This is a genomic window from Meridianimarinicoccus zhengii, from assembly GCF_003254465.1.
GTDB classification, from domain to species: Bacteria; Pseudomonadota; Alphaproteobacteria; order Rhodobacterales; family Rhodobacteraceae; genus Meridianimarinicoccus; species Meridianimarinicoccus zhengii.
Genome location: NZ_QDFI01000011.1, coordinates 1 through 81,587 on the forward strand (window position 1 = coordinate 1; position 81,587 = coordinate 81,587).

Below are 81,587 nucleotides of genomic sequence, written 5' to 3' on the forward strand. Positions count from 1 at the left end.
CTTCAACCCGTGGTCGGCAGCAAGTTCCGCCGTCAGTTCATCGATCGTGAGGTCGGGGCGGCCGCGATCCGGCGCCGCACCCAGTCTTTGACATCGGTCAGCTTGCCGCGTCCCGGATTGCCCTGCGGCTTTGGCGCAAGCGCGCCAGTCTCGCGCTTGAGCCGCACCATGTCATTGACGAACTTGATCGAAACGCAAAGTCGCCGCGCCGCCTCGGTGTGCGTGTGGCCCTGCGCGACAATCTGCACGGCACGTTCACGCAGCTCAACAGGATGCGGTTTACCCATCCCTGACCCCCATAGTTGCCTACAAGGCATGGAATCACAGGATAACCGCTATGGGAATCCAGAATCCGATCTGAGGCGACACGCTCTAACTGCACCTGACACGCTTCATCGCCTTCCTTCTCGGTCAGGAATACGTCGAACCGCAGGGTGAGAACTGCTTGGGGATGCAGGTCAGTGAGCAACACCCGTTTGAGTGAACCGACGGGTTGGCCGGGGCACGCGTGCCCGGTGCCTGCTTTCGCGGCCAACGGCCGGGGAAATTCGGCGACCGGGGCACGGAGACCCCGGTCACACGGAAGAAGGGGGCGCCAGTGTTGGGTGTGTCCCAAAATGCGCGGCGCATTCGCCCCTCGATGTGCGCCGCAGGAAAACTACGACACTGGGTCTGGATCACTCCGTCGCCGTCGGCCGCAGAGTGCCATCGGGCAGTGTTTCCGGCGTTTCGCCCGCCTCGACCCGCGCCACCAGTGCGTCACGCTCTCTCTGGGCGCGTTCGGCAAGTGCGATCGGACGATCCGACCACAGGTCCAGCGCTGCGTCATAGCGAACAAGCGCTTCGTCGTTGCGGCCGAGCGTATCGTAGAGACGGGCCAAGTGGTACTGCACCGTCGGATCGCCGGGCAGGCTCGCGGCGGCCGGTTCAAGGTTCTCCAGCGCCTCGTCAAGATTGCCGAGGCGATAGGCGATCCAACCATAGGTATCCTGGAAGGCCGGGAAATCCGACCCGCGCAGGCGCCGCGCGATCACATAGGCACGTTCGAGGCTGTCCTCGTCATCCCGGTACGTGGTGATCATGCTGGCAAGGTTGTTCGCGATGATCGTCGAGTTCGAGTCGTCCTCGTAAAGTTCCTCGTAGAGCGCGATGGCTTCATCGATGCGCCCGAGTTGCTCGGCAAGCCCGGCCTTGATCCAGCGCAGGTTCATGGATTGCGGCACGACGGCGAGAGCTTCGTCCACCACGTTGATCGCCCCGGACGTGTCGCCCGCGCGCACCGTCGTCGCGATCAACGCGCGCCACACAGCCTCGAGTTCAGGATGCTTGTCGAGGATGGTGCGATAGATCGACTGGGCCGCTTCAAGATCGCCTTCGGTGGCCGTCAGGGCCGCGTTGAGAAACTGGACACCCACGATGTTGGGATCGTCCTCCGGCGTGCGCGCGAGAAGATCGTTCATGAAGCTGCGCGCCTCGCGCACCTCGCCATTGGCGAGACGGGTCCTGATGATCGCTGTCTGTGCCGCGAGCGCCGATTGGCCCTCGCGGATCATGCTCATCATAAGCTCGATGCTTTCGTCGGTCCGGGCCGAGCGCTGAAAGATCGCGGCCTGCACCACATTGGCAAGCGCGTCGCTGTCCTCTGTGCCGAGATCCCGCAGGGCCTGCACGACCTGCTCTGCCCGGCCGAGATCGTTCAGCGCAAGATAGACGTCCGAAAGACTGCGCAGCAGCTCGAGATTGGAGGGCGACAGCCGCAGGGACTGCAACAGAACGTCCTCCGCACTCAGGTATTTCTCGTCGGCGATCAGGAAGCGCGCATAGCGCAGCGATTCCTCGGGGGCTGCGTTCGAGGCCGTGACCGCAAGCGCGAGGCTTTCCGCCATCAGCTCTCGGTTGCCATCGCGTTCATAGGCACGGGCAAGAAGCGTGATCGTTTCGGGATCGTTCGGGGTCTGGTCCAGTGCGGTGCGCAAGGCAAGAACGGCTTCGCGCACGCGATCATCTTCGATCAGCCAGTTAGCCCGAAGCTTTAGGCCGTTCGTGTTAACCGGATCCGCTTCGAGAACCTCGTCCACCAATGCACGGGCGTCATCCCCGCGGCCCGTCGCAAGATACATCCGCGCGAGCGTGGTTTTCATGTCGCGCACCGTCTCGGAGGATTCTCGTCCCTCGACCAGGGATTCGATCTGCGAGATCGCCACATCCTGCGAACCGCTGTCGAAAAGGATGCTGGCCTTGAGCAGGCCGAACGTATCGTTGTCGAGCCCTTCGTCGATCAGGCGCTCGGTCTCGGCAAGAGCCGCTTCGCTGCCGCGGACCTGCGACAAGAACTGCACGAGGGCCAGGCGCGGCGCGATTTCATCGCCAGCATTCGCCACGAGTTCGCGGACGAACGCTTCGGCACCGTCGGCATCGTCATTGGCCAGATACCACCGCACGAGCGCGGTGCGGACTTCGCGGTTTTCCGGGAAGCGTTCGACCATGTCGCGCAGGTGGTTGCCCAGCCCCGCCATGTCTTCTGTCTGGGCGAGGATCGTCAGCTTCAGCTGGTTCATCTGCCGATCCATCGGGACGGCGTCCAATGCAGCCTCGACATTCGCGAGCGCGGCATCGTAGTTGCCTTCCCGGATCAGGGCGTCGATGGCCACCTGCTGTGCCAGAATATTGCCGGGATCATCGGCGGTCAGTTCAAGCGCGGTTTCCGCGGCAGCGTCGCGCTCCGCGGCATTTTCCTGGCGCGACGCGTCCGCATAGGCGACAACCACGAGAACCGTCTCGAGCGCCGGGTCCCCGGGCCGAAGGGCGGCCGCGGCGTCGCTGTGACGCTTGGCGAGGTCCCATGCGCCCATGGAAATCGCCAGTTCCGACATCGCAAGTCGCGAGTCGAAATCGTCCGGATTCTGCTCGGCCACCAGCAGGTAGTGCCGGAACGCTTCTTCGAATTCCCCGCCTTCACGCAAGAGATCCGCGTAGAGCATCCGCGCATCGCGGTGTTCGCCGTCAAGGTCGAACACCGCACGCAGTTCCACCTTGGCCCGATCGATTTCACCGGCGTCGGCCAGTTCGATGGCACTCTGATACTTTGCTTCCGCCCTCTCCTCGACGGTATCGCACCCGGCGAGGAGAAGGGTCATGCCGACAGTGATTGCTGCGAGCGTCAGGCGGACGTTGGACATCAAAGAAACCCTTGGGATTGAGCGCATTTATAAGTTCTTAGTCTCGGAGCCACCCGAAAGAAAAGGGGCAGCGCATCACGATGCCCTTCATATCTCTCAATTCCATGCGATGCGTTAACGCGGCTAACCTGTTTGCAAACCTGCCAACGCAGCCGCAGTCACACCCCTGTGCCCCGCAACACGACACGAACAGTTCTCAGGATGATGCTCAGGTCCGCCCAGAAGCTCATGAGACTGTAGTAATCCGCGTCGAACCGCGCACGCGACGCGAAGGACGTGTTGTTGCGCTCGCCAATCTGCCACAGCCCTGTCACTCCGGGTCGAAGTGCATAATAGGCCTGACCCGGATACAAATCCCGCTGCGAGGGCATCATGGGCCGAGGTCCCACGACGCTCATGTCCCCCATGAGCACATTCCAGAACTGCGGAAGCTCATCGAGCGACGTACGGCGAATCACGCGACCGATCCATGTCACGCGCGGATCGTGGCGGAGCTTCTGGGTTCGCGCCCACTCGGCGGCAGCTTCCGGATGCGTGGCAAGATACTCGGCAAGCTTGCGATCCGCGTCCTGAACCATCGACCGCAACTTTACCATGCGGAAACTTCGCCCCTTCAATCCGACGCGCGTCTGGACGTAAAAGGGCGACCCCCCGTCCAGCGACACGATCATCGACAGGATGGCGACGAGTGGCACCACGATGATGGACGTGCAGATAACGAAGACAATGTCGAATATCCGCTTTAGCCCCGACCGGTACAGACCTGTTTGCGGCGTATAGTCCACGATTTCCGAAATGGAACCCGGACTGTTGGGAAAATGTGCAGTCAAGTAACCTACCCTTTCGTTAACCACGCTCAGCCGACCATAACACCGTAGCTTCCAGTCACCTGAACGTCAGGTGAAGAGGCCTGTCGGAAGTGCGCATTTTCACATCCCTTCATATTTGCTATCACGTAATGCCGATTCAGTTCAACGTTTACACACACTCTTACCCACTTTTGGTAAATTGCACAAGGTATTGTTTTCCTTACGCTAAAGTTGATTTCATGTTGCAGTGCAGAAAAATCGGGCACGTCGCTGACCCCCGATGCACGCGAGGCGTGCACAAGTGTAGCAGGCGCAGCCCACGATCGTCGGGACGAAGCGCGCGCAGCGTGCCGCGTGATTCCCGTCACACAGCAGGTCGGCGGCCCGCGACGCCCCATTGGGCAGTGTTTGCGACCTTTTTTCACCTGCGGCGAAACGGATTTCCCATCGGCGGCGTTTCTGTTTAAGGAAGCCGCACACGTATCGAGTTACACGTTCACAATCCACGCGCCGACAAAGGCAGGTCGCCGGCCATGCCGGGGGACCAGATCAAGGGACCATGAACACGACAGCGCCTGTAGACATCTACAATTCGTTCTTCGGGTTCACGGAGCGTCCGTTCACGCTCGTGCCTGACCCGGATTTCATTTTCTGGTCCAAGTCCCATCGGCTCGCCTACACGATGCTGGAGTACGGTGTCCTCACGCGGTCGCCGATCACCGTCGTCACCGGGGAGATCGGCGCGGGCAAGACGACGCTGCTGCAGCATCTTCTCAAGACACTCGGGTCGGACGTGGTGGTGGGGCTCATCTCGAACGCCCAGGGCGACCGGGGCGAGCTTCTGCAATGGGTCCTGCATGCGCTTGGCGTGCACTTCGATCCGCACGCGTCCTATGTCACGCTGTTCCAGACGCTCCAGGATTTCCTTCTGGAAACATATGCGGACGGCAAGCGGGTCATCCTGATCATAGACGAGGCGCAGAACCTCAACGTGAGCACTCTTGAAGAACTGCGCATGTTGACCAACATCAACTCGAACAAGGACGAACTCGTGCAACTCGTGCTTGTCGGACAGCCGGAGCTACGGCACCTTATCATGCGGCCCGAGCTCAAGCAGTTCGTGCAGCGGGTCGGGTCGAGCTTTCATCTGTCGGCCATGAACGCCGACAACGTGGCGGAATACATCAGACACCGTCTTCAGGTGGCGAATGGCACGGGAGAAGAGTTCACGCGGGACGCTGTGACGCGCATTCATGCGCTGACCGGTGGCGTGCCGCGGCTGATTAACCAGTTGTGTGACCTTGGTCTGGTATATGCATTTTCAGCCGACCAGATGGAGGTAACCGGCGAAACGATCGACAACGTGCTGGCCGATGGCGTTTTCTTCGGCGCAGCCAGCCGTAGCGGAGACCAAAACGATGAATCTTGATCTAAAGTACTACTTTACGGTCTTTTTACGTCGCAGCCCGTACTTCATTCTCGTTACGGCCCTGTTCTCGTCGGTCGGGCTTTCGCTGGCGCTGGTGCTGCCGTCGGAATACGAGGCGCGCGCAGTGCTGCTCGTGGAAGCCGAGCAGATCCCCGACAACCTTGCGGCCAGCACGGTACAGGTTCAGGCGGCAGAACAGCTGCGAATCATCGAGCAACGGTTGCTGTCCCGTCAGGTGCTCCTTGATATCTCCAATGCGCTGAATCTGTACCCGCCGGATGAAAGCGGCAGCCGCCCCAGCTCGTCGGAAATCGTCGAGGACATGCGCAGCCGCACAGTTTTTGCATTCTCGCAGGCAGGCGCCGCGCGCCGCGGGCAACCCGCGGCGACGGTGCTCGAGATCAGGTACCGCGGCGACTCGGCGCCCAAGACCGCGGAGACGGCGAACGAGTTCGTCACCCGCGTGCTGCAGCAGAATGTCGAACTGCGTACGGAGCAGGCCGGCGACACGCTGGCATTCTTCACGCAGGAGGTCGATCGGCTGGGCAGCGAGCTTGATGCTGCGAGCGTGGAACTGATCAATTTCCAGAACGAGGTCGGGATCGCAGTCCCGAGCAACATGACGTTCCTGCGCACGCGGCTCGATGATCTGACCAACCAACGTATCGAGGCGCGGCAGACGCTGGACGCCTTGGAAAATCAGCGCGAGCGCTTCGTGGAACTCTTCGAGGTCGTGGGCATCGACGGCGAAGGCGGTGCCGCGGGGTCGCCGCTTGAGCAGGAACTGATGACCCAGCGCGCTGCGCTGTCCGAAGCCCTGCTGATCTATTCCGAGCAGAACCCGCGGGTCACGCTTTTGCGTGCACGTGTCAGCCAGCTCGAGGAACGTCTCGAACAGCAGCGCGCCGCAGCACTGAATGAAGATACGGAGGCCGAACCGGAACCGGAAGAACTGGCCGCTCCGCGAACCGAGCAGCAGATCCGCTTCGAGGCCGAAATCGAGGATATCGACCGGCGCATGGAAACGCTGCGCGCGGAAATCGAGCGCATCAACACCGAGATCCCCGAAATCGAGGAAAACCTCACCGAGGCGGCCGCGAACGGTGTGACACTTAACAAGCTGCAGCGCGATTACGACAATATCCAAAGCCAATACAACGAAGCCGTGGCGCGCCTGTCGGTTGCAGCCACCGGCGAACGGATCGAACTTCTTGCGAAGGGGCAGCGGATCTCGATCATCGAACAGGCGATCGCGCCGGAACGTCCGACAAAGCCCAATCGGCCGATCATCGCGGCGGCGGGCGTGGGCGCAGGAATGTTCGCGGGGCTTGCGCTCATCGTGCTGCTGGAATTCCTGAACCGGTCGATCCGCAGGCCGGTCGAACTGACCAGCCGTCTCGGGATCACGCCCTTCGCGGTACTTCCCTACATCCGCACCCGTCGGGAAATCGCGATCCGCCGCACGGTCATCTTCGGCGCGGTCGCCGGACTTGTGGTCCTCCTGCCACTCGGCCTGTTCGCCGTGCACACGTTCGTTTTTCCGCTGGACGGCTTGATCGAGCGCCTTTTCAACAAGGTTGGCTTTTCGGTGATCGGATGACCAGCGCGAATTCCCCAGTGTCGAGGTGAAGTGATGGAACGTCTTCAGGAAGCACTCAGCCGCGCAAGGGACCGGCGTCGTGAAGCCGCACAGACCGCGGAGGGTGCGCCGTCATCCGCCACCCGTTCGGCTGACAATTCGGCATCGGGCCATGCCACGCAGAATACCGGAGGCGCGACACCCGTTTCACAGGACGTGGCGGCGGCCTGGCGTGCCTTGCCTCAATTCGTGCCGAACGAGAAACTTCTGAAGAACAACCGGGTACTGTCGTTCTTCGGCGGGGCGGTCGCGCAGCCGTTCGACATGATGCGCACGCGGCTTCTTCAGCAATGCAAGGCCAACGGGTATCGCCGGATCGCCATCACGTCGCCCACCCCGAAGTGCGGGAAGTCCACGATCACCGCCAATCTCGCCTTCGGCCTCGCGCGGCAGACGGAGTTGCGGGTGCTGGTGATCGATATCGACATGCGCCGGCCGGAACTGGCGAACCTCGTCGGCATTCGCGAGAACCTTGCCTTCGCCCGCGTGCTGGGCGGCCACGAGCCACCCGAGGCGCACATGATCGCTTATGGCAACAACCTCGCCTTCGGCACCAACCGCGTACCAAGCGCCAATTCGTCGGAACTGCTGCACAGTGCCTTTGCCCGTCAGCAGATCGAGCTTGTCGAACGCAAGTTCGCGCCGGACCTCGTGCTTTTCGACGCCCCGCCGATGCTGGCCAGCGACGACACGATCGGTTTTCTGGACTTCACCGATGCCGCGATTCTCGTCGCCGCGGCCGAACAGACCTCCATCGACGAAGTGGATGTCAGCGAAACGGAGATCGCTTCGGCCACGAACATGATCGGCGTCGTGTTCAACAAGGCGCGCTACTCTCAAGGCAGCTACGGCTACGACAAGTCCTATTACTGACGGGCCCCCCGCGCTCAGGGCGCCATCTCGAGTTCCAAGACGCCCTGCCGGGCGGCCCGGGCGGCATGGCGAAGGATCTGACCGTCTTCCATGCGCCAGCCCTCGGGCACGTATTTCAGGACATGCTGCGTGCCATCGTCATGGGTGCGGTCAATGCCGACCAGCCGGCCGTCCCCATCGCGGACAAGCACGTCGCGCCACGGCGCGGAGGGCCATACCAGCGGATCCGCATACTCGCCGGACGACGCGGGGCGCGCGTAGGACAGCTCTGTCAAAACCGGGGTTCCGTCGGGTCCGGGCACGTATGTGCGTGCCTGATGCGTGGGAAAGAGGACCGAAAAGACAGCTGGGGCGGACATGGCACCGCCCGCGTCCGCGATAACCGCGACATCGACCCGCGGGGTCAGCATCGGACGGCCCGGCGCGACGGGAAAGCGATCATGCCACGCGATGTCGATATCGGCCACGTCGCCCGCACCGTCACGCGGCCGGATCGTCACCCGGTCCGGATCGCCCTGCAACAATATCCAGTGGAACCGCGGCGTGGTCGCGCCGTCCGCCACAGGCGTGATCGCTGCGCGGAGCGTAACGCGCCGGTCATGCGCGAAAGAGCGCCACGCGCGCGCGACGGCCATCGGGGTCGTGAACAGGATCTCGCCAAGATTGCCGGCCAGGTAGTCGACGCCGGGACGCGCCGCGAAATCGCGCTCGACCGACAGTGTGACCAGAGGTGGCAGCGTCTCGGGCGCCAGTGAATTCGCATAGCGCACGGCCAGCGCGGGGCGCAATGCGCTACCCGTAAAGACCGGCGGATGGGCCAGCGGGGACAGATACTGCGCGTCGCTGTTCACCCCATCCAGCGTGCGACGCATGACGGCTTGCACTGTCGCAGGCAGGCGGCCCGACGCTTCGGCCGCCGCCCGCGTGTCCGGCGTCAGCCCGGCAACGATTTCCAACGCAGTCCGCACGAACGGCCTGTCGGACCGCGATGATCCCTGTGACAAAAGGAAATACGGCACGTTGGCCTGCAACCTGTCGCCGGTTTCGGGGTCATAGTCCCGATGTTCAGGGTAGACATACAGGTGGTTCGACACGAACAGGCGGTAACTGCGCAGCGCCGCGGCCTGATCGGCCATCGCCAGCCGCCCGAGGCTTCTGGCGATCGGCCCGCTGGTCAGCGCCGTGGACGAATTGCCCACCACCGGCAGCGAGAACCGCACCCGCCCGGCCACACCGTGATGCACCCCCTGCTGCCGCAATGCGTCGTCGTAATCCGTGTGCGCCAGTTGCGGAAAACGTGAACGGGACAGGGCGGAATGTCCGCTGTCCCGGTTGTCGTAGAGCACGCCGGCGAGCCCGGCCGCGGTTCCGCTCGCCTGCAACCGCCGCAGGATGCCGGCGGCCACGTCCGTGGCCTCGGGATCGACGATCGGTTCCGCGCGCAGGGCCGGATCGGGTGTCAGAAGCACATCGATCAGCCCGGTGCCCGGGTCGCGCCGGGTATTGGCGACGCCGACCACGGCCGCACCACCGGTCGTCGGGATCGCGGTCGCGGCATCCACGAGCGTGGACACGGGACCCGACGCCTGCGCGGCCGCGGTGCCGGCGCATGCCACCATCGCGCATCCAAGGACTGCCAGCCTGATCAACTGCATCGATTGCCTTTCCGACCCGACACCGATGTGCCGTCGCACGCGGTCCCGTTGCGCCAGATTGGCGTGGGGCGCACGGCATGACAAGCCACTCTTAAGCCATCCGTCGCAGGTTCCATTGCGTTGCCGGGGCATCCCGCGCGCCTGTCGCGGGCCGGTGACCCGAGCAGTTCATGGGCCGCGCGCCCGCAACGATGGAGCCTCAGATGGCGGATATCTACGCACACACGACCCCCGGCCTCACTTCGCCCGCGATCGATGGCAGCATGGTCGTTCCCGACGATGGCGGCGATCTCGCCCACGTCACCCGCGCGCTTTACGTTGGCAGCGGCGGGCAGATCGCGGCACAACTCGCCTCCGGCAGCACGATCACCCTGGCCGCGGTGCCCGGCGGCACCCTCCTGCCCTTGCGTATCCGGCGGGTGATGGCCACCGGCACATCGGCATCGGATCTCGTCGCGCTCTGGTAACCCGTCCAACCACGAACCGATCTGCAACGCCCCGGCCTTCGGTCGGGGCGTTCGCGTTCGCGGGGCCCGTCGCCCCTTGTTGTCGCGCGCTTGTTGTTGCGCGACCCGCACTCTATGTGAGGCGCATGAGACATCTCGTGCCCTTCCTGAAGAGCCCGCCCCGCGTTGCCGTCGTCCGCATGTCGGGCATGATCGCCGCAGGGGGCCGCGGTGCGTTGAACGACGCCGCGACGGCGCAGATGCTGGAACGGGCCTTCCGACGGGGCAAGCCCGCGGCCGTCGCTCTCGTCATCAATTCACCGGGCGGCAGCCCCGTCCAGTCGTCGCTGATCGGCGCGCGCATCAGGCGGCTGGCCACTGAAACCGGCCTGCCCGTGACGGCCTTCGTGGAGGATGTGGCGGCGTCGGGTGGCTACTGGATCGCGGCTGCGGCAGATGACATCGTCGTCGATCCCGGGTCCATCGTCGGCTCAATCGGAGTCATCTCGGCGTCGTTCGGGGCGCACAAGTTCATCGCGCGGCAGGGGATCGAACGGCGGATCTACACCGCTGGCCGGTCCAAGAGCATGCTCGACCCGTTCAGTCCCGAAAAGGACGAGGACGTGGCGCGCCTGCGCGGTCTGCTCGACGAGCTGCACACCGTCTTCAAGGACCATGTCACCGAACGGCGCGGCGCGCGGCTGCCCGAGGGCACCGACCTGTTCACCGGCGAGGTCTGGATCGGGGCAAGCGCCGTGAAGACCGGTCTTGCCGATGCGGTCGGACATCTCGTGCCGGTGATGAAGGATCGCTACGGCGACAAGGTACGGTTCATCCGCTACGGACAGCGGCGCGGGTTGCTGCAACGGTTCGGCGCCGCCGTGCTGGACGACGCATTGTCCCGGATCGAAGAACGCGCCCTGTATGCGCAGTACGGGCTCTAGGTGCTGGTCAAGATCGTCAGCCTGTTCCTTGTCGGCATGGCGGTTCTCGCCATGTTCGGGCGCCTGCGCATGCCTAGGATGCCCCGCCTGACCGCCGCGAAATGCACGCGATGCGGCCGACCGCGCATCGGGCGCGCGCCCTGCCCCTGTTCCAAAGGAAAGAGCTGACATATGGATTGGCTGTTGGTGGCCCTCGGGCTTGCGATCCTGCTGCTCGCCGGCGATGCGCTGGTGAAGGGGGCGGTGAACCTGGCCCTGCGGCTGGGCATTCCCGCGCTGATCGTCAGCCTGACGGTGGTGGCATTCGGCACCTCCGCGCCGGAGTTGCTCGTGTCGGTGCAGGCCGTCCTGCGGGATTCGCCGGGCATCGCCATCGGCAACGTGGTCGGATCGAACACCGCGAACATCCTGCTGGTTCTTGGTGTGCCGGCGCTGCTGAAGGGTCTGGGGCGCGCCGATGACGACAGCCGCCACACCTACGTGCTGATGCTGGTCGTTTCGGCGGCCTTCATCGCTCTGTGCGCCCTGGGGCCGCTGACCTGGTGGCACGGGTTGGTCCTTCTGGCGATGCTCGCCTTCATGCTGGGCGACCAGTTCCGGCGCGCGCGTGCCCACCGGGCGGCCGAACGCGCCGCGGCGGCCGTCGACCCGGAGGAACTGGAAGGTGCGGATCCGCACATGCCGATCTGGCGCGTCGTGCTGTACCTCGTGCTCGGGCTCGTCGGTCTTCCGCTGGGCGCGGACATGCTGGTGGACGGAAGCGTGGCGCTCGCCCGCGATTTCGGCGTGAGCGAGACGGTGATCGGCCTCACGCTCGTGGCCGTCGGCACCTCGGCGCCGGAATTGGCGACGACGGTCATGGCCGCTTTCCGGAACAAGGCGGACGTGGCCATCGGGAACGTCATCGGGTCGAACATCTTCAATCTGGCGGCGATCATGGGCATTACCGCCCTCATCGCGCCCGTGCCGGTCGACCGGGAATTCCTGACCTTCGATCTGTGGGTGATGCTCGGCGCGTCGGTTGCGATCGCACCTTTCGTTCTGCGCGACTGGCCGCTCAACCGTGTGGCCGGCGCCGCCTTGACCGCGGCCTATCTGGGCTATGTCGCCAGCTTGCTGATCTGAAAGGGGCAAGGCACATGACCCAACGCGCGCTGGTCACGGGCGCCGCGCAGCGGCTTGGTCGCGCCATGGCGCTGGCCCTGTCCGAGGCCGGGTACGACGTGGCGATCCATTACGCGGCTTCCGGCGATGCCGCGGAAGGGCTTGCGCAGGAAATCCGGTCGACGGGACGGCGGGCGGCGACGCTTCGGGCGGACCTGCTGGACGAGGCACAGACCGCACCTCTGGTAGCGCGCGCGGCAGACGCGCTTGGCGGCCCACTGACCGTGCTGGTCAACAACGCGTCCATCTTCGAATACGACAACATCCAGACGGCAACCCGCGAAAGCTGGGACCGCCACGTCGAAAGCAACCTGCGGGCACCGTTCGTACTGACGCAGGCCTTCGCGGCGCAATGTCCACGCGCGCAGCCGGATGCGGCGGGCGAACCGCGCGCGGCCGGTCTGGTGGTCAACATGATCGACCAGCGGGTCCACAAGCTGACGCCGGAATTCATGACCTACACCATCGCCAAGATGGGTCTGTGGGCCCTGACCCGGACGGCGGCGCAGGCGCTGGCCCCGCATATCCGTGTCAATGCCATCGGCCCGGGTCCGACGCTGCAAGGCGCACGGCAATCCGCAGAGCATTTTTCGGCCCAGCGGTCCGCGACCGTGCTGGAACGCGGCGCGAACCTGTCGGACATCACCGCCGCACTCATGTACTTCGTCAACGCACCTGCCGTGACGGGGCAGTTGCTGTGCATAGATGGCGGACAACACCTGGCTTGGCAGACCCCCGATGTCCTCGGCCGGGAGTGACGCGGGGGCCGGTCTTGTCCACGCCCCCGTCGGGGGGTCACGAAACCGTAACAAAATGTTTAGATCTTTCAGCTTCTTATCCGGTCCAAGAAAATTATTCCGTATATTCAGATGCTTGAGTAATGGCCTAAAAAACAGGCAAACCGACGAAGTGCCGTTTGGACAAGGAAAAATCCGGCTGTCCAAAAACTTGTCCGCAGAGTTATCCACAGAAAGCGTGCATATGTTTACCCTTGTCCTCCGCGCGGGATCGGGGCAGCGACAGGGGGGAATCGCGCACTGACACAATGACAGACCAGACCGGACAGACAGGCCAGCAAGAGGCCGCCACGACGACAGCGGGCAATGCGCGCGGCGACGGGTTGCGCGGTCATGACTGCATACAGGCCTATCTGAAGACGCTCGACAGCTCGCCCGGTGTCTACCGGATGCTCGACGCCGAAAGCCGGGTGCTTTATGTCGGCAAGGCCCGGAACCTCAAGGCGCGCGTATCGAACTACGCGCGCCCGTCGGGACATAGCCGCCGCATCGCGCGGATGATTTCCGAAACCGCGTCGATGATGTTCCTGACCACGCGCACGGAAACAGAAGCGCTGCTGCTGGAACAGAACCTGATCAAGCAGCTCAAGCCGCGCTACAACGTGCTATTGCGCGACGACAAGAGCTTCCCGAACATCCTGATCACCAAGGACCATGCCTTTCCGCAGATCCGCAAGCACCGCGGGCGCAAGTCCGCGAAGGGCAGCTATTATGGCCCCTTTGCAAGCGCCGGCGCGGTGAACCGGTCGCTGAACCAGTTGCAGAAGGTGTTCCTGCTGCGCACCTGCACCGATCAGACCTTCGAGACGCGCACGCGCCCTTGTCTCCTGTACCAGATCAAACGCTGCGCCGCGCCCTGCACCGGAGAGATCGACCGCGAAAGCTATGCGGCGCTTGTGGCCGATGCCGAGCGTTTCCTGTCGGGCAAGTCCACCCGGATGCAAGAGGATTTGGCCGCGCAGATGCAGGCCGCCGCCGAAGCGATGGAATTCGAACGCGCCGCGGCGCTGCGCGACCGCATCCGCGCGCTGACCCAGGTGCAGAGCGCCCAGGGCATCAACCCCCGTGGCGTGGCCGAGGCCGACGTGATCGCGCTGCACATGGACGGCGGGCAGGCCTGCGTGCAGGTGTTCTTCATCCGCGCCAACCAGAACTGGGGCAACCGCGACTTCTATCCCCGAACCGGCAGCGGCGCCGACGAGGCCGAGGTTTTGGAGGCGTTCCTCGGCCAGTTCTACGCCGACAAGCAGGCACCACGTCTGATCCTGCTGTCCCACGGCATCGAAAACGAAGACCTGATGACCGACGCGCTGAGCCAGAAGGCAGGCCGCAAGGTCGAAATCGCGGTGCCGCAACGGGGCGAAAAGGCGGAACTGGTCGAAGGTGCCGCGCGCAACGCCCGCGAAAGCCTTGCGCGCAAGATGGCCGAAAGCGCCACGCAGACGAAACTTCTGGCCGGTCTGGCCGAGGCCTTCGACCTGCCCGCCCCGCCGAGGCGGATCGAGGTCTACGACAACTCGCACATCCAGGGCACCAATGCCGTGGGCGGCATGATCGTTGCCGGACCCGAAGGGCTGATGAAGAACGCCTATCGCAAGTTCAACATCAAGGGCGCGGACCTGACCCCAGGCGACGATTTCGGGATGATGAAGGAGGTTCTGACCCGGCGGTTCGAACGCCTGATGAAGGAGGATCCGGACCGAAAGACCGAAAACTGGCCCGACCTTCTGCTGATCGACGGCGGCGCCGGGCAGGTCAGCGCCGTGGCCGGGATCATGGCCGATCTCGGCGTGGACGACATTCCGATGGTCGGCGTGGCCAAGGGAATCGACCGCGACGCGGGGAAGGAAGAATTCTACCGCCCCGGCGCGCGCCCCTTCGCCCTGCGCCACAACGATCCGGTGCTGTATTTCGTTCAGCGGCTGCGCGACGAGGCGCACCGCTTCGCCATCGGCGCCCACCGGGCCAAGCGCGCCAAGGCCATCGGGGCGACGCCACTGGACGACGTGCCGGGCGTCGGCGCGGGGCGCAAGCGCGCGCTTCTGGCGCATTTCGGCTCGGCCAAGGCCGTGTCGCGGGCGAACCTTGCCGATCTCAAGGCCGTGGACGGCATTTCCGACGCGCTGGCAGAGACGATCTACGACTTCTTCCACCGCGGCTAGCTGCGCCAGCGGCGCGACGGGTGCGCGAACTACCGGCCGCAACCTGTTGCATTGCAATGACGACAGCCCGGAAAAGCACGCGACGCCGAAAGAATTCGCTTTTGGGCCGCCGGCGGCTGTGTCTAACGTCCGCGTGAATGCTCGCGACACGGGGCGGGCTGAAAATTCGAAAGGCAATGACAATGCGATTTCTGTTCGCCACCATCCTGGCACTGTTCGCCGCAACGCTCAGCCACGCCCAGTCCTACAGTCTCGAAGTCGGCGATGTCGTCTCCATCGAGGTGCTGGAAGACTCGAGCCTGAACCGCAATTCGCTCGTTCTGCCTGACGGAAACATCACCTTTCCCTTTGCCGGCACGGTCCGGGCCGCGGGCCGGTCCGTGGCGCAGGTTCAGGAAAGCCTCACCCAGGCGCTTGCACCGAATTTCGCTGCACCGCCGACCGTGTTCGTGTCGATCGCGCAGCTCAGCAGCCCGCCGACGCCGGGTTCCGACATCACGGTCTTCGTGATCGGCGAAGTCAACGCGCCGGGCCAGAAGGAACTCGAACGCGGCATCACCTTCCTTCAGGCGCTCGCATCCACGGGCGGCTTCACGCCCTTTGCCGCCACCAAGCGCATCCAGTTGCGCCGCACCGATCCGGGCACCGGCGAAGAGGCGATCTATACCTTCAACCTGCGCGCGGCCGGCGACGGCGCCCGCATCTCGGGCAACGCCCAACTGCGCGACGGAGACGTGATCCTCGTTCCCGAACGCCGCCTGTTCGAGTGACGGAGGTCCGGTTCGTGCGGCAACGCAATGTAATCATCGCGGCGGGGCTTGCGGGCACGGTCGCCACGCTTTCGGTTCACGCGCAGGAAGCCGCGCGCACCGTCACGACCGCTCGGATCTCGACGGAACTGGAATTCAACGACAACTACGACCTGCGTGACGATTCCGCCGGCGACTCGGTGCTGTGGAATACGACCATCGGGGCCGGGCTGCGCGCGAGCACGTCCGTGGACCAGCTGGCGTTCGACGCTTCCGGCGTTCTGCGCGTGGCGGATCTTCCGGGTAGCGGAACGGACACGTCCGCAGACAACCCCATCGTGTCGCTCGCCTATGATCGCGCCGTGGATGACAGCGAGATCGGGTTCTCCGTGGTCGGTCAACGGGCAGATCTCGATTTCTTCGACCCGTTGAGCGATCTCGACGAAGACGGGAATTTCGACGATACGTCGGGCGGCGGCACGCGCAACAGCGTCCGGCTGCGCGCGAACATTGCGCTCAACCAGGATGGACCGATCAGCCTGACGGGCTTCGGAAGCCTGAGCGACATCAGCTACGAAGACACGTCCGATCCCGACCTCAACGACCGCCGCAATGCCAATCTCGGCGCAGAGGTCGGGTTCCGCCTGTCACCGATCCTGCGCCTGACGACCGGCGCCAGCGTCGGGCGGGACGATATCGACGACGACACCGAAACCGAACGCAATCGCTGGCGTGCCGATGTGGGGATGGTGGGCCAGATCAACCAGCGGGCCACGCTGACCGCCCGCATCGGGTATTCGCGGGTCGAGACGGACCGAACCACGCGCGACGAGACCGAAGAGGGCATCGTCGGCGATGTGAGCGTGGTGTTCGACGAACGGCGCGGCCAGACCAGCCTGTCCTTCGCAACGACACTGGACGAGAACGGCGAACGCTACACGCTGTCCTACGGCAAGACCGTTGCCTGGGACAACGCGGAGATCACCGCATCCCTTGGCGTTTCGACCAACGAGGATACCGACCCGCGCGCGGTCGGCAGCATCGACTACCAGCTTACCGGACGCGACACGCAGCTCACGCTCGGCCTCACGCAGAACGCCGCCACGGACGACGACGGCCGCAACGTTCTGAACACCAATGCGCTTGCACGGGTGGAACGGGTCCTGACCCGTACCAGCTCGATCGGGCTGACGGTGCAGGGCGGTCTGCAGCGTATCGATGACGACAGCGACGAAAGCACCGAACGGCTGAACGTCACGGCACAGTTCAACCACGCCCTTACGGAAGACTGGAATGCGAATTTCGGCTACCGGTACAGGTATCGCAGCAACGAGATCGACGAAGAGTCGCTGTCGAACTCCGTTTTCGTCGGGCTGGAACGCAGATTTCAGGCAAGCCGTTAATCATCCAACACGTCTGCGTGTAAGCAGCCGTAAATTCCAGTGCATCCGAAACCGAGCTTGTGTAGGATGCGCTGGATTTCTGGTTATATAGGGTGTCGTTCGGATGAGCCTTCAAGAAAATTTCAAGGGATCGCGCCTTTTCCGCGGTCCGATCTCGGTGAACCCGCTCGGATTCGCGCTGTTCGTGCTGTTCATCGTCAGCGCATTCACGGTGTTCCAGTTCGGATTGAAGTCGCTTTTCTCCGCGTGGGCGACGCCCGAGTACAGCCACGGCCCCCTGATCCCCGTGATCTCGCTGTATCTTTTCCTGCGCGAATTGCGCAAGGCGCCCCCGGTAGACCCGCAGGCCCGCGTCGTGCGCTGGCCCGGGATCGTGGTCGCGTCGCTGGGGCTGGGCCTCGGCCTCGTCGGCAATCTCGTGGAAATTCCGGACATCGTCGCCTATGCCCTTATCGTCTGGGTCATGGGGCTCGTGCTGGTCTGCTTCGGCTGGGACCGGGGCAAGACGCACTGGGCGCCCGTTCTGCACCTGATCTTCATGCTGCCGCTGCCGCAATTCCTGTACTGGCAGCTCACGATCTTCCTTCAGGGCGTGTCGTCGGTGATCGGTGTCTGGTTCATCGATGCGGCGGGTATTCCTGTCTACCTCGACGGCAACATCATCGATCTGGGGGTCTACAAGCTCCAGGTGGCCGAAGCATGTTCGGGCCTGCGCTATCTTTTCCCGATCCTGTCCTTCAGCTATCTGTTCGCGATCCTGTATCGCGGGCCGATGTGGCACAAGGCGGTGCTGCTGCTATCGGCGGCTCCGATCACGGTGTTCATGAACTCGTTCCGGATCGGCGTCATCGGCATCCTCGTGAATTTCTACGGGATCGAACAGGCCGAGGGTTTCCTGCATTTCTTCGAAGGCTGGGTCATCTTCCTCGCCTGCGTCGGCATCCTGTTCGTGATGGCCATAGCACTGCAACGACTGACACCGAATCCGCTTCCGCTCAGCGAAGCGATCGATCTCGACACCGAGGGGCTTGGCCCGATTTCGGCGCGCGTGCTGGCGATCCGCCCCTCCGCGGCGCTCGCCGCCGGGGCCCTGATCGGCGCCGCGTTCAGCGCCGTACTGGTGCTGTTTCCCGCGCCACCCACCGCACTGCCAGACCGCACCCCGTTCATGCTCTTCCCGCGCGAGGTCGGGGGGCGCTACGGGGCCTTCGAGTCGCTTGATCCCGCCGTGGCCCGGACGCTTGCGGCCGACGATTACATCGCGGCCAGTTTTCGCGGCACAGACGGGTTCGTGAACCTGTTCGTGGCCTATTACGATGATCAGGCCGATGGCAGTGGCATCCATTCGCCCGAAGTTTGTCTGCCCGTTGGCGGCTGGGAGGTGTTCAGCATCGCCCCCTACGAAGTGACGATACCCGACACCGTCTATGGGACATTCGAACTGAACCGGGCCGTGATTCAGAAGGGCGTGAACAAGCAGCTCGTCTATTACTGGTTCGAACAGCGCGGCAAGCGCATGACCAACGACTTCCTCACGAAGATCGCCGTCGTCTATGACAGCTGGACCAAGGGGCGCCGCGACGGCGCGCTGATCCGCTTCGTGACGCCGATCAGCGAGGACGAAACCGAGCAGGCGGCAGACGCACGGTTGCAGGCCTTCATGGCCGATGCGCTCCGCGTGATGCCCCGTTACGTGCCGGAGTAAATGGTTGCATTGACCGAAACCGAACGCAAAGGACCCGCGTCGCAACGCTACATGTTCCACGGACTGCCGCTCACCGTCCTAGTGATCGCGGCAGTCTGCATACTGGTCGAACTGGTGCTCTTCGCGGCGGATACGGGGATGTGGGCTGACCGCAGCTTGCGGAGCAAGGTCTACGTACTCGGCGCGTTCTGGAAGCCGCTGCTGCTGGACTCACAGCCTCTCTTCGCGGCCCAGCCCGTCACGATGTTCGGCACCTACGCGTTCCTGCATGGCGGCGTCATCCACATGGCCGTGAACATGGTGGCGCTCCTGAGTTTCGGAACGGCCATCGTGAACCGGGTCGGGCAGAAACGGTTTCTCGTGGTCTATGCGGTCTCCGCGCTTGGCGGTGCGGTCGGGTTCGGGCTGTTCTCGGAAAGCGGGGCGCCCATGGTCGGTGCGTCCGGGGCGCTGTTCGGGCTTCTGGGTGTGTGGATCTGCTGGGATTATCTCGACCGGCGGTACCATGGTGATCCGCTCTGGGTGACGCTGCGCGCACTGGTGTTCCTGGTGGCCTACAACCTGGTTTTCTGGCTTCTGCTACAGGGGCAGCTTGCCTGGGAAACCCATTTCGGCGGGTTCGTGGCCGGCTGGTTGCTGGCCGTGTTCTGGGGCCGATCGGTGCTCGACCAGAGCCGCCGCCGCCGGGGACTTGCCCGGCGCACGTCTTCCGCCCAAGGCACCTGACATTTGCGCGGCCCGGACCGCGCGAGGGCTTCAGCGTCGGCCGGTCAGCACGGAGACCACTGCGAACATCGCGGTCGCAAGCGCCACGATGGTCGGCCCGGTCGGGGTATCCGCCTGATAGGACAGCGCGATGCCGCCCAGTGCCGCGACGGCGCCGGTGCTCGCCGCCAGCATCGCCATCGCTTCAGGCGACCGGGCAAGCGGGCGGACCGTCGCCGCGGGCACGATCAGCATGGCCGAGATCAGCAGCGCCCCTACCACCTTCAGGGCCACGGCGACGACGATGGCCAGCGCCACTGTCAGCAGCAGCGTTTCGCGAGGTGCGTGAATGCCGCTCGCCTCGGCCAGGTCGGCGTTCAGCGTGGCGGTCAGCAGCGCCGACCAGCGCCACGCGAGAAGCCCCGTCACCAGCGCCGCACCCCCCCAGATCACCGCCAGGTCGCCCTTTCCGACTGCAAGGATATCGCCCAGAAGCAGCCCCATAAGGTCGACGCGCGCGCCGGGCAGCAGTGACACGACGACCAGCCCGACCGCCAGCCCGCCATGGGCGAACACCCCGAGCGCCGTGTCGATCGGATAGCCGCGCGCCGACAGCCCGGTGACCGAGAATGCCAGCGCCAGGGCCACGACCAGCACGCCGGCGAAGATCGACACCGACAGGACCAACGCCAGCGCGACGCCCAGAAGCGCCGCATGGGCCGTCGCATCGCCGAAATACGCCATTCGCCGCCAGACGATGAAACATCCGAGCGGCCCGGCCGCCAGCGCCACACCCAGCCCCGCCAGCGCCGACCGCACGAGGAAATCGTCAAGCATCGCCACCGCCCGCGATGTCGTGGGCGCATGAAGCGTCATGGTCGTGCCGGTGATCGTGGTCATGGCGATACAGCGCGAGTGTGCCCTGCGTCCCCATGCCGAAAAGTGCCCTGTATTCCGGCGCGCTCGCCACGATTTCCGGCGTGCCGTGGCAGCAGACATGGCCGTTCAGGCAGACCACCCGGTCCGAGGCGCGCATCACCACGTGCAGATCGTGGCTGACCATGACCACGCCGCAGCCCAGTTCGCGACGCAGATCCTCCACGATGCGGTAGAACGCGGCGGTGCCCGGTTGGTCGAGCCCGCGCGTCGCCTCGTCCAGCACCAGTAGATCCGGCGCCATCAGCAGCGCGCGGGCCAGCAGCACGCGCTGAAACTGCCCACCCGACAGCGCCGACATCGGCTGCGCTTCGACCTCCGGCTCCAGCCCGACCCGCGCCAGCGCCGCCGCGCGCGCCACCGCGGCGTGGCGACGGGGCAGCGACAGGAACCGGCCCACGGGCATCGGCATGGTCGCGTCGATATGCAGCGTTTGCGGCACATACCCCAGGCGCAGCCCCGGCGCGCGCAGGATCTGCCCCGCATCCGGCTTGAGCGCGCCGATCAGCACCTGCATCAACGTGGACTTGCCCGACCCGTTCGGGCCGACCACCGTGACGATTTCGCCCCGGTCCACCCGGAAATCCACAGCATCAAGGACACGCCGCCCGTCACGGGACAGTGACACGCCCTGCGCGTCGATCAGAGCCGCGCGCGCAGGCGCGGTCATTTCCTGGCTGAGAGCTTCGGGCATGGGGGGCCTCGGGCGCGGGTGCAGCCGGTGTTGTCCCGCAGCTCGCGGTCCCTGTCCAGCCCCGTTCGGCCAGTGCCGGGCGTCAGTCGTTCCCAAGCGCGAAGACCTTGCCAGGGTTCATGATGTTGTCCGGGTCCACCGCGCGCTTGATCGCCCGCATCATCGACAGCGCGCCACAGCCCAACTCGCGTTCCAGGTATTTTGCCTTGCCCTGCCCGACCCCATGTTCGCCCGTGCAAGTGCCGCCATGGGCGATGGCGAGGTTCGCCAGCCAGCCGGTGAACGCCTCGGCCCGCGCGACCTCGGCGGGATCGTCAGTGTCCACCTGCACCAGCACGTGGAAATTCCCGTCGCCGACATGGCCAAGGATCGGCGCGGCGAAGCCCAGCCCGGCCGCGCGATCCTGTGCTGCGGCCACACAGGTCGCAAGCTCGGATATCGGCACGCAGACATCGGTGGACATGCTCTTCAACCCCGGCCGCAGCCCGTGGCAGGCCCAGTACGCATCGTGCCGCGCCTGCCAGAGTCGCGCGCGGTCCTCCGCCTGCGTCGTCCAGTCGAAGCCGTTCGCGCCAAACTCGGCCGCGATGTCGCCGAATGCGGCGGCCTGCTCTGCCACGCCCGCCTCCGACCCGTGGAATTCAAGCAGCAGCAGCGGCGCTTCGGGCAGGGACAGATGCGAATAGGCATTCACCGCGCGCACGGTCAGCGCGTCCAGCAGCTCCATGCGCGCCACTGGCAGCCCGTATTGCAACGTGGCGATGGCCGCGTTGCAAGCCGCATCCACGTCGGGAAAGAAACAGGTCGCAGCCGACATGGCCTCGGGGATGCCGTGAAGCCGCAGGGTCAGCTCGGTGATCAGGCCGAGCGTCCCCTCTGCCCCGACCATCAGCCGCGTCAGATCATACCCCGCGGATGTCTTGCGCGCGCGCTGCGCCGTGCGCACGATTTCGCCCGAGGGCAGCACGGCCTCCAGCGCCAGAACGGCGTCGCGCATCGTGCCATAGCGGACCGCGTTGGTGCCCGACGCACGGGTCGACGCCATGCCGCCCAGGCTGGCATCCGCCCCCGGATCGACCGGGAAGAACAGGCCCGTGTCGCGCAGATGGGCGTTCAGCGCCTTGCGGGTCACGCCGGGCTGGACGGTGCAGTCCATGTCCGCCGCATGCACCGCCAGCACCTTGTTCATGCGGGTGAAATCCACGCAGACCCCGCCCGCGGGCGCGTTCACGTGCCCTTCCAGCGAGGTGCCCGCGCCGAAGCCGATCACCGGAACTTGGTGCGCGGCGCAGACCCGCACGATACGCTGCACCTCGGCGGTGGTTTCCGGCCAGACCACGGCATCGGGTGGCTGGGTCGCCATCCATGTCGCGGTGTGCCCGTGCTGGTCGCGGATCGCCGCCCCAGTCTGGCAGCGCGGCCCGAAGTCCTGCGCGAGCGTATCCAGCGCGGCGGCCATGCGCGCCGCATCGCGCGGCGGCAGGGTCATGTCCAGTCCCATCGCGGTTCCCTCCCCGAATGTCCCCGGATACCTCTGCCCGTGCGATGGCGCAACGTGCGAGGCCCGGTGCAGGAAAGCCACATGGCGGCCATGCGCCGTGCGGCGATGGTTGCGCGCGTCGGTTCGTGGTAAACGCGGGGCAACACCCGGATTCCCCGGGCATCTCAATCCGAAAGTCCCATCGCGATGCACCCGCTCACCCCCCATGGCCAGTCCGTGGTCGCAGATATCTCCAACCGCTACGGCGTCAGCCAGGACGCCGTCATCACCCTGCTGATCGCCGTGAACAACGGCGGCGGCACACAGGCCCAGTTCTCGCACCCCGAACTGGGCGGCATGGGCCAGTGGTCGTCAGGCGGCATGACCATGGTCGGCGACATGTTCAACAACGGGTTGAAATACACCGTGTCGAACATCTGCGGCGAGTTGTCGTCGCAGCTGGCGCAAAGCCAGATGTTCCCGCCCGCGCCGCAGCCGCAATACCGGCCCGCCTCCAGCCAGTCGCAAAGCCAGTCCTCTGGCGGTTATGGCGGCACGAGCTTTTCCATGCAGGGCGGGTATGGCGGCGGGTCGTCCTGGCCGTCGGAGCTGGGTTCACCGTCCTCCACCGGATCGCAGAACAACCTGCGCTACGCGGTCTTTCCCCATGTGCGACGGCTCGCGATCGACGTGAACGGGCAGATCACGGTCTATGACATCGGCGATCACCAGATCGGCGGGTTCTCGCAACAGCAGGGCGGCGACCAGTCGATCACCTTCACCAGCCAGTACGGCACCGTGCGCGTGGCCGACCTGCCGGTGGTGTCGCCGGGCAGTTCGTCGCCCGCGCCGCAGCCCACACCCGAACCGGTCCAACAACCGACCCCGCAGCCCGCCCCGCAGCCGGCGCAGGCCAACGCACCGAGCATGAGCAGCGACGAGGTTTTCTCGCTGATCGAGAAACTGGCCGACCTGCACGCCAAGGGCATCCTGAGCGACGCGGATTACGAGGCGAAGAAGGCCGAGCTACTCGCGCGGCTCTGACGCGGCGCGGGCTCTTGCCGGTCGGGCGCTGGCCCTGTTTCTGGCAGCCGCCGGCTTGGCGTGCCGTCACATCCCCGGCGTGAGCGCCGCGCGCAGCAGCGCCACGGGATGGGCGCGCAGGCTCAGCCGCAGGCGCAGGTAGTCTTCCACCACCTCCTCCCCCAGCCTTGCGGCGGGCAGGTTCGGGGGCGGCTCAAACCCGCCTTCGCCGTCCATGTCGTCGAATAGTGGCAAGGGGCGCGCACCGCCGATGGCGCGGGCCTGCCACAGGGCATCGCGGCGCGACAGCCCGAGGGACGCGAAGGCATCCGCCTCGGCCAGCGCGGTGATGTCGCGCGGGGGCACGCCCGCCTTGCGCCAAACATCATCGACGCCGCGATAGCCGTTGCCGCGCGCGGCGACGATCCATTCGGCACTGTCCGCGCCCACGCCCTTCACCTGCCGGAACCCCAGCCGCAGGGCAAGCCCGCCGCGCTCGTCCGGCTCCATCGCGTTGTCCCAGCCGCTGGCGTTGATGCAGACGGGGCGCACCGTGACCCCGTGTTCGCGCGCGTCCCGGACGATCTGCGCGGGGGCGTAGAACCCCATGGGCTGGGCATTCAGCAGCGCGCAGGCGAAGATGCCGGGGTGGTGGCATTTCATCCACGCGGACGCATAGACCAAGAGCGCGAAGCTCGCCGCGTGGCTTTCGGGAAAGCCGTAGCTGCCGAAGCCCTCGATCTGGCCGAAGCAGCGCGCGGCGAAATCCGCGTCATAGCCGTTGCGCGCCATGCCGCGCAGGAAGCGGTCGCGGAACACGCCTACATCGCCATGTTTCTTGAATGTGGCGAGCGAGCGGCGCAGGCGGTCGGCTTCTTCGGGGGTGAAGCCTGCACCGGTGATGGCGATCTGCATCGCCTGTTCCTGAAAGAGCGGCACGCCCAGCGTCTTGCCCAGCACCTTGCCCAGCGCGTCCGACGGCAGGGTCACGGCCTCCTCGCCGTTGCGGCGGCGCAGGTAGGGATGGACCATGTCGCCCTGGATCGGGCCGGGGCGGACGATGGCGACCTCGATCACCAGATCGTAGAAACAGCGCGGCTGCATGCGGGGCAGGAAATTCATCTGCGCGCGGGATTCGACCTGGAACACGCCCAGGCTGTCGGCGCGGCCCAGCATGTCGTAGACGATCGAGTCCTCCTGCGGCAGCGACGCCAGATCGAACCGGCCCAGCCCGTGCCGCGCCAGAAGATCGAACCCCCGGCGCAGGCAGGACAGCATCCCGAGGGCAAGGATATCGATCTTGAGAATGCCCAGCGCGTCGATATCGTCCTTGTCCCAGCAGATCACGGTGCGCCCATCCATCGCCGCGTTCTCGATCGGGACCAGTTCGTCGAGCCGTCCCTCGGTGATGACGAATCCGCCCACGTGCTGGCTGAGGTGCCGCGGGAAGCCTTCGATCTCGTTCACCAGGTCAAGCGTCAGCCGCAGGCACGGGTCGGTGGGGTCCAGCCCCAGTTCGCGCAGCCGGTCATCGCCCGGCGCACCGCTGCCCCAGCCCCAGACCTGCCCCGCCAGCGCGGCGACCGTGTCGGGGCTGAGGCCCATGGCGCGCCCGACCTCGCGCAGCGCCCGCTTGGCGCGGTAGTGGATGACCGTGGCGCAGAGCCCCGCCCGGTCGCGCCCGTAGCGGTCGTATATGTGCTGGATCACCTCCTCCCGCCGTTCGTGTTCGAAATCCACGTCGATATCGGGCGGCTCGTTGCGCGCCTCGGACACGAAGCGTTCGAACACCATGGTGCCGATTTCCGGGCTGACCGAGGTGACGCCCAGCGCGTAGCAGACCACCGAATTGGCCGCCGATCCGCGCCCCTGGCACAGGATGCCGCGGCTGCGCGCGAAATCGACGATGTCGTGGACGGTGAGGAAATAGGGCGAGAAGGACAGCTTCGCGATGAGGTCAAGCTCGTGGCGCATCTGGGCCGCGACCCCGGCCGGGACGCCGCCGGGATAGCGCCGCGCCAGTCCTGCCTGCGCCAGCCGTGCGAGCCGCGCATCGGCGCTGTCGCCGGGGTCGGCTTCGGACGGGTAGTCATAGCGCAACTGGTCGAGCGCGAAGCGGCAGCGCGCGGCGAGATCCGCGGTGCGGTCCACCGCCGCGGCGTGCGGCCCGAACAGTCGGCGCAGGTCGGCGGCGCTGCGCAGGCGGGCTTCGCCGTTGGACAGCGCCGCACGACCCAGCCGATCCACGGGCGTGCCGGTGCGGATGGCGGTCAGCACGTCGGCGAGCGGACGGCGACGCGCGACATGCATCCGCGGCCCGGCACTGGCGACGGTCGGCACGCCGAGGCTTGCGGCGAGATCCGCCTGCGCGTTGAATCGCACCGCGTCGCGCCCGTCATGGGCGGGCACCATCAACAGCCAGACCGCACCGGGGAAGCGGCGCGTCAGCCGTTGCGCCCGTGACAGCCACCCCCCCGCGCCGCGCGGCAGCGAAAGCGCCTGTGGCGGGTGAAGCACAAGCTCCAGCCCCGCGCCCAAGTCGCACAGATCGTCGAGCGCCAGGTAACAGTCGCCCTTTGGCGCGCGCAGCTTTCCCAGAGACAGAAGCCGGGAAAGCCGCCCCCACCCGGCCCGATCCCGCGGCAGCGCGGTGACGGTCAACCCGTCATCGAGGCAAAGCCGTGCGGCAGGCAGGAGCCGCGGGGCCGTGGTCAGCAATGGCGCGGGCCGGTGCGGGTGGCCTGGCGGCACCGGCGGCCCCACCGGGCCGTCGCGCGCCACGGCCATCGCACGCGCCGCCACGTCCGCCGCGATGTCGCGCGCCGCCACATGTGCCCGCGCCAACCCCGCGACCGTGTTCACGTCGGCGAAGGCGATGGCCTCGATGCCCAGTTCCGACGCGCGCGTCACGTATTCCTCGGGGTGGGAGGCCCCGGTGAGGAAGGTGAAGTTGGACAGGGCATCAAGTTCGGCAAATGGCGGCGGCACGCGATTCTCCCGGCATCCCGGCTACAGTATATTCTTGTTTTGTTCCCGCCCCAAGGCGCGGGTCATCACGTGGCGGGTGGGACCGCGTCATGCCCGAGCGCGGCGGCAAGTGCCGCGAAACTGTCCGCGACGCCTTCCCGCCGCGTGCGGCCCAGAAAGGCGTCGAGCGCAGGCCAGCAGCGGATCGCCCGGTCAGTCACGGGGTCTGCCCCGGCGACGTAAAGCCCGGACTGGATCATCAGTTCCGCCTGTTCATAGGCCCCGAGCACCGCACGGGCATCACCGATCACCGCGTTCTCGGAATCGCTCGCCGCGTCGGGCAGACTTCGCGACACGGATTTCAGCAGGTCGATGGCGGGATAGCGCCCCCGCTCCGCGATCCGCCGCGACAGCACCACATGGCCATCCAGCGTGCCCCGAAGGGTGTCGGCCACGGGCCCTTCCATGTCCGACCCGGCAACCAGCACGCTCAACACAGCCGTGATGTCGCCCGCGGCCCCGGCCCCCGGCCCGGCCCGTTCCGCCAAAGCCATGATCTGCTGCGGCATGGAGGCCGGAAAGCCGCCCGGACCCGCAACCTCCCCGGCGGCGAGGGCGATATCGCGATGCGCTTCGGCGAAACGGGTGATGGAGTCGACGATCAGCAGCACGTGCAGGCCACGGTCGCGGAAATGTTCGGCCACGGTCATGGCGCTGAGCGCACAGCGGCGTCGCAGCATCGCCGACTGGTCCGAGGTCGCCGCGACCACGACCGCCCGGCGCATCCCGTCCGGCCCCAGCACGCCCTGCACGAAATGTCCCAGTTCACGTCCCCGTTCGCCCACCAGAGCAACGACGACCACGTCCGCGGCCAGGTTACGCGCCAGCAAACCCAGCAAGGTGGACTTGCCAACGCCCGATCCGGCGAAAAGCCCGACCCGCTGCCCGCGCGCGATGGGCAGGACGGTGTTGAAGGCGGCAAGACCCGTATCGATCCGTCCGCCGAGCCCCCGCCGCGTGGCGGCAGGCGGCGGCGCGGCCACGACCGGTTGCGGATTGCGGCCCGGAAACAGCGGCGCTCCGTCGAGCGGCTGCCCGTCCGGATCGACGATCCGGCCCAGCCATGTCCGGTCGGGTGACAGGCGCGCGGGGCCGAGCACCAGAACGCGGTCGCCCATGAACAGGCCGGCGGGCGGTTCGGCCGGCAGCACCTCGACCACACCCGCGGGCCCACCGCTGATGCGCAGCACCTCGCCCTCCAGCCGCCGGGCGGTGCGGCTGACGATGCGGACCCGGTCGCCGAGGCCAACCTTGTCGGCCAGGCCCGCGACGGTCACGGTCAGGTCTGCCAGACCGACGACGCGACCCACGGGATAGACCGTGTCGATGGCGCCGATGCGGGCGGCGAGTTGTGCGATCTCCGGCGCGGCCATGGCTGAACTCCTGTCCTGACAAAACCCTTTCTAAACGAATCGCAGTTAAGCCGAGGTTGAAGCAAATCGTGGGAGAAGCCCCGATGTACAAAGATTTACAGTTCTTTAACACGGCGTCCGCGCTGGCCCGGCACGCGTCGGACCGCCAGCATGTCATCGCCCGCAACATCGCCCATGCGGATACGCCGGGCTATGCCGCGCAGGACATCCCGGACTTCGCCGACGCATGGCGACCGGCGGGCAGCAGCACCGTGGCGCTGAAGGCGACGCGCCCCGGCCATGATCCCGCCGTGGCGCGGGTGGCGCAGCTCGACCTCGCACCGCGGGAAGTCAGCGGCGATGCCTCGCCCAACGGCAACACGGTGTCGATCGAAACGGAAATGGTGAAATCCAGCCTCGTGCGCCAGCAGCACGATCTTGCGCTCGCGGCCTATCGCGGCGGGCTCGATCTGCTGCGCAGCGCGCTCGGGCGCCGGTAAGGGAGACGCAACATGAGCGATCTGCGGGACAGTCTTGCCATCTCGGCCAGCGGCATGCGCGCACAGGCCACGCGACTGCGGCACGTGGCCGAGAACATGGCGAACGCGGACACGCCCGGCTATCAGCGCAAGCTGGTGACCTTCGAGACGGTGGCGGGCCGTACCGAAGAGGCCGGGCAAGTGCGCACCGGACCGGTCCAGCTTGACCGATCAGTCCCTGCGCAGATCTACGATCCGTCGCACCCGCTGGCCGACGGCGACGGCTACTACCGCGGCTCCAACGTCAATTCGATCCTCGAAATGGCCGACAGCCGCGAGGCTCAACGCAGCTACGAGGCCAACCTGCGCATGTTCGACCATGCGCGCAAGATGACCACATCGCTGCTCGACCTTCTGAAGAGATAAGGGAGACCATCCATGATGTTCCAGGCAAACGGGGCGCTGCAATCCTATCTGCAGGCGAAGCCCGCAACCCGCCCGAACCCAACCGATACTCCGCCGCTGGGCAATGCGGGCGGCACCGCCGTCGCGGATTTCGCGGCAACGCTCGCAGCGACCGACCCGGTGGCGCAGCAGACCATGGTCGCGGGCGGCGATCCGCAGGCGTTGGTGGAGGCGCTCACCCAGACACAGCTTGCGATGGATACCGCCGTCGCCGTGCGCGACCGGGTGGTCGAGGCCTACCAGGAAATCCTGCGGATGCCGGTCTGATCATGCCCGAGGCGGTTTTCTACGACACGTTGCGCGCGGGTCTCTGGATCGCGGTCCTGATTTCGCTGCCAATCCTGACGGCGGCGCTGGTCGCGGGGCTGGTGGTCGGCCTGTTCCAGGCCCTGACCTCCATCCAGGAGATGACGTTGACCTTCGTGCCGAAACTCGCCGCCATCCTCGTGGTCTACTGGGTCAGCATGAGCTTCATGACCCGCACGCTCACGACCTTTTTCGACGGGACGATCATCCCGCTGATCGCCGGAGGCTGACATGGAAAACGCCACATACGCCACGCTGACCCGCCAGAGCGGGCTGCGCCAGGAACTTCAGGTCATCGCGCACAACATCGCGAACACGGCCACGGACGGGTTCCAGAAAGAAGGGCTGATCTTCTCCGAGCACGTGCAGCGGCTGGAGGATGCGGACACATCGCTGTCGATGGCGCGCGCCAATGCGCGGATGATCGACCGCAGCCAGGGGCAATTGACCCGGACCGGCGGCACCTTCGATATCGCCATCGAGGGTGAGGGCTATTTCATGGTCGAAACCCCCGATGGCAACCGGCTGACGCGGGCGGGATCGTTCCATCCCAACGGCGAAGGTCTGCTGGGCGCGTCCGACGGGGCGCTCGTGCTCGACCCGGGTGGCGTTCCCATCTTCATCCCGCCAGGCGTGCGCGACGTGCAGATCGGCCGCGACGGATCTGTCAGCGGCGACGGGCAGCCGCTCGGGCAGATCGGCGTGTTCGACCCCGCCGCGGACGCAAGCCTGACCCGCTCCGGCGACGTGCGCTTCGACATCGACGGCCCCGTGGAAGCGCAGGAGAACCCGACGCTCGCGCAGGGCTTCCTCGAAAGCTCGAACGTGGACCCGGTCCTGGAAATCGCCCGGCTGATCGAAGTGCAGCGCGCCTATGAACGCAGCCGCGACATCATCTCCACCGAGGACGAACGCATCCGCGCCGTTCTCCAGACACTCGGCCAGTAGACCGGCCCATCACACGGAAAGCAAAGGGGACCGCCCATGCGTGCGCTCAAGATCGCCGCCACCGGCATGACCGCCCAGCAAATGCGGGTGGAAGTGATTTCGAACAACCTCGCCAACATGAGCACGACCGCCTACAACACGCGGCGCGCCGAGTTCGCGGACCTGCATTACCAGCAGCTCCAGAGGCCGGGATCGATCAACGCCGCCGACGGGACCGTCGTGCCCACCGGCGTGCAGCTCGGCCTCGGGGTGAAGCCCACGGCGGTGGCGGTGCACCTGGCGCAAGGCGCGCTGACCCAGACAAGCGGCGATCTCGACATCGCGATCGAAGGCGCGGGATACCTGGAGGTGACCATGCCCGATGGGGGCGCGGCCTTCACCCGCGACGGCGGGCTGAAACGCTCCGCCGAGGGGCAGGTCGTCACGTCCGACGGCTATCCGATCGCGCCCGATATCGTGATCCCCGATGACGCGATCAGCCTGACGATCAACGCGGATGGTGAAATCTACGCCTATTTCAGCGACCAGGTCGAAGCCGAGCTTCTGGGCCAGTTGACGCTGGCAGGCTTTGCCAATCCCCGCGGACTGGAGGCGCTCGGCGGGAACTTGTTCCGCGAAACCGAAGCTTCGGGCCCCGCCAACGTGGCGGATCCGGGCACGGACGGGCTGGGCACGCTGCGGCAGGGCTATCTGGAGAATTCCTCGGTCGATGCCGTACGCGAGGTCACCGAACTGATCGAGGCACAGCGCGGCTATGAACTGAATGCCAAGGTCATCACCGCCGCCGACCAGATGATGGCATCCACTTCGCAGATCCGCTGACGCCATGGATGCCGCCCCCCCGTTCCGGTCCAAACGCATCATTCGGCCCTTTCTCGGGGCCGCGCTGGCGCTGGTGACGTGCGCGTCCGGTGTCGCGGCCCATGCCGACACGCTGGCCGCGGCACGCAACCTGCCCGCGCATTCGGTGCTGACTGAAGGCGATCTCGTGCGCGACGACACCCCTGTGCCCGGTGCCCTGCACGATCCCGCGCAGGCGATCGGCCGCGAAACGCGGGTCGCCATCTATGCCGGCCGGCCCGTTTTCGGCGGAGATCTCACCAGCCCCGCGCTGGTGGAACGCAACCAGATCGTGCCCCTGACGTATTTCCACGCGGGGCTTGCGATTTCGACAGATGGCCGCGCGCTGGACCGCGGCAGCGTGGGCGACCGCATCCGGGTGATGAACCTCGCATCGCGCAGCACCGTCATCGGCCGCGTCGGGTCCGATGGCAGCATCAGCGTCGCCCCGAACTGAACGAGAAAGGACATTCCATGCGCCCGATCCTGCTCCCGCTCGCACTGTTGGCCGCCGTTGCAGGCTGCGGCCGTCTCGACCATGTCGGGCGCCCGCCGACCTTCTCGCCGGACGATACCAGCCGAGAGCATCTTGCCATGTCATCGCGCGGGCTGCCGCCGACACTGGAACGGCAGCGGATCGTGGACCAGGCATCGCTCTGGACCGGTGCGCGGAATTCCCTGCTGGGCGACCGACGCGCGGGGGAGCGTGGTGATATCCTGACGGTGGTCATCGAGATCGACGAACGGGCCGAGATCTCGAACTCCAGCGCAAGGTCGCGGGCCGCGGGCGAAAACCTCGAGGTGCCGCAGCTTTTCGGCTTCCCGCAGCGCCAGAACATGCCAGACGGCGCATCGGCCGAGAACCCGGTGTCGATCACGTCGTCCAGTTCGTCCGAAGGCGACGGTTCCGTGCGGCGGCGCGAGAAGCTGACCCTGCGCGTCGCGGCCACCGTGACGGACGTGATGCCGAACGGCGTCATGCGCCTCGAGGGCTCGCAGGAGGTGCGCGTGAACTTCGAACTGCGCGAGTTGCTGGTATCAGGCTACGTGCGGCCCGAGGATATCACCCGCGGCAACCAGATCACCTACGACAAGATCGCCTCCGCGCGGATATCCTATGGCGGGCGCGGCCAGATCAGCGATGTGCAGCAGCCGCGCTGGGGCCAGCAGATTTCCGACATCATCCTGCCCTTCTGAGGATACCCGATGCTGAAATTCCTTCCGATCGTTCTGCCTGTGCTGGGGCTTGGCGCGGGCGTGGGGGCGGGCATATTTGTGCCGCCGCCGGCGCCCCTTCCCGCCGACTGCCCGGCACCCGAATCCGAAGCGGCGCTCGATGCCTCGACTCCACCCGACACGCCGGTGGAATACATGAAGCTGAACAACCAGTTCGTGGTGCCGCTGGTGGATGGCAACGACGTGACGTCCATGGTGATCGTGTCCCTGAGCCTCGAAATCGCGCAGGGCCGCCAGGAAGACATCTACAACATCGAACCCAAGCTGCGCGACGCGTTCCTGCGGGTGCTGTTCGATCACGCGAGCCTTGGCGGATTCGAAGGCAATTTCCTCAGCCATCTCGGACTCGACACCTTGCGGCTGGCGCTGCGCGAAATGGGGCAATCGACGGCGGGGCCCGTCCTGCGCGACGTGCTGATCGTCGACCTCGTCAAACAGGCGATCTGAGCAGCGCCGGGAGGGGCATCCGCCCTTCCCGGAGCGGGCGCGAACGCCCGACGAGGGGCAACGCGCCGGGCGTCGGCGCCGTAGGTCGAGTGCCGCAGGTTCCGCGTGATTAGCCAAACGGGTCGGAATCGTCACGCAGCCGCCCAATGACCCGGTCGCGCGCCACGGCGCGGGCCGCAGCCCGCGCCAGCCCGTCGCGCGCGGCGCGCAGCCGGGCCCTTTCCGCGTTGAGCGCACGGATCCGCTTGTCACGCCACACTGCCCGCCGCGCAGCACCGCCCGAGCGTTCGAAGGCCGTCGGCTCACATCCGGCGGTTTCGGCGCGCAGCGCCGCGATCTCGTCGGCCAGCGCCGCGTCCCGCCTCCGGTTCTCGGCCAGGGCGGCGACCGCGTGGCGCTGCACGAGATCGGCCAGCGCGGCAAGGCGCGGCAGGCGCGGATCGGGGGCCGGTCCACGCCGGGTCATGCGCCACCCCCGGCGCGCACATGGTCGCGCATCCGGTCGGCGAAGCGGATCGCGGCCGCGACCGCCTCGTAATGGTCAGGCCGGATCTGTGCGCCGATCTCCACCGTGCCGTGCAGCGCCCGCGCGGTCGGTGCATCCCGGTGGATGGGGACCCCCGCATCCGCCGCGGCCGCGCGGATGCGGGCTGCAACCTCGTCGACACCCTTGGCCACGCAGACCGGTGCCGATCCCGGCGTCCGTTCCCAGCGCAGGGCCACGGCATAATGCGTCGGATTGACCACCACCACGTCGGCGGTCGGAACGTCGGTCATCATCCGGTTCGTGGCGATGTCGTAGCCGCGCTGCCGGCGCTGCTGCTTCATGTGGGGATCGCCCTCGGTCTGCTTGGCCTCGTCGGTCAGGTCCTTGTGGGACATGCGGTTCTTGCGGTGATGTTCGGCGCGCTGCCAGAGCATGTCCACCACCCCGATGGCCAGCGACACGACCAGCACCACCGCCATGAATTGCAGTCCCATCCGCCCCAGCAGCACCATCGCCTGCCCGGGATCGAGCAGCGCGCTCGCGGCCATCACCTCGATCTGCCCGACGAGGAACAGCGCCAGCACGCCCGAGAAGACCAGCAGCTTCACGAAGCTCTTGGCGAATTCGAACAGACCGCCACGGCCGAATTTCTGTTTCGCGTTCGAGATCAGTCCGATCCGGTTAAGCTTCGGTGCGAGCTTCGATCCGGTTACCGTGAACCCCTGCTGCGCGAGGATGCAGGTCAGCACCAGCGCCGCCGGAATGACGAACCACGGCAGCAGTACCCAGGTCAGCCGCGCCATCAATCCGCCCGCCAGCGTCGCCCCACCATCGGCCAGCAAGAGCGGCGCCAGCCCGTCGGCGCGGTCCAGGAGCACCATCAGTACCGTGCCGAGCGATTGCAGCGACGCCCCCCCGAAGGCCAGGGCGGCGAGCAGCACGCCGCCATAGGCCGCCGCCGTCATCAGGTCGACGGAGCGTGGGACCTCCCCCTTGCGCCGCGCGTCTTCCAGCTTCTTGGCGGACGGGTCGTACGGCTTTTCACTGTCGTCGTCGGATCCTTCGCTCATGGCGCCACTCCGAACGGATCGGCAAGGCGCAGGTGCAGCAGGCCCAGCCAGGCGGGCAAGAGGATCGGCGCCGTCACGAACAGCAGCACCAGCCCCGCGGCGGTGATCGCGGGCGCACCGACGAAAGCCACCATGAGCTGCGGCATCGCGCGGTTGATGACCCCGAGTGCGAGATTGTAGATCACGGACCCGATCACGAAGGGGGCCGCGAAGGCGAAGGCACTGCCGAACATGCCCGCCACGCGCGCCGTCGCCCATTCGGCCAAGGTGGCCGCGGGCAGCCGTCCGCCCATGGGCAGCGCGTCATAGGACTGGATCAGCGCCTCGGCCACGCGCACATGTAGACCCGTCATCGCCGCGAGCGCCAGTCCGGCCACCATCAGCAACTGTGCCATCGCCGGCTGGGGGTCCACCGCGTCCCCGCCCAGAAGCTGCGAAAGGGACACCGCCTGCGCGGCGATGGTGCCCGCCACCTGCAAGAGCCAGATGAAGAGCCGCACCGAGAACCCGAGCGCGAGTCCCGCCACGGTTTCAACGCCGAGAAACCGCAGGACCCCGCCGGGATCGGCGGGTACGTCCGGCGCCAGCCCGGCCACGGACGGCGCAACGACAGCCGTGAACGCCAACGTCAGGCCAAGCCGCACCCGCACGGGCACAGCCTGCGCGCCGAACGCAGGCAGCAGCGCCATGGCTGCACCTACGCGAATGAAGACCGCGGTGGCCAGCAGGGCGGCCTCTTGCCCCAGCCCCATCAGTGCCAGCAGCGCCGGTGTCACGCGGGCACCACGCCCAGGATCGCGGGGCGCGCGTCGAGGCCCAGTTCCTCGAAGGACAGGACCGACAGGGGCAGGCCGCGCGCCGCCACGACCGTGCGCAGAAACCGCCGTCGCCGCGTCGAGGTCACGAGCGCCGGCGCCGCTTCGGCGCTGGCCTTCGCATAGCGTTCGGCGATGGCCGCGGACAGGCGGTTGAACTCGTCGGGCGGCAGGGCGACGTCCGGAAGGCCGCGGTCGCTGTCCACCTGGTGCGCCTGGAACCGCGATTCCCATTCCGGGGCGAGTTGCAGCAGCGGCACGGTGCCGTCGGCGCGGCGATGCGCGGCCACGAGCTGGAATCCCAGCCGCTGGCGCACATGTTCGCAGACGGCCTCGGGCAGTCCATGCATCGGCCGCGCCTCGGCGATCGCTTCGAGGATCAGGGGCAGGTTGCGGATCGACACCCGTTCTTCCAGCAGCAGCCGCATCACGGCGAGCAGCAGGTCCTGCGGCACCTTGTCGGGCACCATGTCATCGATCAGGCGGCGGTTCGCCTCGGCCCGGGCGGTATCGGTCAGGCGCGCCATCTCGTCGAGCAGCCGACGCAGGGTCTTCAGCGTCATCAGGTGGCCGAGATTGGCCTTCAGCACCTCTAGAAGGTGGGTCGCCAGCACCTCGGACGCGGTGACGACCGTCGCGCCCGCGATGGCGAACTCGTCCTGCCGCGCCGGGTCGATCCAGCGCGCGGGCGCGCCGTAGACCGGTTCGCGCACCGACAGACCCTCTTCCGGAAGGTCACCGTGATCCGGCAGCAGCGCCAGCACGCGGTCGGGTTGCAGCCGGTCGCGCACCCGTTCGGCGCCGTGGATGCGGATGACATAGGTCCCGTCGGGAAGGCTTGCGTTGTCGGTTAGCCGGATCTCCGGCAGGATCAGGCCGTATTCCTGCGCCACGTGATTGCGCATGCTGACGATCCGGGCCTCCAGGCCGGTGGCGGGATCGAGAACCATCGCCACGATGTCCGCGGCGAATTCCACGTGAATGTCGTCCACGTCCAGCAGATCGCCCATCCGCGCCTCGGGGATGTTGGCTTTCGCTTCGGCGGCGGCCGCGGTTTCGGCTCGGTCGGATTCGCGTTTCGCGGCCCGCAGGCCCATGGCCGCCGCCGCACCAAGCCCAAGGGCGCCCAGAAGGAACGGGACGAAGGGCAGCCCGGGGACAAGCGCGAACAGCGCCATCAGGACGGCCACGGTCCCGAGCGCGGCGGGATACCGCCCCAGTTGCGAGAAGATCGCGAAGTCGGTGGTCCCCGACGCCCCGCCCCGCGCCAGCAAGAGCGCCGACGCGATGGAGATGATCACGGCGGGGATCTGTGTGACCAGCCCGTCGCCCACGGTCAGGATGGCATAGGTCTCCGCCGCATCGCCAAGCGCCATGCCGTGGACGAAAACGCCCATCGCCAGCCCCATCACGATGTTCAGAAGCGTGATGAGCAGCCCCGCGATGGCATCGCCCTTCACGAACTTGGACGCCCCGTCGAGCGAGCCGAAGAATGTCGTTTCCGCCTGTTCCGTGGCGCGACGCTCCTTGGCCTCGTCGTGGGTGATGGACCCCGCCGCCATGTCGCTGTCGATGGCCAACTGTTTGCCCGGCATCCCGTCAAGTGCGAAGCGCGCGCCGACTTCGGCCATGCGGGCAGCGCCCTTGGTGATGACCATGAAGTTCACGATCAGCAGGACGCAGAAGACAACGACACCGAGGAACACGCTGCCGCCCATCACGAAACTGGCGAAGCCGCTGATGACGTTGCCCGCCGCGTCCGGCCCCGTGTGCCCCTGCCCGATGATGAGCTTGGTGGACGACACGTTGAGCGACAGCCGCAGCATCAGCGATGCAAGCAGGATCGTCGGGAAGGACGAGAAATCGAGCGGCCGTTCGATGAACAGCGTCACCGTGAAGATCAGGATCGCCAGCGCGAAGGACAGCGCCAGCCCCATGTCCAGCACGAAGGCGGGCATCGGCAGGATCATCATCACGATGATCGCCATCAGGGCCATCGCCATGAGGATCGTGGGCTGGAACAGAAGCTTCCGGTCGATGGTCGGCATGGCCTACCCCCCCCACAGGCTGCGAGCGGGCCGATCGGCCAACAGCCCCCCAAGCCCCGGCCCATCGGGGACGAGCGACCCCATGCTGACCGGCGCGCCCCCGCCCTGCAGCAACTGGAACCGGTTCTCCCGCACGGGCGCCTCGGCCCGCGCGACGAGCGGCGGCATGTCGGGCATCGGACCCGGCGCTGGCAGCGGCCCGGCACCGAGTGCCGCCAGATGGCGCCGGAACACCCCACGATAGCGGTTCGCATGGGCCGGCGTGCGCGAATGGTAGTGGCCCACCGCTGTGATCCAGTCGCCGCTTTCGGCGTAAAGTTCGCGCAGGAAACGCGCCGCGTAGGCCGCATTGCGGTCCGGGTCGATCATCTCCGACAGCGACGCGAAAGCATCGCCGTGCCAGCGGAAATTGACCTGGAAGCATCCCAGGTCCGTGCTGTCTCGGCCCGAGGCGATCGCTTGCTGCGCGGCGGCCAGGGCGGCATCGCGCGTATCGAAGAACGCGCCCGCGCCTTCGACGTTCAGCACCCATGGCCATGGCGCGAAGCGCCCGCCGGTCTTTCGCCCGCTTTCAGACAGCGCCACCGCCAGAAGCACGGGCAGCGGGACGCCGGACGCCGCCGATGCGCGCCGGGCGGCGGCTTCGCACAGCGCGCCCGCATCGCCGCGTGCGGCCCACGCGCCCCCCGGCCAGCCCGCGGCCACCCACAGGGCCGCAATCAGCCCGATCCATCGTCCCGTCCGCTGCATTCTGCCCGCCGCAATTCTTGCTGCCATGAACCGGGCTTAGCGCGGTCATCCTTTCCAATCGGTTGATGCCCGCAGCGATGGTGCGGAATCCCGGACCCGTTCCGCTGCGGAAAGTCTTGGACGGCTCAACGCTGACGGGTGTAGGCTTTCAACCAAGGGACACGTTCGGGGGGAACCGATGTCGAATATCGCCGGCAAGGCCTATGCGATGAATGTCGTGACACCCAGCCATCCATGGAAGACATGGACCAACCGGCTGATCTTCATGGTGGCGCGCGGGGTTCCCGACGTGCTCAGCGGCCTGCTGGGCCTGTCGCTGATCCATTTCGCGCGCTGGGTCATCATCAAGCCGCACCAATGGCCCGATCTTGGGCAGGGCAAGGAACGGGTGCGCAACGACTACATGCTGTTCTGTTCCAACTTCAACGGGACGTGGGACCAGTATATCGACGCGTTCTCCGACGGCATTCCCAACGGGCTCAACCTGTTCTGGTACTCGGCCACGAAATACCCGCAGTCGATCCCGGTGACGCCGTTCAAGGATTACATCACCCATAACCAGCTGTTCACCGACTACTATTACAACGCCACGCCCGGATCCGCGCAGCGCGACGTCAAGGCGGCGCTGCGGGTACGCCGGGCGATCGACCGGCTGGCTGCGGCCCATGCGAGCCAGACGCCGGAGGAGTTCGCGCAGACCTTTCAGGCGGAGCTGCTGAAGGTGCAAGGCGATCTTGGTGATCCGGGCTTCGGGCCCGTGGCGAGCCTCGACACCGAGCATGCCGACATGAACCGGATGCGCGCGGTGCAGAACGCCGCCGCGGTCTTCGATTTCGAGCGGAGTTGAGCCATGCCGAATTTCGACACCGGCCACCTCTTCCTGACCTTCCTCGCCCCGATCAAGGCGGGTACGACCACGGATCTGACCGGTCAGGTCATGTCACACGAACAGGCGCTGCGGATCACGCTGGGGCTGCTGCCCACGGCACTGCAATCGCCCGCGACGATCCGGATCGGCGAGAACAGCCCCTTCGCGCGCAGCCTGCAGACCCATCTGTGCCGCTTCGTGGTGATCGAGGACACGATCTATAACGGACGCGATCCGAAGGACGCGCTGGTGATGTCGCTGCGCGGGCAGGACCCGATCCACCCGCAGGCCGTGGACCGCCTGAACAGCGCCTACCTGCTTTTCGCCGCCGATATCGACGCGGTGATGGAAGAAGGCGCCCCCCTGCCCGCGACGCTGGACGAAAAGCAGCAGGGCCGCGTCCGCGATGCCTGGGCCAAGCGCCTTTGGGACCGGATGGAACCGGAATTGCGGGCGGTCTACGACAATTGCGTGGGCTTCGACAGCGTGCGGACGGGCGACGATTTCGCCCGCTACCTGAAACGTTGCCAGGTCGACACGACCATGCCGTTCCACGACTATTGGACCAGCCCGCCCAAGCTGTCGCCGCTGCCGGTCAAGCCGCTGGCCGCCATCGCCATCGTGCCGCTGGCGGCGACGGTGCTGGCGTTTCTCGCGCAGCTTCTGGGCTACATGACGCCCCATGCGGGCTGGGTCGCGTTGGTCGGGCTCGCCGTCAGTGTCGCCGTGCTGGTGGGTGTCTACCGCTATATCGTCGCGCGCGGGCAGAACCCCATGCCGCCAGCCGACCATGGTGATCTGCCCAGCGTTCTGAAATCGCTCTACCTGCAACAGCATTTCGCGGATTTCGTGGTGGACCGGCAGGGGGCGGATGCCGACACGCTCCATGCGGCGTTCGGCGATTTCCTCGCTACCCACAAACCCGGCGACACGATGCAGCCCACCCAAACGCCCGGCGTGATCTCTGCCCGCCACGGCACGTCCTGAGGCACCCCGATGACACGCCAACTCAATCTCGACGATATCCAGGGCAACATCACCCGCGCCTATGGGCGGTTCTCGTTTCCCTTCGCGCGCTATGTCTTTCTCAACCTGCCCGACCCGGTGTCGGGGCGGCGTTTCGTGGACATGCTGCGCCCGCGCGTGACAACCGCCGCGCGCTGGACGCCGGACACGAAGCCGAAGGTGACACTGAATGTCGCCTTCACCTATCCCGGCCTGCGCATGCTGGGCCTGCCGACGCGCACCTTGCAGGGCATGCCCGAAAGCTTCGTGGACGGGATGAAGGCCCGCGCCTTCATCCTCGGCGACCGCAGCCCCGACCGGCCGGAGGTCGAGGATCACGGCTGGTGCAACCACTGGGACCCGATCTGGAAAGCCAACCGTGCGGGCGATCCGGCGCGCGACGTGCATGTGTGGATTTCCATGAACGCCCAACTGGCGCGACTGGGCAGCGACAAGCCGGTGCCGGAACTGGAGGCCCAGACCGACTGGCTGCGCGCCCTGTGCGCCGAAACCGGGGTGCGCATCCTCGACGGGCACGGGCGGGACGGCGCGGGCGAATACCAGCCCGCATCGGCCGTGTTCACCGAGATCGGCGGCGCGCGTTTCCCCACCCCGCGCGAACATTTCGGCCTGACCGACGGGATCGGCGACCCGGTCTTCGATGGGCAGTACCCGCCCGAACAGGAAAAGGACGCCGTGATCGGTCGCGGCAAGTGGATGGGGCCTTCCACCGGCTGGCAGCCGCTGGCCACCGGGGAATTCCTGCTCGGCCACCCGGACGAAAGCCAGGAACTGCCGCCCACGGCCATGCCGCCGGGCGTCATGCAGAACGGCAGCTTCATGGTCTATCGCAAGCTTCATGAAAACGTCGGCAGCTTCAACGCAGTTCTGGATGCCGAGGCCGAGGGTTTCGCGCGCGTCATGGGCGTGGACGCGGCCGAGGCGCGCGAAACCGTGCTGGCCAAGATGGTCGGGCGCTGGTCCGACGGCGTGCCGACGGCCACCGCGCCGACCTTCGCCGACTGGCTGCGCGTGCGGGCGGAAACCGGCATGGACGACCCGGAACCTGCCAAGGCGCTGACCGCGCAGCGCAATTACCTGAAAAGCCGGGCCGCCAGCGATTTCCGCTATGGCGACGACATGGGCGGGTTCAAGTGCCCGAACGGCGCGCATCTGCGGCGGGTGAACACGCGCGATTACCTCGACCCGCTGAACCAGCCGGGCAAGCCCAACAAGAAGGCCACGACGCAACTGAACAAGCGCCGCCGCATCCTGCGCCGTGGCCTGCCCTATGGTCCAAACACCGGCGCGCACAAGGATGACACGACCGAACAGGGCGTGGCGATGATGATCATCGGCGCGAGCATCTTCCGGCAGTTCGAATTCGTGCAGCAGCAATGGATCCAGTACGGGCTGGATTTCAACCAGGGCAACGACACCTGCCCGCTTCTTGGGGACCACAGCCTGCACAAGCGGTTCACGATCCCGTCGGACCCGAAATCGGGCAAGCCGCCCTACGTCATGGGCGGGCTAAAGACCTTCGTGGAAACCCGCGGCGGCGATTACTTCTTTCTCCCCTCGATGACGGCGCTGCACATGATCGCGCTCGGCATCGTGGACCCGACCTGAGGCGCGGCGCATGATCGTGAACGCGGTGCAGTCGGCCGGGTTGCGCTTCGGCATGTGGGGCGCGGGGCTGGCCGGTTTGGGGCGGCTGGGCGCCGCCGGGCTGTCGGCCGCGCGCGCGCCGGGCGGGTTCAAGGCCAACGCGGCGGCGCTGCTGGGCGATCCGGCACGGCAGATGCAGGGGATGGCGGTTCTGCGGGCCTTCGCGCCGAACCTGCGGCTCAACCGCGAACTGGTCGCAGCCTATGCCAACAGCGGCACGGTGATCGTCACGCGCCACGCCGACGTCATGGACGTGCTGTGCCGGGACGACGATTTCGAGGTCGTCTATGGCCCCCGGATGCGCGAACTGACCGCGGGGGAGAACTTCTTTCTCGGGATGCAGCCGGGCTGGGACTATCGCCGCGACACGTCCGCCATGCGGCTGGCCATGCGCGACACGGACGTGCCCGCGCGGATCGCCCCGCGCGCCGCGGACCTTGCCGCGCAGGCGGTGGCGGATGCGGGCGGGCGGATCGACCTGCCCCCGGACCTCACGCTCATGGTGCCTACGGACATGGTCACGGGCTATTTCGGCCTTACCGGCGTGAACCCGGCGGACCTGCAGGGCTGGGCCACCCGGCTTTTCTGGTATCTCTTCGGCGATCTGGCCGCGGACCCGACCCTTGGCGCAGGCGCAATGGAGGATGCGGAAAGCTTGCGCGACGCGCTCGACACCGCGGTCGCCGCGCGCAAGGCGGCCGGGGGGGATGGCGACGACCTGATCTCCCGCTGTCTGGCCTTGCAGGCGGCCGGGGTGCCGGGGATGGATGACCTTGGCATTCGCAACAATCTGCTGGGGCTGGTGATCGGCGCGATCCCGACGATTTCCAAGGCCTGCTGCCTTGCCATGGACGAATTGCTGCGCCGCCCTGACGCGCTGCGGCGCGCGCAGGCGGCCGCACGCACGGGGGATGCCGCGCAACTCGCCCCGCATCTTTGGGAGGCGCTCCGGTTCAACCCGCACAACCCGGTGATCTACCGACGCGCCACCCGCGACACGGTGATCGCGCCCGGAACCCTGCGCGCGCGGCGTGTGCGCAAGGGCGACATGGTGTTCGCCGTGACACTGTCGGCGATGCACGACCCCGCGGCCATCGACGCGCCCGCGCAGTTCCGGCCCGCGCGGCCCTTCACCGATCACATCATCTGGGGGACGGGCATGCACACCTGTTTCGGCGCGCAGATCAACGCCGCCGTCATTCCCGCGATCCTGATGCCGCTGCTGGCGCGCGCCGGATTGCGGCGGGCGGAGGGCGACGCCGGGCGCTGCGACACCGGCGGGACGCCCTTTCCGCAGCATATGACCCTGATCTTCGATCCCGAATGACCGAAACGGCGCGGCTGATCACCCTGCTGCCCAGCGCGGATGTGGACCTTGCGCGCTGGCTGCTGGCGCGCTGGGGCGTGCCGTTCCGTGAAGAGCCGCACGCGCCGGTGTTCCACATTCTCGCATTGCGCTGCGCGGGCGCGGGGCGCATGGACAGCCCCTTGTTCCTGTGTGGTTCGGACCGTTTCGCGGGGGTGGACGCATTGGTCGCGGGGCTGGATCACCGCGCCCCCGAACCCGCCCGCGTGCTGCCCGACCCGGATCGCGACCCGGACCTGCACGCCGAGGTGATGGCCCTGCAGCACGACCTGCGCTGGGAGATGGGGATGGGTACGGTCCGCTGGGCCTATCACCATTTCCTGCGGGATCGTGCGCTGGTCTGGGACAGCTTCGCCACCGGTGTGCCCGCGTGGGAACGGCTGGCGCTGCGCGCCGGCGCCTACGCGCCCGTGCGCGGGCGGCTGATCGCTGCGCTGGGGCTGTCGGACGCGGTGGCGGCAGACGCACTGGAAACCGTGCGCGCGGGGTTCGACAAGGTGGAGGCGCGGCTTGCCGACGGGCGGCGGTACCTGTGCGGCGACCGGCTGACGCTGGCGGATCTTGCCTTCGCCACGTCGGGCGGCCCGATGGTGCTGGCGCGCGGCTATGGCGGACACCTGCCACCGCTCGACACCTGCCCGCCGGACATCCGCGCCGTCATCACCGATCTGCGCGACCGCCCCGCGGGGCGGTTCATCCAGCGGCTTTACGACGAGGACCGGGCCCCATCGGCACCGTCATCCGCGCGGCCCTGATCGTCGTGACGATGGGCGATGGCGTCGGCCTTGCCCGACAGATCGCGCTGAAGATGCACCGTCGCGCGGCCGATCATGTGCGCCGCCACCGGCGCCGTCAGCAGCAGAAAGGCGATGATCGCCACCACCCGCGCCGTCACAGACCCGTCCGTAAAGACCAGCGCCGTGGCGATCAGCGACAGAATGCTGCCCAGCGTGCCCGCCTTGGTCGAGGCATGCATGCGGTTGAGCGTATCGGGCAGATTGTACACCCCGAGCCCGGCGATGAACACGAAGGCCGAACCGCCCAGCACCAGAAGCCCCGCGATGATCTCGGTCATGTCTTCGCCTCGCCTTCGGGCGCAGGCGCCGCGCGGCTGCCCGGCGGCTGCGTGCCCTTGTCATAGGTTATCGTTCGGTCCCGATGCAGGCCCCGTTCGGCGAAGCGCGCCAGGGCGACGGTCGCCAGAAAACCGATCAGCGCCACGACGCTGGCGATGTCGAGAAACGACCCGACACCGGTCTTGACCGCGTAGAGCGCGCAGAAAGCCACGATCGAAACCGACATCATGTCGAGCGCGACGACCCGGTCCGAAAAGCTTGGTCCCTTCGCCAGCCGCACGAAGGCCAGGATCAGCGACAGCATGATGAGCGCGAACCCGGCGGTCAGGCACATCGACAGGAAGGAGTCAGGCGTCATCTTCGAATACCCTTCTGACCATGCGCTCCATCCCGTCCTTCAGGCCCTGCACCTCCGCCTCGGGATCGGCGGCGAACATGGCATGGATATGGAGCGTCTTGCGATCCTCGGACACATCGAGGCTGAGCGTGCCGGGCGTAAGCGAAATGAGATTGGCGACCAGCAGGATTTCCACGTCGGACTTTACGTCAAGCGGCATGTCGATGATCCCCGACTGCGTGACCCGTCCGGGCAGAAGAACCGCGGCGGCGACACTGATGCTCGACTTGATCAGGTCCCATGCAAAGAACAGCATCAGGTGCATGATCCGGAATGTGCGCACGAAATACATGCCCGGCTCGCCATAGAGCGGTTGCGCGAGCCACAGCGCCCCGAAGCCCAGCACGAACCCGGACACGAGCGCGGAGGCCGACCCCGTATCGGTCAGCACCATCCAGACGAAGGCGAGAAAGAGGTTGATGGCGAACAGGTTCATGGCGCCCCCCCGAGCACGGCATCGACATAGGCCTGCGGATCGAGAAGCTGCGCCGCGGCGGCTTGAACCAGCACGATCAGCCCGTTCGGAAAGAGCCCGATCAGGATGCTGGCCAGCCCCAATGCCGCGATGGGCAGCAGCAGATGCAGCCGGACCGGGGCCAGATCGGCGGTGCGCGGTTCAAGCCCTTCGGGATGCGCGGCCCAGAACACGCGGGCCCAGACGATCATCAACGACCAGATCGTGAGCAGGCTGACGATCAGCACCAGTGCCACCATGCCCCAGTTGCCCGCCTCCAGCGCTGCCTGCACGAGCAGGACCTTGGCCCAGAAACCGGTGAGCGGGGGGAAACCGGCCAGCGTGAAGGCCGGGACCAGGAACAGCAGCGCCACCAGCGGCGCGGTCTTGTAGACGCCGCCCATGCGCGACATCTCGGACGATCCGCACAGCCGCGTGGCCACGCCCGCGACAAGGAACAGGTTCACCTTAACGATGATGTTGTGCACGAGATAGAAGATCGCGCCCGCCAGCGCGAGCGGCGTGCCGATGGCCAGCCCGAGGATCAGGAACCCGATGGAACTGACGATCTGGTAGGACATGACCCGGCGCATGTCGGTCTGCGCCAGCGCGCCAAGAATACCCGTCACCATGGTCAGGGCCGCCGCGACATAGAGGATCGGCTGGGTATAGGCCGGATCGTTGTCGAAGATCAGCGTGAAGGTCCGGAACAGCGCATAGACGCCGACCTTGGACAGCAGGCCCGCGAAGATGGCCGACACCGCGCTGGTGGGCGTGTGGTAGGATGCAGGCAGCCAGAAGAACAGCGGGAACACCGCCGCCTTCATGGCGAAGGCGACCAGGAAGAACATCGACAGGACGGTAACGAGCCCCTGCTGGTCGCTGTTGTCCACCGCCAGCCGCAGGTCGGCCATGTTGAGCGTGCCCGTGGCCCCGTAAAGCAGCCCAAGCCCGCACAGGAAGATGATCGTCGAGACAAGGTTGAGCACGACATACTTGACCGCGCCGTCGATCTGCTGCCGCGTGCCGCCAAGGATCAGCAGCCCGAAGGACGATATCAGCAGCACCTCGAACCAGACATAGAGGTTGAAAAGATCGCCCGTCAGGAACGCGCCGGTCACGCCCGCAAGAAGCAGCTGGAAGATGGCGAAGAAACCCATTTCCTCGAGGTCGTCGTCGATCTCGCCGCAGGCATAGACGGCCACGGCCAGCCCGACCCCCGCAGTCAGCAGCACCATGATGCCGGAAAACAGGTCCGCGATCAGCGTGATGCCGAATGGTGCGGGCCAGTCCGACATCTGCCCGGTCACGACGCCTGCGGCGATAACCTGATTCATCAGCATCAGCGCGAAGACCAGTCCCAGCGCCGAACCGGCGACCGCAACCCAGCGGCCGATCCCCGACCCGCGCAACAGGTAGGCGGCGACCGCGGTCAGGACCGGGGTCATCAGCGGCATGGCAAGATACCAGCTCATGCCTTGTCCTCGTCCGGCTTCGCCTCGGACAGGCGCATCTTGTCGATGTCGATGGTCCCGAGCAGCCCATACGCCTTCAGCGTCAGCACGAGCGCGAAGGCGAACAGCCCGAAGCCGATCACGATGGCCGTCAGGATCAGCGCTTGCGGCAGCGCGTTGGCGACGTCGCCCGCAGGCTCGTACGCCCCGTCCGGCACAAGCGGCGGGGTTCCCCCAACCGTGATTCGCCCGGACGTGAAGATCGCGAGGTTGACGGCATTCGAAATCAGCGTGAGCCCGAACAGGAAGCGCAGCAGGTCACCCGCCAGCATCAGGTACACTCCGGCCGCGACAAGGCAGCCAAGGGTCATGGCAAGAAGCGTTTCCACGTCTCAGATTTCCTCTTCCAGCGCGAAGACCAGGGTCAGGATGCCGCCCATGACGACCAGATAGACCCCGATGTCGAACAGCAGCACCGTGGACAGCGCCAGCCCCTTGCTGTCCCCGGACGCTCCGATCATCAGCCATTCGCCGGTGAAGATCGGATCGCCAAGCAGCCCCGACGACAGCCCGGCCAGCGCCGCGACACCCAGCCCGGCGGCGGCGATCTGCTGGGGGCGCACGCGCAGCGCCGCGCGCGCCTCGGACGTGCCGCAGGCGATGGCATACATCACGAACCCGGTCGCGCCGATCAGCCCGCCGATGAAGCCGCCGCCCGGTTCGTTATGGCCGCGCAGAAGCATGAACATCGAAAACAGCAGCAGGATCGCCACGATCAGTCGCGTGGCGGTTGTCAGGATGAGCGAATTCATTGCGATCCTTTCGTCTTGCGCTGGCGCAGCAAGGCGTAGGCCGAGATCGCCGCGATGGCCACGACCGAGATCTCGCCGAACGTGTCGAAGGCGCGGAAATCCACCAGGATCACGTTGACGATGTTGCGGCCATGGGCCTCGGGGTAGCTGTTGGCCTCGAAGAATTCGGTCAGGCGCAGGTCGAGCGGGACCGAGGTCACCGCGATCACGACGCCCGCCACGATGGCGCCCAGCGCGATGGAGACCGCCGCGTGGGCACGCCGGTGAAAGAACGGAAGCCGCTGGGGCAGCGTGGGCAGCTTGAGCGCCGCGACGGAGAACAACACGACGATCAGCATTTCGACGAGGATCTGCGTGATCGCGACGTCGGGCGCGCCGAACATGATGAAGACCAGTGCGACGCCGGTGCCCGTGACACCCAGCCCCGTGATCGCCGCGATGCGGGAATTGGTGACGACGGCCAGCAGCGTGCCCGCGATCGTCAGGCCGAACACCACGACATGCACGCCGTCCACCCCCGACAGGCCCACCGTACCGATATCCAGCCCCCGGATCAGGATCGCCGACCCGATCAACAGCGTGATCGTCGTGAACACCGCCATCAGGTAACGGCTAGCGATGCCGGGTTGCAGCAGGTCCGTGACGACCCGCGCCCCCGTGCCGATGGCGGCCAGCAACCGATCCCAGAGCGCGTCGAAATTCATCAGCCGGGACTCGGCGGCGACGATGCGTTCTCGGATGCGGTCCTGGAAGACATAGATCGCCACCCCGGTCGCGAAGGTCAGGATGCTGAGTATCAGCGCAAGATTGAAGCCGGCCCAGAGATACAACTCCTTGGCCATGTCCGGGTCACCCAGGATCGCGCCGACGATCGGATCGGTCACATGGACCTGAAGCCCGTGCGGCGACAACCCGAAATAGAGCCCGAGCACACCCAGGACCAAGGGCCCTGCCAGCATGGGCAGCGGCGCCTCCCGGATCGGGCGATCCAGCAGTGGCATCTTCCCGTCCGACCCCCAGAAGGGCCGCAGCGCCACCACCCCCGCGACGGCGAACATGAGCGCACTGGCCGCGAAGATCGCGCCGGTGACGATGATCGGGGAGGCGGGACTTTCCAGCCCGCCCTTGTAGAGCAGTTCCTTGCCGATGAACCCGATGAACGGCACCATCCCGGCCATGGACAGCGCCGCAAGCCCGCCCGCCAGCGCGGTCAGCGGCATCCGTCGCGCAAGACCGCCCAGCCGCCGCGCATCGCGCGTGCCGGTGGCATGATCGACGCAGCCGATGGTCAGGAAGAGCGCCGCCTTGTACAGCGAATGCACCACGAGGAACGTGGCTGCGGCCGTAACGGCATAGCCACCGGGCGCCGCAAGGAACAGCACGAGCGCCCCCAGCGCCATAAGCGTGGTGTAGGCCAGCGTCTGTTTCAGGTCGTTCTGCCGTAGCGCGACGATGGACGCGAACACGGTCGTGAACGCCCCGAAGATCACCAGCGTCCAGAGCCATGTGTTCGTGCCGGCAAGGTTTGGATGCATCCGTGCCAGCAGGTACACGCCACCCTTCACCATGGTGGCAGAGTGCAGGAAGGCGCTGACCGGCGTGGGGGCGGCCATGGCATTGGGCAGCCAGAAATGGAACGGAAACTGCGCCGACTTGGTGAAGGCCCCGCACAGCACGAGGATCAGGATCGGGATATAGAGCGGGCTGTCACGAAGAACGTCGCCCATCTCACGCAGCGCCGACAATTCGAACGTGCCGGTCTCTGCCCCGATCAGCAGGAACCCGGCGAGCATCGCCAGTCCGCCCGCACCGGTCACCAGCAGCGCCTGAAGGGCGGCGCGGCGCGACACCTCGGATCCGTGGCTGAAGCCGATCAGCAGGAACGACGTGATCGTGGTGAGTTCCCAGAACACGAACAACACCAGCAGGTTGTCCGCCAGTACCAACCCCAGCATCGCCAGCATGAAGCTGACGAGATAGAGCGAGAACCGTCCGTGTTGCGGGTGCCCGGCGAGATAGCGGCCGGAAAACAGCATGACCGCGATCCCGATACCCGAAATCAGGAGCGAGAACGTCAGGCTGAGCCCGTCGATGACGAAACTGAAATCCACGCCGAGCGCAGGGATCCAGCCCCAAGCGTAGCGCAGCGTCTCGCCGGCGGCGACGGCAGGCAGGAAGGTCGTGAACACCGCGAACAATGCGGCTGCGATCAGCGGCGGCAAGAGGCTCGCGGCGGTCCAGAATGAGGCGGGGTGTTCGCTGTGGTCGGCCAAGGTGCACTCCGTTAATTCCGCGCAGACTAGAAAGCGTTGCGGGAAAAGGCCAGAGCCACGGAACCGGATTTTGCGCTGCCGCCCCGCCGCAGCCGGGAAAACCCGCGAAAAACCGTGCCGCGCCCCGCGCGCCACCGATGGTGCGCTACGTGTTCGCACATCATAGGGCGGACGCGGATTTTCCGGTGTGACCTTTTGCAAGGAGTTCGCTACAACCGCCATCGACGGACGCGCATTGTGCGGTTTGGCGGGTCCGGTGACCAAGAGGTGAAGCGTGCAGGTTGAACAAACAGCCCTGCCCGGCGTCGTCGAACTGACGCCGCGGCGGTTCGGGGACGATCGGGGTTTCTTTTCCGAAGTCTATAACGCCGCGGCGTTGGCACAGAACGGGATCGACGTGACCTTTGTTCAGGACAACCATTCGCTGTCGCGCCAGGTCGGCGTGGTGCGCGGTCTGCATTTCCAGGCGCCGCCCCATGCGCAGGACAAACTGGTGCGTGTCGGCAGGGGCCGGGTGCTGGATGTGGCCGTCGATATCCGCAAGGGGTCTCCGCATTTCGGAAAATGGCTGGCGCTAGAACTTTCGACAGAAGCCGGCAACCAGCTTTTCATTCCGAAGGGGTTCCTGCACGGGTTTGCCGTTCTCGAACCGGACAGCGAGCTTCTGTACAAATGTTCGGACTATTACGCGCCGGACTGCGACGGCGCTGTGCGGTTCGACGACCCCGACCTCGGCATCGACTGGGGCATCGACACGGCATCGGCCATCCTGTCCGCCAAGGACGCGGCGGCCCCCCTGTTCCGGGACTTCGACAGTCCCTTCGTTTACGAGGCCTGAGACATGAAGATACTCGTGACCGGCGGTGCCGGGTTCATCGGATCGGCGGTGGTACGGTTGGCGGTGGCGCGCGGGCACAGCGTGGTGAACCTCGATGCGCTGACCTATGCCGCCTGCCTCGACAACGTGGCGCCGGTGGCGGACAGCCCGCTTTATGCCTTCGAGCATGCCGATATTCGCGATGGCGCGGCGATGGCGCGGATCTTCGCGGATCACCGGCCCGACGCGGTGATGCATCTTGCCGCAGAAAGCCACGTGGACAGGTCGATCGACGGACCCGGTGCCTTCATCGAAACGAACGTGAACGGCACCTACGAGATGCTGAACGCCGCGCGGGCCTACTGGGTGGATCGCGGACGGCCCGCGGATTTCCGCTTCCACCATATCTCCACCGACGAGGTCTATGGCACGCTGGGCGCCACCGGGCAGTTCACCGAGGACACACCCTATGCCCCCAACTCGCCCTATTCGGCCAGCAAGGCGGCATCGGATCACCTGGTGCGCGCCTGGGGCGAAACCTACGGTCTTCCTTATGTGCTGACCAACTGTTCAAACAATTACGGACCCTATCATTTCCCTGAAAAACTGATCCCTGTGGTGATCCTCAAGGCTCTGGCGGGGGAACCGATCCCGGTCTACGGCGCGGGCGAGAACGTGCGCGACTGGCTCTATGTCGAGGATCACGCCGACGCGCTACTGACCGTTCTGGAACGCGGCGCGAACCATCGCACCTACAATATCGGCGGCGAGAACGAGGCGCGCAACATCGAGATCGTCGGCAAGATCTGCGCGATCCTCGATGCGAAGCGGCCGAAGAACACGGCCTATTCGGAGCAGATCACCTTCGTCGCGGATCGGCCCGGCCATGACCTGCGCTATGCCATCGACCCCACGCGCATCCGCACGGAACTGGGCTGGCGACCGTCCGTTACCCTCGACGAGGGGCTGGAAAAGACGGTGCAGTGGTATCTCGACAACGAAGCGTGGTGGCGAGCGCTTCAGGGACGCGGCGGCGTGGGCGCACGTCTGGGGACATCGGCATGAAACTTCTGGTCTTCGGCAAGACCGGGCAGCTTGGCACCGAGTTGCAGCGCCGGGCGGGCGATGTGGCACTGGACGTGCGCGACTCGACTCAGGGCGATTTCACGCAACCCGATACCTGTGCACGGATCGTGGCCGACAGCGATGCCGACGCCGTGATCGTTGCGGCAGCCTATACAGCGGTCGACAAGGCCGAACGCGACGAGGACCTCGCGCGGGTCATCAATGCCACCACGCCGGGCGCGATTGCGCGCGCTGCCGCGGCGCGGCGCTTGCCGCTGGTCCATATCTCCACCGATTACGTGTTCGACGGCACGGGCGAGCAGCCATTCTCCGTCGATACGCCGACCGGACCGCTCGGCGCCTATGGGCGCACGAAACTGGCCGGGGAGATCGCGGTGCGCGATGCGGGCGGGGTCCATGCCATCCTGCGCACCTCATGGGTCGTTTCCGCCCATGGACACAACTTCATCAAGACGATGCTGCGTCTCGGGGCAGAACGGGACCGTCTGACGATCGTGGCCGATCAGGTGGGCGGGCCGACCCCCGCCGCGGCGCTGGCGGATACCTGTCTCGTCGTGGCCGACAGGCTGCTGCGCGATCCGTCCGTCACGGGCACCTACCACGTGACCGGCGGACCGGATGTCAGTTGGGCCGATTTCGCACGCGAGATCTTTCGCCTGTCCGGGACCGTCTGCGACGTCGTGGACATTCCCACGACGGACTACCCCACGCCTGCGCGGCGCCCGTTGAATTCGCGGCTGGACAACAGCCTGACCGAAGCCGTGTTCGGCCTGCCCCGCCCAGACTGGCGCGCGGGCCTGCATGATATCCTGCAAGACCTCGGAGCTCTGCGTTCATGACCGATACGTCCAAGACTGCCCGCAAGGGGATCATTCTCGCCGGGGGATCGGGGACGCGGCTCTACCCAATTACGCAGGGCGTGTCGAAGCAGCTACTGCCGATCTACGACAAGCCTATGATCTATTTTCCGATTTCGGTTCTGATGCTGGCGGGTATCCGCGAAATTACCCTGATCACCACGCCGCAGGACCAGGAGCAGTTTCGCCGCACGCTGGGCGACGGGTCGCAATGGGGCATTTCGCTGACCTATATCGTGCAGCCGTCGCCCGACGGGCTGGCGCAGGCCTATCTTCTGACCGAGGACTTTCTGGCCGGCGCGCCCTCGGCCATGTGCCTTGGGGACAACATCTTTTTCGGGCACGGTCTGGTAGACCTGCTGGCATCGGCGGATTCCAAGACGGTCGGGGGCACCGTGTTCGGTTACCGCGTGGCCGATCCCGAGCGCTACGGCGTGGTGAAGTTCGACGCGGAAGGCCGCGCCGAGCAGATCATCGAGAAACCGCCCGTGCCGCCGTCGAACTACGCGGTGACGGGTCTCTATTTCCTGGACGGCAGCGCGCCGGAACGGGCGCGCAAGGTCACGCCGTCGGACCGGGGCGAACTGGAGATCACGACGCTGCTGGAAATGTACTTGCATGACGGGTTGCTCGGTGTGGAAAAGATGGGCCGCGGCTATGCCTGGCTCGATACCGGCACCCATGGCAGCCTGCTGGACGCGGGCAACTTCGTGCGCACCCTGACGCTTCGGCAGGGACAGCAGGTCGGATGCCTCGAAGAGATCGCGTTCCAGCAAGGCTGGATCAGCAAGAGTGACCTTAAGGCGGCTGCCGAAAGCTATCGCAAGAACGACTACGGGCGTTATCTCGCCACGCTGGCCGAGGGCTGACGCGCCGGCCATCGGTCGTCGATTGTCAGCGGGTTCGTGTCGGCACCGGGTTGTCCGGCGTTGCATCGCGCTTCACGGAAAAATCAATGCGGCAGCACCTGGACACGGCCCCAACGGGACGCGAATTACCGCGCCCTGCAACCAGGTGAAGTACGTCATGGAATGCGCACATGGCTCAGGAATAGCTGCGAACAAGCGCTGTCGCCACGAGTGTCCAGCCATCTGCGACCACGAAGAACGCGAGCTTGAATGGCAGTGCGACGATGGCGGGCGGTACCATCATCATCCCCATGGACATCAGGATCGCAGCCACCACGAGATCGATGATCAGGAAGGGCAGAAAGATCAGAAATCCGATCTCGAAGGCGCGGGCGATTTCGGACAGCAAGAAGGATGGCACGAGTATCGACAGCGCCGCCGAAGCGGACGCCGCTCTGGCCCCCGAACCCGGGCCCTCCGGCACTGTCGCGCCCGTTGGTTCAGGATTGCGCAGATCCGCCAGTGCAGAGAACGTTCCGGGATCGACACGGTTCGCCATGAAGCCGCGCAAGGGTTCCAGGGCGCGCGTGAACCCTTCCTGAAGTGAAATCTCACCAGCCGCGAGCGGCTGCCCCCCGCTTTCCCATGCCGCGGTTAGAACAGGATCCATGACATAGTATGTCAGGAAAAGAGCAAGGCTGACGATCAGCATGTTCGGTGGGGCCTGCTGAAGCCCGATGGCTTGGCGCAAGATCGACAGCACCGTCACGATGAACGGAAAGCATGTCACCATGACCGCTATTCCCGGCACGAGGCTTAGGACCGTCAGCAGAAGGAAGATCTGGACGGCGCGACCGCCGATCTGATCGGGATCCAGAAAGATGGCATCGAGCCCCGGCAGTGCGTCCTGGGCCTGCGCACCCAAGGGCACAAACAGGGCCAACGACAGGGCCGCGAACCCGATCGCGATCCGACCGTGCAGGACGTTCCGGACCACGCGCGCGCCTTCTGATGACCCCTTGCGCAGCGCTTCAGAAAGCCTGCGCATCATCCGCGACCTCGGTCAAGCGGACGGCAAGCTGGCCGCCGGAACCGTCTTCGATCTCTTCGAGCTGCCCGCGCGCGATCAGCTTGTCGCCGACATACAACTCCACGGGGTCGCTGACCGAACGGTCAAGCGGCAAAAGGCTTTCCGGTGCGAACGACAGCAACTCCTCTATGGTTGGCCGTGCACGCCCGACGGTGACTCGCACTTCGATGGGCAGCTTCACGAAGGGCTTCCGCGGGGCTTCCGTGGGCCGGGTCGAGTTATCCATGAACCTTCATTCCTTCTTCATCGTTCGCGTGTGCGGCAAAGAACTGCCGAACTGCCAACTCGATCTCGGCGAGAGCAGTTGCATGATCCACCGCCACCTCCCCCTTCTGGGAGCGGATGAAGACCTGCCCATCGGCAAGGGTCGGCTCCTCTACCACCGAGAGGGGAAATCCTGGGTCCTTTGGCAGAATCTCGTCAAAAAGCGGCAACGCGCCCGGTGCGACAAGCAGCGTCACGGGCGCGCCGGCCGCTTCTGCCGCAACCTCGCTGATCTGGGTCCAGACCACACGCGGCAGCACGTGCCGCGCGTACTCTGGAAGAATTCGCGCGAAGGTCGTTGTGACGAGTTCTTCAAGCTGACGCAGGACATGTCCGCGTGCTTCATGATAGGTGAACGACAGGTCCCCCAGGTTAGCAGCAAAATCGGCGGATATTGCCTTTCTTTCCGCGGAAAGCGCATTCGCGGAGTCGTCCCAGCCGGCCTCGTACCCCCTTTCGAAGGCGCTCAGCCGTTCTGCCTCCACAGCGCGGGCATCCGGCTGCGGGTCGGCTTGCGGGGTGGTCCCGAACATATCGAAATTCTCTGGAACGAAGGCACGCACCATCACGCCTTCTCCCCGAGTTTCTCGTCTTCAAGCCAATTGCGCAGGATCTCGAGCGTGTCGGGTTGACGGGCTTCGATCATTGTCTTCAGGCGCGTGACGGGATCGCCGGTATGACTCGCCGAACCGTCTGCCACCTCGGAAACGGCCGAGGGCAAGGCCATGATGCCTGGCATCGTCTCGGACCCCGCGGCGGTCGGCGCACCCGCCGGAACCGGTTCAGCCCGCGCAGTGCTGTTCCCAAGTGCAACCGGCGCCATGGCCTGCGAGACAGCAGCGTCGTCCATATCCGCCGGGAGGGGTCGCCGGCGGCTTGCCAGGATCGGACGGATCACGAACACCGCGAGTATGATCGTGACAAGAGCAAGAACCACCAGCTGAACGAGGCGCATCGGGTTCTCGGCGAGGATTTCCGCGAAGCCGCTCCGCGCCGCCGATGTCCCGCGTTCGACCGTCGGCTCGAATGCAAGTGCCTTGACGGTAATTGTGTCGCCCCGCGCCTCGTCAAAGCCGACAGTGGCTGCGACCAGTTCGCGCACGTCGCCGAGCTCGGCGTCGATCGCTTCCGGCTCCGTACCGATTGCGCGTCGATTCACGAGGACAGCCACGGTCAGGCGCTTCACGGCACCCGGCATCCGTTCGATATCCCGGATCACCTCGGAAATCTCGAAATTCGTGACCGTTCGTGTTTCCGCGTTCTGGCTTTGCGAGCCGGCAGCGCCGTCCGCAGCATCGCCATCCGGCAGGTTGCTTGCAACGGTCACCGCGTCGCCTCCGGCATTGCTTTCCGAGGTGGTAATTTCCTCGACATTGGTGCTGATCGCTACGCGAGATTGCGGGTCGACCCGCCGTTCGCGGATCGTCTCTGCGTCCGTCACCGGACTGATCGATACTTCCACGATCGCATTTTCAGGGCCGAACCGCGCTGTCAGCAATCGTTCGACCGCATTGCGCAGCGATTCCTCTTGGGCCCGGGAGCCAGAGCCGAGATTGCCGGGCTCGGCTTCGTCCCCGATCAGCTTCCCGGTCACGGCATCGACAACGGCGACACGGTCCGGTGTCAGCCCCGGCACGGCGGACGCCACGAGAAATCGGAACGCTTGCGCCCGTGCGGCTGTCAGCCCGCCGGCTGCCGCGGTCACCGTGATGGATGCGGTCACATCGGTATCGCGCCGGAAGCTTCCCCCTGGCGGTTGCGCGATGTGCACCCGGACCTGCCGGATGCCCGGACCTGCCAGTATCGTCCGCGCCAGTTCGCCTTCCTTGGCGCGCCAGTAGGCTGCATCGAACATCTGCGACGTCGTTCCGAACCCGGACAGGCCATCGAGAATCTCGTACCCGGCACCGGACCCCGCCAGCATGCCGTCCGCCGCCAGCTGCATGCGCAGGGCATCCCGCCGCGACGCGTCCACGAAGATCGCGTCCCCGCGAACTTCGTACCGTGCAGCGGCCGCGTCCAGCGCCTGGATCATTTCACCCGCCTGACGCCCATCGAGACCGCCATAAAGCAACGCCATGTCGGGTGTCGCCGCCATGCGCGACAGCCCAAGAAGTCCGAGAAAGACACCAAGGGTCGCGACCGCGACGATGACGCGCCTGCGCGGCGACAGCGCCCTCCAAAGACCGAGCATCTCGTTCAAGAATCGCTCCTCTCGCGTGTTCAACGTGTTTTCCCGAGAAATGACTGATGCGGATTAACAGTCGGTTAGCCGACTCGGTGCTATCGACGTGACAACGATGAAGGGAGTTGCAGGATGGCTGAATCCCGCGTTCAGGAAGAGACACCGGAGGCAACGGGCGCGAGCCAGCGCGCACCCCTCGTGCTTGCCACGATCACTGCCTTAGCCCTGGGAGCAACAGGCTACATGGCCGTGGGCAACGGCCTCGTACCAGGATTGCCGGCAGACCGTGGCACGATGGCTGCGGGTTCCGAAGGTACCGCTACGCCGCCGGGCGTGGTGTATCTCGAAATGGAGCCATTCATGGTGACGATACCGCGCACGGATCCGGTGCGCCAACTTCGTCTCGAACTCCAGTTGGAGGTCCCGATGGGCGCCGAGGCCGAGGTCCGCGCCCTGTCACCACGGCTGGAGGACACGATGAACACCTATCTCAGGTCGATCGACCTGACCGATATCGAGGACCCCGACACCCTCCTGCGCATGCGGATGCAACTGCTCAGGCGATTGCAGGTCGCCGCGGGCGACGGCCTCATCGAAGACCTCCTTGTCACGCAATTCCTGATTTCATGAGGTAATCTGCATGGAGTTTATCGCAGACCTTCTTCTGATTGCGGCTGCCCTTGGCGCAGCTTTCTACTGTTTCATTCTGTCGCGACGCCTGTCGACGCTCAATTCCGCCGAAGGTGGGATCGGTAAGGCCATCGCGACCCTGTCAGAACAGGTCGAACGGCTTGAACGAACCCTCGAAGGGTCGCGTGAACGTGCCGAGGACGTGGACAAGCGCTTGCGCTCCGCCATCGAAGAGGCCGGAAGGGCCGAGGCAGCCATTGTCGCGGCACTTGCCGCATCCCCACCGGTACGCACCGCGCCAAAGACGCAAGGCCCGCGACCGGAACCGCAACCGGCGTCGTTCAGACGAAGGCTCTTTTCCGATGCAGCAGCGGAGAGGGAAACATGACCCGCAGCCGACACCAGTCACGTACACGCAACGGCAACGTCACCGCCGTCCTGATCGGCCTGTTCATCTTGTCGGCGGGAATCCGGCTTACCGCTGGTCCTCTGCCTGCACTGGCGCGCGATGTATCCGACACGGATTTCTCTGCCCTGTCCCGATATCCGGAACGTGATTTCGCCAGCGGCGCGAACGTTCTGGAATCGCTTCTTGCCGAGGTCGAAGCCCGCAAGGCGGAACTCGCAACCCGAGAAGCGGAACTGGAGCGGCGTGAACAGGAGGCTGATACGCTTGCGCTCAGCATCCTTTCCCAACTGAACGAGCTCGAGGCTGCGGAAGAGCGCCTTGAACGGATGCTCTCGCTCGCGCGCACGGCAGCAGAAACCGACATTGCGCAGTTGGTGAGCGTGTACGAGGCGATGAAACCAAAGGACAGCGCCCGGATTTTTTCCGAGATGACACCGGATTTCGCTGCCGGGTTCCTCGCGCGGATGCAACCCGAGGTCGCAGCACGTGTCATCGCCGAGTTGGAAGCGGAGAAGGCCTATTCGATCAGTGTCGTCCTGGCCGGAAGAAACCTCTGAGCGCGGATGCCGCGCGATTGCACTTGAGACAGGAGCAGACCGATGCTTGCAGTTGCCGGAATTGCGGCGGTTTTCATCATGGTTTTCGGCGGTTACCTGCTTGCGGGCGGCAAGATGGGAATCATTCTCAAGGCCTTGCCCTTCGAGTTCGTGATGATTGGCGGTGCCGCAACAGGCGCCTTTCTGATCTCGAACGACGGATCGACAGTGAAGGCCGTCTTTCGCGACATCGGGCAGGTTTTTCGCGGACCGCAATGGAAGAACGCTGACTACCGCGATCTGCTGTGCCTCTTGTCGGAACTGATCCGGCTGGCGCGGCAGAACCCCGTGGAGCTTGAACGCCATATCGAGGAACCGGCGTCATCCACGCTCTTCGAACGCTACCCGAAGATCCAGTCAGACAAGGAAGCGGTGTCCTTGATCGCCGACACGTTCCGATCGGCTTCGATGAATTACAGCGATCCCCACCAAGTAGAGGATCTGCTCGAAGGACGGCTTCGTGAAAAGTTCCAGCACCGACTTCATACAAGCCACGCGCTTCAGACAATGGCCGATGGGTTGCCCGCGCTCGGGATCGTGGCGGCCGTTCTGGGGGTGATCAAGACAATGGCATCGATCGACCAGCCTCCCGAAGTTCTCGGCAAGCTGATCGGCGGGGCGCTTGTCGGAACGTTTCTCGGTGTCTTCCTCGCTTATGGTCTTGTCGGTCCACTAGCGGCGCGCATTCGCGCCATTCGGGAAGAGGATCAACATTTCTACCAGATCATTGGCGACGTCCTGATCGCGAACCTGCAAAAGCACCCGACCAACATTTGCATCGAAGTCGGAAGGCAGTCCGTCCCCGCCCATGTGCGTCCGTCATTCGGCGACTTGAGCGACTCGCTCAAGGAAGCACGGAGCCGCGCGGCATGAAGCAGGCGAGCCACCTACTTATTCTCATGTTGCTCTGTCTCACGCCAGGATCGTCAGCGGCGGATACGCGCGTGCGCTCAGGCGAACATGACAGTTTCACGCGACTGGTCTTCTACCTTCCGGCAAAAGTCGATGACTGGTCCGTACTGCGAACCGACGACGGCTACGTGATAGGCATCGAACCTGCGCCGGTCGCGCTGGATACATCGGAAGTGTTCAGTTTCATTCCGCGTACACGCATCCGCGACATCGAACTTCGCGACGGCCGGGTCTGGATCGGGTCGGATTGCGACTGCCACCTGTCGCTCTTCCGCGCACGCCCAGACATCATCGCCGTTGACATGCGCGACGGCCCGGACCCGGCCGGAACGCCTGAACAGGCGGTCACCGCTTCTGACCGACGCCGCGCCGCCCCGTCACTCCCCCGCCTGTTCGGCGCCGACACGCCGCAAGACAATTCGGTTCCGTCGCTGGTCGCGTTCATGCCGGCGGTTCCGCCGTCAGATCAGATCGATCCGAACGCGCTCGCCACCGCTGTGGCCCGCGCGACGTCCGGGGGACTGCTGAACCGGAGCGATCTGGATACCCGTTTGGAAGGTCAGGGCATCGAGACACGCAGTGCGCTTGATCGCGCGGAACCGGACGATGCGCGCCTCGCGCAGTCGGCGCTCTGTCAGAGCATTTCCTTGCTTGACGAATTGCTGGAGATCACGCCTTCGACTGCGTGGCAACGGATCGAGACGGAGGCCGAAGCCGACGACGGGCAGACCGCGCGCGCATTAGCCTACCTGTCACTCGGCTTCGGCGCAGAGGCTGCCGTTGCATTTTCCGAAAGCGCATTGCCTGCCGGATCGGGCTTGCTGCTGGCACGGATCGCCCAATCCGTCGACGCACCGGCGCGGTCGGCCGCCGGGGATCTTCAGCCCGTTCGGCACTGCGATGGCGTACCCGGCCTTATTGCCACGCTTGCCTCACCAGAAGAGGTGGAGTTGACAGAGGACGGCAGCCGCGCACTCGTGGCGACGCTGTCGCGCCTTCCACCGCCATTGCGCGCGCACCTCGCAGCACGGCTGGAAGCAAGACTCGCCGCAGCGGGATTCTCGGAACTCGCGCAATCGGCGCGTTTCACATACCAGCGCACGGGCGATGGCCCTGACCCTGACAACCCGCGGGCAGTCGCAGGATCGTCTCGCGCCGATGATCGGCCTGCACTGCCGGACACGCCGTTCTTCGACCCAGATGTGAGCGGAGATGTCATCGATACGATCGCTGCCGGTCGGTTCGCACAGGAAGACCGAATTCTGATCGAGGCATGGATACAGGAAGCACCAAGTACGGCAGAGGCCGATGCGGCAACGGGTGTCTACGTGTCGGCCCTCAACCGGGCTGGTCGGCCGCTAGATGCACTGTCGCATCTCGACGCGCGCATGGGGCGGCGGGGCATCATGCGCCCGGACATCGAGGCCGCTATGGTCGAGACGCTCCGCGCCGCGGCAAGTCAACTCGGTCCCGGCGCCTTGATCCTGCTGGATGCCCGACTGACGGAACGACCGTGGTATGAGCAGCTGCCCGAGGAGGTGCGGCGCGCATTCTCGTCGCGTGTCGCCGCAGTCCGCTCCGAAATCCTGGGGGCACGAAACGGTGACGAACCTCCGCAGTTGCGACCGGCCGCAGGCGAGGTTGGAACCGACACCGGCACAGGCACCGGCGCGATCAGCGAGTTTCCGGACGGCACAACGATATCGCCGAGACGGCTCGCGGCGGATGCCGCGATCGCCTCGGCTGCCGACAGCATCGCCCGCTCAGCGCGACTACGCGCCGAGGCGGCAGAACTGGCCCAGGTCCTGATGCGCGCGACACCGTGAAGCTGTTTGCCCGAAATGCGGTCCGCAACAAGTTTCCTGCCGCCAACACACCCCCGAGCGCCCACCATTTAACCTGACGCGAGCTTCGACGCCGCGTGCGAGGATACGAGGCGGCAAATGCGAGTCTCGTCTTCGGCGGTTGCCCGCGCCGCACAGCCCGGCCTATACCGGCGCTGGCCCGGTCGGCGGGTGGATCGGGCACGGGATCGGAGCGGACGCATGGCTGCGGACAGCGACAGGCAAGGCACGACGCAGGGGAATCCGTGGACCCGACGCGCCATCCTTGCACTACTTTGGATACCGTCCCTCTTGCCCTATGCGCCGCGGATCGCCGTGATCGCCTGGATCATGGCTCGGGTCTTTGCCCCGATCGCGGGATATGACCGGCGCATCCGCGAGAACCTCGCCCACGTCCTGCCCGACATGCCCGTGTCGGAGGTACGGCGGTTGACCCGCGCAGTTCCCGCGAATACGGGCCGCATGCTGGGCGAAATCGCGGCGGGAAAACCCTTCATCGATCGCGTTTCGCGCATTCCCATGACGGGACCCGGGCTGGACGCGCTGGACGCTGCGCGCAACTCCGGCCAGCCGATTATCGTGGTCAGCGGGCACTTCGGCAATTTCGATGCCGCACGCTGTGCGCTGGGCCGCCGCGGCCACGAGATCGGCGCGCTCTACCGGCCCGTCGACGATCCCGCCCTCGACCGGATATTCCACGACGCGCTCAGCCGGATCGCCGCACCCGTATTTCCGCGCGGGCGCCGGGGTCTTGCACAGATGGTAAGGTTCCTGCGCGCCGGCAACACGGTCGCGATCCTGCTGGACCAGTATGTACACGGCGGCGCTGTTCTGCGCTTTTTCGGCAAACCCGCGCCAACGTCGCTGTCGGCCGCAGAGATGGCACTGAAATACGGCGCGCTTCTGGTTCCTGTCTACGGTATCCGGCGCGGTGCGACGTTCGATATCGTCGCCGAGGCGCCGATCCCGCACAGCACGCCCGAAATCATGACGCAAGCAATCAACGACAGCCTTGAAGCGCGTGTCCGGTCGGACATGGATCAATGGCTGTGGATTCACCGGCGATGGAAACCCGATCTCGATCGGTCCGCAGAGCCGGCGTGACGCATCCGTCAGGATACACTGGAACTAGTCGAGCCGCGCGGCGGAGAGTATGGGCCCCTGCCCGGCCGCTTGCACGAGAACCGCGCCGGGTTGCGGTTCGGGCGGCGCGGGGATGGCGAATTCCGCGGGCGACTGTCCGTCCCAGGTACCCAGAACCGCCCAATCCGTGACGACATTCGCATAGTGGAGCGTGTGGCCCGCGTTCTCGCCGCGGCTGATCTCGATCTCGCGCAGGGGCGCATAGCGCACCACGATCACCTCGGCCGCGGGTTCCATCGCGGCGAGGGGCGTCAGTCGCACCCGGACACCGCCATCGTCCCGCGCCTCGATGTCGATCCGCATCACCGCGGGCCGGTCCTGTTCCGCTGCGATTGCGTCGTGTATGCGGCCTTTCTTGGTGCCCGCGATCTCAACTCGCCCGGCCACGATCATCTGCGGCGTATAGATCATGCGCTGCCCGGCGGCGTGGGCATAGGTCTTCTGACGCTTGGTAAACGCGGCCTTGGCAAACCGGTCCGTCCAGCCGATGTAATCCCAGTAATCCACGTGCAGCGCGAGCGGCAGGACACCGGGATCTTGCGCCAGTTCCGCCAGAAACGCATCGGCGGGCGGGCATGCCGCGCATCCCTGCGACGTGAACAGTTCGACCACCACGGGCGCGTTCGACTCTTCTGCCAGGCCAGGTCCGGCTGCCGCAGACACCGCCAATGTCAAGCCGAGAACCCTCCGGACCAGTCCCCGCCTGAGTTCCCGCGCGCGCCGTCTCATCCCCTGGCCCCTTCTGTCGTACCCCAACGCCGCTCATATCTAGGCGATGGACGGCAACCCTGCCAATCACCCTTTCGAGACCCGCTGCATTGCGTTTCGGTGTGCGACGGTATACAATAAGTCGCACCCGCGTGCCCTTGATCGGCTTCTGCCGCAGGGGCATACCGATCCCAGCTCAACTCCGCTTCATTCCGGGAGATCACACGCCATGACGATAATCGTTGGTCAGGACACCGCCAAGACGCGCAAGACGCTCACGGCGGGGAACCAGACAGTCGCCTATTACTCGATCCCGGCGGCCGAAGCCGCCGGGCTGGGCGACTTCTCGAAACTGCCTGCGGCGCTCAAGGTCGTGCTGGAAAACATGCTGCGGTTCGAGGACGGCAAGACCGTCACGGTGGACGACATCAAGGCCTTTGCCGACTGGGCCGAGCAGGGCGGCAGGAACCCGCGCGAGATCGCGTATCGCCCCGCGCGCGTCCTGATGCAGGATTTTACCGGGGTCCCGGCCGTGGTGGATCTTGCGGCCATGCGCGACGGGCTCAAGGCGCTGGGGGGCGACCCCGAGAAGATCAACCCGCTGAACCCGGTGGATCTCGTGATCGACCATTCGGTCATGATCGACGAATTCGGAAATCCGCGCGCGTTCCAGATGAACGTCGACCGCGAATACGAACGCAACATCGAACGCTACACGTTTCTCAAGTGGGGCCAGAAGGCGTTCGACAATTTCCGCGTGGTCCCGCCGGGCACCGGCATCTGCCACCAGGTGAACCTTGAATACCTCGCGCAGACGGTCTGGACCGACAGCGACCAGAACGGCGACACGGTGGCCTATCCGGACACGCTCGTCGGGACGGACAGCCACACCACCATGGTCAACGGCGCGGCCGTCCTGGGCTGGGGCGTCGGCGGGATCGAGGCGGAGGCCGCGATGCTTGGCCAGCCGATCTCCATGCTGATCCCCGAAGTCGTGGGCTTCAAGCTGACCGGCGCGATGACCGAAGGCACCACGGCAACGGACCTTGTGCTCAAGGTCGTGGAAATGCTGCGCGCCAAGGGCGTGGTCGGCAAGTTCGTCGAATTCTACGGAGACGGGCTCGACAACGTCCCGCTCGCCGACCGCGCGACCATCGGCAACATGGCCCCCGAATACGGCGCGACCTGCGGCTTCTTCCCCATCGACGCAGAGACCCTGCGGTATCTGGAACAGACCGGCCGCGACAAGGAGCGCGTGGCGCTGGTCGAGGCCTATGCCAAGGCCAACGGCATGTGGCGCGATCCGGGATACGCGCCTGTCTACACCGACACGCTGGAACTGGACATGTCCACGGTGGTGCCCGCCATTTCCGGGCCCAAGCGTCCGCAGGATTTCGTCGCGCTGTCCGACGCCGCCAAGACCTTTGGCGCCTATGTGAAGGGCCAGCGCAGCAAGGGTGCGGATGCCACCCCCGTCGAAGAAATCCGCTGGGAAGGCGAAGGCGGCCAGCCCGAACCCGCGGACATTCCCGGCGACGAAGGCCACCACAAGCGCGGCTATGTCAGCGCCAAGGACGGCAGCTACCAGTTGCACGACGGGTCCATCGTGATCGCGTCGATCACGTCCTGCACCAACACGTCGAACCCCTACGTGATGATCGGCGCCGGGCTGGTGGCACGCAAGGCGCGCGCGCTCGGCCTCACCCGCAAGCCCTGGGTCAAGACCTCGCTCGCACCCGGAAGCCAGGTGGTGTCGGCCTATCTCGAAGCGGCCGAGCTTCAGGACGATCTTGATGCGATCGGGTTCAATCTCGTGGGCTATGGCTGCACGACCTGCATCGGCAATTCCGGCCCGCTCGCACCCGAGATTTCCGAGGCGATCAACAAGTACGACCTGATCGGCGTGTCGGTCCTGTCGGGCAACCGCAACTTCGAGGGCCGGATCAGCCCCGACGTGCGCGCCAACTACCTCGCCTCGCCGCCGCTGGTGGTGGCCTACGCGCTGGTCGGCGACATGAATGTCGACATCGCCAAGGATCCGCTGGGACAGGACAAGGATGGCAACGACGTCTACCTGAAGGATATCTGGCCGTCGCAGAAGGAAATCGCGGAACTGGTCGAACAGACCGTCACGCGCGAGGCCTTCCAGTCGAAATACGCAGACGTGTTCAAGGGCGACGACAAGTGGCAGCAGGTCGAGACCACGGACAGCCTGACCTATGACTGGCCCGCATCGTCCACCTATGTGCAGAATCCGCCCTATTTCCGCGACATGGCCGCCGAACCGGGCACGATCAGCAATATCGAGGGCGCGAAGGTTCTGGCGATCCTCGGCGACATGATCACCACCGACCACATCAGCCCCGCGGGATCGTTCAAGGACACGACGCCTGCGGGCAAGTACCTGGTCGAGCGTCAGGTCCCGGTGCGCGAATTCAACTCCTACGGTTCGCGCCGCGGCAACCACGAGGTCATGATGCGCGGCACCTTCGCCAATATCCGCATCAAGAACGAGATGCTGGACGGTGTCGAAGGCGGCTACACCAAGGGCCCCGACGGGACCCAGATGTCGATCTTCGATGCCGCCATGGCCTATCAGGATCAGGGCATCCCGCTGGTGATCTTCGGCGGCGAGCAATACGGCGCGGGCTCCAGTCGCGACTGGGCGGCCAAGGGCACCAGCCTGCTGGGCGTGAAGGCCGTGATCGCTGAGTCGTTCGAACGCATCCACCGGTCGAACCTTGTCGGCATGGGCGTCATCCCGTTCGAATTCACCGGCGGCGACACGCGCAAATCGCTGGGCCTGAAGGGGGATGAAACCGTGGCGATCCACGGGCTGGAGGGCGACCTGAAGCCGCTGTCCGAAGTGTCCTGCACGATCACCTATGCCGACGGGACGGAAAAGACCATCCAGCTCAAGTGCCGGATCGATACCGCCATCGAGAAGGAATACATCGAACATGGCGGCGTGCTGCATTACGTACTGCGCAACCTCGCCAAGTCCGACAGCGCGGCCTGATCCGCCCGACATCGAAAGGAGAACCCGCGCTTCGGCGCGGGTTTTTTCACGTCCGAAGCGTGGTGGACCTATTCGGACGCAGCTGCGATCGCCGGTCGGATCGTGTTTTCCAGAACGCTCTCGGTGATCGGACCGGCGAAGCGAAGCACCACCGTCCCATCCCCGTCGATCACATAGGTCTCGGGCACGCCGTAAAGCCCCCAGTCCAGCGCCATGCGCCCCGGCCCGTCCGCGCCGATGGCGGTATAGGGATCGCCCAGTTCGGCCAGGAAACGCAGCGCCTTGTCCGGCTCGTCCTTGTAGTTCACGCCGTAGATCGGGATGCCCTCGTCGGCGAGCTGTTCCAGCTTCGGGTGCTCCACCCGGCAGGGCGCGCACCAGCTGGCCCAGAAATTCACCAGCTTCACGCCCGGCGCCCGCAGCGCCGCATCGTCGAACGGTGTCTTGTCGCCAAGCGGCTGCAACGCCACGGGCGGGGCCGGTTCGCCCGCCACCGCGGACGGCAGCGCATCGGGATTCTCGCGGAACATACCCGTGTAGAACAGCACCGCAAGCCCCGCGAAGATCAGGGGCGGCAGCGCCACCAGCGGGGATACCCTAGCCATCGGCGCGATCCCGGCGGGCTTCCACCGACCGCAGTTCCCTGCGGACGCGCGCGCCTTCCCGCAGGCTGGCCCAGACGATCCCGCCCAGCAGGGCCACCGACACGACATAGGCCGAGATAACCTCGACCGCGTACTTCCCAAGTTCCGGCATCATGCCATCCGCTCCCGGTTCAGCAGGGCCTGAAGACGGCGCCTGCGGATCTCTGTCCGGGTGCGTACCAGCACCAGCGTCAGGAACAACAGTACGAAGCCTGAAATGCTCGTGATGAGCGGCCAGTAATAGATGTCGGAAATCGGGTTGTCCTGCGTCACCGTCAGCGATGCGCCCTGGTGCAGGCCCTGGTTCCAGAACAGCACCGCGTAGCGCGACAGCAGCGCGAAGACCGACCCGACAAGGCACAGCACCGAGGTCAGGTCCGCTGCCGTGTCTGGGTTGTCGATCGCGGCCCAGAGCGCGATGTATCCCAGATAGAACAGCCCGAGGATCAGGAACGAGGTCAGCCGCGGGTCCCACGCCCACCACGTCCCCCACATGGGCTGGCCCCAGATGGCGCCCGTGGCCAGCGCGATCACCGTCATCACAAGCCCCACGGGCGCCGCGGCCTTGGCCGCCAGCGCGCTGACATGGTGGCGCCGCACGAGCCAGATCAGCGACGTCACCAGCATCATGAGCCACGCGTTGATGCCCATCAGCGCGGCGGGCACGTGGATATAGATGATCTTGACCGTCGATCCCTGTCGGAAATCGTCAGGGGTGAAGAAGAAGCCCCATATCAGCCCGACGGCAAGGCACAGCGCGGCCAGCCCGCCGACCCAAGGCAGGGCTGCGCCGCTGACCTGCATGAACTTTTTCGGATTGGCATATTCCCAAAGCGACATGCGTCGAGAAATAGGCACGCTGTCCTTGTGTTGCACGTCACAATCCTCCCAATTGTCAGCGCAAATTGACGCGGAGCGCCGCCGCCGCCGCGAAGGGCATCAGCGCGGCACAGCCAAGGCTGATCCCGGCAAGCAGCGCCAGCGGCGTGGCGACCGGCATCCCCTCGGCTCCGCGGCGGGCAACTTCGGCCCCGAAGATCAGCGTCGGCACGTAGAGCGGCAGCACCAGCAGCGACAAGAGCAGCCCGCCACGGCGCAATCCCACGGTCAATGCCGCCCCGAACGCGCCGATCACGCTCAGCGCCGAGGTGCCCAGCAACAGCGACGCCAGCAGCCAGCGATAGCCGGGCACGGGCAGGTTCAGAAGCACCCCCAGCACCGGCGCCATCAAGGTCAGCGGCAGACCCGTCGTCAGCCAGTGCGCGAAGGCCTTGACCGCGACCGCCCCTTCCAGCGGCAGGGGCGCCGTCGCCAGCAGGTCTAGCGATCCGTCCTCGAAATCCAGCGCGAAGATCCGGTCGAGCGACAGAAGGCAGGCCAGCAGTGCCCCCAGCCACAGGATGCCCGGCGCGATCCGCGACAGGACGGCGGTGTCCGGCCCCACGCTGAGCGGCACCAGCACGACGACGACAAGGAAGAAGGCCAACCCGAGCCCGAAGCCGCCGCCCGCGCGTGTGGCCACAGCCATGTCACGGCGCAGCAAAGCGATCACAGGAAAGCCTCGTCGCCCGTCGGCGCGTTGCCGGTGCGCACGCCGCCCGGCTGCGGGCGGAACGGCGACAGGTCCAGCACCCGCGCATCGGTCAGGCCGAGGTCGATATGGGTCGCCATGATCGCCGCGCCACCGCCCGCCAGATGCACCCGCACCGCCGTCTCGAACAGCCCCACGCTGGCCGCGTCCAGCGACACGGTGGGTTCGTCGAACATCCACAGGGGCCGGCCCGTCACCATCATCCGCGCCAGGCCCAGCCGCCGTTTCTGCCCCGCCGACAGGTTCTGCGCCGCGCGGTCCGCAAGCCCGTCCAGATCGAACGCCGCCATGGCCGCGCCGATCCCGCCGCCTCCGAACACCTGTGCCCAGAATGTCAGGTTCTCGGTCACGGTCAGCGTCGGCTTCACGCCATCGGCGTGCCCCGCATAGGCGATCACGTCCTCGCCACAGGCCACCGAACCCGCCAGTGGCGGCTGCAGCCCGGCCAGCGTGCGCAGCAGCGTCGTCTTGCCCACGCCGTTGGGGCCTCGCAGGATCAGCGCTTGCCCGGGCGCAAGCGTGAATCCGACCCCCGACAGCACGCAAACCCCGCCGCGCGCGACCGCCAGACCGGACACGTTCAGCATGGGCCGCACCGCATCTTCTGTCGAAAAACATCCTTGGGGATTCGGGGGCAGACGGCCCCCGCGCGCCGCCGCCGCGCGCGCATCACGCGACCGGCCGCACGGCCAGCCCGACGCGGCGCCCCTCGGACAACAGAACGTTGTAGGTGCGGCAGGCCGCCGGGCTCGCCATGACCTCGACCCCGATCCCGGCAGCCTCCAGCGCCGCGCGCAGATCGGCGGGGATATGTGCGATCTCGGCCCCGGTCCCGATGAACAGCACGTCGACCTCGGTCGCCATGTCCAGCAGCGGCGCGCGGTCATCATAGCCACCCCAGACCGCCGGGTCGCGCCCCGGGGCCACGATCAGCCCACCCGTGACGACCTTGCCGCCGACCCGGAAGAACCCCGGCCCGTAGCCATCCACCGGCATCCCGTCGCCGAAACGCACCTCGTTCAGTCGCATGGTCCCCCCGTTGCGGCCTTAGGCCGGATCGTCGCCGAACTGCGTGCCGGGCTCGCCCCCGGTCTTCGACCAGTCACGCTTCACGCCCAGTTGCAGGACGATGTTCTTCGCCACGTAGAGCGAGGAATAGGTCCCCACCACGATGCCCCAGGTGATCGCGAAGACGAACCCGCGGATCACGTCGCCACCCAGCGCCAGCAGGGCGATCAGCGCCAGCAGCGTCGTCCCGCTGGTCATCAGCGTCCGGCTCAGGGTTTCGTTGACGCTCAGGTTCATCACGTCCACCAGCGGCATGGTCTTGAACTTGCGCAGGTTTTCCCGCAGCCGGTCGAAGATCACCACCGTGTCGTTGATCGAATAGCCGATGATCGTCAGCAGCGCCGCGATGGTCGCAAGGTCGAACCGGATCTGCAGTACCGAGAAAATCCCGATGGCGAGGATCACGTCGTGGAACAGCGCGGCGACCGCGCCCACCGCGAACTGCCATTCGAAACGCAGCCAGATATAGACCATGATGAGCGCCATCGCGACGGCGACGGCGATGAAGGCCGTGCGCACCAGTTCTCCCGACACCTTGGGACCCACGGATTCGACCGATGCCAGCACCACTTGCGGGTCGAGCCCCTGCAACGCGGCTTCCACGGCGGCGATGGTGTCGCCGGTGACGCTTTCCTGCCCCTCCTGCGCGGCAAGCCGGATCATCGCCACGTTGCGGCTTTCGCCGAAACTGGGGTCGAAGACCTCGGTGATGCGCAGATCGCCCAACGCCAGCGGATCGAGCGCCGCACGATAGGCGCCCACATCGACCGCGTTCGGGCTTTCCGTGCGGATCGAGGTGCCGCCGGAAAAGTCGATCCCGAAATTCAGCCCCATCACCATCCACGCCACCAGCGACAGCACGACCGCCACCACGGAAATGGCCGATGTGATCCGGCGATACCGGAAGAAATCGTAGCTCGTCTGTTCGGGAACCAGCCGAAGGCGCATCGCTCAGACCTCGATCGTTTTGGGGCGGGCGCGGTCGAACCACGTCACCATGATGAGCCGCGTCACGAAGATCGCGGTGAAGACCGAGGTGATGATGCCCAGCCCCAGCGTCACCGCGAAGCCGCGCACAGGCCCGGACCCGAGCGTGAACAGGATCGCCGCGATCAGGAAGGTGGTGATGTTCGCGTCGAGGATCGCGGACAGCGCCTTCTCATACCCCTGCTCGATCGCACGGGCGGGGCCACGCGCCGTGCGCAATTCCTCGCGGATGCGTTCGAATACCAGAACGTTGGCATCCACCGCCATCCCGATGGTCAGCACGATCCCCGCGATGCCGGGCAGGGTCAGGGTCGCCCCGATCAGCGACAGAAGCCCGAAGATCAGCGCCACGTTCATGACCAGCGCCACGTTGGCGAACAGGCCGAACAACCCGTAACTGAGTCCCATGAACACCAGCACCGCGACGAAGGCCACGATGCACGCAAGCGCCCCGGCCTCGATGCTGTCCTGCCCCAGTTCCGGGCCGATGGTGCGTTCTTCCAGGAAGATCAGTTCCGCCGGCAGCGCACCCGCCCGCAGCAGCACGGCAAGCTGCGTGCTGTCTTCAACCGTGAAGCGCCCGGTGATGATGCCCGATCCGCCGGGAATGTGGCTCTGGATCGTGGGGGCGCTGATGACCTCGTCATCGAGCACGATGGCGAAGGGGCTGCCGATGTTTTCCGCAGTGTAATCGCCGAACTTGCGGGCACCCGTGGGGTTGAAGCGGAAGTTGACCGCCGGGCGGCCGTTCTGGTCAAAGGCGGGCTGGGCATCGGTCAACTCCTCGCCCGACACGACGACGCGATCCTCGATCACGTAGAACACGCCCTGCTCGTCGAGAGACGGAAGGATCACGTTGCCCGGCCCCGGACTGGCCCCCGGGTCGGTCGTGCGGCTGACGACCGGCTGGAAGGTGAGCCGCGCCGTGGTGCCGATCAGCGCCTTCAGTTCCGCGGCGGACCCGATGCCGGGCACCTGAATCAGGATGCGTGTTTCGCCCTGCCGCTGGATCGTGGGTTCGCGGGTGCCGACCTCGTCCACGCGGCGGCGGATAATCTCCAGGCTCTGCTGGATCGCGCGGTTGTCCGTCGCCTGCCGTTCGGCCTCGGACAGGGCCACGACCAGCAGATCGCCCTCGCCGCGCACCTCGATATCCGAAGCCCCTGCGCCGGTCAGCGACACGATGGGACGCGACAGATCGCGGACGACGGCTACGGCGCGGTCCATGCCATCGGCGTTGCCGATACGCACATGCAGCTCGCCCGCCGGGCCGTCGACCCGCCGGATCGGCCCCACGGCATCGCGTTCCGCCCGCAGCGCGTTGCGTACATCGGGCCATAGCCCGCGCATCCGGTCTTCGTAGACATCGGCGACCTGCACTTCGGCCAGCAGATGCGCCCCGCCGCGCAGGTCCAGCCCAAGGTTCACCAGCCCCGAGGGAAGGAAGGACGGCCAGCGGCCCAGATCGGCGGATAACTCGGGCGTTTCCGCCCCGGTGCTTTCGACCACGCGCGCGGCGTCATTATGGGTCTCGACACGGCTGTAGAACAGGTTCGGCATGGCCAGAAGCAGCCCGCAGGCCACCAGACCCCAGATCACGACCCGTTTCCAGATGGGAATTTGCAGCATCACGCCTCCGCGGCACGCAGCGGGGCCGCATGACCCCGACGAGGTCCCCGCCTGCGCGGGGACGGGACATCACTTCGCCGGTTCGGTCTTGCTCAGAACCTGCGCGATGGTGCTCTGCACGACGCGGACCTTTACGTTCTCGGCCAGTTCGACCTCGATCTCGTTGTCTTCCTTGACCTTCGTGACCTTGCCGATCAGCCCGCCCTGGGTCACGATCTGGTCGCCCCGACGCAGGGCCGCCACCATCTTCTGGTGTTCCTTCACCTTCTTCTGCTGCGGCCGGATCAGCAGGAAATACATGATCGCGAAGATCAGGATCAGCGGCACGAAGCTGGTGAAAGCCGCCATCGGGTCGCCGGCCTGCGCCATCGCGGGCGCGGCAAGCAGAACAAGCGGAAGGGCTAGAACAGGGGTCGATCGCATCGGGTATCCTCGTGTGACGGGGGCTGGCCCCTCTCAATTGGCGCGCACCCTAGGGCCGGTGCCGGGATAAGGCAAGCAGACCGCCCGTGCGCACTTCGGGTCAGATAGGGGCGATGCCGCCGGCGCGCTACCCACCCGGGGCGCGCACGCCATCATGGGCCAGAACCGGCGCGATCCCCTCGCCTGTCAGCCGTGCATGGGACTGGATGGCGAAGCGGTCGGTCATGCCCGCGATATAATCGCACACGATCCGCGCCAGCGCGGTCTCGTTCCGCGCCTCTGCCACGTCCTTGCGCCACTGTTTCGGCATCAGGTCGGGCCGGTCCATCAGCAGCGGGAACAGTTCCATCACCACCTGCGTCACCTCCGCCCGCATCTTCACCACGTCGGGCGCCCGATACATGCGGTGAAACAGGAAGTCGCGGATCACCTTCAGATCCCGCCAGACGGGATCGGAAAACCGCACCATCGCCCGACCCGCGCCGCGCACATCGGCAGGGCTTTGCGGGTTTAGTTCCGCAAGACGTGCGCGGGCCTGCGCGATCACGTCTTCCACCAGAAGACCGAAGAACCGCCGCAGCGCCTCGTGCCGCCTGCGATAGTAGTTCAGATCGACATAGCGCCGGTCCACCGCCGCGAAGCAGGCATCCAGCAGCGGCAGCTTGGCCAGTTCGTCGGTGGAAAACAGCTCCGCCCGCAGCCCGTCATGCAGGTCATGGCTGTTATAGGCGATATCGTCCGACAGGGCCGCCACCTGCGCCTCCAGCCCCGCGTGGGTGTGCAGTTCCAGGTCGTGCCGCGCGGTGTATTCGGCCAGCGCGTAATGCAACTCGCCCGACCCGTCGGCGGCCAGCAGCGGGCCGTTATGCTTGGCGAGCCCCTCTAGCGTTTCCCATGTCAGGTTCAGACCGTCGAAATCCGCGTAATGCCGTTCGAGCGAGGTGACGATCCGCACCGCCTGCGCGTTGTGATCGAAGCCGCCATGGGGCGCCATCAGCACGTTCAGCGCGTCCTCGCCCGTATGCCCGAAGGGCGGGTGGCCGAGATCGTGCGCCAGCGCGACCGCTTCGGCCAGCGCCTCGTTCAGGCCCAGAACGCCGGCAATGGTGCGCGCGACCTGCGCGACCTCGATCGAATGGGTCAGGCGGGTGCGAAAATAATCGCCCTCGTGTTCGATGAAGACCTGTGTCTTGTGCTTGAGCCGCCGAAAGGCGCTGGCATGGATGATCCGGTCGCGGTCACGCTGAAACGCGCTGCGAAACGTGCTCTCGTCCTCGGGGAACAGCCGCCCGCGACTTGTGGCCGGATCGCAGGCATAGGGCATCGGCGTCGGCGCCGGTATCGGGGGCATGGCAGCGGCCTTTGGCTTGTTGCACGCGCGTCGCCTGCATATATTCGTCCCAACGCAATGACAAACGCTCTGGAGCCGATATGGACCTGACCCTGCCCCCGAAGGTCACGCCGCGCGCCTTTGCCCGGCTGGCCGAGATCAACGACGCAACCGACACGCCCAAGGCGCTGCGCGTCGCGGTCGAAGGCGGCGGCTGTTCGGGCTTTCAGTACGACATCCGGCTCGACGATCCGGCCGATGACGACATGGTGATCGAAGGGGATGGCCAGCGCGTGGTGGTCGATGCCACGTCGCTGCCGTTCCTGGAAAACGCCGTGATCGACTTCACCGAGGAGCTGATCGGCGCCCGTTTCACGGTCGAGAACCCGAACGCGTCGTCAAGCTGCGGCTGCGGGGTCAGCTTCTCGATGTGATCGGGTCAGATTCCCGGCACGATCGGCACGCCCCCGCAGGCACCGAGGATGGTCAGAACGGCGAGGGTAAGGGCGATGCGCATCAGGCGATCCTTTCTGGTTGTTCGCCCACGCTAACGGGGGCGCCGCGGGATGGAAAGCGGCAAGCGACCGGGATCAGGCACCATGCTCGATAAGCTCGCCGAGGCGGGCTTCGACATCGCCACCCGCAATCACGCGCTCGCCATCCTGCAAGGCGACTTCCCCGAGGTGCTGCCGGAACTCGCCAACGCATTGACCGATTTCCGTATCCCCGCGCGGGACATCATTCGCAGCGGCGGCGGGCAGGCTGCAAGCACGATGCGGCTGCGCGATGCGCTCTATGCGCGAGGCTGGAACAAGCACGAATTCGTCACACGCACGATTGTCGATGGCGTGGAGCGCGAGGCGAAATCCCATGAGATCGACCATGTGCGCCGGGCCGCGGCAGGCACCATCGCGCTGGAAATCGAATGGAACAACAAGGACCCGTTCTTCGACCGGGACCTGGAGAATTTCCACCGCCGGCACGCGCAGGGGGCGATTTCCATGGGCGTGCTCATCACGCGCGGGGCGGAATTGCAGGCGGCGCTGACGGGGATCGTTGAACGGACCGTGGCCGAGGCAGGCATCACCGACCAGTCGGACCTCACGGCCTGGGGCATGAAGACCCGCACCGACCGGCAGCGCGGCAAGCTGGGGCGGTTGACCGAACAGGGCACCCCCTTCGCGGCAGCTTTCGCGAAATCCTTCGTGGCGGACAAGTTCGGCACAGCGACCACGCACTGGACCAAGCTGCGCGACCGGATCGACCGGGGCGTGGGCAATCCCTGCCCGCTCCTGCTTCTTGGCCTGCCGCCCGGCTGCGTGACCAGCTATTCGGCGGCGACTGACGAATTGAACGGATAGGTCGCCCATGTGGGCTTGTAATCGTCGTCGGCCTGGTTGCCCCAGACGGTCCAGCCCTCGCGCAGGCCGCGCCCGAACAGCTCCAGATACGGACCCCAACTGCAGGATTCGATCAGGTCATACTGTTCGTCTGGCTTGCGGGAATGTTCGCGCTTGCGAGTCTGCATCATGTTGACCTGACGCCGCCCGGGCGGCAGCGTCCGCACGCTGCGCCCGCGCGTGCCGAACAGCAGGATCTCGGTCACGTTGCGGAAATAGAACCCCACGCCGCGCCCGTCGGACCCGCCATCCTTGCGCACCTTGTGCCAGACGATGTTCGACTTGTACTCGAACCCCCAGGCCGACAGCACCCTCAGGCCATCGGGCAAGAGCGCATTCGGCACCCACAGGTAGCAATGCGCGCGGTCCATGAGGCTGTCGGCCACCGGCAGTGCGCAGATGTCGTCTGTCGTCAGGGTGGGGTAGCGGCTCAGCCGCTTGTGTTCCGGCGCCACCTTGCCCGTGCGATTGACGAACCGCCACGGCGGATCGGCCAGAACCGTTCCAAAACGGTCCTGTTTGAGAAAATCACGCAGGTCTTGGGCCGGGTTCTGCTCCATCATCCACATATCGTCCCATCACGCCGCCCCCGTCAATGGCGGCCTGCAAGAACAATGCGCGAACGAGGGTAAACAATCAATTCCCGATCACGCCTGTTCCTGCAACGACTGCACCCCGATCACATGGTCGCGCCGCGCCTTCATGGCCAGTGCCGCGGCATGGGAGGCGGCGAGCGTCGTGAAATAGGGGATGCGGTCCATCAGCGCGACGTTGCGCATCGACCGGCTGTCCTCCACGGCCTGCGCGCCTTCGGTGGTGTTCATCACCACGGCCACGCCCTTGTCCTTCATCACGTCGACGATATTCGGGCGGCCCTCGTAGACCTTGTTAACGCGGTCGCTATCCACTCCGTGCTCGGCCAGGTAGGCCCGCGTACCCTCGGTCGCCAGGATGTCGAACCCGATCTCGCGCAAGGTGCGCGCGGTCTCCACCAACTGCGGGGTCTTGTCCGCGGGCTTGATCGACAGGAAAACGATGCCTGACAGCGGCAGGTCGCTGCCCGCTCCCATCTGCGCCTTCAGGAATGCGATGTGGAAATCCGCGTCCGATCCCATCACCTCGCCGGTGGAGCGCATCTCGGGCCCGAGCAGCGTATCGACGCCCTGGAAGCGGGCGAAGGGCAGCACGGCCTCCTTCACGGCGAAACGGTCGCTGGGCATCGGGGGGATGGTGAAATCGGCCAGCCGCTCCCCGGCCATCAGCCGCGCTGCGATGGCGGCGATGGGCGCGCCGACGGCCTTGGCCACGAACGGTACTGTGCGCGAGGCGCGGGGGTTCACCTCGATCAGGTAGATCTCGCCCTGGCCCTGATCGTTCGGCTTGATCGCGAACTGCACGTTCATCAGCCCGACCACGCCAAGCCGCAGCGCGAGCGCCCGCGTCTGTTCCTCGATCCCCGCGATGATGTCGGCGGGCAGCGAATAGGGCGGCAGCGAACAGGCGCTGTCGCCGGAATGGACCCCCGCTTCCTCGATATGCTGCATGATGCCCGCGACATGCACGTCGGTCCCGTCGCACAGCGCGTCCACGTCCACCTCGACCGCGCCGGACAGGTAGCTGTCGAGCAGGACGGGCGAGGTGCCCGACACCACCACCGCCTCGGCGATGTAGCGTTCCAGATGGGCGGTATCGCGGACGATCTCCATCGCGCGGCCGCCCAGAACATAGGACGGGCGAATTACCAGCGGGTAGCCGATCGCCTCGGCCGCGGCCATGGCTTGCGCGTCGGTGGATGCGATGGCGTTGCGGGGCTGCCGGAGGCCAAGGTCGTTCACCAGCGTCTGGAACCGCTCCCGGTCCTCGGCAAGATCGATGGCATCGGGCGTGGTCCCGAGGATCGGGATACCGGCGGCTTCCAGCGCGCGCGCCAGCTTCAGGGGCGTCTGTCCGCCGAACTGCACGATCACGCCGTGCAGGGTGCCGTTCGACTGTTCCACCCGCAGGATTTCCATGACGTGTTCCAGCGTCAGCGGTTCGAAATACAGCCGGTCCGACGTGTCGTAATCGGTGCTGACGGTTTCCGGGTTGCAGTTGACCATGATGGTTTCATAGCCCGCATCGGTCAGCGCGTAGCACGCATGGCAGCAGCAATAGTCGAACTCGATCCCCTGCCCGATCCGGTTGGGACCGCCGCCGAGGATCACGACCTTCTTGCGGTCGGTGGGACGGGCCTCGCATTCCACTTCGCCCATCACGGGGGACTCGTAGGTGGAGTACATGTACGGCGTCTGCGCCTCGAACTCGGCGGCACAGGTGTCGATCCGCTTGAACACGGCCTGCACGCCAAGGTTGTGGCGCGCCCGGCGCACCTGGTCCTCGTCCCGGCCCGTGAGGGTGGCGAGCCGCGCATCGGTGAACCCCATCATCTTGAGCCGCCGCAATCCGTCCTCGGTCACCGGCAGACCGCCGCGGCGAACCTGCGCCTCGATATCCACGATCTCGCGGATACGGGCGAGGAACCACGGGTCGAAGCTGGTGGCCGCCTGGATTTCATCGTCGCTCAGACCGTGGCGCATGGCCTGCGCGATGAGGCGCAGCCGGTCGGGGGTCTGGGCGCTGATCGCCTTGATCACCGCGGCATGGCGGGTGGCATCGTCATCGGCACCGGGGATCGCAATCTCGTCAAAGCCGGTCAGGCCGGTTTCCATGGACGCCAGCGCCTTCTGCACGCTTTCGTGGAACGTCCGCCCGATAGCCATCGCCTCGCCCACGGATTTCATGGCGGTCGACAGCTCGGCCTTGGCGCCGGGAAACTTCTCGAAGGCGAAGCGCGGGATCTTGGTGACGACATAGTCGATCGTCGGCTCGAAGCTCGCGGGGGTCACGCCGGTGATGTCGTTATCCAACTCATCCAGCGTGTAGCCCACCGCCAGCTTCGCCGCGATCTTGGCGATGGGAAAGCCCGTCGCCTTGGACGCCAGCGCCGAGGACCGGGACACGCGCGGGTTCATTTCGATCACGACCATGCGGCCGTTTTCAGGGTTCACCGCCCATTGCACGTTGGACCCGCCGGTTTCCACGCCGATCTCGCGCAGCACGGCGATGGAGCCGTTGCGCATGATCTGGTATTCCTTGTCGGTCAGGGTCAGCGCGGGCGCGACCGTGATGCTGTCGCCCGTATGCACGCCCATCGGATCGACGTTCTCGATGGCGCACACGATGATGCAGTTGTCCGCGCGGTCGCGGACGACCTCCATCTCGAACTCCTTCCAGCCGAGCAGCGACTCGTCGATCAGGATCTGCCCGACCGGCGAGGCGTCGATGCCCGTTCGGCAGTAATATTCGTAATCCTCGCGGTTGTATGCGACGCCGCCACCCGTGCCGCCCAGCGTATAGGCGGGCCGGATGATCGCGGGCAGGCCCACATGGTCGATCGCGGCCATCGCCTCGTCCATGGTGTTGGCGATGGTGGCGGCGGGGTTTTCCAGCCCGATCCTGTCCATCGCCTCGCGGAACAGCTTGCGGTCCTCGGCCATTTCGATGGCTTCGCGGTTGGCGCCGATCAGTTCCACCCCGAACTTGTCCAGCACGCCCATGTCTGCAAGCTTGAGGGCGGTGTTGAGGCCCGTCTGCCCGCCCATCGTGGGCAAAAGCGCGTCGGGCTGTTCCTTTTCGATGATCTTCGCCACGATCTCGGGCGTGATCGGTTCGATATAGGTGGCGTCCGCCAGCCCCGGATCGGTCATGATCGTCGCCGGGTTGGAGTTCACGAGAATCACCCGGTAGCCTTCTTCCCGCAGCGCCTTACAGGCCTGCGCACCGGAATAGTCGAACTCGCAGGCCTGACCGATGACGATGGGCCCCGCGCCGATGATCATGATGGACGAGATGTCGGTGCGTCTGGGCATGGCGGTGCGGTCCTGACTTCTGTGCGGGCAAATCGTCGTGGCTTATAGACAAGCGCCCGCCCGACGCAAGGGCGGGGGGATCAGACCAGGCTGCGATACATCACCAGCGCGTCGACGTATCCATGCTGCGGGTGGTGGAACGCGCCGGGCAGGCGCCCCACGGTATCGAAACCGTTGCGCTCCCAAAGCCGGATGGCCCCTTCGTTGGTCGCCACGACGAAATTGAACTGCATCGCGCGGAAGCCGGCGGCCCGCGCCGTGACGAGTGCGTGGTCCAACATGGCCTGCGCCACGCCCTGCCCGCGCGCGTCCGGGTGCGTGACGAAGCCTGCGTTGCACACATGCGCGCCCCCGCCGCCCTGGTTGGGCTTGAGGTAATAGGTCCCCACGGGCCGGTCCGTCTCGGCCATGAACACCCGTTTGTCCGGCGCGCACCAGAAGGCCATCGCCTCGGCGCGCGAGATGCCGGGGTCTACCGTGTAGGTGTCCCCGGCCCGGAAGGCGGGATCCAGCATCGACCAGAGCGCCCCGTCGTCCTGCCCCGGCGCGAAAGACCTGAGCGCGGTCAATATTCCACGACAGCCCGGATCGACTTGCCCTCGTGCATCAGGTCGAACCCGTGGTTGATCTCGTCCAGCGTCAGATTGTGGGTGATCATCGGGTCGATCTCGATCTTGCCCTGCATGTACCAGTCCACGATCTTCGGAACGTCCGTACGACCGCGCGCACCACCGAAGGCCGTGCCTTTCCACACCCGCCCCGTGACCAGCTGGAAGGGTCGCGTCGAAATCTCCGCCCCGGCGGGGGCGACGCCGATGATGATGCTCTCGCCCCAGCCCTTGTGCGCGCATTCCAGCGCCGTGCGCATCACGCCCACATTGCCGGTCGCGTCAAATGTGTAATCCGCGCCGCCCTTGGTCAGGTCCACCAGATACGGCACCAGATCGCCCTCGACCTCGGCCGGGTTGACGAAATCGGTCATCCCGAAACGTTCGCCCATGGCGCGCTTTTCCGGGTTCAGGTCCACGCCGACGATCTGGTCGGCCCCGGCCAGCCGCAACCCCTGGATCACGTTCAACCCGATGCCGCCCAGCCCGAACACGATGGCTCGGCTGCCGATTTCCACCTTGGCCGTGTTGATGACGGCCCCGATGCCCGTGGTCACGCCACAGCCGATATAGCAGATCTTGTCGAATGGCGCGTCCTCGCGAACCTTGGCCAGCGCGATTTCCGGCAGGACCGTGTGGTTGGCGAAGGTCGAACAGCCCATGTAATGCAGGATCGGATCGCCATCGAGCGTGGTGAACCGCGACGTGCCATCGGGCATCACCCCCCGCCCTTGGGTCGTGCGGATCGACTGGCACAGGTTCGTCTTGGGGTTCAGGCAGTATTCGCATTCCCGGCATTCGGGCGTGTAAAGCGGGATGACATGGTCGCCCGGCTTCAGGCTGGTGACGCCCGGCCCGACCTCCAGCACCACGCCCGCGCCTTCATGGCCGAGGATCGCGGGGAACAGGCCCTCGGGATCGGCGCCGGAACGGGTGAACTCGTCGGTGTGGCACAGGCCGGTCGCCTTGATCTCCACCAGCACCTCGCCCGCCTTCGGGCCGTCGAGGTTCACCTCCATGATCTCCAGCGGCTTGCCCGCCGCCACTGCCACCGCTGCCCGTGTCCGCATGATCCTGTCCTTCCCTGTGTGGCCCCGTTCGTGCTGGGGCGACATTGTTCCAAAAGCCACAGGGATTCAACGCCTCCACGCCGCATGCGCACATGGTCTTGCGGTGCGCGCGCCCTGCGGGCAGGTTGCGGCGAAAGAGGTTTCCGATGCGCCATATCCTGCTGTGCCTGCCGATCCCCGCCATGCTGGCCGCCTGCGCGCCAGCGGCGCCCGACGCCGTGACACCGGTCACGTCCGAGGTCACATGCGAAGCCAGCTTCTTCGAGTACCTGCGCGGCGAGCCGATCGCGGTGGTAGACACGCTCCAGACAGGGCTCAACGTGCGCGTGCTGGGACCGGACGATTTCGTGCCGCGCGATTTCGACGCGAACCGGCTGACCTTCACCACCGCGCCGGACGACACCGTCAGCCGCGTGTTCTGCGGGTAGGCAGGCCGTCACAAGCCGCCACAGGCCGGGCTGACACGCGGACTCGACTCCGGCCCGTTCCGTCCCATATGCAGGAACGGAACAAGAACATTATTGCTGCCACAATAATGAACCATCGTCGAATCCTGTCGCTGTGGTTCCCACGCCTGGGGGCCGAACGGCTGCTGCGCCTTGGCCGCAGGCCGCCCGATGACGCGTTGGCCGTGATCACCCTGTCCGGACAGGGTCAGACGGTCGTCAGCGTCACCGCGGTGGCCGAGGCGCGGGGGTTGCGGGTCGGGATGGCGCTTGCGGATGCGCGTGCGATCCTGCCCGATCTCGTGACCTACCCGGTGCATCCGCAGGCCGAGACCGCGTTCCTGGCCGCGCTCCGCCGCTGGGCGGAGCGGTTCACGCCCTGGGTGGGTACCGACGGGACCGACGGGCTGCTGCTGGACGTCACCGGTTGCGCGCATCTCGTGGGCGGCGAGGATGCGCTGGCCCGCGCCGTGGCCGAAGGCTGCGCCGATCTGGGTCTGACCGCACGGCTGGGGCTGGCCGACACCGTGGGCGCGGCCTGGGCGCTGGCGCATTTCGCTGGGCAAGGCGCGGCCGCCCCCCGCAGCGGCGATGCCATCGACCAGGAGGCGCGCGCGACCCGTGCCCGCGCCGGACGGCG

The 81,587-nt window shown here is 66.1% G+C and carries 83 protein-coding genes; 43 read left to right on the plus strand and 40 right to left on the minus strand.

The genetic code is table 11. The annotated features are described in order from the left end of the window. Positions 1 to 32: 32 nt before the first annotated feature. The 3 genes from DDE13_RS05305 to DDE13_RS05315 form a co-directional block, all read right to left on the minus strand. Positions 33 to 287, minus strand: coding sequence for a helix-turn-helix domain-containing protein (locus tag DDE13_RS05305; RefSeq protein WP_162630866.1), 255 nt, complete (start codon positions 285 to 287; stop codon positions 33 to 35). A gap of 390 nt (positions 288 to 677) precedes the next feature. Continuing rightward, on the minus strand, positions 678 to 3,179 hold the full coding sequence (locus tag DDE13_RS05310; protein ID WP_162630867.1) for a tetratricopeptide repeat protein: 2,502 nt from the start codon (positions 3,177 to 3,179) through the stop codon (positions 678 to 680). 158 nt (positions 3,180 to 3,337) lie between these two features. Continuing rightward, positions 3,338 to 4,009, minus strand: coding sequence for a sugar transferase (locus tag DDE13_RS05315; protein WP_111402189.1), 672 nt, complete (start codon positions 4,007 to 4,009; stop codon positions 3,338 to 3,340). A gap of 538 nt (positions 4,010 to 4,547) precedes the next feature. Here DDE13_RS05315 and DDE13_RS05320 point away from each other — a divergent pair. The 3 genes from DDE13_RS05320 to DDE13_RS05330 are packed head-to-tail and all read left to right on the plus strand — an operon-like array spanning position 4,548 to position 7,929. Further along, positions 4,548 to 5,417 (plus strand): ExeA family protein, encoded by an 870-nt coding sequence (locus tag DDE13_RS05320; protein WP_111402191.1) that lies wholly within the window; start codon positions 4,548 to 4,550, stop codon positions 5,415 to 5,417. Next, positions 5,362 to 7,017, plus strand: a complete 1,656-nt coding sequence (locus DDE13_RS05325; RefSeq protein ID WP_111402193.1) for a GumC family protein — start codon at positions 5,362 to 5,364, stop codon at positions 7,015 to 7,017. The genes DDE13_RS05320 and DDE13_RS05325 overlap by 56 nt, the downstream gene beginning before the upstream one ends. Before the next feature lie 33 nt (positions 7,018 to 7,050). Then, positions 7,051 to 7,929 carry a CpsD/CapB family tyrosine-protein kinase gene (locus tag DDE13_RS05330; RefSeq protein ID WP_111402194.1) on the plus strand — a complete coding sequence of 293 codons (879 nt, stop codon included), beginning with the start codon at positions 7,051 to 7,053 and terminating at the stop codon, positions 7,927 to 7,929. Between the two features lie 14 nt (positions 7,930 to 7,943). Here the strand turns inward: DDE13_RS05330 and DDE13_RS05335 are convergent, their stop codons facing one another. Continuing rightward, a complete protein-coding gene (locus DDE13_RS05335; RefSeq protein ID WP_111402196.1) occupies positions 7,944 to 9,584 on the minus strand; it encodes a hypothetical protein in 1,641 nt (546 codons plus the stop codon). A 203-nt stretch (positions 9,585 to 9,787) separates the two neighbouring features. On the opposite strand from DDE13_RS05335, the gene DDE13_RS05340 reads away from it, so the two are divergent. The 9 genes from DDE13_RS05340 to DDE13_RS05380 all read left to right on the plus strand — a co-directional run bounded on the left by DDE13_RS05340 (position 9,788) and on the right by DDE13_RS05380 (position 19,680). Next, the gene (locus tag DDE13_RS05340) at positions 9,788 to 10,051 is read left to right on the plus strand and encodes a spike base protein, RCAP_Rcc01079 family (protein ID WP_111402198.1); all 264 of its coding nucleotides are present in this window, start codon (positions 9,788 to 9,790) and stop codon (positions 10,049 to 10,051) included. Between the two features lie 125 nt (positions 10,052 to 10,176). Beyond that, on the plus strand, positions 10,177 to 10,974 hold the full coding sequence (locus tag DDE13_RS05345; RefSeq protein WP_111402200.1) for a S49 family peptidase: 798 nt from the start codon (positions 10,177 to 10,179) through the stop codon (positions 10,972 to 10,974). 171 nt (positions 10,975 to 11,145) lie between these two features. Beyond that, a complete protein-coding gene (locus DDE13_RS05350) occupies positions 11,146 to 12,099 on the plus strand; it encodes a calcium/sodium antiporter (RefSeq protein ID WP_111402202.1) in 954 nt (317 codons plus the stop codon). A gap of 14 nt (positions 12,100 to 12,113) precedes the next feature. Further along, positions 12,114 to 12,896, plus strand: a complete 783-nt coding sequence (locus DDE13_RS05355) for an SDR family oxidoreductase (RefSeq protein ID WP_111402204.1) — start codon at positions 12,114 to 12,116, stop codon at positions 12,894 to 12,896. Positions 12,897 to 13,183: 287 nt separating this feature from the next. Continuing rightward, positions 13,184 to 15,097, plus strand: a complete 1,914-nt coding sequence (gene uvrC / locus DDE13_RS05360; protein WP_111402206.1) for an excinuclease ABC subunit UvrC — start codon at positions 13,184 to 13,186, stop codon at positions 15,095 to 15,097. Positions 15,098 to 15,279: 182 nt separating this feature from the next. Further along, positions 15,280 to 15,867 (plus strand): polysaccharide biosynthesis/export family protein, encoded by a 588-nt coding sequence (locus DDE13_RS05365; protein ID WP_111402208.1) that lies wholly within the window; start codon positions 15,280 to 15,282, stop codon positions 15,865 to 15,867. 14 nt (positions 15,868 to 15,881) lie between these two features. After that, complete coding sequence (locus DDE13_RS05370; protein ID WP_162630868.1) at positions 15,882 to 17,249, plus strand: hypothetical protein; 1,368 nt, start codon at positions 15,882 to 15,884, stop codon at positions 17,247 to 17,249. A 103-nt stretch (positions 17,250 to 17,352) separates the two neighbouring features. Continuing rightward, positions 17,353 to 18,954 carry a VPLPA-CTERM-specific exosortase XrtD gene (gene xrtD, locus DDE13_RS05375; RefSeq protein ID WP_111402212.1) on the plus strand — a complete coding sequence of 534 codons (1,602 nt, stop codon included), beginning with the start codon at positions 17,353 to 17,355 and terminating at the stop codon, positions 18,952 to 18,954. Beyond that, complete coding sequence (locus DDE13_RS05380) at positions 18,955 to 19,680, plus strand: rhomboid family intramembrane serine protease (protein ID WP_235868594.1); 726 nt, start codon at positions 18,955 to 18,957, stop codon at positions 19,678 to 19,680. A 30-nt stretch (positions 19,681 to 19,710) separates the two neighbouring features. Here DDE13_RS05380 and DDE13_RS05385 read toward each other — a convergent pair whose 3' ends face one another. Both DDE13_RS05385 and DDE13_RS05390 read right to left on the minus strand, forming a co-directional pair. Beyond that, entirely contained in the window at positions 19,711 to 20,496 is a 786-nt protein-coding gene (locus tag DDE13_RS05385) for a metal ABC transporter permease (RefSeq protein WP_111402328.1), read from the minus strand. Then, complete coding sequence (locus DDE13_RS05390) at positions 20,489 to 21,289, minus strand: ATP-binding cassette domain-containing protein (RefSeq protein WP_235868595.1); 801 nt, start codon at positions 21,287 to 21,289, stop codon at positions 20,489 to 20,491. Before DDE13_RS05390 ends, DDE13_RS05385 begins: the two co-directional genes overlap by 8 nt. On the opposite strand from DDE13_RS05390, the gene DDE13_RS23715 reads away from it, so the two are divergent. Continuing rightward, entirely contained in the window at positions 21,269 to 21,412 is a 144-nt protein-coding gene (locus DDE13_RS23715; protein WP_369333206.1) for a hypothetical protein, read from the plus strand. The two genes, DDE13_RS05390 and DDE13_RS23715, sit on opposite strands and share 21 nt — an antisense overlap. On the opposite strand, the gene DDE13_RS05395 is transcribed toward DDE13_RS23715, so the two are convergent. Continuing rightward, positions 21,372 to 22,790 (minus strand): FAD-binding oxidoreductase, encoded by a 1,419-nt coding sequence (locus DDE13_RS05395; RefSeq protein ID WP_111402214.1) that lies wholly within the window; start codon positions 22,788 to 22,790, stop codon positions 21,372 to 21,374. The two genes, DDE13_RS23715 and DDE13_RS05395, sit on opposite strands and share 41 nt — an antisense overlap. A 186-nt stretch (positions 22,791 to 22,976) precedes the next feature. Here DDE13_RS05395 and DDE13_RS05400 point away from each other — a divergent pair, with 186 nt between their 5' ends. After that, positions 22,977 to 23,813 (plus strand): SHOCT domain-containing protein, encoded by an 837-nt coding sequence (locus tag DDE13_RS05400; RefSeq protein ID WP_111402216.1) that lies wholly within the window; start codon positions 22,977 to 22,979, stop codon positions 23,811 to 23,813. Between the two features lie 66 nt (positions 23,814 to 23,879). On the opposite strand, the gene DDE13_RS05405 is transcribed toward DDE13_RS05400, so the two are convergent. Both DDE13_RS05405 and DDE13_RS05410 read right to left on the minus strand, forming a co-directional pair. Further along, on the minus strand, positions 23,880 to 26,780 hold the full coding sequence (locus tag DDE13_RS05405; RefSeq protein ID WP_111402218.1) for an error-prone DNA polymerase: 2,901 nt from the start codon (positions 26,778 to 26,780) through the stop codon (positions 23,880 to 23,882). Between the two features lie 65 nt (positions 26,781 to 26,845). Further along, positions 26,846 to 28,192, minus strand: a complete 1,347-nt coding sequence (locus tag DDE13_RS05410; RefSeq protein WP_111402220.1) for a FliI/YscN family ATPase — start codon at positions 28,190 to 28,192, stop codon at positions 26,846 to 26,848. A gap of 83 nt (positions 28,193 to 28,275) precedes the next feature. Here DDE13_RS05410 and DDE13_RS05415 point away from each other — a divergent pair, with 83 nt between their 5' ends. From DDE13_RS05415 to DDE13_RS05455, 9 genes are read left to right on the plus strand one after another with little or no spacing between them, the layout of a single operon-like run. Continuing rightward, positions 28,276 to 28,671, plus strand: coding sequence for a FlgB family protein (locus DDE13_RS05415; protein ID WP_111402222.1), 396 nt, complete (start codon positions 28,276 to 28,278; stop codon positions 28,669 to 28,671). A 12-nt stretch (positions 28,672 to 28,683) separates the two neighbouring features. Beyond that, positions 28,684 to 29,076 (plus strand): flagellar basal body rod protein FlgC, encoded by a 393-nt coding sequence (gene flgC, locus DDE13_RS05420; protein WP_111402224.1) that lies wholly within the window; start codon positions 28,684 to 28,686, stop codon positions 29,074 to 29,076. Between the two features lie 12 nt (positions 29,077 to 29,088). Then, the gene (gene fliE, locus DDE13_RS05425; RefSeq protein WP_111402226.1) at positions 29,089 to 29,382 is read left to right on the plus strand and encodes a flagellar hook-basal body complex protein FliE; all 294 of its coding nucleotides are present in this window, start codon (positions 29,089 to 29,091) and stop codon (positions 29,380 to 29,382) included. A gap of 2 nt (positions 29,383 to 29,384) precedes the next feature. Then, the gene (locus DDE13_RS05430; RefSeq protein ID WP_394340285.1) at positions 29,385 to 29,651 is read left to right on the plus strand and encodes a flagellar biosynthetic protein FliQ; all 267 of its coding nucleotides are present in this window, start codon (positions 29,385 to 29,387) and stop codon (positions 29,649 to 29,651) included. A gap of 1 nt (position 29,652) precedes the next feature. Beyond that, entirely contained in the window at positions 29,653 to 30,369 is a 717-nt protein-coding gene (locus DDE13_RS05435) for a flagellar hook-basal body complex protein (protein WP_111402231.1), read from the plus strand. A 36-nt stretch (positions 30,370 to 30,405) separates the two neighbouring features. After that, positions 30,406 to 31,191, plus strand: coding sequence for a flagellar basal-body rod protein FlgG (flgG, locus tag DDE13_RS05440; RefSeq protein ID WP_111402233.1), 786 nt, complete (start codon positions 30,406 to 30,408; stop codon positions 31,189 to 31,191). Between the two features lie 4 nt (positions 31,192 to 31,195). Further along, on the plus strand, positions 31,196 to 31,666 hold the full coding sequence (gene flgA / locus DDE13_RS05445; RefSeq protein ID WP_111402235.1) for a flagellar basal body P-ring formation chaperone FlgA: 471 nt from the start codon (positions 31,196 to 31,198) through the stop codon (positions 31,664 to 31,666). A gap of 17 nt (positions 31,667 to 31,683) precedes the next feature. After that, positions 31,684 to 32,406, plus strand: a complete 723-nt coding sequence (gene flgH, locus DDE13_RS05450; RefSeq protein WP_111402237.1) for a flagellar basal body L-ring protein FlgH — start codon at positions 31,684 to 31,686, stop codon at positions 32,404 to 32,406. A gap of 9 nt (positions 32,407 to 32,415) precedes the next feature. Next, entirely contained in the window at positions 32,416 to 32,892 is a 477-nt protein-coding gene (locus DDE13_RS05455; protein ID WP_111402239.1) for a flagellar basal body-associated FliL family protein, read from the plus strand. Positions 32,893 to 33,001: 109 nt separating this feature from the next. On the opposite strand, the gene DDE13_RS05460 is transcribed toward DDE13_RS05455, so the two are convergent. Genes DDE13_RS05460 through DDE13_RS05480 form a run of 5 tightly spaced genes read right to left on the minus strand, consistent with a single transcriptional unit; the run spans position 33,002 to position 38,062 of the window. Next, on the minus strand, positions 33,002 to 33,358 hold the full coding sequence (locus DDE13_RS05460; protein ID WP_111402241.1) for a hypothetical protein: 357 nt from the start codon (positions 33,356 to 33,358) through the stop codon (positions 33,002 to 33,004). Then, on the minus strand, positions 33,355 to 34,449 hold the full coding sequence (locus DDE13_RS05465) for an EscU/YscU/HrcU family type III secretion system export apparatus switch protein (protein WP_111402243.1): 1,095 nt from the start codon (positions 34,447 to 34,449) through the stop codon (positions 33,355 to 33,357). Before DDE13_RS05465 ends, DDE13_RS05460 begins: the two co-directional genes overlap by 4 nt. Continuing rightward, positions 34,446 to 35,225, minus strand: coding sequence for a flagellar biosynthetic protein FliR (locus tag DDE13_RS05470; RefSeq protein WP_328587835.1), 780 nt, complete (start codon positions 35,223 to 35,225; stop codon positions 34,446 to 34,448). Before DDE13_RS05470 ends, DDE13_RS05465 begins: the two co-directional genes overlap by 4 nt. Next, complete coding sequence (flhA, locus tag DDE13_RS05475; RefSeq protein ID WP_111402247.1) at positions 35,222 to 37,312, minus strand: flagellar biosynthesis protein FlhA; 2,091 nt, start codon at positions 37,310 to 37,312, stop codon at positions 35,222 to 35,224. The genes DDE13_RS05470 and flhA overlap by 4 nt, the downstream gene beginning before the upstream one ends. Before the next feature lie 3 nt (positions 37,313 to 37,315). Beyond that, positions 37,316 to 38,062: a transglycosylase SLT domain-containing protein gene (locus DDE13_RS05480; RefSeq protein ID WP_162630869.1), complete on the minus strand. Its 747-nt coding sequence runs from the start codon at positions 38,060 to 38,062 to the stop codon at positions 37,316 to 37,318. A 178-nt stretch (positions 38,063 to 38,240) separates the two neighbouring features. Between DDE13_RS05480 and DDE13_RS05485 the strand changes: the two genes are divergently transcribed. The 5 genes from DDE13_RS05485 to DDE13_RS05505 are packed head-to-tail and all read left to right on the plus strand — an operon-like array spanning position 38,241 to position 43,724. Then, positions 38,241 to 38,909, plus strand: coding sequence for a hypothetical protein (locus tag DDE13_RS05485; RefSeq protein ID WP_111402251.1), 669 nt, complete (start codon positions 38,241 to 38,243; stop codon positions 38,907 to 38,909). 3 nt (positions 38,910 to 38,912) lie between these two features. Further along, the gene (locus tag DDE13_RS05490) at positions 38,913 to 39,917 is read left to right on the plus strand and encodes a hypothetical protein (RefSeq protein ID WP_111402253.1); all 1,005 of its coding nucleotides are present in this window, start codon (positions 38,913 to 38,915) and stop codon (positions 39,915 to 39,917) included. 9 nt (positions 39,918 to 39,926) lie between these two features. Then, complete coding sequence (locus DDE13_RS05495) at positions 39,927 to 41,564, plus strand: Dyp-type peroxidase (RefSeq protein ID WP_111402255.1); 1,638 nt, start codon at positions 39,927 to 39,929, stop codon at positions 41,562 to 41,564. Between the two features lie 10 nt (positions 41,565 to 41,574). Beyond that, a complete protein-coding gene (locus DDE13_RS05500) occupies positions 41,575 to 42,930 on the plus strand; it encodes a cytochrome P450 (protein ID WP_235868596.1) in 1,356 nt (451 codons plus the stop codon). Continuing rightward, the gene (locus DDE13_RS05505; RefSeq protein ID WP_111402257.1) at positions 42,927 to 43,724 is read left to right on the plus strand and encodes a glutathione S-transferase C-terminal domain-containing protein; all 798 of its coding nucleotides are present in this window, start codon (positions 42,927 to 42,929) and stop codon (positions 43,722 to 43,724) included. The genes DDE13_RS05500 and DDE13_RS05505 overlap by 4 nt, the downstream gene beginning before the upstream one ends. Here DDE13_RS05505 and mnhG read toward each other — a convergent pair. The 7 genes from mnhG to mbhE are packed head-to-tail and all read right to left on the minus strand — an operon-like array spanning position 43,676 to position 49,435. Next, on the minus strand, positions 43,676 to 44,044 hold the full coding sequence (mnhG, locus tag DDE13_RS05510) for a monovalent cation/H(+) antiporter subunit G (protein ID WP_111402259.1): 369 nt from the start codon (positions 44,042 to 44,044) through the stop codon (positions 43,676 to 43,678). The two genes, DDE13_RS05505 and mnhG, sit on opposite strands and share 49 nt — an antisense overlap. Further along, complete coding sequence (locus DDE13_RS05515) at positions 44,041 to 44,403, minus strand: monovalent cation/H+ antiporter complex subunit F (RefSeq protein WP_222626036.1); 363 nt, start codon at positions 44,401 to 44,403, stop codon at positions 44,041 to 44,043. Before DDE13_RS05515 ends, mnhG begins: the two co-directional genes overlap by 4 nt. Continuing rightward, positions 44,393 to 44,878 carry a Na+/H+ antiporter subunit E gene (locus DDE13_RS05520; protein WP_111402261.1) on the minus strand — a complete coding sequence of 162 codons (486 nt, stop codon included), beginning with the start codon at positions 44,876 to 44,878 and terminating at the stop codon, positions 44,393 to 44,395. The genes DDE13_RS05515 and DDE13_RS05520 overlap by 11 nt, the downstream gene beginning before the upstream one ends. Further along, complete coding sequence (locus tag DDE13_RS05525; RefSeq protein ID WP_111402263.1) at positions 44,875 to 46,371, minus strand: Na+/H+ antiporter subunit D; 1,497 nt, start codon at positions 46,369 to 46,371, stop codon at positions 44,875 to 44,877. The genes DDE13_RS05520 and DDE13_RS05525 overlap by 4 nt, the downstream gene beginning before the upstream one ends. Further along, positions 46,368 to 46,739 (minus strand): Na+/H+ antiporter subunit C, encoded by a 372-nt coding sequence (locus DDE13_RS05530; RefSeq protein ID WP_111402265.1) that lies wholly within the window; start codon positions 46,737 to 46,739, stop codon positions 46,368 to 46,370. The genes DDE13_RS05525 and DDE13_RS05530 overlap by 4 nt, the downstream gene beginning before the upstream one ends. Positions 46,740 to 46,742: 3 nt before the next feature. Next, complete coding sequence (locus tag DDE13_RS05535) at positions 46,743 to 47,162, minus strand: Na+/H+ antiporter subunit B (RefSeq protein ID WP_111402267.1); 420 nt, start codon at positions 47,160 to 47,162, stop codon at positions 46,743 to 46,745. Next, the gene (gene mbhE, locus DDE13_RS05540; protein WP_235868597.1) at positions 47,159 to 49,435 is read right to left on the minus strand and encodes a hydrogen gas-evolving membrane-bound hydrogenase subunit E; all 2,277 of its coding nucleotides are present in this window, start codon (positions 49,433 to 49,435) and stop codon (positions 47,159 to 47,161) included. Before mbhE ends, DDE13_RS05535 begins: the two co-directional genes overlap by 4 nt. 274 nt (positions 49,436 to 49,709) lie before the next feature. Between mbhE and rfbC the strand changes: the two genes are divergently transcribed. The 4 genes from rfbC to rfbA are packed head-to-tail and all read left to right on the plus strand — an operon-like array spanning position 49,710 to position 53,064. Next, positions 49,710 to 50,273, plus strand: coding sequence for a dTDP-4-dehydrorhamnose 3,5-epimerase (gene rfbC / locus DDE13_RS05545; RefSeq protein WP_111402271.1), 564 nt, complete (start codon positions 49,710 to 49,712; stop codon positions 50,271 to 50,273). A 3-nt stretch (positions 50,274 to 50,276) separates the two neighbouring features. Next, positions 50,277 to 51,317: a dTDP-glucose 4,6-dehydratase gene (gene rfbB, locus DDE13_RS05550; RefSeq protein WP_111402273.1), complete on the plus strand. Its 1,041-nt coding sequence runs from the start codon at positions 50,277 to 50,279 to the stop codon at positions 51,315 to 51,317. Beyond that, the gene (rfbD, locus tag DDE13_RS05555; RefSeq protein ID WP_111402275.1) at positions 51,314 to 52,177 is read left to right on the plus strand and encodes a dTDP-4-dehydrorhamnose reductase; all 864 of its coding nucleotides are present in this window, start codon (positions 51,314 to 51,316) and stop codon (positions 52,175 to 52,177) included. The genes rfbB and rfbD overlap by 4 nt, the downstream gene beginning before the upstream one ends. Continuing rightward, a complete protein-coding gene (gene rfbA / locus DDE13_RS05560; RefSeq protein ID WP_111402277.1) occupies positions 52,174 to 53,064 on the plus strand; it encodes a glucose-1-phosphate thymidylyltransferase RfbA in 891 nt (296 codons plus the stop codon). The genes rfbD and rfbA overlap by 4 nt, the downstream gene beginning before the upstream one ends. A gap of 175 nt (positions 53,065 to 53,239) precedes the next feature. Here the strand turns inward: rfbA and fliP are convergent, their stop codons facing one another. Genes fliP through fliF form a run of 4 tightly spaced genes read right to left on the minus strand, consistent with a single transcriptional unit; the run spans position 53,240 to position 56,591 of the window. Further along, on the minus strand, positions 53,240 to 54,040 hold the full coding sequence (gene fliP / locus DDE13_RS05565) for a flagellar type III secretion system pore protein FliP (RefSeq protein WP_235868598.1): 801 nt from the start codon (positions 54,038 to 54,040) through the stop codon (positions 53,240 to 53,242). A gap of 34 nt (positions 54,041 to 54,074) precedes the next feature. Further along, entirely contained in the window at positions 54,075 to 54,359 is a 285-nt protein-coding gene (locus DDE13_RS05570; RefSeq protein ID WP_111402279.1) for a FliM/FliN family flagellar motor switch protein, read from the minus strand. Next, positions 54,352 to 54,963, minus strand: coding sequence for a FliH/SctL family protein (locus DDE13_RS05575; protein WP_111402281.1), 612 nt, complete (start codon positions 54,961 to 54,963; stop codon positions 54,352 to 54,354). The genes DDE13_RS05570 and DDE13_RS05575 overlap by 8 nt, the downstream gene beginning before the upstream one ends. Beyond that, positions 54,963 to 56,591 (minus strand): flagellar basal-body MS-ring/collar protein FliF, encoded by a 1,629-nt coding sequence (fliF, locus tag DDE13_RS05580; protein WP_111402338.1) that lies wholly within the window; start codon positions 56,589 to 56,591, stop codon positions 54,963 to 54,965. The genes DDE13_RS05575 and fliF overlap by 1 nt, the downstream gene beginning before the upstream one ends. 123 nt (positions 56,592 to 56,714) lie before the next feature. On the opposite strand from fliF, the gene DDE13_RS05585 reads away from it, so the two are divergent. From DDE13_RS05585 to DDE13_RS05610, 6 genes are all read left to right on the plus strand, one after another. Further along, on the plus strand, positions 56,715 to 57,212 hold the full coding sequence (locus tag DDE13_RS05585) for a flagellar basal body-associated FliL family protein (protein ID WP_111402283.1): 498 nt from the start codon (positions 56,715 to 56,717) through the stop codon (positions 57,210 to 57,212). 10 nt (positions 57,213 to 57,222) lie between these two features. Beyond that, positions 57,223 to 57,600, plus strand: coding sequence for a hypothetical protein (locus tag DDE13_RS05590; protein WP_111402285.1), 378 nt, complete (start codon positions 57,223 to 57,225; stop codon positions 57,598 to 57,600). Continuing rightward, positions 57,597 to 58,178: a MotE family protein gene (locus DDE13_RS05595; protein WP_111402287.1), complete on the plus strand. Its 582-nt coding sequence runs from the start codon at positions 57,597 to 57,599 to the stop codon at positions 58,176 to 58,178. The genes DDE13_RS05590 and DDE13_RS05595 overlap by 4 nt, the downstream gene beginning before the upstream one ends. Before the next feature lie 42 nt (positions 58,179 to 58,220). Then, positions 58,221 to 59,090 (plus strand): flagellar motor stator protein MotA, encoded by an 870-nt coding sequence (gene motA / locus DDE13_RS05600; RefSeq protein ID WP_111402289.1) that lies wholly within the window; start codon positions 58,221 to 58,223, stop codon positions 59,088 to 59,090. 71 nt (positions 59,091 to 59,161) lie between these two features. Further along, a complete protein-coding gene (locus tag DDE13_RS05605) occupies positions 59,162 to 60,955 on the plus strand; it encodes a hypothetical protein (RefSeq protein WP_111402291.1) in 1,794 nt (597 codons plus the stop codon). Positions 60,956 to 61,174: 219 nt separating this feature from the next. Further along, the gene (locus tag DDE13_RS05610; protein ID WP_111402293.1) at positions 61,175 to 62,077 is read left to right on the plus strand and encodes a lysophospholipid acyltransferase family protein; all 903 of its coding nucleotides are present in this window, start codon (positions 61,175 to 61,177) and stop codon (positions 62,075 to 62,077) included. 24 nt (positions 62,078 to 62,101) lie between these two features. Here DDE13_RS05610 and DDE13_RS05615 read toward each other — a convergent pair whose 3' ends face one another. After that, on the minus strand, positions 62,102 to 62,791 hold the full coding sequence (locus tag DDE13_RS05615; protein ID WP_235868599.1) for a DUF1223 domain-containing protein: 690 nt from the start codon (positions 62,789 to 62,791) through the stop codon (positions 62,102 to 62,104). Positions 62,792 to 63,053: 262 nt separating this feature from the next. Here DDE13_RS05615 and acnA point away from each other — a divergent pair, with 262 nt between their 5' ends. Then, entirely contained in the window at positions 63,054 to 65,843 is a 2,790-nt protein-coding gene (gene acnA / locus DDE13_RS05620) for an aconitate hydratase AcnA (RefSeq protein ID WP_111402297.1), read from the plus strand. A 68-nt stretch (positions 65,844 to 65,911) separates the two neighbouring features. Here acnA and DDE13_RS05625 read toward each other — a convergent pair whose 3' ends face one another. The 10 genes from DDE13_RS05625 to DDE13_RS05670 all read right to left on the minus strand — a co-directional run bounded on the left by DDE13_RS05625 (position 65,912) and on the right by DDE13_RS05670 (position 73,536). Continuing rightward, a complete protein-coding gene (locus DDE13_RS05625; protein WP_111402299.1) occupies positions 65,912 to 66,448 on the minus strand; it encodes a DsbE family thiol:disulfide interchange protein in 537 nt (178 codons plus the stop codon). After that, positions 66,441 to 66,602 (minus strand): heme exporter protein CcmD, encoded by a 162-nt coding sequence (gene ccmD / locus DDE13_RS05630; RefSeq protein ID WP_111402301.1) that lies wholly within the window; start codon positions 66,600 to 66,602, stop codon positions 66,441 to 66,443. Before ccmD ends, DDE13_RS05625 begins: the two co-directional genes overlap by 8 nt. After that, complete coding sequence (gene ccmC, locus DDE13_RS05635) at positions 66,599 to 67,327, minus strand: heme ABC transporter permease CcmC (protein ID WP_111402303.1); 729 nt, start codon at positions 67,325 to 67,327, stop codon at positions 66,599 to 66,601. Before ccmC ends, ccmD begins: the two co-directional genes overlap by 4 nt. A gap of 55 nt (positions 67,328 to 67,382) precedes the next feature. Further along, positions 67,383 to 68,039, minus strand: coding sequence for a heme exporter protein CcmB (gene ccmB, locus DDE13_RS05640; protein ID WP_111402305.1), 657 nt, complete (start codon positions 68,037 to 68,039; stop codon positions 67,383 to 67,385). Further along, positions 68,036 to 68,665, minus strand: a complete 630-nt coding sequence (gene ccmA, locus DDE13_RS05645) for a heme ABC exporter ATP-binding protein CcmA (RefSeq protein ID WP_111402307.1) — start codon at positions 68,663 to 68,665, stop codon at positions 68,036 to 68,038. Before ccmA ends, ccmB begins: the two co-directional genes overlap by 4 nt. An 82-nt stretch (positions 68,666 to 68,747) precedes the next feature. After that, positions 68,748 to 69,107, minus strand: a complete 360-nt coding sequence (locus DDE13_RS05650) for an Mth938-like domain-containing protein (protein ID WP_111402309.1) — start codon at positions 69,105 to 69,107, stop codon at positions 68,748 to 68,750. 18 nt (positions 69,108 to 69,125) lie between these two features. Beyond that, positions 69,126 to 70,094, minus strand: a complete 969-nt coding sequence (gene secF, locus DDE13_RS05655) for a protein translocase subunit SecF (RefSeq protein ID WP_111402311.1) — start codon at positions 70,092 to 70,094, stop codon at positions 69,126 to 69,128. 3 nt (positions 70,095 to 70,097) lie between these two features. Continuing rightward, complete coding sequence (secD, locus tag DDE13_RS05660) at positions 70,098 to 71,762, minus strand: protein translocase subunit SecD (protein WP_111402313.1); 1,665 nt, start codon at positions 71,760 to 71,762, stop codon at positions 70,098 to 70,100. Between the two features lie 69 nt (positions 71,763 to 71,831). Next, positions 71,832 to 72,110: a preprotein translocase subunit YajC gene (yajC, locus tag DDE13_RS05665; protein ID WP_111402340.1), complete on the minus strand. Its 279-nt coding sequence runs from the start codon at positions 72,108 to 72,110 to the stop codon at positions 71,832 to 71,834. Positions 72,111 to 72,312: 202 nt separating this feature from the next. Next, complete coding sequence (locus DDE13_RS05670; protein ID WP_111402315.1) at positions 72,313 to 73,536, minus strand: deoxyguanosinetriphosphate triphosphohydrolase; 1,224 nt, start codon at positions 73,534 to 73,536, stop codon at positions 72,313 to 72,315. 80 nt (positions 73,537 to 73,616) lie between these two features. On the opposite strand from DDE13_RS05670, the gene DDE13_RS05675 reads away from it, so the two are divergent. Then, positions 73,617 to 73,949 (plus strand): HesB/IscA family protein, encoded by a 333-nt coding sequence (locus tag DDE13_RS05675; RefSeq protein WP_222626037.1) that lies wholly within the window; start codon positions 73,617 to 73,619, stop codon positions 73,947 to 73,949. Between the two features lie 165 nt (positions 73,950 to 74,114). Further along, positions 74,115 to 74,876: a BglII/BstYI family type II restriction endonuclease gene (locus DDE13_RS05680; RefSeq protein WP_111402317.1), complete on the plus strand. Its 762-nt coding sequence runs from the start codon at positions 74,115 to 74,117 to the stop codon at positions 74,874 to 74,876. Here DDE13_RS05680 and DDE13_RS05685 read toward each other — a convergent pair. From DDE13_RS05685 to DDE13_RS05700, 4 genes are all read right to left on the minus strand, one after another. Continuing rightward, on the minus strand, positions 74,843 to 75,475 hold the full coding sequence (locus tag DDE13_RS05685; protein WP_111402344.1) for an MT-A70 family methyltransferase: 633 nt from the start codon (positions 75,473 to 75,475) through the stop codon (positions 74,843 to 74,845). The genes DDE13_RS05680 and DDE13_RS05685 overlap by 34 nt on opposite strands. Positions 75,476 to 75,562: 87 nt before the next feature. Next, a complete protein-coding gene (carB, locus tag DDE13_RS05690) occupies positions 75,563 to 78,823 on the minus strand; it encodes a carbamoyl-phosphate synthase large subunit (protein ID WP_111402319.1) in 3,261 nt (1,086 codons plus the stop codon). A gap of 80 nt (positions 78,824 to 78,903) precedes the next feature. Beyond that, complete coding sequence (locus DDE13_RS05695) at positions 78,904 to 79,392, minus strand: GNAT family N-acetyltransferase (RefSeq protein WP_235868600.1); 489 nt, start codon at positions 79,390 to 79,392, stop codon at positions 78,904 to 78,906. After that, positions 79,389 to 80,501, minus strand: coding sequence for an S-(hydroxymethyl)glutathione dehydrogenase/class III alcohol dehydrogenase (locus DDE13_RS05700; RefSeq protein ID WP_111402321.1), 1,113 nt, complete (start codon positions 80,499 to 80,501; stop codon positions 79,389 to 79,391). Before DDE13_RS05700 ends, DDE13_RS05695 begins: the two co-directional genes overlap by 4 nt. A gap of 146 nt (positions 80,502 to 80,647) precedes the next feature. Between DDE13_RS05700 and DDE13_RS05705 the strand changes: the two genes are divergently transcribed. Further along, a complete protein-coding gene (locus tag DDE13_RS05705; protein ID WP_111402324.1) occupies positions 80,648 to 80,929 on the plus strand; it encodes a hypothetical protein in 282 nt (93 codons plus the stop codon). 107 nt (positions 80,930 to 81,036) lie between these two features. Beyond that, a partial coding sequence (locus DDE13_RS05710; RefSeq protein ID WP_162630870.1) for a Y-family DNA polymerase occupies positions 81,037 to 81,587 on the plus strand: 551 nt, incomplete at its 3' end.

Coding starts and splice junctions, on each gene's coding strand:
- DDE13_RS05610 (WP_111402293.1), top strand. CDS start 61,175: ATGGCTGCGGACAGCGACAGGCAAGGCACGACGCAGGGGAATCCGTGG.
- DDE13_RS05700 (WP_111402321.1), bottom strand. CDS start 80,501: ATGCGGACACGGGCAGCGGTGGCAGTGGCGGCGGGCAAGCCGCTGGAG.
- DDE13_RS05400 (WP_111402216.1), top strand. CDS start 22,977: ATGCACCCGCTCACCCCCCATGGCCAGTCCGTGGTCGCAGATATCTCC.
- fliF (WP_111402338.1), bottom strand. CDS start 56,591: ATGCTCGGTCTTTGGAGGGCGCTGTCGCCGCGCAGGCGCGTCATCGTC.
- DDE13_RS05385 (WP_111402328.1), bottom strand. CDS start 20,496: ATGCTTGACGATTTCCTCGTGCGGTCGGCGCTGGCGGGGCTGGGTGTG.
- DDE13_RS05390 (WP_235868595.1), bottom strand. CDS start 21,289: ATGCCCGAAGCTCTCAGCCAGGAAATGACCGCGCCTGCGCGCGCGGCT.
- flgA (WP_111402235.1), top strand. CDS start 31,196: ATGGATGCCGCCCCCCCGTTCCGGTCCAAACGCATCATTCGGCCCTTT.
- DDE13_RS05625 (WP_111402299.1), bottom strand. CDS start 66,448: ATGGCTAGGGTATCCCCGCTGGTGGCGCTGCCGCCCCTGATCTTCGCG.
- DDE13_RS05675 (WP_222626037.1), top strand. CDS start 73,617: ATGGACCTGACCCTGCCCCCGAAGGTCACGCCGCGCGCCTTTGCCCGG.
- xrtD (WP_111402212.1), top strand. CDS start 17,353: ATGAGCCTTCAAGAAAATTTCAAGGGATCGCGCCTTTTCCGCGGTCCG.
- flhA (WP_111402247.1), bottom strand. CDS start 37,312: ATGCCGACCATCGACCGGAAGCTTCTGTTCCAGCCCACGATCCTCATG.
- DDE13_RS05350 (WP_111402202.1), top strand. CDS start 11,146: ATGGATTGGCTGTTGGTGGCCCTCGGGCTTGCGATCCTGCTGCTCGCC.
- DDE13_RS05680 (WP_111402317.1), top strand. CDS start 74,115: ATGCTCGATAAGCTCGCCGAGGCGGGCTTCGACATCGCCACCCGCAAT.
- rfbD (WP_111402275.1), top strand. CDS start 51,314: ATGAAACTTCTGGTCTTCGGCAAGACCGGGCAGCTTGGCACCGAGTTG.
- DDE13_RS05335 (WP_111402196.1), bottom strand. CDS start 9,584: ATGCAGTTGATCAGGCTGGCAGTCCTTGGATGCGCGATGGTGGCATGC.
- ccmD (WP_111402301.1), bottom strand. CDS start 66,602: ATGATGCCGGAACTTGGGAAGTACGCGGTCGAGGTTATCTCGGCCTAT.
- DDE13_RS05575 (WP_111402281.1), bottom strand. CDS start 54,963: ATGGTGCGTGCCTTCGTTCCAGAGAATTTCGATATGTTCGGGACCACC.
- flgG (WP_111402233.1), top strand. CDS start 30,406: ATGCGTGCGCTCAAGATCGCCGCCACCGGCATGACCGCCCAGCAAATG.
- DDE13_RS05435 (WP_111402231.1), top strand. CDS start 29,653: ATGGAAAACGCCACATACGCCACGCTGACCCGCCAGAGCGGGCTGCGC.
- ccmA (WP_111402307.1), bottom strand. CDS start 68,665: ATGCTGAACGTGTCCGGTCTGGCGGTCGCGCGCGGCGGGGTTTGCGTG.
- DDE13_RS05395 (WP_111402214.1), bottom strand. CDS start 22,790: ATGGGACTGGACATGACCCTGCCGCCGCGCGATGCGGCGCGCATGGCC.
- fliE (WP_111402226.1), top strand. CDS start 29,089: ATGATGTTCCAGGCAAACGGGGCGCTGCAATCCTATCTGCAGGCGAAG.
- DDE13_RS05685 (WP_111402344.1), bottom strand. CDS start 75,475: ATGGAGCAGAACCCGGCCCAAGACCTGCGTGATTTTCTCAAACAGGAC.
- DDE13_RS05595 (WP_111402287.1), top strand. CDS start 57,597: ATGACCCGCAGCCGACACCAGTCACGTACACGCAACGGCAACGTCACC.
- DDE13_RS05325 (WP_111402193.1), top strand. CDS start 5,362: ATGGCGTTTTCTTCGGCGCAGCCAGCCGTAGCGGAGACCAAAACGATG.
- DDE13_RS05410 (WP_111402220.1), bottom strand. CDS start 28,192: ATGGCCGCGCCGGAGATCGCACAACTCGCCGCCCGCATCGGCGCCATC.
- DDE13_RS05305 (WP_162630866.1), bottom strand. CDS start 287: ATGGGTAAACCGCATCCTGTTGAGCTGCGTGAACGTGCCGTGCAGATT.
- DDE13_RS05465 (WP_111402243.1), bottom strand. CDS start 34,449: ATGAGCGAAGGATCCGACGACGACAGTGAAAAGCCGTACGACCCGTCC.
- flgC (WP_111402224.1), top strand. CDS start 28,684: ATGAGCGATCTGCGGGACAGTCTTGCCATCTCGGCCAGCGGCATGCGC.
- DDE13_RS05455 (WP_111402239.1), top strand. CDS start 32,416: ATGCTGAAATTCCTTCCGATCGTTCTGCCTGTGCTGGGGCTTGGCGCG.
- motA (WP_111402289.1), top strand. CDS start 58,221: ATGCTTGCAGTTGCCGGAATTGCGGCGGTTTTCATCATGGTTTTCGGC.
- DDE13_RS05485 (WP_111402251.1), top strand. CDS start 38,241: ATGTCGAATATCGCCGGCAAGGCCTATGCGATGAATGTCGTGACACCC.
- DDE13_RS05650 (WP_111402309.1), bottom strand. CDS start 69,107: ATGCGACTGAACGAGGTGCGTTTCGGCGACGGGATGCCGGTGGATGGC.
- acnA (WP_111402297.1), top strand. CDS start 63,054: ATGACGATAATCGTTGGTCAGGACACCGCCAAGACGCGCAAGACGCTC.
- DDE13_RS05310 (WP_162630867.1), bottom strand. CDS start 3,179: ATGTCCAACGTCCGCCTGACGCTCGCAGCAATCACTGTCGGCATGACC.
- secF (WP_111402311.1), bottom strand. CDS start 70,094: ATGCGCCTTCGGCTGGTTCCCGAACAGACGAGCTACGATTTCTTCCGG.
- secD (WP_111402313.1), bottom strand. CDS start 71,762: ATGCTGCAAATTCCCATCTGGAAACGGGTCGTGATCTGGGGTCTGGTG.
- DDE13_RS05480 (WP_162630869.1), bottom strand. CDS start 38,062: ATGCAGCGGACGGGACGATGGATCGGGCTGATTGCGGCCCTGTGGGTG.
- flgH (WP_111402237.1), top strand. CDS start 31,684: ATGCGCCCGATCCTGCTCCCGCTCGCACTGTTGGCCGCCGTTGCAGGC.
- DDE13_RS05520 (WP_111402261.1), bottom strand. CDS start 44,878: ATGAACCTGTTCGCCATCAACCTCTTTCTCGCCTTCGTCTGGATGGTG.
- DDE13_RS05460 (WP_111402241.1), bottom strand. CDS start 33,358: ATGACCCGGCGTGGACCGGCCCCCGATCCGCGCCTGCCGCGCCTTGCC.
- ccmC (WP_111402303.1), bottom strand. CDS start 67,327: ATGTCGCTTTGGGAATATGCCAATCCGAAAAAGTTCATGCAGGTCAGC.
- rfbB (WP_111402273.1), top strand. CDS start 50,277: ATGAAGATACTCGTGACCGGCGGTGCCGGGTTCATCGGATCGGCGGTG.
- DDE13_RS05345 (WP_111402200.1), top strand. CDS start 10,177: ATGAGACATCTCGTGCCCTTCCTGAAGAGCCCGCCCCGCGTTGCCGTC.
- carB (WP_111402319.1), bottom strand. CDS start 78,823: ATGCCCAGACGCACCGACATCTCGTCCATCATGATCATCGGCGCGGGG.
- DDE13_RS05505 (WP_111402257.1), top strand. CDS start 42,927: ATGACCGAAACGGCGCGGCTGATCACCCTGCTGCCCAGCGCGGATGTG.
- DDE13_RS05430 (WP_394340285.1), top strand. CDS start 29,385: ATGCCCGAGGCGGTTTTCTACGACACGTTGCGCGCGGGTCTCTGGATC.
- DDE13_RS05330 (WP_111402194.1), top strand. CDS start 7,051: ATGGAACGTCTTCAGGAAGCACTCAGCCGCGCAAGGGACCGGCGTCGT.
- DDE13_RS05355 (WP_111402204.1), top strand. CDS start 12,114: ATGACCCAACGCGCGCTGGTCACGGGCGCCGCGCAGCGGCTTGGTCGC.
- DDE13_RS05495 (WP_111402255.1), top strand. CDS start 39,927: ATGACACGCCAACTCAATCTCGACGATATCCAGGGCAACATCACCCGC.
- mnhG (WP_111402259.1), bottom strand. CDS start 44,044: ATGACCGAGATCATCGCGGGGCTTCTGGTGCTGGGCGGTTCGGCCTTC.
- DDE13_RS05380 (WP_235868594.1), top strand. CDS start 18,955: ATGGTTGCATTGACCGAAACCGAACGCAAAGGACCCGCGTCGCAACGC.
- DDE13_RS05320 (WP_111402191.1), top strand. CDS start 4,548: ATGAACACGACAGCGCCTGTAGACATCTACAATTCGTTCTTCGGGTTC.
- DDE13_RS05515 (WP_222626036.1), bottom strand. CDS start 44,403: ATGACGCCTGACTCCTTCCTGTCGATGTGCCTGACCGCCGGGTTCGCG.
- DDE13_RS05500 (WP_235868596.1), top strand. CDS start 41,575: ATGATCGTGAACGCGGTGCAGTCGGCCGGGTTGCGCTTCGGCATGTGG.
- DDE13_RS05705 (WP_111402324.1), top strand. CDS start 80,648: ATGCGCCATATCCTGCTGTGCCTGCCGATCCCCGCCATGCTGGCCGCC.
- DDE13_RS05525 (WP_111402263.1), bottom strand. CDS start 46,371: ATGAGCTGGTATCTTGCCATGCCGCTGATGACCCCGGTCCTGACCGCG.
- DDE13_RS05490 (WP_111402253.1), top strand. CDS start 38,913: ATGCCGAATTTCGACACCGGCCACCTCTTCCTGACCTTCCTCGCCCCG.
- DDE13_RS05670 (WP_111402315.1), bottom strand. CDS start 73,536: ATGCCCCCGATACCGGCGCCGACGCCGATGCCCTATGCCTGCGATCCG.
- rfbA (WP_111402277.1), top strand. CDS start 52,174: ATGACCGATACGTCCAAGACTGCCCGCAAGGGGATCATTCTCGCCGGG.
- DDE13_RS05585 (WP_111402283.1), top strand. CDS start 56,715: ATGGCTGAATCCCGCGTTCAGGAAGAGACACCGGAGGCAACGGGCGCG.
- DDE13_RS05415 (WP_111402222.1), top strand. CDS start 28,276: ATGTACAAAGATTTACAGTTCTTTAACACGGCGTCCGCGCTGGCCCGG.
- DDE13_RS05535 (WP_111402267.1), bottom strand. CDS start 47,162: ATGAATTCGCTCATCCTGACAACCGCCACGCGACTGATCGTGGCGATC.
- DDE13_RS05365 (WP_111402208.1), top strand. CDS start 15,280: ATGCGATTTCTGTTCGCCACCATCCTGGCACTGTTCGCCGCAACGCTC.
- DDE13_RS05570 (WP_111402279.1), bottom strand. CDS start 54,359: ATGGATAACTCGACCCGGCCCACGGAAGCCCCGCGGAAGCCCTTCGTG.
- DDE13_RS05590 (WP_111402285.1), top strand. CDS start 57,223: ATGGAGTTTATCGCAGACCTTCTTCTGATTGCGGCTGCCCTTGGCGCA.
- DDE13_RS05340 (WP_111402198.1), top strand. CDS start 9,788: ATGGCGGATATCTACGCACACACGACCCCCGGCCTCACTTCGCCCGCG.
- uvrC (WP_111402206.1), top strand. CDS start 13,184: ATGACAGACCAGACCGGACAGACAGGCCAGCAAGAGGCCGCCACGACG.
- yajC (WP_111402340.1), bottom strand. CDS start 72,110: ATGGCGGCTTTCACCAGCTTCGTGCCGCTGATCCTGATCTTCGCGATC.